The sequence below is a fragment of the Colwellia psychrerythraea genome (genome assembly GCF_000764225.1).
In the GTDB taxonomy this organism is placed as follows: domain Bacteria; phylum Pseudomonadota; class Gammaproteobacteria; order Enterobacterales; family Alteromonadaceae; genus Colwellia; species Colwellia psychrerythraea_D.
The window spans coordinates 403,700-519,042 of sequence record NZ_JQED01000055.1 but is presented as its reverse complement, the minus strand read 5'-3'; the positions used below and the strand labels follow the sequence as shown (position 1 = coordinate 519,042).

At 38.3% G+C, this 115,343-nt stretch carries 94 protein-coding genes and 3 riboswitches (2 of these 97 running past the window's edge); of the genes, 43 read left to right on the top strand and 51 right to left on the bottom strand.

Annotation, left to right across the window (positions count from 1 at the left end):
* The 4 genes from ND2E_RS01565 to ND2E_RS01580 all read right to left on the bottom strand — a co-directional run.
* Positions 1-188: the 5' end (the start) of a methyl-accepting chemotaxis protein gene (locus ND2E_RS01565; protein ID WP_033095707.1), read on the bottom strand. The gene continues 934 nt to the left of window position 1, outside the view; only the first 188 of its 1,122 coding nucleotides appear in the window; its start codon is at positions 186-188; its stop codon lies beyond the left edge, outside the window.
* Positions 189-403: 215 nt separating this feature from the next.
* Entirely contained in the window at positions 404-1,063 is a 660-nt protein-coding gene (locus ND2E_RS01570; RefSeq protein WP_033095706.1) for a DsbA family oxidoreductase, read from the bottom strand.
* An 82-nt stretch (positions 1,064-1,145) separates the two neighbouring features.
* Positions 1,146-1,493, bottom strand: a complete 348-nt coding sequence (locus ND2E_RS01575; RefSeq protein ID WP_033095705.1) for a rhodanese-like domain-containing protein — start codon at positions 1,491-1,493, stop codon at positions 1,146-1,148.
* Positions 1,494-1,585: 92 nt separating this feature from the next.
* Positions 1,586-1,783 carry a DUF2892 domain-containing protein gene (locus ND2E_RS01580; protein WP_395858453.1) on the bottom strand — a complete coding sequence of 66 codons (198 nt, stop codon included), beginning with the start codon at positions 1,781-1,783 and terminating at the stop codon, positions 1,586-1,588.
* 108 nt (positions 1,784-1,891) lie between these two features.
* Here ND2E_RS01580 and ND2E_RS01585 point away from each other — a divergent pair, with 108 nt between their 5' ends.
* The 4 genes from ND2E_RS01585 (at position 1,892) to ND2E_RS01600 (ending at position 7,941) form a co-directional block, all read left to right on the top strand.
* The gene (locus tag ND2E_RS01585) at positions 1,892-2,197 is read left to right on the top strand and encodes an ArsR/SmtB family transcription factor (protein ID WP_033095814.1); all 306 of its coding nucleotides are present in this window, start codon (positions 1,892-1,894) and stop codon (positions 2,195-2,197) included.
* 179 nt (positions 2,198-2,376) lie between these two features.
* Positions 2,377-5,781, top strand: coding sequence for an efflux RND transporter permease subunit (locus ND2E_RS01590; RefSeq protein ID WP_033095703.1), 3,405 nt, complete (start codon positions 2,377-2,379; stop codon positions 5,779-5,781).
* Positions 5,778-6,857: an efflux RND transporter periplasmic adaptor subunit gene (locus ND2E_RS01595; RefSeq protein ID WP_033095702.1), complete on the top strand. Its 1,080-nt coding sequence runs from the start codon at positions 5,778-5,780 to the stop codon at positions 6,855-6,857. Before ND2E_RS01590 ends, ND2E_RS01595 begins: the two co-directional genes overlap by 4 nt.
* Positions 6,858-7,134: 277 nt before the next feature.
* Positions 7,135-7,941: a DUF481 domain-containing protein gene (locus ND2E_RS01600; RefSeq protein WP_033095701.1), complete on the top strand. Its 807-nt coding sequence runs from the start codon at positions 7,135-7,137 to the stop codon at positions 7,939-7,941.
* A gap of 166 nt (positions 7,942-8,107) precedes the next feature.
* Here ND2E_RS01600 and ND2E_RS01605 read toward each other — a convergent pair whose 3' ends face one another.
* Complete coding sequence (locus ND2E_RS01605; RefSeq protein ID WP_033095700.1) at positions 8,108-9,694, bottom strand: isocitrate lyase; 1,587 nt, start codon at positions 9,692-9,694, stop codon at positions 8,108-8,110.
* A 333-nt stretch (positions 9,695-10,027) separates the two neighbouring features.
* Between ND2E_RS01605 and ND2E_RS01610 the strand changes: the two genes are divergently transcribed.
* From ND2E_RS01610 to ND2E_RS01650, 9 genes are all read left to right on the top strand, one after another.
* Positions 10,028-10,975 carry a LysR family transcriptional regulator gene (locus ND2E_RS01610; RefSeq protein WP_033095699.1) on the top strand — a complete coding sequence of 316 codons (948 nt, stop codon included), beginning with the start codon at positions 10,028-10,030 and terminating at the stop codon, positions 10,973-10,975.
* Positions 10,976-10,981: 6 nt separating this feature from the next.
* The gene (locus ND2E_RS01615; RefSeq protein ID WP_033095698.1) at positions 10,982-11,368 is read left to right on the top strand and encodes a CidA/LrgA family protein; all 387 of its coding nucleotides are present in this window, start codon (positions 10,982-10,984) and stop codon (positions 11,366-11,368) included.
* Positions 11,358-12,083, top strand: a complete 726-nt coding sequence (locus ND2E_RS01620) for an LrgB family protein (RefSeq protein ID WP_223303708.1) — start codon at positions 11,358-11,360, stop codon at positions 12,081-12,083. The genes ND2E_RS01615 and ND2E_RS01620 overlap by 11 nt, the downstream gene beginning before the upstream one ends.
* A 354-nt stretch (positions 12,084-12,437) precedes the next feature.
* Complete coding sequence (locus ND2E_RS01625; protein ID WP_033095697.1) at positions 12,438-14,606, top strand: malate synthase G; 2,169 nt, start codon at positions 12,438-12,440, stop codon at positions 14,604-14,606.
* Positions 14,607-15,045: 439 nt separating this feature from the next.
* On the top strand, positions 15,046-15,483 hold the full coding sequence (locus ND2E_RS01630) for a hypothetical protein (RefSeq protein WP_033095696.1): 438 nt from the start codon (positions 15,046-15,048) through the stop codon (positions 15,481-15,483).
* 238 nt (positions 15,484-15,721) lie between these two features.
* Complete coding sequence (locus ND2E_RS01635) at positions 15,722-18,154, top strand: penicillin acylase family protein (protein ID WP_033095695.1); 2,433 nt, start codon at positions 15,722-15,724, stop codon at positions 18,152-18,154.
* A gap of 54 nt (positions 18,155-18,208) precedes the next feature.
* A complete protein-coding gene (locus ND2E_RS01640) occupies positions 18,209-18,595 on the top strand; it encodes an MAPEG family protein (protein ID WP_033095694.1) in 387 nt (128 codons plus the stop codon).
* 107 nt (positions 18,596-18,702) lie between these two features.
* On the top strand, positions 18,703-19,878 hold the full coding sequence (pheA, locus tag ND2E_RS01645) for a prephenate dehydratase (protein ID WP_033095693.1): 1,176 nt from the start codon (positions 18,703-18,705) through the stop codon (positions 19,876-19,878).
* A 108-nt stretch (positions 19,879-19,986) separates the two neighbouring features.
* The gene (locus ND2E_RS01650; protein WP_081962117.1) at positions 19,987-20,613 is read left to right on the top strand and encodes a GspH/FimT family pseudopilin; all 627 of its coding nucleotides are present in this window, start codon (positions 19,987-19,989) and stop codon (positions 20,611-20,613) included.
* A gap of 91 nt (positions 20,614-20,704) precedes the next feature.
* Here the strand turns inward: ND2E_RS01650 and ND2E_RS01655 are convergent, their stop codons facing one another.
* The 11 genes from ND2E_RS01655 to ND2E_RS01705 form a co-directional block, all read right to left on the bottom strand.
* Positions 20,705-21,049 (bottom strand): TapY2 family type IVa secretion system protein, encoded by a 345-nt coding sequence (locus ND2E_RS01655; RefSeq protein ID WP_033095692.1) that lies wholly within the window; start codon positions 21,047-21,049, stop codon positions 20,705-20,707.
* 1 nt (position 21,050) lies between these two features.
* Positions 21,051-21,485: a type IV pilin protein gene (locus tag ND2E_RS01660; RefSeq protein WP_223303707.1), complete on the bottom strand. Its 435-nt coding sequence runs from the start codon at positions 21,483-21,485 to the stop codon at positions 21,051-21,053.
* 4 nt (positions 21,486-21,489) lie between these two features.
* Positions 21,490-25,089, bottom strand: a complete 3,600-nt coding sequence (locus tag ND2E_RS01665; protein WP_052056993.1) for a pilus assembly protein — start codon at positions 25,087-25,089, stop codon at positions 21,490-21,492.
* 78 nt (positions 25,090-25,167) lie between these two features.
* Positions 25,168-25,662 (bottom strand): PilX N-terminal domain-containing pilus assembly protein, encoded by a 495-nt coding sequence (locus ND2E_RS01670; RefSeq protein WP_150113805.1) that lies wholly within the window; start codon positions 25,660-25,662, stop codon positions 25,168-25,170.
* A 35-nt stretch (positions 25,663-25,697) separates the two neighbouring features.
* Complete coding sequence (locus tag ND2E_RS23425) at positions 25,698-26,936, bottom strand: PilW family protein (RefSeq protein WP_033095691.1); 1,239 nt, start codon at positions 26,934-26,936, stop codon at positions 25,698-25,700.
* A gap of 22 nt (positions 26,937-26,958) precedes the next feature.
* Complete coding sequence (gene pilV, locus ND2E_RS01680) at positions 26,959-27,519, bottom strand: type IV pilus modification protein PilV (protein WP_033095690.1); 561 nt, start codon at positions 27,517-27,519, stop codon at positions 26,959-26,961.
* Positions 27,520-28,009: 490 nt separating this feature from the next.
* Complete coding sequence (ispH, locus tag ND2E_RS01685; RefSeq protein WP_033095689.1) at positions 28,010-28,939, bottom strand: 4-hydroxy-3-methylbut-2-enyl diphosphate reductase; 930 nt, start codon at positions 28,937-28,939, stop codon at positions 28,010-28,012.
* A 468-nt stretch (positions 28,940-29,407) separates the two neighbouring features.
* Complete coding sequence (locus ND2E_RS01690; protein WP_033095688.1) at positions 29,408-30,367, bottom strand: PstS family phosphate ABC transporter substrate-binding protein; 960 nt, start codon at positions 30,365-30,367, stop codon at positions 29,408-29,410.
* A 127-nt stretch (positions 30,368-30,494) separates the two neighbouring features.
* Positions 30,495-31,799, bottom strand: a complete 1,305-nt coding sequence (gene phoR / locus ND2E_RS01695) for a phosphate regulon sensor histidine kinase PhoR (RefSeq protein WP_033095687.1) — start codon at positions 31,797-31,799, stop codon at positions 30,495-30,497.
* A 37-nt stretch (positions 31,800-31,836) separates the two neighbouring features.
* Complete coding sequence (gene phoB / locus ND2E_RS01700; protein WP_033095686.1) at positions 31,837-32,538, bottom strand: phosphate regulon transcriptional regulator PhoB; 702 nt, start codon at positions 32,536-32,538, stop codon at positions 31,837-31,839.
* A gap of 222 nt (positions 32,539-32,760) precedes the next feature.
* Positions 32,761-33,783: a porin gene (locus ND2E_RS01705; protein ID WP_052056991.1), complete on the bottom strand. Its 1,023-nt coding sequence runs from the start codon at positions 33,781-33,783 to the stop codon at positions 32,761-32,763.
* 462 nt (positions 33,784-34,245) lie between these two features.
* On the opposite strand from ND2E_RS01705, the gene ND2E_RS01710 reads away from it, so the two are divergent.
* Positions 34,246-35,988: a sensor histidine kinase gene (locus tag ND2E_RS01710; protein WP_033095685.1), complete on the top strand. Its 1,743-nt coding sequence runs from the start codon at positions 34,246-34,248 to the stop codon at positions 35,986-35,988.
* A gap of 328 nt (positions 35,989-36,316) precedes the next feature.
* Positions 36,317-37,240 carry a recombination-associated protein RdgC gene (rdgC, locus tag ND2E_RS01715; RefSeq protein ID WP_033095684.1) on the top strand — a complete coding sequence of 308 codons (924 nt, stop codon included), beginning with the start codon at positions 36,317-36,319 and terminating at the stop codon, positions 37,238-37,240.
* Between the two features lie 80 nt (positions 37,241-37,320).
* On the opposite strand, the gene ND2E_RS01720 is transcribed toward rdgC, so the two are convergent.
* Positions 37,321-38,163, bottom strand: a complete 843-nt coding sequence (locus ND2E_RS01720) for an HDOD domain-containing protein (protein WP_033095683.1) — start codon at positions 38,161-38,163, stop codon at positions 37,321-37,323.
* A 269-nt stretch (positions 38,164-38,432) separates the two neighbouring features.
* Here ND2E_RS01720 and trhP point away from each other — a divergent pair, with 269 nt between their 5' ends.
* Positions 38,433-39,824, top strand: a complete 1,392-nt coding sequence (gene trhP, locus ND2E_RS01725) for a prephenate-dependent tRNA uridine(34) hydroxylase TrhP (RefSeq protein ID WP_033095682.1) — start codon at positions 38,433-38,435, stop codon at positions 39,822-39,824.
* Between the two features lie 40 nt (positions 39,825-39,864).
* A complete protein-coding gene (locus tag ND2E_RS01730) occupies positions 39,865-40,110 on the top strand; it encodes a YfhL family 4Fe-4S dicluster ferredoxin (RefSeq protein WP_033095681.1) in 246 nt (81 codons plus the stop codon).
* A gap of 65 nt (positions 40,111-40,175) precedes the next feature.
* Here the strand turns inward: ND2E_RS01730 and cysB are convergent, their stop codons facing one another.
* Entirely contained in the window at positions 40,176-41,150 is a 975-nt protein-coding gene (gene cysB, locus ND2E_RS01735) for an HTH-type transcriptional regulator CysB (RefSeq protein WP_033095680.1), read from the bottom strand.
* A gap of 276 nt (positions 41,151-41,426) precedes the next feature.
* Between cysB and ND2E_RS01740 the strand changes: the two genes are divergently transcribed.
* Together ND2E_RS01740 and ND2E_RS01745 are read left to right on the top strand one after the other, a co-directional pair.
* Positions 41,427-42,197 carry a hypothetical protein gene (locus ND2E_RS01740; protein WP_033095679.1) on the top strand — a complete coding sequence of 257 codons (771 nt, stop codon included), beginning with the start codon at positions 41,427-41,429 and terminating at the stop codon, positions 42,195-42,197.
* A 48-nt stretch (positions 42,198-42,245) separates the two neighbouring features.
* On the top strand, positions 42,246-42,614 hold the full coding sequence (locus ND2E_RS01745) for a ribosome recycling factor family protein (protein WP_033095678.1): 369 nt from the start codon (positions 42,246-42,248) through the stop codon (positions 42,612-42,614).
* Between the two features lie 89 nt (positions 42,615-42,703).
* Here the strand turns inward: ND2E_RS01745 and topA are convergent, their stop codons facing one another.
* A complete protein-coding gene (gene topA, locus ND2E_RS01750; RefSeq protein ID WP_033095677.1) occupies positions 42,704-45,418 on the bottom strand; it encodes a type I DNA topoisomerase in 2,715 nt (904 codons plus the stop codon).
* A 417-nt stretch (positions 45,419-45,835) separates the two neighbouring features.
* Here topA and ND2E_RS01755 point away from each other — a divergent pair, with 417 nt between their 5' ends.
* The gene (locus tag ND2E_RS01755) at positions 45,836-46,942 is read left to right on the top strand and encodes an arginase family protein (RefSeq protein ID WP_033095676.1); all 1,107 of its coding nucleotides are present in this window, start codon (positions 45,836-45,838) and stop codon (positions 46,940-46,942) included.
* 107 nt (positions 46,943-47,049) lie between these two features.
* On the opposite strand, the gene ND2E_RS01760 is transcribed toward ND2E_RS01755, so the two are convergent.
* Positions 47,050-49,368, bottom strand: coding sequence for an Ig-like domain-containing protein (locus tag ND2E_RS01760; RefSeq protein WP_033095675.1), 2,319 nt, complete (start codon positions 49,366-49,368; stop codon positions 47,050-47,052).
* Positions 49,369-49,633: 265 nt separating this feature from the next.
* On the opposite strand from ND2E_RS01760, the gene ND2E_RS01765 reads away from it, so the two are divergent.
* Positions 49,634-50,995 carry a dicarboxylate/amino acid:cation symporter gene (locus ND2E_RS01765; protein WP_052056989.1) on the top strand — a complete coding sequence of 454 codons (1,362 nt, stop codon included), beginning with the start codon at positions 49,634-49,636 and terminating at the stop codon, positions 50,993-50,995.
* Between the two features lie 151 nt (positions 50,996-51,146).
* On the opposite strand, the gene sohB is transcribed toward ND2E_RS01765, so the two are convergent.
* Together sohB and ND2E_RS01775 are read right to left on the bottom strand one after the other, a co-directional pair.
* On the bottom strand, positions 51,147-52,196 hold the full coding sequence (gene sohB, locus ND2E_RS01770; RefSeq protein WP_033095673.1) for a protease SohB: 1,050 nt from the start codon (positions 52,194-52,196) through the stop codon (positions 51,147-51,149).
* A 160-nt stretch (positions 52,197-52,356) separates the two neighbouring features.
* Complete coding sequence (locus tag ND2E_RS01775) at positions 52,357-54,933, bottom strand: VolA/Pla-1 family phospholipase (protein ID WP_033095672.1); 2,577 nt, start codon at positions 54,931-54,933, stop codon at positions 52,357-52,359.
* A gap of 259 nt (positions 54,934-55,192) precedes the next feature.
* Between ND2E_RS01775 and ND2E_RS01780 the strand changes: the two genes are divergently transcribed.
* Positions 55,193-55,930, top strand: coding sequence for a YciK family oxidoreductase (locus ND2E_RS01780; RefSeq protein ID WP_033095671.1), 738 nt, complete (start codon positions 55,193-55,195; stop codon positions 55,928-55,930).
* A 120-nt stretch (positions 55,931-56,050) separates the two neighbouring features.
* Here the strand turns inward: ND2E_RS01780 and fadD are convergent, their stop codons facing one another.
* The 9 genes from fadD to murJ all read right to left on the bottom strand — a co-directional run bounded on the left by fadD (position 56,051) and on the right by murJ (position 67,008).
* Positions 56,051-57,706: a long-chain-fatty-acid--CoA ligase FadD gene (fadD, locus tag ND2E_RS01785; RefSeq protein WP_033095670.1), complete on the bottom strand. Its 1,656-nt coding sequence runs from the start codon at positions 57,704-57,706 to the stop codon at positions 56,051-56,053.
* Between the two features lie 115 nt (positions 57,707-57,821).
* Positions 57,822-58,742: an alpha/beta fold hydrolase gene (locus ND2E_RS01790; RefSeq protein ID WP_033095669.1), complete on the bottom strand. Its 921-nt coding sequence runs from the start codon at positions 58,740-58,742 to the stop codon at positions 57,822-57,824.
* Positions 58,743-58,788: 46 nt separating this feature from the next.
* On the bottom strand, positions 58,789-59,466 hold the full coding sequence (locus tag ND2E_RS01795) for a M50 family metallopeptidase (RefSeq protein ID WP_033095668.1): 678 nt from the start codon (positions 59,464-59,466) through the stop codon (positions 58,789-58,791).
* 37 nt (positions 59,467-59,503) lie between these two features.
* Positions 59,504-60,220 (bottom strand): tRNA (adenosine(37)-N6)-threonylcarbamoyltransferase complex dimerization subunit type 1 TsaB, encoded by a 717-nt coding sequence (gene tsaB, locus ND2E_RS01800; protein WP_033095667.1) that lies wholly within the window; start codon positions 60,218-60,220, stop codon positions 59,504-59,506.
* 22 nt (positions 60,221-60,242) lie between these two features.
* Positions 60,243-60,686, bottom strand: a complete 444-nt coding sequence (gene fkpB / locus ND2E_RS01805; protein ID WP_033095666.1) for an FKBP-type peptidyl-prolyl cis-trans isomerase — start codon at positions 60,684-60,686, stop codon at positions 60,243-60,245.
* 34 nt (positions 60,687-60,720) lie between these two features.
* Positions 60,721-61,248 carry a signal peptidase II gene (lspA, locus tag ND2E_RS01810; RefSeq protein ID WP_052056987.1) on the bottom strand — a complete coding sequence of 176 codons (528 nt, stop codon included), beginning with the start codon at positions 61,246-61,248 and terminating at the stop codon, positions 60,721-60,723.
* 115 nt (positions 61,249-61,363) lie between these two features.
* Entirely contained in the window at positions 61,364-64,225 is a 2,862-nt protein-coding gene (gene ileS, locus ND2E_RS01815; protein ID WP_033095665.1) for an isoleucine--tRNA ligase, read from the bottom strand.
* A 113-nt stretch (positions 64,226-64,338) separates the two neighbouring features.
* On the bottom strand, positions 64,339-65,259 hold the full coding sequence (ribF, locus tag ND2E_RS01820) for a bifunctional riboflavin kinase/FAD synthetase (RefSeq protein WP_033095664.1): 921 nt from the start codon (positions 65,257-65,259) through the stop codon (positions 64,339-64,341).
* A 153-nt stretch (positions 65,260-65,412) separates the two neighbouring features.
* Positions 65,413-67,008 carry a murein biosynthesis integral membrane protein MurJ gene (gene murJ / locus ND2E_RS01825; RefSeq protein ID WP_190277871.1) on the bottom strand — a complete coding sequence of 532 codons (1,596 nt, stop codon included), beginning with the start codon at positions 67,006-67,008 and terminating at the stop codon, positions 65,413-65,415.
* A gap of 334 nt (positions 67,009-67,342) precedes the next feature.
* Between murJ and rpsT the strand changes: the two genes are divergently transcribed.
* The 3 genes from rpsT to ND2E_RS01840 all read left to right on the top strand — a co-directional run bounded on the left by rpsT (position 67,343) and on the right by ND2E_RS01840 (position 71,271).
* Positions 67,343-67,603, top strand: coding sequence for a 30S ribosomal protein S20 (gene rpsT, locus ND2E_RS01830; protein ID WP_033095662.1), 261 nt, complete (start codon positions 67,343-67,345; stop codon positions 67,601-67,603).
* Between the two features lie 221 nt (positions 67,604-67,824).
* On the top strand, positions 67,825-69,507 hold the full coding sequence (locus ND2E_RS01835; protein WP_033095661.1) for a dipeptidyl-peptidase 3 family protein: 1,683 nt from the start codon (positions 67,825-67,827) through the stop codon (positions 69,505-69,507).
* 177 nt (positions 69,508-69,684) lie between these two features.
* Positions 69,685-71,271: a methyl-accepting chemotaxis protein gene (locus ND2E_RS01840; protein ID WP_052056985.1), complete on the top strand. Its 1,587-nt coding sequence runs from the start codon at positions 69,685-69,687 to the stop codon at positions 71,269-71,271.
* A gap of 163 nt (positions 71,272-71,434) precedes the next feature.
* On the opposite strand, the gene ND2E_RS01845 is transcribed toward ND2E_RS01840, so the two are convergent.
* Together ND2E_RS01845 and ND2E_RS01850 are read right to left on the bottom strand one after the other, a co-directional pair.
* Positions 71,435-73,231, bottom strand: coding sequence for an acyl-CoA dehydrogenase C-terminal domain-containing protein (locus ND2E_RS01845; protein WP_033095660.1), 1,797 nt, complete (start codon positions 73,229-73,231; stop codon positions 71,435-71,437).
* Between the two features lie 558 nt (positions 73,232-73,789).
* Positions 73,790-74,242: a DUF3010 family protein gene (locus tag ND2E_RS01850; protein ID WP_033095659.1), complete on the bottom strand. Its 453-nt coding sequence runs from the start codon at positions 74,240-74,242 to the stop codon at positions 73,790-73,792.
* Between the two features lie 245 nt (positions 74,243-74,487).
* Between ND2E_RS01850 and ND2E_RS01855 the strand changes: the two genes are divergently transcribed.
* Positions 74,488-75,213, top strand: coding sequence for an SDR family NAD(P)-dependent oxidoreductase (locus ND2E_RS01855; protein WP_033095658.1), 726 nt, complete (start codon positions 74,488-74,490; stop codon positions 75,211-75,213).
* Positions 75,214-75,266: 53 nt separating this feature from the next.
* Positions 75,267-76,211, top strand: a complete 945-nt coding sequence (locus tag ND2E_RS01860) for an amidohydrolase family protein (protein WP_033095657.1) — start codon at positions 75,267-75,269, stop codon at positions 76,209-76,211.
* Between the two features lie 9 nt (positions 76,212-76,220).
* Here ND2E_RS01860 and ND2E_RS01865 read toward each other — a convergent pair whose 3' ends face one another.
* The 3 genes from ND2E_RS01865 to ND2E_RS23220 all read right to left on the bottom strand — a co-directional run bounded on the left by ND2E_RS01865 (position 76,221) and on the right by ND2E_RS23220 (position 78,628).
* Positions 76,221-77,396 carry a mandelate racemase/muconate lactonizing enzyme family protein gene (locus tag ND2E_RS01865; RefSeq protein WP_033095656.1) on the bottom strand — a complete coding sequence of 392 codons (1,176 nt, stop codon included), beginning with the start codon at positions 77,394-77,396 and terminating at the stop codon, positions 76,221-76,223.
* A 215-nt stretch (positions 77,397-77,611) separates the two neighbouring features.
* Entirely contained in the window at positions 77,612-78,382 is a 771-nt protein-coding gene (locus tag ND2E_RS01870) for a class II aldolase/adducin family protein (RefSeq protein WP_033095655.1), read from the bottom strand.
* Between the two features lie 72 nt (positions 78,383-78,454).
* On the bottom strand, positions 78,455-78,628 hold the full coding sequence (locus ND2E_RS23220; RefSeq protein WP_190277870.1) for a hypothetical protein: 174 nt from the start codon (positions 78,626-78,628) through the stop codon (positions 78,455-78,457).
* A gap of 88 nt (positions 78,629-78,716) precedes the next feature.
* Between ND2E_RS23220 and ND2E_RS01875 the strand changes: the two genes are divergently transcribed.
* The 3 genes from ND2E_RS01875 (at position 78,717) to ND2E_RS01885 (ending at position 82,801) form a co-directional block, all read left to right on the top strand.
* Positions 78,717-79,943 (top strand): threonine/serine exporter family protein, encoded by a 1,227-nt coding sequence (locus ND2E_RS01875; protein WP_033095654.1) that lies wholly within the window; start codon positions 78,717-78,719, stop codon positions 79,941-79,943.
* A gap of 335 nt (positions 79,944-80,278) precedes the next feature.
* On the top strand, positions 80,279-82,342 hold the full coding sequence (locus ND2E_RS01880; RefSeq protein ID WP_033095653.1) for a M13 family metallopeptidase: 2,064 nt from the start codon (positions 80,279-80,281) through the stop codon (positions 82,340-82,342).
* Positions 82,343-82,606: 264 nt separating this feature from the next.
* Positions 82,607-82,801, top strand: a complete 195-nt coding sequence (locus ND2E_RS01885) for a (2Fe-2S)-binding protein (RefSeq protein WP_033095652.1) — start codon at positions 82,607-82,609, stop codon at positions 82,799-82,801.
* 69 nt (positions 82,802-82,870) lie between these two features.
* Here ND2E_RS01885 and bfr (ND2E_RS01890) read toward each other — a convergent pair whose 3' ends face one another.
* Both bfr (ND2E_RS01890) and bfr (ND2E_RS01895) read right to left on the bottom strand, forming a co-directional pair.
* Positions 82,871-83,338: a bacterioferritin gene (gene bfr, locus ND2E_RS01890; protein ID WP_033095651.1), complete on the bottom strand. Its 468-nt coding sequence runs from the start codon at positions 83,336-83,338 to the stop codon at positions 82,871-82,873.
* Between the two features lie 9 nt (positions 83,339-83,347).
* Complete coding sequence (bfr, locus tag ND2E_RS01895) at positions 83,348-83,833, bottom strand: bacterioferritin (protein ID WP_033095650.1); 486 nt, start codon at positions 83,831-83,833, stop codon at positions 83,348-83,350.
* Positions 83,834-84,100: 267 nt separating this feature from the next.
* Positions 84,101-84,291, top strand: a riboswitch (cobalamin riboswitch).
* Between bfr (ND2E_RS01895) and ND2E_RS01900 the strand changes: the two genes are divergently transcribed.
* The 5 genes from ND2E_RS01900 (at position 84,284) to ND2E_RS01920 (ending at position 89,863) form a co-directional block, all read left to right on the top strand.
* The gene (locus tag ND2E_RS01900; RefSeq protein ID WP_033095649.1) at positions 84,284-85,114 is read left to right on the top strand and encodes an ABC transporter ATP-binding protein; all 831 of its coding nucleotides are present in this window, start codon (positions 84,284-84,286) and stop codon (positions 85,112-85,114) included. Its footprint overlaps the riboswitch before it by 8 nt.
* On the top strand, positions 85,107-86,093 hold the full coding sequence (locus ND2E_RS01905; protein ID WP_033095648.1) for a FecCD family ABC transporter permease: 987 nt from the start codon (positions 85,107-85,109) through the stop codon (positions 86,091-86,093). Before ND2E_RS01900 ends, ND2E_RS01905 begins: the two co-directional genes overlap by 8 nt.
* Positions 86,094-86,134: 41 nt before the next feature.
* Positions 86,135-86,752: a cob(I)yrinic acid a,c-diamide adenosyltransferase gene (gene cobO / locus ND2E_RS01910; protein ID WP_033095647.1), complete on the top strand. Its 618-nt coding sequence runs from the start codon at positions 86,135-86,137 to the stop codon at positions 86,750-86,752.
* An 82-nt stretch (positions 86,753-86,834) separates the two neighbouring features.
* Entirely contained in the window at positions 86,835-87,719 is an 885-nt protein-coding gene (locus ND2E_RS01915) for a cobalamin-binding protein (RefSeq protein ID WP_033095646.1), read from the top strand.
* Positions 87,720-87,733: 14 nt separating this feature from the next.
* A riboswitch (cobalamin riboswitch) is annotated at positions 87,734-87,958 on the top strand.
* Between the two features lie 36 nt (positions 87,959-87,994).
* Positions 87,995-89,863 carry a TonB-dependent receptor domain-containing protein gene (locus ND2E_RS01920; protein WP_033095645.1) on the top strand — a complete coding sequence of 623 codons (1,869 nt, stop codon included), beginning with the start codon at positions 87,995-87,997 and terminating at the stop codon, positions 89,861-89,863.
* A gap of 81 nt (positions 89,864-89,944) precedes the next feature.
* On the opposite strand, the gene ND2E_RS01925 is transcribed toward ND2E_RS01920, so the two are convergent.
* Positions 89,945-91,300, bottom strand: coding sequence for a hypothetical protein (locus tag ND2E_RS01925; protein WP_033095644.1), 1,356 nt, complete (start codon positions 91,298-91,300; stop codon positions 89,945-89,947).
* Between the two features lie 342 nt (positions 91,301-91,642).
* Between ND2E_RS01925 and ND2E_RS01930 the strand changes: the two genes are divergently transcribed.
* The 3 genes from ND2E_RS01930 to ND2E_RS01940 all read left to right on the top strand — a co-directional run bounded on the left by ND2E_RS01930 (position 91,643) and on the right by ND2E_RS01940 (position 93,016).
* Positions 91,643-92,065: a hypothetical protein gene (locus tag ND2E_RS01930; protein WP_033095643.1), complete on the top strand. Its 423-nt coding sequence runs from the start codon at positions 91,643-91,645 to the stop codon at positions 92,063-92,065.
* A complete protein-coding gene (locus ND2E_RS01935) occupies positions 92,062-92,265 on the top strand; it encodes a helix-turn-helix transcriptional regulator (RefSeq protein WP_033095642.1) in 204 nt (67 codons plus the stop codon). The genes ND2E_RS01930 and ND2E_RS01935 overlap by 4 nt, the downstream gene beginning before the upstream one ends.
* A gap of 208 nt (positions 92,266-92,473) precedes the next feature.
* Positions 92,474-93,016: an NUDIX hydrolase gene (locus tag ND2E_RS01940; protein ID WP_150113809.1), complete on the top strand. Its 543-nt coding sequence runs from the start codon at positions 92,474-92,476 to the stop codon at positions 93,014-93,016.
* Positions 93,017-93,024: 8 nt separating this feature from the next.
* Here the strand turns inward: ND2E_RS01940 and ND2E_RS01945 are convergent, their stop codons facing one another.
* Entirely contained in the window at positions 93,025-93,714 is a 690-nt protein-coding gene (locus ND2E_RS01945; RefSeq protein WP_033095640.1) for a glutathione S-transferase, read from the bottom strand.
* Positions 93,715-93,858: 144 nt separating this feature from the next.
* Between ND2E_RS01945 and ND2E_RS01950 the strand changes: the two genes are divergently transcribed.
* Complete coding sequence (locus ND2E_RS01950) at positions 93,859-96,210, top strand: peptidase U32 family protein (protein ID WP_033095639.1); 2,352 nt, start codon at positions 93,859-93,861, stop codon at positions 96,208-96,210.
* A 989-nt stretch (positions 96,211-97,199) separates the two neighbouring features.
* On the opposite strand, the gene ND2E_RS01955 is transcribed toward ND2E_RS01950, so the two are convergent.
* The gene (locus ND2E_RS01955; protein WP_033095638.1) at positions 97,200-97,721 is read right to left on the bottom strand and encodes a MarR family winged helix-turn-helix transcriptional regulator; all 522 of its coding nucleotides are present in this window, start codon (positions 97,719-97,721) and stop codon (positions 97,200-97,202) included.
* Positions 97,722-97,817: 96 nt separating this feature from the next.
* Between ND2E_RS01955 and ND2E_RS01960 the strand changes: the two genes are divergently transcribed.
* Positions 97,818-98,834, top strand: a complete 1,017-nt coding sequence (locus ND2E_RS01960; protein ID WP_223303705.1) for a haloalkane dehalogenase — start codon at positions 97,818-97,820, stop codon at positions 98,832-98,834.
* A 488-nt stretch (positions 98,835-99,322) separates the two neighbouring features.
* Here ND2E_RS01960 and ND2E_RS01965 read toward each other — a convergent pair whose 3' ends face one another.
* From ND2E_RS01965 to ND2E_RS01995, 7 genes are all read right to left on the bottom strand, one after another.
* A complete protein-coding gene (locus ND2E_RS01965; protein WP_033095637.1) occupies positions 99,323-99,937 on the bottom strand; it encodes a LysE family translocator in 615 nt (204 codons plus the stop codon).
* Positions 99,938-100,079: 142 nt separating this feature from the next.
* Entirely contained in the window at positions 100,080-100,721 is a 642-nt protein-coding gene (gene cobO / locus ND2E_RS01970) for a cob(I)yrinic acid a,c-diamide adenosyltransferase (protein ID WP_033095636.1), read from the bottom strand.
* A gap of 61 nt (positions 100,722-100,782) precedes the next feature.
* The gene (locus tag ND2E_RS01975; protein WP_033095635.1) at positions 100,783-101,169 is read right to left on the bottom strand and encodes a DUF2149 domain-containing protein; all 387 of its coding nucleotides are present in this window, start codon (positions 101,167-101,169) and stop codon (positions 100,783-100,785) included.
* A gap of 44 nt (positions 101,170-101,213) precedes the next feature.
* Complete coding sequence (locus tag ND2E_RS01980; RefSeq protein ID WP_033095634.1) at positions 101,214-101,720, bottom strand: MotA/TolQ/ExbB proton channel family protein; 507 nt, start codon at positions 101,718-101,720, stop codon at positions 101,214-101,216.
* A gap of 1 nt (position 101,721) precedes the next feature.
* Positions 101,722-106,302, bottom strand: a complete 4,581-nt coding sequence (locus tag ND2E_RS01985) for a cobaltochelatase subunit CobN (protein ID WP_052056983.1) — start codon at positions 106,300-106,302, stop codon at positions 101,722-101,724.
* A 96-nt stretch (positions 106,303-106,398) separates the two neighbouring features.
* A complete protein-coding gene (locus ND2E_RS01990) occupies positions 106,399-107,853 on the bottom strand; it encodes a cobyrinate a,c-diamide synthase (protein WP_223303704.1) in 1,455 nt (484 codons plus the stop codon).
* Positions 107,854-107,950: 97 nt separating this feature from the next.
* Positions 107,951-108,562, bottom strand: coding sequence for a hypothetical protein (locus ND2E_RS01995; RefSeq protein WP_033095633.1), 612 nt, complete (start codon positions 108,560-108,562; stop codon positions 107,951-107,953).
* 302 nt (positions 108,563-108,864) lie between these two features.
* Positions 108,865-109,089: riboswitch (cobalamin riboswitch) on the bottom strand.
* 178 nt (positions 109,090-109,267) lie between these two features.
* Between ND2E_RS01995 and ND2E_RS22560 the strand changes: the two genes are divergently transcribed.
* The 3 genes from ND2E_RS22560 (at position 109,268) to cobD (ending at position 112,105) form a co-directional block, all read left to right on the top strand.
* On the top strand, positions 109,268-109,849 hold the full coding sequence (locus ND2E_RS22560) for a histidine phosphatase family protein (protein WP_052056981.1): 582 nt from the start codon (positions 109,268-109,270) through the stop codon (positions 109,847-109,849).
* A gap of 85 nt (positions 109,850-109,934) precedes the next feature.
* Positions 109,935-110,987, top strand: coding sequence for a cobalamin biosynthesis protein CobD/CbiB (locus ND2E_RS02000; RefSeq protein ID WP_033095632.1), 1,053 nt, complete (start codon positions 109,935-109,937; stop codon positions 110,985-110,987).
* A gap of 47 nt (positions 110,988-111,034) precedes the next feature.
* Positions 111,035-112,105 carry a threonine-phosphate decarboxylase CobD gene (gene cobD, locus ND2E_RS02005; RefSeq protein ID WP_052056979.1) on the top strand — a complete coding sequence of 357 codons (1,071 nt, stop codon included), beginning with the start codon at positions 111,035-111,037 and terminating at the stop codon, positions 112,103-112,105.
* A 78-nt stretch (positions 112,106-112,183) separates the two neighbouring features.
* Here cobD and ND2E_RS02010 read toward each other — a convergent pair whose 3' ends face one another.
* The 3 genes from ND2E_RS02010 to hscA all read right to left on the bottom strand — a co-directional run.
* Positions 112,184-114,112, bottom strand: coding sequence for a putative bifunctional diguanylate cyclase/phosphodiesterase (locus ND2E_RS02010; protein WP_223303703.1), 1,929 nt, complete (start codon positions 114,110-114,112; stop codon positions 112,184-112,186).
* A 247-nt stretch (positions 114,113-114,359) separates the two neighbouring features.
* Entirely contained in the window at positions 114,360-114,698 is a 339-nt protein-coding gene (gene fdx / locus ND2E_RS02015; protein WP_033095631.1) for an ISC system 2Fe-2S type ferredoxin, read from the bottom strand.
* A 333-nt stretch (positions 114,699-115,031) separates the two neighbouring features.
* On the bottom strand, positions 115,032-115,343 hold the end of the coding sequence (hscA, locus tag ND2E_RS02020; RefSeq protein WP_033095630.1) for a Fe-S protein assembly chaperone HscA. The gene runs 1,551 nt beyond the window's last position; 312 of the gene's 1,863 nt are visible here — the last part of the coding sequence; the start codon falls outside the window, past its right edge; its stop codon occupies positions 115,032-115,034.

Sequence of the window (115,343 nt, the reverse complement as noted above, 5' to 3'; positions counted from 1 at the left end):
CAGAGTTTATTCAGCTCTTCTTGATTTCGATATCTAGCTGCTGTTCCAGACATATCTTCAGTAAGCTCATAATTTGCATCATTAGCTTGTTTGAGTTCATTCTCTAGGGATTGATTCTGTTTTTTTAATGATTCTATCTCATCTTTAAGCGACTTTATTTCTCTTTTACTCTTTGAATTAAATATCATTTTTGCATCTGGCTAGTCATATAATGTATTTATTCATTTAAACATATTAAAAATTAATTTACATTACTGTTTTTAACAATTTACCTTTATTTGATCCATTCCAAATTTACTTAAAGTATAAGATTTTAATGATAATTCACACTGCTTTATCGCTACATATGCTTATCAATTTGCCTTTATAAACATATGTAAATTGTGCTATTAATCAGTAGTCTTTAACACCAACTTGCTTCATTAACAGGGGTTTTTAATCGCTCTTCAATATTTGCTAACAATACCCGATAACCGACATTACCATAAAGTACCTGTCTGCCATTATCAATAATGTAGGTAGGACTCCCCTTTAAAGATAGTAATTTGGCTTGTTGATAATCAGCCATCAAAGCTGCCATTGCCCTGCCATCATCTATCGATTGTTTTACCCCGTCTGCTTTATAACCCGCTTTTTCAATGATCCCTAATAGTACATTTAAATGACTAATATCTTTGCCGTCAATGAAAAACGCCTGACGAAATAAAAGCGCAAGATCTATACTAACATTTGCCCCCAATGTTAATGCCACAGCTTTTAAAACAAGGTGTGGATTAGCCGACGAATGAGGACGAACACTTTTCCACAACTCCGTATTAACAGGCGCATCAGGATAAGGGATAGCAGCCTTTTGAATATGGTTGGAAAACCCCGTAAATCCACTTTTATCTTGCCACTGATTAGGTATTTTATTACACGCATCACCGAATATATCTAGGTAATGATATCTCCACTCTATTTTGCCCAATAATTTGTCATTAAGCTCTTCATTACGTCGCTGCGCTATCCACGCCCAAACACATAACACATCACTGTAATAATCTATTACAACAGGGTTGGCCATTTACTACTCCACTTTACTAAAGTTAATAAAAAAAGAATTTCGATTAAATTGCGTAATACTAGCTTGAAACGCTCCTAGCCAACTAACACCAAGCATTGCAAATGTCGTCTAAACTTGAGGTGATTACGGTAACATTTAGATACCCTACACGTTTCAATTGCTCTGCTGAAAAAATAGCTCGTGCGCCAGTCGCGCAGTGTAAAAAAATGGCTTGTTCTTCATTGGGGTATCTTTGTAACATTTTCATTTCAAGCAATCCCCGAGGTATATTAATCGTACCCTCCGCTGATTTTTCAGCATACTCACTGGGCTCACGTACATCAATAACCACACCATTTTTTTCTTTGGCTAACAACATGGCCTCTTCAACTGTCATGATGGTTAAAGACTCTCTCGCTTTTGCAATGACTTCAGGTATCGTTTTTAACATCTTTATTCCTCTATAGATAAGTACACAAATTAATCCGTGTGGTAATTAGCCTAAATGCAATTGTCTAATGCAGTACTAATGACATTTTACTATCAAGACCGACTTTTTAAGCCTAACTTTTTTAAAATAGTCATCATTAAACACCATTTAGTGAACGATGATTGCATTAAGTTAACAGCGATAAAGGCGGTTAACCATAGCCAATGTTGAGAATAATTAAGCGCTAAAAATAGTGAGAGTAAAATCATAGTGCCAGCAATTAACCTAAGAGCCTCATTGATTGTCATCATTCCTTCCTTTAAAGTTACATTAGTATTTACTAATATTAACTATATTAGCCTTTACTAATTTAGAAAACAAGTATAAAGTAAAATGCATAGGCTCCAATGGATAAACTTATGATTACTGAACAAGAAAAACTATTAGAAAATGCGACAGAAGTTGCCGGAATTTTAAAGCAATTATCAAACCCCTATAGGTTAATGATTTTATGTTGTTTGAGTGACAATGAACTGACTGTCGGTGATTTAAACCAACGTATTGACCTTTCACAGTCAGCACTTTCACAACATCTGGCCAAATTAAGGGAAAGTAATATAGTTACGACCAGACGGGAATCCCAGACGATATTTTATCGAATTGCAAATCCTAAAATAGAAGAGTTATTACGCGTTTTACATGCGAAGTTTTGTAGCGATGAATAATACCAACCCGTATAGTAAAGTATTCGCGTAGCAATATTTTAAAGGCTTAGCGGCAAGACATTGGTTACACAGAGTGGTAATTCAGGAAAAGTTGCTCCTGCAAGGACGAATGAGCAAACCATGTTCTTCGTTGCCTCTTTTTTAAGGGAATACGCTTAAGTTTAAGCAGTGAATTAACAATGACCATTAGAACGACATTTACATCGCTATTACTCAGTAAAGTACTTAATAGCAAAATCCCCCTCTTTATATTGATATTATCAATTCTCGCAGGTTTACTGGCACTTAACTTTACGCCGCGAGAAGAAGAGCCACAAATTGTTGTACCAATGATAGATGTTATCGTTGATGCACCCGGTGTTAATACCAAACAGGTAGAACGTTTAGTTACCACACCACTTGAAAAATTATTAGCACAAGTAAAAGGCGTGGAACACATTTACTCCGTCAGTAATAGTGGCCAATCTGTGGTTACACTGCGCTTTACTGTTGGTGAAAATCGTGAACAAGCCCTGTTAAATACCTATAATAAATTACATGCCAACACGGAGAAGATCCCTGCTATTGTCGGTAATTGGCGGGTTAAGCCTGTTGAAGTTGATGATGTCGCGATTGTAATGTTGGCGTTATATAGCACCGATAGTACACAGGTTGATGATTTCGCCTTAAGACGCTTAGCTGAAGAAGTATCGACTTTTTTGCAAGCAATCGAAAGTACCAGTGAGGTAAACGTTGTTGGTGGACGGGCACGAGAAATTCAAATACACATCGATCCAGAAAAAATGACCGCACGACAAGTAACGGTGAGTGATATTTTTAATGCGATTAAGGTTTCAAATGTACTAGAGAATCACGGTAACTTTACGCTGTCACATCAATCAATAATCCTTGAAAGTGGCGATACCTACCGAGATATTAATGCACTAAAAGAAACTCCTATTAGTGTTATCGATGGCAGTATTATTTTGTTAAAAGATATTGCCAATGTGCTCGATGGACCAGCTGAGCAAACAAGTTACACCTGGTTAGATTATGCTAACAAACAAGTAGATGGTGAAGCTTCAGACTATCCTATGGTAACCATCAGCATTGCTAAACAACGCGGTAGTAATGCAGTTACGGTTGCCACCGCAGTGCACAAGAAAATAGCACAATTACAGTCCACTATTTTCCCTAGCAATGTTGAAGTACAAATACTGCGTGATTATGGCGCTACCGCTAACGAAAAAGTTAATGATTTAACCACCAGTCTAGCATTTGCGGTTTTTACTGTAGTCGTTTTTATTGGCGTGTTCTTAGGTTGGCGATCTGCCGTGGTAGTTGGTTTAGCAGTGCCTATTTGTTATGGCATCACCTTATCTCTGGATTTGATTTTTGGCTACACAATTAACCGCGTAACCTTATTCGCGTTAATTTTATCACTCGGTTTACTGGTCGATGATCCTATTACTGGCGTCGATAATATTGAACGCTACTTGGCAAAATTAAAAGGCAAGGCCAAAACTAAAAATATACATGACGCCATTGTCGCTGCTATCAGCGAAATACGTGTGCCATTAGTAATGTCTACCGTCACAATTGTACTGGCGTTTATTCCATTGGCATTTATTACCGGCATGATGGGACCTTATATGGCCCCAATGGCCTTTAATGTTCCACTCAGTGTGATCAGTTCAACTTTAGTCGCTTTTTTAGTTACCCCATGGCTTGCTGGGAAATTCATTAAGGGTAAAAGTGCTTCAACGGATTCCGCTAAGCTAGATAAATCGCATGGGTTTCAACACTTTTATCGTAAATTATTAACCCCACTATTAGATAGTCGTGCGAAAGGTAAAACAGTTCTGGCCTTAGTATTAGTATTATTTATCCTTGCCGCTTTGTTACCCGTAATGCGCTGGGTTCCTCTTAAATTATTACCTTTTGATAATAAAAATGAAGTACAAGTCATCATTGATATGCCTGAAAGCTCAACCCTTGAGCAAACAGCAGCTATTGCCAAAAGAGTCTCGGTAATATTACAGAGACTGCCTGAAGTAACTGCCATTGCCAGTTATGTCGGACTGCCCTCCCCTATAGATTTTAATGGTATGGTTAGGCAATACTATCAACGTCACGCCCCTTATCTTGCAGATTTGAGGGTACTACTGCTTGACAAAAACCTACGTGAACACCAATCCCATGCCATTGTATTAAGAATGCGAAAGCAATTAGCAGCGTTAAATAGTGAGTTGGCAGATAACAACGATATTAAAATACGCGTGGTAGAAGTACCGCCCGGACCGCCAGTGTTAAGTACGCTGGTCGCTGAAATATATGGCAATGAATTTACCCAGTATGACAGCTTACAACAGGCTGCAGGCATAGTTGAACAACGCCTAAAAGCAGAACCCTTTGTGGTCGATGTAGACTCAACTGCTGGCGGCGAGCAAACACGATTACGCTTTGTTAGTGATAAAACTAAAGCAGCATTATCAGGTATTTCAACGGCAAGTATTAACCAAACACTTAACGTGGCAATAAAGGGAGACGTTGCAGGATACTTACACCTTGATAATGAAGCATCTCCTTTGGCCATCAATATCAAAATTCCCCTTGAACAACGCCAATCATTAAATGATTTACAACGTCTCTCTTTGAAAGGACAAGCAGGCATAGTGCAAACCAGCACACCCCAAGGTATTGATATGGCGCCCCAACCTTTGGTGTCTTTAGGTGAACTAGGTGAATTTGTTGAATATACACGTGATAAACCAATATTTCATAAAGATTTAAGACCCGTTGTTTATGTCACTGCTGACATTTCTGGTAGAACACCAGCAGAAGTGATAGCAGATCTAAATAGTGACTTAGTATCAGAGCAAACCGGTAACAGTCTAGAGAAAGCGGGGAGTACCGAACAGAGTCATTGGCAAGATCGAAGCTTCTTAGCCAATGGAGGTGGCAATACTTGGCAATTACCCGATGATATTGAACTTTCATTTAGCGGTGAAGGTGAATGGCGTATCACCATTAGAGTCTTTCGTGATATGGGCCTAGCCTTTGCTTTCGCCCTAACAGCGATATTTATTGTGCTACGTATCCAAACAGGCTCTGCGGCTTTATCAGGCATTATCATGTCAGCTATTCCATTAACAGTTATTGGTATTATGCCGGGTTTCTTTTTGTTAAATCAATTTGGTGAACGATACATTGCAGGCTCCCCTGATCCCATCCTGTTCACTGCTACGGCAATGATTGGCATGATTGCCCTCGCAGGTATTGTTGTTAGAAATTCATTAATACTAATTGAATTTATCAGCCAAGCTCAGCAACAAGGTGCCTCAATCCAAGAAGCGCTAATTCAAGCAGGTGCTGTAAGGATGAGGCCAGTGTTGCTGACCGCAGGCACGACCCTATTAGGTAATTTGATTATCACCCTAGATCCTGTTTTTAGTGGACTGGCCATTGCAATTATATTTGGCATTATCTCGTCAACTGTATTTACCTTACTGGTTGTTCCTATCGTTTATTCCTTAGTTTTCGATGATGCTAGTAATGTAAACAGCAAATCAACAAAGGCACTAGACAGAAAGGCTTCATCATGAACAGTCGTGAAACTCAACAAGAGAGAACCATGAAAAAAATTATTATTCCTATACTGGCCTTGATTATATTATTGCTCATGGTAGCTTGGTTAGCTGGCTCATTTAACAGTAAAGTTCGTCCAGGTTTTGAGCAACCAGCCAGCACAATAGTGAATTCGACTAACTACACGGTAATAAAGAGTAGGGAGAGAATATTTGAAAGTATTGCTGCGAGTATTACAGCAAAACAAGCAACAATTATTTCTTCAAGGTTGCTCGCGCGAATTAAAAAGATAAACGTTCGATCTGGTGACAATGTAAAAAAAGGTGACGTGTTAATTGCACTCGAAAATAATGACCTGTCATCAAGTGTTATTGAAGCGCGTGAGCAAGTTAATGCAATGTCTGCAAGATACACGGAGGCACATAGCAATTTTCAGCGAGCTAAAGAGTTATTTAATAAAAAAATAGCTTCACAGTTTGATTTAGATAAGAGTAAAGCGGACTATCAAAGTATTAAAGCAGAGCTCACCGCGGCCAAACAAAGTTTAGCTCAAACCCAAACAACATTAAGCTATGCCACACTTCGTGCCCCCATTAACGGTAAAGTTATAGACCGATTTGCTGAGCCTGGTAATACTGCACAAGCGGGCCAAAAACTATTAAGTCTATACAATCCGCTGTCTTTACGCATTGAAGCACAAGTGCGAGAACAACTTGCTCTCACACTTACGCAAGGACAAAGTATCACAATAGATCTACCCACAATACAAAAAACGTTAACCGGTTTAGTCGAAGAGATAGTGCCTGCTGCCAATACCGGATCGCGAAGTTTCTTAATAAAAGTAAGTATCTCCTACCAAGAAAGCTTATTACCAGGCATGTATGCCCGTTTATTAATTCCTGCAGGTCATGTCGAAAAACTCTATGTACCAAACAGTAGTGTCAGTCATGCCGGTCAACTTGATTTTGTAAACGTATTAATTGACGGCCAAAGTCAAAGACGCTTTGTACGACTAGGAGAGAGTTCAAAGCCTGGGTTTTCTTCGATTTTATCTGGTCTAACTGATAGGGATATTATTGTGACCCCCCAATAAGCTTTAGGGCATTTATTCCTTAGACTTAATTAAAACAGACATAACTAAGCAACTAAAAACATTGAGAACAAATTTTGTTCTTTATTATATAAGAAGCTAAAAATGTGGGAAATTGCTGCCTAATTAGATGATATACGTCGATAAGTTGAAACTTCCTTCAATTTACCCCCACTTCACTTAGTTACAAGTTGGCTACATAGCTAAAATTTGATAGGATCGCGTAAATTTTGATACATCAACAAAATAATAAATTAAAAACCACTTTTTAAGGACGAACATGAAATCTAAAATAGCTCTTGCTACCCTTCTTTTACTCCCTTTTACGGGTCAATACGCGCTTGCCGAAGAAGCGGTCGCTGAAGAGAAGCCATCATTAACTATCTCTGCCGAATTAGGTATGTTATTTAAAACGGGTAATACTAAAAGTGGCGATATTAAAGCCGGCTTAAATATCAAACATGAAGAAGGTCAATGGTTGAACTTGATAGCTTTTAATGCGCTTGCTAAAAAGCTTGAAACCGAAGACGAAGATACTGGCAAAGATGAGTTCGAAAGCACGGATAATAAGTGGGACATCCTAGGTCAAACGAACTATTCTCTTGAAGAAGGTGGCAAAAACTACCTTTACGCAAGTGCTTATTATGAACAAGATAAGTTCAGTAGCTTTGAATACCAAACGTCAGCTTCTTTAGGTTGGGGTCGTCATTGGTGGGAAACTGAAACAAGTTCGTTTTTTGCTGATATTGGCCCAGGTGTGAAATATGACGTAATTCGTGCAGTACCAGCAACGGCTAGTGACCCTGCAATCATGGAAAGCACTGAAACGGCGGCTATTGTTCAAGCACAAGCCCTATATACTAGACAAATAAATGATTTTGTAGAATTTAAGCAGTACTTTGTTGCTAAGCAAGCATTAGAGTCAGATAAAAACAGTGTCTATAAATCAGAAACATCATTAACCACTAAGTTAATTGATTCATTACAGTTTAAATTTGCTTTTCGTGTTGATTATGATACTGAAGTAGAAGAAGGTTTTGAAAACACGAATACTGAAACCTCAGTAACGTTAGTGTATAGCTTCTAAGCTATACACCCTTTCCTAAAAACTAAAAAGGCTGCCTCTTTATTTAAGAAGGCGGCCTTTTTTATAGATCACTTTTATAGCTCGATATGGGCAAACGTTTAATGTTCTAACAACAAAAAACCAGCCTTAAAGACTGGTTTTTTTTATCAACTAATGAGTAAAGATATTAGTTAAATTGGTTAGAAGTGTTTTTCGCACCGCCTGCTTTAAGCGCATTCTCACCAGCAAAGTATTCTTTGTGATCATCACCCATATCAGAGCCTGACATATTTTGATGTTTCACACAGGCAATACCTTGACGGATTTCTTCACGCTGAACCTTTTTAACATAACCTAACATACCTTGCTCACCAAAGTACTCTTTCGCTAAGTTGTCTACAGACAATGCCGTTGTGTGGTAAGTAGGTAATGTAATCAAGTGATGGAATACGTTTGCTTCACGTGCAGTATCTGCTTGGAAGGTACGAACGCGCTCATCAGCTGTTGCAGATAATTCAGAATCATCGTATTCAGCATTCATTAAGTCACCACGAACATAAGCAGATACATCTTCACCCGCTTCAACCATTGCGTCATATGCTTGTTGACGGAAGTTTAATGTCCAGTTGAACGATGGAGAGTTGTTATAAACAAGTTTCGCATCTGGGTGAACTTTACGAACGTCATCCATCATACCTTTGATTTCGTGTACCGTTGGAACTGCAGTTTCAATCCAAAGTAAATCAGCGCCAGCATTAAGTGCACCGATACAGTCAAATACACAGCGTTCATGGCCAGTACCTTGACGGAATTGATATAAACCTGAAGGTAAACGCTTAGGACGAACTAGCTTGCCACCACGGTTAAATACAACATCACCTTCACCCATGTCTGCTACGTCGATTTCTTCAACGTCTAAGTATGAGTTATAGATATCACCAGAATCGCCTGGCTCTTTAACAACAGCAATTTCTTTTGTAAGACCAGCACCTTCAGAATCAGTACGTGCAACAATTAAACCATTGTCGATGCCTAGCTCTAAGAAAGCGTGACGTAAAGCGCGAATTTTCGCGTGGAAATCAGCATGAGGAACCGTTACTTTACCATCTTGGTGTCCACATTGTTTTTCATCAGCTACTTGGTTTTCTATTTGAAGAGCACAAGCACCGGCTTCAATCATTTGCTTAGCCATTAGGTAAGTCGCTTCAGCGTTACCAAAACCAGCATCAATATCAGCAACGATTGGTACAACGTGAGTAACATGATTGTCAATTTTGTATTGGATAGCAGCTTTATCGCTTTCTGCAGCAGCATCTAGCTCGCGGAAAAGGCCGCCTAATTCACGTGCATCAGCTTGACGTAAGAATGTGTAAAGCTCTTCAACTAAAGAAGCAACAGACGTTTTTTCATGCATTGACTGATCAGGAAGTGGACCAAACTCACTGCGTAGTGCCGCAACCATCCAACCAGAAAGATATAAGTAACGACGATCAGTTTTGCCATCAAAATGTTTCTTGATAGAAATCATTTTTTGTTGACCAACAAAACCATGCCAACAACCTAGAGATTGTGTGTACTTAGTCTTGTCTGCATCAAATGCAGCCATATCAGCACGCATAATATCTGCAGTATATTGTGCGATTTCTAAACCAGTTTTGAATTTGTTCTGGGCACGCATGCGAGCAATTGATTCTGGGTTGATAGCATCCCAAGAGCTACCTGCCTTGGCTTTAATCGCTTGAACTGCTTCAATTGCACTTTGATAGTTAGACATAACATTCTCCAAAAGTCTTGTTGTAGATAAAATAATATTTATTAGTAAAGGTTGATTAACGTTCTACTTAGAGCTACTAAACCAGAGGTCTACACCTCAGAATGAATCTCAAAAAAGAAGCTTTCACACCGGACTACAAAAATAATACCCATGTATTTAGTATTTTTAAAATATATAACCTACATTACCGTCATTCACAGTATGAATATCAAATTCATTATATCGATCTAAATAGGTACTTTTTATTACTATAGTGATAAAATTTCATTGAAATAGCCCCTCATTTAGCTTATATCTACCTGACTTATATTTATTAAGAGAGCCATTAATCACATGAATATTTCTAAAATTGATTTAAATTTGCTTATTTATTTAGACGTATTGCTTCGAGAAAAGAATGTTACTCGGGCGGCCAGCCAACTTAACATTACGCAACCTGCAATGAGTAACGGTTTAAAACGACTAAGAACTTTATTTAATGATCCTATTTTGGTGCGAACATCTGACGGCATGGTTCCGACAGAGCGCGCTCGCGCATTGGCACCTAGTATTCGTAAAATATTGCTTGAATTAGAGGAAGCATTACAAGGTGAAGAAGAGTTTAATGAATTAAAGAGCCAACGTGTCTTTAGAATAATGGCCAGTGATTATGCCGCATCGACCTTAATTCCTACGTTATTAAGATCGTTAAATAAAGTTGCTCCTAATATTACTCTTGATATCATGACTCCTAGTGATGTGACCTTTCATGATGTTGAGGCTGGTAAAATTGATATGGCGATAAATCGCTTTGATGAATTACCACAGTCCTTTCACCAAAAAGCCATATGGCGCGATTCGTTCTCTTGTTTATTAAGCGCTGATAGTCCTTTGGTAAGTAAATTCAACTTAAATGCCTACTTAGGTGCGAAACATGTCTGGGTTTCAAAAACAGGCTTTGGCGTTGGTGTAGGAATGGATCCTAAGGATGTTCAGAAGCTAGGTTGGGTTGACGAAGCGCTCGCTCGCTTAGGTAAAAAGCGTGACATTAAGGTTTTTACTCGTAATTATCATGTAGCTATGCAATTAGCTTATGAAGATAACTTAATTGCGACTTTGCCGACTAAAGCGGCTCAGTTGCACAAGAACGACAGCAATTACACTATTATAAAGCCACCTTTTGAGATCCCTGATATTGAGTTAAAAATGATTTGGAGTCCTCTACTCCATCATGATGCTAGCCATATTTGGTTTAGGCAATTAGTTATTGCCGCTGCTCTTAAATGCCAGGAGAATATGTAACTCACTATGAAGAATGTGTTCTATACTATTTTCGCGATCAGTATATGTTTATTGCTCGGTAAGCTTGCTAATTATCTTTTAGCTGCTTTACCGGCTAGTTTATATGGCATGATTATTTACGCTCTTTTTTTACAGTTCAATTGGTTTAGTCCAGAAAAGATTACCAAAACTAATCAGTGGTTTATTAAGCACATGGGGGTCTGTCTAGTCCCTGCAGGTATGGGAATCATCAATCATTTTCAACTCATCCAACAACACGGTCTTGCCTTAGTGTTTATTATTTGTAGTTCGACCTTTATTTTACTTACTGTTATTGGTTATTTGAGCGAGCATTACTTAATAACGCCAGATAATACCAACAAAAAAACTACAGCAGGCTCAAATGATGTTTAGTACTTTCATTGTTAACAGCCCCATATTGGCGAGTATATTTTTTACTATAATCACCATAGCAACCTATCAATTTGCGGCCGCTTGCCAACAAAAATGGCAATATATCTGGCTAAATCCAATGCTATTTACTATTAGTATATTGGTGCCTTTCTTATTGTTAATTGATATTAATTATCAAGAATATAGTCATACAACTGAGGTACTTAATCTTTTACTTGAGCCTGCAATTGTTGCCTTAGGTTTACCTCTTTATCAGCAGTTTAAGCAAATACGCTTCTATTGGCGTGAAATGACAGCTATTTTAATATTAGGCATTACTGTGGTTATTACCGTAAGCTTTATACTTGCCATGTGGCTGATAAAAGCACCAGAGATTGCCGTCGCGTTATCATTAAAGTCTGTAACCACGCCCATTGGCATTACGTTAACAGAACAATTGTCCGGTGATAGTTCTATCACCGCTTTTGCTATCTTAATTGCGGGTTTATTTGGTGCTTTATTAGGCCCCCAATGGCTGAGCTTTATTGGCGTTAATTCAGCTAAAGCTCAAGGCTTAGCCATAGGTAGCGCCAGCCACGTTATTGGCACTGCAGTACTTGTTCGTAAAAGTGCTGAGCATGGAGCATACAGTTCTGTGGCTTTGATTTTGTCCGCCATACTCACTGCATTAATCAGCCCTTGGTTAATCCCATTAATACAGCAATTATTGTACTAAGCTGTTTAAGTCAATATCAGCATATACTCATCGAACATCATTCATAATATGAATGGTGTTTATCATAAAGTACAATAACGTGTATTATCATATATAAATCACCTTCACCAACACAAATTAACCCAAATTAACAACAACTTACAACAAAAATCACTCACTTTAATTTTCACCGACGTACTGAGTGACGTAAAAGTACTATTGCCAGCAGTGATAATAAGCCATAGGATTATCACTAATATGTATTTTTAGCGCTGCTTTGAGTCATTAGTCGATAAAGTAGCGATTGAATAAAAATGTTTACTCAAACATTTTTGACGCTTTAATGTGAAGTTTTGATTATAAGGTGAAGTAATAATGGTAGCGACAGTAACGATAGAGAACTTAACAGTAAGCCAATGTCTTTTTGATTTTATTGAAAAAGAAGCACTACCTGGCACTGCTATTAGCTCAAATCACTTTTGGCAGCAATTTTCCAGCATAATTAGTGACTTGAGCCCCCAGAACCAAGAGCTTTTATCAACGCGTGATAAGTTACAAGCCAGTATTGATAGCTATCACAAAAACAATAAAGCTCTGGATTTTGCTCATTATAAAAAATTCTTAACAGATATTAATTACCTTGTACCTCAAGTCGATAATTTTAATATTAATACATGCAATGTTGATAATGAATTGGCATTAATGGCGGGCCCACAACTTGTTGTGCCAATAATGAATGCTCGTTTTGCACTAAATGCGGTAAATGCACGTTGGGGTAGTTTATATGATGCACTTTACGGTACAGATGTAATCAGTCAGGAAGATGGCGCAGAGCCAGGCAAAGCTTATAATCCAGTACGAGGTAAGAAAGTTATTGCTTTTGCCAAAGAGTATTTAGATCAGGTTATTCCGCTTGTCTCAGGTAATCATAGTCAAGCAGTAAGCTACCACTTAACCGAGCAGCAGTTAATGGTGAGCTTAGCAGACGGACAGCAAAGTGCCCTGAAAGATCCTGCAGCATTTATCGGCTTCACTGGTAGTATAAATCAGCCCGAGTCTCTGATATTCACCCATAATGGTTTACATTTAATTTTGCAGTTTAATAGCGACAGTGTTATTGGTCAGGCAGATGCTGCTGGATTAAGTGATGTAGTACTTGAATCAGCATTAACCACTATTATGGATTGTGAAGATTCTGTTGCCGCTGTTGATGGTGAGGATAAAGTATTAGCCTACCGGAATTGGTTAGGTCTAATGACTGGTAATTTAAGCGCCAAATTGAATAAAAATGGTAAAACCATCACCCGTTCGATGAACAATGACTTAAATGTTCAAACAATCACAGGCGATTCGGTTACCCTTAAAGGCCGTAGCTTAATGTTTGTTCGAAATGTTGGTCATTTGATGACAAACAATGCCATTATTGATAGTCAGGGTAATGAAGTACCTGAAGGTATACTCGATGCAATGATTACTTCTTTGATTGCTTTGCATGATTTGAAAGGCAATAGCGAGTTCAGTAATAGTAACGAAGGTTCTATTTACATTGTTAAACCTAAAATGCACGGTCCAGAAGAAGTTGCTTTCGCTAATACATTATTTTCTCGTGTAGAAGAAGCATTATCACTGCCTCAAAACACGGTTAAAATGGGCATTATGGATGAAGAGAGACGTACTAGTGTCAACTTGAAAAACTGTATATTCGCCGCTAAAGATCGTGTGGTATTTATCAATACGGGCTTTTTAGATAGAACAGGTGACGAGATTCATACCTCTATGATGGCTGGCCCTATGGCGAGAAAAGCAGATATAAAATTAACGCCTTGGATTGGTGCTTATGAAGATAACAATGTAGATGTTGGCCTTGCTTGTGGTTTTAGCCAAAAAGCACAAATTGGTAAAGGCATGTGGCCTATTCCAGATCAAATGGCTAATATGATCGCGACCAAAATTAATCATGTTGAAGCTGGAGCAAATACTGCTTGGGTACCTTCACCTACCGCAGCGACATTACATGCACTGCATTACCATAGAGTGAATGTATTTGATCTACAAAAACAACTCACTAAGCGTAATCCCGCAAATATTGATGATATTTTAACAATTCCATTGGCCGAAAATACCAATTGGAGTGAAGCAGAGATTAACGAAGAATTAGACAACAACTGTCAGGGAATTTTAGGTTACGTAGTTCGTTGGATTGATCATGGCGTAGGCTGTTCAAAAGTACCTGATATAAATAATGTTGGCTTAATGGAAGACAGAGCAACCTTAAGAATATCGAGTCAACATATTGCCAATTGGCTTACTCACAATATTTGTACTGTTGAACAAGTTCAAGCAAGCTTAGAGAAAATGGCGACTATTGTTGATAAACAAAATGCTGATGATAAAAGTTATGTGGCAATGAGTATTAACTTTGAAGAGAGTATTGCTTTTAAAGCTGCCGCTGCCTTAATTTTTTCAGGCGTAGAACAGCCTAATGGTTATACAGAACCATTACTGCATCAATATCGCTTAGAAAAGAAACGCCAATTAAGCTAACCCCTTGTTATAGTCGAATCAGTAATTGAATTAAAATGCGGTTCTGAGTAAACAACATGATCAACACTGCTGTTATATTTTAATTAATATTAACGCCAGTGTTGATTTTCGTTTTAGCTACTGTCAACTTTGAATCAATCTTGTGAGCCAGCTTTCATATTTAAATAACTTGGGTATAAGTTGTTACCGTTTTAAATTATTTGAAATATTTAATGGTTTCATCAGTTCTAATAACAAAAGGGTTATTGTTTAAAAACTGTCGTTATTTATTTGAGATATGCCCTTAAAAAGCTTATGCCATCTACCGTATGAATGTAGCAACTTATCTCATATCACTAGCATTAAGAGTGAACAGCCCTTAGAGTAATAATTGTAACAATTAGGTAAAATAGAAAGCACAATACTTAAATACACAGGCATAGCTAAAAGGATATAAGCAATGAAATCAATTAAATTATTATTAGTGAGCTTTACACTAACATTCATAACCTTAGTTAATATTTCTTCTGCAAATGCCGAACAAGCAGTTAAAGTTCAACATTTAAACGTTAACAATGCACTAATAACAAAGTTTAATAGTGATGAATTAACTAACGTAGTAAGTCATTACCATAATAGCTTTTCAACGGGTTTGATTTTATCGGCACCTGAAAAACTGAGTGATAGAAGTTCCAACTTAGCAATAAGTGTTGTGAATAATTCCAACGACTTTTTTACTAGCGCTATGGTTTTTAACGATAAATTACATCAACTCATTTCATATTTCACGACCCCTAACCATAACACACTTAGCGAGCCTAAAAGTTCAATTCCTGATAGTGAAGTGATAGAGAAGACATGTGAAAGTACTTTTAGCTTTAATTTTAACTTCAGCTAAGAACATGCCGCATTCCTCAATAACCGTTTCGTAGCGGACATTTTAACAAGTTACCTTCATACTCCACTTGTTTGTGGCGCTCTGTCTCCCTCTCTTTCAGAATAATGGGCTGTTTCGCTGTTCGATTCCCCAGCTCTTCAATTTGACCTAATTTTTTAATAAAAATGTTAACTAAAAATTTTCTCTCGGAGCATTTTACGTTACTCTACTTTATTCATCTTTGATAGCTCCTTTATTTATGAACAAATTGAAAAAAGTACTTGCCGGCGCGCTACTTGTTAGCTTATTGGTTATCGCAACTACATCAACTTGGCTTTATAGCAAGGTTGATGGAGCATTGCCGGTACTCGATGGGGTAAAAACAGTCTTCGGGTTAAAAAAATCGGCCGTCATCGAACGTGATGAACAAGGTATCGTCACAATAAAAGCTCAAAATAGAAGTGATGTTGCGGTAGGTTTAGGTTTTGTTCATGCACAAGAACGTTTTTTTCAAATGGATTTATTAAGGCGAAATGCTGCTGGTGAGTTGGCAAGTTTATTTGGTGTTAGGGCGCTTGACTATGATAAATCCATTCGAAAGCATCGCTTTAGAGAAAGAGCAAGAATTATAGTTGCCCAGTTACCAGACAATCAGCTTGAGTTAATTAAAGCCTACACACGCGGTGTTAACGAAGGATTAAAATATTTAAATTCCGCTCCATTTGAATACCTTTTATTACAGCAAGAGCCTGTTCAATGGAGTGAAGAAGACTCCATTTTAACAATCTTTAGTATGTATATTGACCTTCAATATCATGATGGTAGACGTGAACGTACACTCGGGTTGATGAAAGCAGTCTTATCTGGTGATGTTTTTGCTTTTTTAGATCCAAAAGGCAGTATATGGGATGCAGCTATTGATGGTAGTCAATTTAGTCAAGCGCCTATGCCTGAAAGAGCTTGGCCTTCAGCTGCTAGCTTTAGTGTTAATAACAGCGACCAAAAGAATACTAAAATAGTTAAAAACAATGAAAAGAAGTATCAGGGTGATTATTTACCTGGCTCCAATAGTTGGGCTGTTTCAGGGAGTTTAAGCGCTACAGGAAGTGCTGTCATTGCAAACGACATGCACCTTGGCATTCGTGTGCCTAACACCTGGTTTCGTGCTTCTTTTGAATACCCTGATATTAATCCTGTCAGCTCAGCTACCGATAAAAAGAGCTTTAAGATTACTGGTGCCACTTTGCCAGGCATACCCAATATGGTCATTGGGAGTAATGAAAAAATAGCGTGGGGATTTACTAATAGCTATGGAGATTATAGTGACGTCATCCTCTTAACCACCAATGAAGATAAAAGCCAGTATTTAACACCTACAGGTTATCAGCATTTTACTAGCCATAAACAAATAATTGCTGTCAAAGACCAAGAAGCTGAAGAAATAACGGTTACCGAAACTATTTGGGGTCCTGTTATAGGTAGAAATCATCAAGGGCAGTTACTTGCATATCGTTGGGTTGCCCATGATAAAGAAGCAATCAATATGGTAGCAACAGAATTAGAAAAAGCGCAGAATGTATCACAAGCCTTTGACATAGCATCCCGCTCCGGTATTCCTTCGCAAAACATGTTGATTGCCGATAAACATGGAGACATTGGCTGGACGATTATTGGACCGATTCCAGATAAAGTGGGTAAAGTGGGCAATACCCCTACCTCCTGGGCAACAGGTGAAAATCAATGGCAAGGTTACCTATCACCAGCACAATACCCGCAACTTAAAAATCCAAAAGCCCATAGGCTTTGGACGGCGAACTCCCGCGTTATTGGCGGTGATATGTTTGCAAGAATTGGTAATGGAGGCTATGCACTCGGCGCTCGCTCAAAACAAATTAGAAATAATTTATTTAATCAAAAAGTATTTGATGAACAGTCTCTTCTCAAAATAGGCTTAGATGATAAGGCTGTATTTTTAAAGCGTTGGCAGCGCTTTATTCTCAAGGACGTTCTAACTGAACAGGCTATTTCACAAAATGGAAGCTTTCAACAAGTAAAAGAGTTATTAACAGATGATTTGGAATTGAGAGCGAGTACAGATTCCGTCAGTTATCGCTTAGTCCGAAACTTTAGAATAAACCTTAGAAATAGTGTGTTTAGTGAGTTAACAAGTGCTCTAACTAATGTTGATAAAGCCTTTAGCTTTAAAAGTATTCGTCATCAAATAGAAGTCCCCTTGTGGCAACTCATTAACGAACAACCAACTAACTTTTTAATGCTTGGTGAAAGTAGTTGGCAGAATGTCTTTACTATGGCGTTAGAAGAAACCTTAGCAGATATGACGATCAACCAAAACTTAGATGAAGCCACTTGGGGTCAACAAAACCTTTCGCTAATAAAGCATCCTCTCAGTAATGCCGTGCCAATAATAAGCTATTGGCTAGATATGCCAAGCAAAGCACTGCCTGGTGATAGTTACATGCCTAGAGTTCAAGGTAAGTCTTTCGGCGCTTCAGAACGCATGGTGGTATCCCCAAGCCATGAAGAAAATGGCATTTTTCATATGCCGACCAGCCAATCAGGTCATCCGTGGAGTCCATATTATGGTAAAGGACACAGCGACTGGGAAAATGGCATAGCTTCACCATTTTTACCGGGTGAAACGCGTTACAAGCTAACCTTACTTAGCTACTAGATTAAATTTTATTTAAAAACTCTAAACCGGCAAAGAATAACGCTTGAGGTATCTATGACTATTTTGATTATTTGTTTATTTTCCGCATTACTGTTACCCCTTCTGGCAAAAGGCCCGGTAGCCTATGCTATGGCTAAGCTAGGTGGGTATAATAACAATCACCCTAGGGAGCAACAAAGTAAACTAACGGGCTTTGGCGCACGCGCCCTAGCTGCACATCAAAATGCTTTTGAATCGCTGATTTTGTTTGCTCCTGCTGTTATCCTAGCACTGGTAACAGGCAACACTAATCAAACAATCATCATGTTAGCTATTGTGCATGTCATTTCCAGAGTACTTTATAATATCTTTTATTTACTCAATATTGGCTTATTAAGATCTATAGTTTGGGGGATTGCTACCCTATGCAGTTTTGCCATAGTCTATCAATGCATTCCTTAACGAGTCATCATTAACAAAAAACGTCTAAAGAAACAGTTGACACTATTTAGTTAAGCTAGCTAGAGTAACTACTCAAAGTTTATAATTCACAATAAAAAGGTAAGCAAGTGAGCGAAAAGTTAGATTTAAATGAAATACGCCAAGAAATAACGCTTTTAGATCAAGATTTATTAGCCTTGTTTGCTAAACGTCGCGCATTAACACTTAATGTGGCAAAAAGCAAAGTACAGCAAATTCGTCCCATACGAGACCAACAACGCGAGCAAGAATTGTTAATACGCTTGATAAAGCATGGAAAAACATTAGGTTTAGATGCGCATTATGTCACCAGTGTATTCCAAACAATTATTGAAGATTCTGTACTCAACCAGCAAGCTTACTTGCAGAGTTTAGCGAACCCTGATATTCAAGTTCCAACAGTTAGTGTCGCTTTTTTAGGTGATAAAGGCTCTTACAGCTTCCTTGCTAGCCATCGTTATTTTTCACGTCGTGCAGAGAAGATTATCGAGTCAGGTTGTCAGAGCTTTTACGACATATTGCAGCAAGTGGAATCTGGCCAAGTTGATTATGGAATGCTCCCTATAGAGAACACTAGTTCTGGAAGTATTAATGAAGTTTACGATTTACTGCAACATACTAACCTTTCTATTGTTGGTGAAATCACACAACCCATTGAACATTGCTTATTAACCTCAGTAAATACTAGCTTAGATAAAATCAAAACGATTTATGCGCATGGTCAACCCTTCGCACAATGCAGTAACTTCCTAGATAAACAGAGCAACATACGCATTGAATATTGTGATAGCACTGCTGATGCGATGGCAAAGGTGGCAGAATTACAAGATGACACCATTGCAGTAATTGGTAGCGAAGAAGGTGGTCAACTATACCAACTTCATGCCCTAGAGCAATCTATCGCGAATCAAACTGAAAACCACTCACGTTTTATATTAGTTGCTCGTAAAGCGGTTGATGTTGCGGAACAAATCCCAGCCAAAACAGCTATCATTTTGTCTACAGGTCAAAAAGCGGGTGCTTTAGTTGAATGTCTGTTAGTACTTAAAGATAAAGGCATTAATATGTGTAAACTCGAGTCTCGCCCTATTCAAGGCCGACCTTGGGAAGAAATGTTTTATATTGATGTAGAAGCCAATTTAAAAAGCTTTGCATTACAGGAAGCAATTAATGAAATCAGCCCACATACAAACTTCATTAAGGTCCTTGGTTGTTACCCTATAGAACATATTAGCCCAACAAGTGTTCCTAGCAGTGAGTTTTAAATGAAATAATGTCGTGCTATATACGGTTAATCGTTACGGTATATAGCACTAGCGAGTTGCTTTGGAAAGTGTTATAAATATTAGATAAATTATACTATTTGGCCACACATGATGCAGTATTCTCAGTTTAACCTTAGCGACCTTATAAATACTGAAATTTCTAGCATGCATAGTCGAAATATCACCCCAACTAAAAAATTCATTACCACTCATCACCTGGCGTTTGGTTTTTCCTTAATTGAATTATTAGTGACGATCGCAGTGGCAGCGGTAGTTTTAGCTATCGCTTTACCTAGCTTAGGTAGTTTCACCGCACAGATGCGTGTAGATAATGAAATTTCAGAACTCCAGCGCTTATTACTAACAACTCGTAATACAGCAATAAATTCAGGTCAGAATGCGACACTGTGTCCTCTGCAAGCTGATGATACCTGTCAAGATACTACGGATTGGACGGGAAGAATTGGCATAGTATCAATTGATGGATTAGTAAAAGAACGAGAAGCTATTCAAGGTGGCGATAAGCTTGATTTTACTTTTAACAGTGTAACTTATACCCCTAGCGGCCAATTAAGTAATAACAACATTGGAACCTTTAGTTATTGCCCTAAAGGTTTTAGTGATTTTTCTCGTGGTATCGACTTGTCCCTCGCAGGCCGCACCTATTTAAGCTCAGATATAAATGGCGATGGAAAAGAACAAGACAGAAACAATAATAATATTGTATGTAGCTAATTAAACTTTAAACCTTAAGTTCAGGCTTCATTTTCAAAAGTTAAAAAGCGATATAACTTAGCGTATATTGCTTTTTATTAAAAAAGACTTTCTAACGCTCTATTTTCATATCTAGTGTCTTAGAATTAGCCTTAGTAAAGTCATCATTATCTAATACACATTCATAAACCCGATAAATTTTTATCTTTTCATTCGACTTTTGAGTCAACACTCTTTTCCCTACTATTTCATTAGCCAACTTAGGAAATTTATTAGAATAAACATGATAAAAAAGAATAGTTTCACTTCCATCAATTAATGCAACATGGCATTTAGCATCTACGGTTTCATCCATTTTGGTAGCTCTTTTCTCGACCGTCTCATCTGGTATTGCGGCTTTAACAGAGAAAACAGAAAACAAAAGCATATAAGATATTAATTTAGTTAAATTATTCATATTATCCTTCCCAACAGCCAATGGGGGTTTTTTTACCTGTATCGGTTATTTCAATTTTAATACAATCCGTATCCTTTGTTTTCTGACTACCCTGAGCATTAGCAGTTAAAGTAAAAGTATTATCAACTACCGTTGCTGAAATTTTATAATTATGACTGGGTGTTTCATAGATAGCCGTAGAACCAACGCCTAAATCGCTGATATTAGTCGTATAAGCCCTACTATCAACAAATAGCTGCTCTTGCAAATTAGCTAACCGAACTAACTCTCGAGGAGCCTCCGCTCGATTAGAGCGCACAACAAAATCACTATAAGAAGGATAAGCTACTATTGATAATAAACCAACAATAGCAACGGTAAACATTAATTCCAATAGGGTAAAACCTGCAGATTTTTTCCATTGAGTTCCCCCCATATTTTTACTATTATTTTTCATTAATCTAATCCTCGGTCACATAAAGGTAAGTTCTTAAGGTTTGCAATGTAAACCCTACTGGGACTATTTCACGTCCGACAATAATATTTCCCTCTGGCTCAAGTGTATTCGTATCTGAGTTCAGCGTTTTAGTTACTATAAGCGTGGGAGAACCTAAAAATTGATCACTAATCAACGTTTTTCTATCATCACTACTTTCAGATTCATCTGCCCAGTTATACTTATTAACTCCAAGAGCTAAATCCACTGCATACAACCAACCGCTACCCGTAGGAATATCACAAGTACCTGAACTTGCAGCTGACGAAGCGGCTGGTGTATAGGTTGTAAAATAAACCACATTATTAATAACTATGGCTGCAGATGAACTTTTTTCCCCAAGACCTTGTTCTCCTAATTTGATAAACCAGCCTGATTTCAAACTCACTGCAAGTGCTAATGTCTCTTTTTGCTGCGAAGTTAGAGTCGCTGCAAAAGGGTTTAGACTAAAATCAGCTAAATCTCCTAATTTTATCGGATCTGTTGGCAAAGGCGGTACACTATCAGATGTGAATTGCAGTGTTTTTATATTATTATCTTTGATCATAAAGAACATATCATCAGTGTCTTTACCTATCGGGTTCGATCTATCTCCGCTGCCTAGCAAAACAGCATCATAAGGTACATCTTGCTGAACTATTATCGACTCGCCTTCAGAATCTTTTTTACCTGAATCAATGGTTTCAGTAATATAAGCTCTGACTACTGATGGCTCGCTGAAGAATCGTCTATCAACAGCATTACTGGCAACACCACCTAATTCGGCTAATTTAAAAACGGAGAATTTAGCTTTATCACTGCCAGGCATATCAATACGCCAGACATTACCGCCGGTATCACCTGCATATAGTCGGTCAGTTAAACCATCACCATCACTATCAAGGGTAGCAATGCTTGATGGAATGCTATCTGTACCACCAAAACCAGTATCACCACCAGATACTAACTTCCAAAGAGGTGTACCATCTTCGGCATCAACCATATATATTGCTTTACCCTTACTATCGGCATCACCAGTACCACCAATCGAATGTGAATCTTTAGAAGGGGTATAACCACCACCAAATACCAATACAGGTTTCGCTACATTGCCAGAAAGATTTAATTTTGAATAGGTGACTTTAGGCTGTGACCAGGTTTGTCCCAACTCAGAAAAGCCCGATGTACCACCATTCCCCCCAACAATGGTCCACATAACAAAGGGGTTATCTGGGTCGGTAACATCCATAGCGTAATAAGAGCTGCCTCCGCGACGGTAGCCAAAGAAAAGCCAAACTTTATCATCACCATCAACAATACCATTACCATTACCGTCAATAATATGCGAAGTAATCACTCCATCAATACCATAAACTTTATCAGAAGTAGCTAAATTATCTCGCAAAATTGGAATATTAGGCAAAAACTCACTTGGCATAAATGCCCAGTTTTCTTTGATAGTATTAGTGGCATCATTGTCTTCAAACATATGCAAGACACCATGGTTGGTACCTACGGCAATACGAATAACATTATTACCGTAGTTAATAACTACGGGTTTAGAATGAAGTGGGTCACCAAAAACATCTTGTCGATTTTCTGTTCTGACTTCATCTTCATCTTCATCATCAACATCTCTACCATTAATCCAATCGAGACTCGCTTGGATACTCGCTTCATCATTTGTAACCCCCAAAATTGTAGCTAACTTCGCCGGTGTAGAGTATTTACTGCTATTTGAACTATTAGTTGCTGCAGCATAAGTTAACGCAACCAATCCGTTATTCCCCGCTAGATCACTATAGATGACCCTACTGGTACTCTTAGTTAACATTTCAGCAACACCACCTCTGGCCACAGAATCCCCATCAACACTGCTGGACCAATAACTCTGCACATTATCAGCAAAGTGCCCAGTAGATTGAAGGACTGCAGTTATGCCGTTAGCGCCTTTTTGGACACCGTTGGTGACTTTATATTTTTTTAGGTTTCCTTGCCAACGAGGAAGTCTGGTTGGCTCAAACATGGCGTAATAAACAGAATCTAGTGTTTCTGTTCTGTCAAAATTGTTTGAGGCAACTGAAGCAGACGTTAATGTATTATTAGTCGGGTCTATATTAGCAAGTACATTGGTTAATGCAGCAGTTAGCGAGGCACTATCTGTAGCGGGAAAGTATTGCCCTCCACCACGGGTTGCTGTTTCAGCAAGAACTGGAGCTGCAGTTTGTATATCTGCACCAAAACCTATGGTGTAAACCTCGGCATTTTGGATACCAGCACTCGTCGGATGTATATCGTTACGATGCATCCAACCCGCAAGGGCGGGTAAATAACTATAGTGTGAATTAGAGCCCACAGTCCAAGAAAAACTATCTGCAGCAGTAATTGTCTCTTGCCCTGTTGCCGGTATACTGCTCATATATCCATCGGCTTGATGATCATTAGTCGGTTCGCCATCAGAAATCATCACAACATAAATTGTTTCATCACATGCATCAAAAGGCTTTTTATAGTTGCTGCCACTTTCAATGGTTTCATCTCTATCAGGATTCTTATCAGTGTCATCATTGACAGAGTCATCTCCATACCAAACGGCTTTACCACTAAGGTATTGATAAGATTCGTATAGCGATTCTGTTAACGGGGTGCTTCCCTTTGCCACTAAATTGTTAACATGGTCATTGTCAGCAACAAAGTTCAACAAGTCAGTTTTAGCACTGCCAGTAGTCTGCTGAATACCATGTATAACACGGCCACCATTGCCATTGCGATTAAAAATCTGCAAACCAAAATCAACTCCTGGCGCAGAATTAATTAAATTAGTAACACTTTCTTTGGCGACTTCTATTCTTGATCTTGCGGCAGGTACTCTATGGTAGTGGTACCAACGCAGGTAATTAGCACTATATAATGTAACTAACTTGCCCCAACCGCCACTATCAGCATCAGTTGCTGAAGTTGTGTAATACACGGGCGAACCACTTGAACTTTGATAGTTAATGGGGTAACCATCAGGGAGCACTGTGCCATCTTTGTGTTCGCCATTATTAGCGTTAAGCTGAGTAACATCTTCATGACAATCAAGGACATTTATCGCAGAGCCATTATCCGTAGGTAGGTTTTTCCATTTTAAATCACCGTTGTGATATCGCCTCACTTTCCCCGAATAGACCCCTTGTGTATCAAGTATTCCTCGAGCAGTTTGACAGCCATTTATTGAATCAGCGAATCGCCTGTTTTCACTGTCAATATCGGGTATAGGTAATTCAGGGTTAGTACCTGGATCCTTAATATAGTAAATATAGTTTTCAGACGCTGCTGTTGAACTTGGTCCAGCAGCGTATTCCCTAGTATTATCATAAGGCTCTACAAATGTCGCATCTTCCCTAGTCATGCTGCCAGAGGTATCAAATATTATAAGGATTTTAGGTCGACTTGCTGCCTGCTCAATTGTTCCGCTAACATATAGTTCGGTATCATCACTATAGCTAGCACTAGAAGCGAGCAATAGAAAAGTCGAGAAAAAGCCAGCAGTTATATTCATGCACGCTTTAAACTGTCTATTTACTTTTTGTGATAAGTTCATTTAAATCCTCCAACATATGTGATTCATAAGCTTGCTGACATTAGTGTTAAGTAAACAATTTTATTGAATGCACATTCCTTATTTTAGTAACTGCTGCGCTATGCCTGAATCAGCTGAAATATTACTATTATTTGTTCGACCATAATTTCTGTTAACTCTCACTCTTAATATATTGCAACTAAATACCTCTGTAGAGGATGCTACCTTTAAGTGCGGGCAAGCAATATCCTTATTATATTGGTTATTTGCTACATCAACTCTTGCACTTGATTTCGTCGCCGTATCAGGTAATAAAAGAGCTTGGTCAGTAATAGGAAAATTCACATTGCCCGACACAGGCCTAGAGAACCTATTCGTTTGTCCAGGCCCTACTTGGTTAAAGATTACCTCATCGACAGCACTAACTACTTCCTGTAAAGCCACCACTTTCTCTTCACTCGCACCAGACATTTTCATATCTGTGGTACTATTTTGCATTAATGCTGCGGCTACAGCAGTTAAAGCAACTAAAAAGACAAGAGAAACAACGAGAACAACGCCTCTTTGCTTAGTTATTCTAGGTGATGTGGTCATGCTGGCCTCACTTATTATGTTGCTTGCTTTACCCATTACCACGCTTCCACACTGGTATTGTACAAAGTAACGGTTGAACTAAAGAGTAAACGGCGGTAATTGTCATTAGGGATAAACGGTAAGTCATCGCCTAATTGGTAGCTGTTAGTATTCGTGTACTTAATATCTGGGTTAATTCCGCGCGCTAAAACAAATACTTTTACAGCCAATATCCTTGTCCCGCCAGTATTATTCCATAAAGCTGGAGTCATATTAGTAGCAGAAACAAAGGCATTAACAATGCCATAACCAGGTTGACTTGGATCGGTATCAGTATCTATACCATACATAAAGCGAATGCGCTCAATGCCATCTATGATAGGGGCAAAATTCATATTAAAATTAGCCAACTGTCCTTGCATTAATACAGGCACTGAATTATCTCCAACTAACTCTTCTCTAACATAGTAAACATGATGCTGATATTCCCACATCCTAGGATTAGCTATTACAGGTACACCTGCTGCCAATGCAGCATCTACCGCCGCATTAGCAGTAACAACAGCATTAGCTGCAGCAGTTTCATCAGCAGCGGCTTGCGCAGCAGCAGCAGCGGCATCATCATCATCTGGTGCAGCCGCAGCAGCTGCATCTGCCGCATCAGACGCTTCAGAAGCTGCAGAGGCATTAGCGCTAGCATCAACCGCAGCGCCATAAACATAAGCATCATTAGCAGCATCGCCAGTAAAAACGCCACCGGTAGATAAATTGGCGACTAAGTAATAATTACCAGCAGTAGCAACTCCTACCGGGGTAGAAATGACTCTTTTAAATTGAATAACATCAGAGCCTACCATAGTTGTGGTGTTAGCTGGCATAGTGAAACAATTCAATGGATTGAGTGAACCAGCAACGATAGTCTGCCCCCATAATGTTCTAAACGGACCTACAGCTTGCGGAAATGTTGCGTTATTCACTCCCTCACCTACACAATCATTTCCAGGAGCAGCAGGAGGAACAGGGTTGCCACTCAAGCTACTCAAACTAAATGTTTCAGAGAGGTCTCCCCAGAAATTTTGTCTTAGCAAGTCATCCGTTAATACGCTCACAGCGAACCGCCCATTTTCTTGCAACTCACCATAGCTTGATGTATCTGCAGTTGTGCTCCGCATGCCAACAAAGACGCTCATAACACCAGCAAAAAGCACTAAACCAATAGACAATGAAACCATCAGCTCAACTAGGGTAAATCCTTTTACTGTTTGACCTGTACGCCTAATTACTAGATTATTCATAGTTAGTTCACTACCATAATTCCTATATAATAAATGCTTGAACAACAACTTGACGTCTTTTTTTATCTGCGGCACCACAAGCATCACTTTTCTTGCTATCTTTTATTTTATTTCTTCCTTGCCAGCTAACAACTACAGTTAATGCGTTGCCATTTTGAAAAATACAACCTTGCCCGCCAATTAGTCCACCGCTATTCTGTCCTCCAGAAGTTACATCACCGCCAACTAAGGCAAGCTCCCATTCATATATATCATTTGTAACCATTTGAGCAGGTGTGCACAGGGCATTTGGCTGAGCGCACCTTAATGCTGGGAGCTCATTCAACGTAACACCGTAATCATCTGCTACATAAGCGGCTAAGTTATTTGGATTATTTGCTCGAATTCTTGCAATAATATCTTGTGCTAGGCTTGAAGCTAAAGAACGCTGCATAGCATCAAAACTCCCCTGCTTTGCGGTAACTTGCATAGCAACAGCACCTAAAATACCCGTTACCATAATGACCAAAGCTATCAATACTTCAAGGAAAGTCATGCCCTTTTGATTTCTTTTGTAACTGAAGAATGTTGAAGGTTTATGCATATTTACCTCTTAAAGGATATAAATTAACGTTATAGCTAACTAAAGAACAGAGTGCTCGATGAATGGGCAAGTTGTGAGGAAGATTTAAAGAGGAAGAAAAACAAAAAGAGGATAGAGGTTTATAAAAGTTTTTAATGAAAAAACTAAAGAGCTTTTGTTTTATTATAAAATGAAAATGCATAACACAACTACCCTGCCACTTCCGTGGTTATAATACCGTTATACTGAATGCAAAAATCAGTACAACCATTCAGAGTAGTTTATTAACACTTATCATTTTTTATGCTTACAGCGACTACTCAAGATTGAAGTCTAAATGCCTTCAACAATATTAAAAATAAATATTAATATTAATATTAATATAGAGCCTAACAAGACAAAAATCTACACCAGTACATTAACACCGTACTAAAAATATTTGATGTACGGCGTTAACATAATAAAGTGTTAATATAACAATTTATATTAACTTTTCATAATTGAATTAAGACTAGCGTAATTCAGCGGGGACTGCAAATACAATGCTTTCTTCTTTACCTGGGTGCTCAATAACTTGATGACCACCATAACTTTTTAGCGCTTCAACCACTTGTTTTATTAGCACTGCAGGTGCTGAAGCGCCGGCGGTGACACCTACTTTATTAACATCAGTTAACCAATCAGTATCAATGTTTTCAGCTGTATCAATTAAATAAGAAGTGACGCCAATTTTACTTGCCAGCTCTTTTAGTCGGTTAGAGTTAGAGCTATTTTTTGCACCTACAACCAACATGAGATCCACTTTATCTGCTATTTCACGAACCGCATCTTGTCGGTTTTGAGTAGCATAACAAATATCATCTTTACGTGGTCCCTCAATCAATGGAAATTTAGCTTGAAGAGCAGAAATAACGTCCATTGTATCATCTACCGATAACGTTGTTTGGCTACAAAAATATAGTTTCTTAGGATTTTTAACAACCAAGTTTGCAACATCATCAGGCGATTCCACTAAATATATGCCTGCTGAATCACTACTATATTGCCCCATAGTTCCTTCAACTTCGGGGTGACCCGCATGACCTATCAAGATACATTCGATATCTTTTCGGCTAACACGAGACACTTCCATATGAACTTTTGTTACCAATGGACAAGTAGCATCAAACACTTTTAATGCCCTAGCTTTAGCTTCTTGTCTTACCGCTTTTGAAACACCATGTGCACTAAAGATAACAGTATTATCATCTGGTACCTCATTAAGCTCATCAACAAAGATAGCACCACGCTCTTTCAGGCCATCAACGACAAACTTATTATGAACAACTTCATGACGAACATAGATAGGCGCACCAAATAAGTCTAAAGCGCGCTCGACAATACTAATGGCTCTATCAACACCCGCACAAAAACCACGAGGATTAGCTAAAATAATTTCCATACTTTCCCTTCAAAATAAGCGACAACAAAAGCTAAATTACATTATATACCCAAACGACTTGAAAATGCATGTTTCAGGGCTCGAGTAGCAGACGAATAAAAAGCATGAATTATCATTAAGGGTTATTCCCTAATGATGAATCATAACGCCGTAGTCGTTTTCTAGCCGAGCTCTTAAGGCAAGGCGATAAGCGACCAACTTCGTCGCTATAAAATGGTGATGGGAAATGACCACAACACACATTTTAAGCCTAGTATTTGGCACGCTTCTCGTCTTGCTGAAATCGAGCATTTCAAGTGGCTTGGCTATATCAATGAAACTGATTAATTATATATATTTTAACGGATGTTGCTCTAAGGGCACAACTGAATATTGTTTATAATATTAGCAATTCGAGGATAATAAATAGAAAAGGGCTAACCAAAATTTAGGCTTGCCCTTTTAACAGAAACTAATGGAAGGTAACTTTTATAAACCTAACTTTTTAAACTCTTTAGCGACTACTTTATTTGGCAGAGGTATATAACCATCTTTTTCAACAATTGCTTGGCCTGTTTTAGACAAAATCATTTTTAAAAACTCGGCTTCCATTGGTGGCAGAGGTTTATTAGGGTGTTTGTTAACATACACATATAAATAACGTGACAATGGGTATTTACCTGAAATTGCATTATCCATATTAGCTTCAATAAAGGCTTGGCCTTTTTTAGCTAGGGGTAACGCTCGCACGCCAGAAGTTCGGTAACCTATACCAGAATAACCTATTCCGTTTAGTGAAGCAGATACCGACTGCACTACTGATGCTGAGCCTGGTTGCTCATTTACACTGTTTTTAAAGTCACCCTTACAGAGTGCTTTCTTTTTAAAGTAACCATAAGTACCAGAAACTGAATTCCGACCATATAGCTGAACATCTTTACCTGTCCATGCCCCCGATAAACCAAGGTCGCCCCAGCGATCAACATCTTTGGCAGCACCACACTTACGGTTATTAGAGAAGACAGCATCGACTTGTGCAATTGTTAACCCTTCCAGCGGATTATCTTTATGAACAAAAACAGCCAAGGCATCGATAGCAACTCGTACTCGAGTCGGTTTATAACCATAACGTTTTTGGAAAGCTTCTATTTCACGCATTTTCATTTTACGGCTCATTGGACCAAGGTTTGAAGTTGATTCAGTTAAAGCCGGTGGCGCTGTTGAAGAACCAGCTGCCTGAATTTGTACATTTACATTGGGATAAGTACGTTTAAAGTCTTCTGCCCAAAAAGTCATCATATTCGCTAAGGTATCAGAACCAACTGAAGATACGTTGCCAGAAATACCGCTAACCTTTTTATATTCGGGTAAATTATCATCTAGAGCAAAGGCGGATAAACTAACCATACTTGATAAACTAATAATACTTATAACTTTTTTTAAACTCATGGTCTCTCCAATAAGAGCTTGAACTGTTTGATTGGTCACACTATACGAAGTTAATATGACAATTATATGTCCATTTTATGACAGTATTATGACGAGGAAGGAGAATAAAACCTTACCTGTTTTTTAATTATTGAGAAGTATCTGACAAGGTACTTTGGTCAAAGTAAATTGAGAACTCACTGCCCTGCCCCCAATGGCTATTAATGACTAATTCAGCCTGATGATGATGCAAAACATGTTTAACAATGGCCAAGCCCAGACCCGAGCCCCCTGTATCTCTAGATCGAGATCTATCTATACGATAAAAGCGCTCAGTTAAACGATTAACATGCTCAGGTTTAATGCCGTCACCGTTATCTTTGACTGAGAAAATAGCTTTATTACCCATTAATCGCCAACTAACTTCGATATTGCCATTAGGCGGAGTGTAAGCAATAGCATTAGATAAAAGATTTGCACAGGCACTTTTGAGTTCTGTTTCAAAACCTAAAACACATACATCAGTAGCAATATCTAAATTAATTTGATGCTGTTTTTCTTGGTTAAGCCAAGTGACCTCATCGACTAGTGTTTGAATTAACTGTGCCATATTGACAAGGAGTTTTTCATCATCACTGTTATTTTCTACTTTGGCTAGATTGAGTAGTTGTTCTACTAAACGATCCATTCTAGACACTTGACCTTCAATTGTTTGAAATGCTTTTTGCCAATGAGGATCAAAGGAAGCTTCTGAGGCTTGAATCATTTCAACATACCCACGAACAACGGTTAATGGTGTTTTCAACTCGTGAGAAACATTTGCAACAAAATCACGGCGCATGTCTTCTAAACGTTGAAGATTAGATATATCTCTTGCCAAGAGTAATACATGCTCACTTCCATACGCCATCAGACGTATTTCAAGTTGAATATCTGAGTGGATGGGAGACACTAATAAACAAGGAAATTCAAAATTCTCATGTGATAAATAATCAGAGAATTCAGGTGCTCTTAGTAAATTATCTATACGTTGACCAAAATCTTCTGGCCAACGAACGCCTAACAGTCGTTGTGCTTTTTTATTTCCCCATTCAATAGAAAGCTCTTCAGATAACATTAATGCTGCATCAGGAAGCGCCTCTGCGCCATCACGAAAGCGTCTAATTTTTTCATTTAATTGTTTTTGTTTGTTACGTTGCTGCTTCACTTGCCTGTATAAGCCGTCATATAGATATCCCCATACGCCTTTGGCTTGTGGGGGAGATAACGCCTTAGATTGCCATAGCCAATTAATCAATTTAAATAAATGATGATAATGCCAAACCAATAAAAAGATACTGGTCGCTAGCATTACGAATAGAACATGACCAAATAACCAACCTACAAAAGCACTAGCCAGTAACAAGCCTAGTAAGCGATAAATAATATTTATAAAAGATAAACGAGAATGCATGCTTGCCTAATTACTTTCCAATGGAGAACCGTTAATATTAGCTAACTTTTTTTAGTTTACTCGAGAAACGATAACCCGCGCCGCGAACGGTCTGAACAAAGTCTTCATGTCCTTCACCAGAGATGGCTTTACGTAAGCGCCTAATATGAACATCAACCGTTCTATCTTCAACGTAAATATTTGTGCCCCAAACATTATCAAGCAACTGTTCACGTGAATAAACCCTTTCTGTATGTGTCATAAAAAAATGCAATAAGCGAAACTCGGTTGGGCCCAAGTCTAAGCTATTACCGTTGATCGCTACACGATGAGCAACGGGATCAAGTTTAAGGCCATGAAACTCCACTTCTTCTTCAAGTGATGTAGGAGAAACACGACGTATTACCGCTTTGATACGCGCAATAAGTTCTTTCGGTGAAAAAGGTTTAGTCACGTAATCATCTACGCCAGCTTCAAAACCTTTTACTTTATCATCTTCGTCACTTCGGGCTGTGAGCATAATGATCGGGATGTTTCGAGTGTATTCACTTTGTTTTAATTTCTTTGCTAATGAAACACCCGTGCCACCAGGAAGCATCCAGTCAAGTAGGATTAAATCAGGGTAAGGCTCATGAACTTTAGCAAGAGCTTGTTCTATATCACAAGCTTCAATCGCATTAAAACCATTTTGATCTAATACAAAACTAATCATCTCCCTGATAGGAGTCTCATCCTCAACGACTAAAATCTTTCTACTCATGTAAACATCCTAATAATAAAACTAACTGATGCAATCCACTGTTAATAAAACAAACATTAACAAAAATTCACACTTGATAAGCTATTGTGCAGAAGTTAAGTGACAGTTTTATGACAAAAACAAAATTATCAAACAAGCATAACGCTTTAGCAAGTATACACCTACAAAAAAGCCGCTAATCTCAAGGAAATTAACGGCCATAATAAAATTTAAAAAGTTATCTTAAAATTTTTGTTCCATGCCAATAGCAAAATATTGCCCTTTGGTGGCTAGAATGTAATCAATACCATCATCATTAGAGGTTATTTGATTACCTTCTCTATCTGTAAACCAAGCATAAACCTTAGTGTTCTTTCCTAGCTTATAGTCTGCACCAACACTTATCGAATCAGCACCTGAAAACTCTTGATATTGAACCTTTGCTAATACCTTACCAATCTTATAAGAAGCATTGGCTGCAAATCCTGTTTCAGACTTACCAGTGTTTACAACTTCAGTATCGACAAACATTGCCCCTAAACGTAAATCACCAAACTTATACATACCTGTTACTCGGGTATTGGCTAATGCTTCAGTTCTTGAACTTTCACCAGAATCCACCGGTTTAAATTTAACAGGCATATTTTCATCATGAGCGACGGATAAGAAAAAATCAGTTTTTTTCAAATTTAAATCACCAAAAAATACACCAATAGAATACGGGTCATCGGCTTCAATATCATCTGAGATAATATAACTTGTTAATAGTTGAAGATTTTTATAAACGGGTGATTTATAAGTAATAGAATCTGCTACGCGGTTTTCACCGATGAACAAGTGTTTTAAATCAGCTTCATAATCATTAAATAAGTCAAACTTTCCTTGTGACACTTTTAACGTTGTATCTGAACGACCTACAGTAAGCTCACCAAATCCACCTCTAATCCCAACCCATTGATTACGAGCAGTCAAGGTATCCTTGCTATCATCATTAACATTAACTTGCCATTCAAGTTTATAAATAGCCGTTAGGTCATGGTCTAATTCATACTTGCCCTTTACGCCCACTCTAGAAGCATTACTTTTTAGTTCGTTAAAAGACTCTCCTTTTTCTTCTGACGCTTGAAGTGAAATATTTAATTTACCGTAAAAATCGATAACATCTTGTTGCTCTTGTGTCTTCTCAGATGTTTTATCAGCCGCAAATGTCGGCACTGATAATAAAGAACAAAGAGTCATTGCAATACAGCTTTTAACCAGTTTCATAAATATTCCTAGATAATTAAATTTAAAATTGTTGAGTAGTAGGACTAATAGCGAAGAATTCTACAATACATACATTACAGTTTTGTTACAGACGTAAGCTTATATTCATAAAAAGTACCTATTTCTGTCATAGTATCTTTTTATTTTAAAAAATGTTTCAATTGATTAAAAGCTGTTAGTCTTTGTAAAGTTATAATTTTTCAAACTAAAGCCACTTTTGTAGAACAAATATTGAAGATAAATAAACGATGAGTAAATAGATTAACAAGAACAGTATTTTTTAAACCTGAGCTACATTTCCCACATCCATGAAACTCGCTATATTTCATGTTTACAAGCTACGGTTCAAGTATAGAGCTTTAACAGCTTTTAAAAAATTAACGACTCTAATGATTTTACATGCTTTTATATTCTTTATTATGATTAACAAAAACTCACTAAGCTCCCAATAAGATAACTGATATGAAAATAACGAGCATATCGCGTACGCTACTAACAAGAGTTCTCTCTGTTTATTTTATTTTAACCATCAGTGTTACTGGTATTCAGATAATTGCAGAGTATTTTAATACCAAAAGTCACATAAACAGCGAGCTACTTACATTGCAAAAAACAATTAGTGGTAGTTTAACTCGTGCAGTGTGGGAACTTAATACTCAACAAGCCGTCGACATTTCAGAAGGTTTAATTGCTATTCCTATGATTAAAGGGATAACCGTAACGGATGAAGCTAATAATATTATCACACAGCTTGGTGAAATATTAACAACGCCTTCACAAGCCACGAAGGATTCCTTTAATGAGCATCAAAGTATTAGCTCCTTAACAGAAGGGCTTTTCGGTCACTCTTTTCCATTAATATTTGAATTTTCAGGACGGACTACCACGGTCGGTACAGTTACCTTATTATCAAGTAATGATGTTATTTTTAGTCGTATTGAAGTAGGAATTTATTTTCTAATTGGCAATGCCATTGTAAAAACCACTTTTTTAGTCTTCTTATTTTCATTAGCTTTTACCAAGTTACTAACAGATCCCCTACAAGAGCTTACAGACCAAATGAAACAGCTTGATTTACATGATCCCGAAGCCTCAAAGTTTCATATCATGAACGACGAGAAAAACGAACTCAATATCCTTGAAGATGCCTATAATAATTTAATAGATGAGTTGGTTGAATTTAAAGATAAACTGTCATTATCCCAACGAGAAACGAATTTAGCTAACGATAAATTAGACGAGCAAAACTTGCTGCTTGAACAAGAGGTTGCTAAGAAAACCTCAACATTAAGTAGCACTTTATTGCGAATGGAAGTTCAGCAAAAAGAAATGCTAGAGCAGCAAAATGAGTTAAAAGAAGAAAATAATCGCCGTCGCAAAACAGAAAGCACTTTAATGACAACTAACAAAGAGTTAAAAAATTCGATATTAGAATTAAGTAAAGCTCAAGATAGATTGTTAGAAGCAGAAAAGATGGCATCTTTAGGAGAATTAAGCGCAGAAGTTTCCCATGAAATTAACACGCCCATAGGTATTAGTATCACTTCAACTAGCTATCTAGCCGATATTATTACTAAACTTCAACAAGATATCACAGCACAAAAGTTATCAAAACGAACTATTGATTGCTTTATAAGTAATGCACAACATAGTGTTAAGTTATTATCAAATAATTTGCAAAGAGCTGCAGAGTTAATTACTAGCTTCAAACAAGTAGCCGTTGATCAAGCCAATGACAAAGTCAGGTTAATAAATATCTCAAAATATCTTGATGAGATAATCCAATCAATTCACCCGAAATTAAAAAAAACCAATCATAGTGTCAAAATAAATTGCGATCCACATATTGAAATTTATACGCATCCAGGTGCTATTGCCCAGATCATTATTAATTTAATTATTAACTCTATAATTCATGGCTTTCAAGATGTTAACAAAGGCATAATAAATGTTGATGTTACCATAGAAAAACAAAGGTTAATGATACTCTACCGAGATAATGGTGCAGGGATTAATGAAGAGCAATTTGATAAATTATTTGACCCTTTTTATACCACTCGAGCAGACAAAGGTGGTACAGGTTTAGGCACACACATAATAAAAAACTTAGTGGTTGATACACTCAATGGCGCTATTGATGCTTACTCAGGATCCGATGGAGGATTAAGTTATCGCATAACTTTACCTGATATGAGGTACAGCTAAAAGCTGCTGTTATCACATTAGATTTCAGGTATGATAATCGCCAAAATATTCTTTACCCGTTTTACTTCAGTATGCAAGCTTAGGAACACAGTACAACTTTACAGCTATAAGCACCAATGATGTCATTTCCATACAAATTGGTGCAACAACGAAGTGATATTGCTCTGTGTTCCCCTTGGGTGGGGTTTAAAAGGCTTTATTTAGCATTATTCATTTATAAGAAGAGATAACCGTTCTTAGCAATGAATCCTTGTCTAAAGCCTTGTAAATTACCATCGATTCCTGCCTGCTGAACTGAAACGGGAATATATCAACCTAGGATTTACATATGTGGTTTAAAAACCTTTACTTTTTTGCTTTTACACGTCCATTTGAATGGTCTGAGCAAGACTTAGAAAAACATTTATCAGAACACCTTTTTACTCCACTAGGCTCGACAGAAATATCTCATTTTGGTTGGGTTAATGCATTAGGAAAACATGGTGATACCAGTGTTCACAGTGCAAACGGTAACTTTCTGATTTGTGCACGCAAAGAAGAAAAAATACTTCCTGCGTCTGTTATTAAGGATATGGTAGAAGAAAAAGTTAACTTGCTCGAACAAGAACAAGGGCGCGGTGCTACAAAGAAAGAAAAAGAACAATTTAAAGAAGACATAACTTTTGAATTACTGCCTCGTGCGTTTTCTCGTATAACAGATACTCATGCTTATATCAGCCCAGTAAATAATATTATTGTTATCAATTCTAGTTCACGTGGTAAAGCGGAAGATTTATTAGCCTTATTACGTAAAGTACTTGGTACTTTACCTGTTAGCAGTTTGGAACCTGACGTTTGTGCCGATGAAACGATGACCGACTGGCTAAATGAGAAGAGCTTAGGCGGGAAGTTTACTTTGGGCATGGAAGCGGAATTTAATGCTTTAGGTGATGACGGCGCGGTTGTTCGTGTAAAAAATCAAGATCTCATCGGTGAAGAGATTAAAGCTCATTTAGATGCAGATAAATATGTCGTAAAAGTAGCACTAGAATGGGATGAGACATTGTCATTCATTTTATGTGATGATTTAGCAATCAAACGAGTTAAGTTTTTTGATGTTATACATGAACAAAATGATGACATTGATAGCGATGATATAGTGGCTAAACTTGACGCCGATTTTGCCCTTATGGCAGGAGAATTGAATCGCTTTATTATCGAGCTACTAGCTGAATTCTCAATGAAAACAACTGACCATTTAGAAAAAGATTAATCGCATACTCTAGGATTAAATGAAAATGGCAACTAAGTGTTGCCATTTTACTAAAATCTTCTACACAAGTTTAGTTGTACTTAGATAAACATAGCCTTGACACCTTCACACATTTCTTTAAATTCATCACCATCCATAAAATCAACGTCTGGTAAAATACCTTTTTTAGTATAATTCTTTAACAATGCTTCTTTAGTTGACTCATTTTTAAAAACATTATGATAGATAGCGCCCGCTCTAATAAAGTCTAAATAATGTGCTTCAGTTGGAAGAATAGTTAAATCACTCCAACTCTCAGCTAATAAAGTAAATTCTTCAGAAAAGCCCCAATTACGAGTTATTGCTCCACCTACCCGCCCTGACAACTTAATAATGGCTTGCTGTAAAAATGTCGGATTGGCAAAAACATCAGGATGATTTTCTGCTTCAGTTAAAATAGGAAGTACACCAATATTATGTATTAGTGCTGCTAAAGTAATAGTATCGAGAGATAAGGGGGTATGCTTGTTTTCTTTTAAGTATAAATTCATCAAACTGATTGCAACGGATGCTATATCAATTGTTTTAACCCATGCTTTGTTCATATACATAGTTACAATATCATTGTTTGAAACGAATACTTGTTCAATAGCCATTGCAGTAGCAATACTTTTGATTTGAGTTAAACCAATGCGTGTTACTGCTTGTGGTACAGTCTCTGCTTTAATGCTTCGGCCCAAAAGAGCACTATTAGCAACTTTGAGCATACCTAAAGATAAAGCAGGATCTTGAGAAATTATATCACTCATTTGATTCAGGTTAATATCAGGATCATCAGCAGCGCTTCTAACTTTTAATGCCACTTCCGGTAAAGTTGGAAGTACTAGGGTGTCTTGTTTAATTTTTTCAATCAAAATCGTATACAGGGCATTTTCAGTTGCCATAAATCCACCTTACTTTTTTATAATGATTATTAAAAGTAGCATACTTTTCTGTGATGCAATTACTTTTTATTAATGTTTTTCAAGCTAATAGCAACAGCAAGTGTTCTTTTAACCAAAATAAATACTTAGCTTTTTCTAATGAAAAAAAGCTAAGTATTGATCTAGATCATGCTTGCTTTAATTTAAAATAGTAGAGGGCTGTGATATTGAGTATAATTCGCCGCTGATTTTTTCTTGCGTTTTCTTTCCATCATAAACCTGAGTACCCCATGATAAAACCTGAACTTCTCTCTCCTGCCGGTAGTTTAAAAAATATGCGATATGCTTTTGCCTACGGCGCAGATGCTGTTTATGCTGGTCAACCTCGTTATTCTTTGCGGGTCAGAAACAATGAATTTAGTTTAGAGAACATACAAATTGGTATCAATGAAGCGCACCAACTAGGCAAAAAATTCTATCTAGTTAACAATATCGCTCCACATAACGGAAAACTAAAAACCTTCCTTAAAGATATTGCACCTATTGTTGCAATGAAGCCAGACGCATTAATTATGTCGGATCCTGGCCTTATTATGTTGGTCAGAGAGAACTTTCCTGACATGGCAATACACTTGTCAGTACAAGCGAATGCTGTCAATTGGGCAACCGTTAAGTTTTGGCAACAACAAGGCGTTGAACGAGTAATATTATCGAGAGAGCTTTCCCTTGATGAAATTGAAGATATTCGTTTTCATTGTCCAGAAATGGAATTAGAAGTATTTGTTCATGGCGCGCTTTGCATGGCCTATTCTGGCCGTTGTCTACTCTCTGGCTATATCAACAAACGAGATCCGAACCAAGGAACTTGCACTAACTCCTGTCGTTGGAAGTATGATACCCATGAAGCCAAAGAAACAGAAACAGGTGATATAATTGCGGTAAAACCTGAACCAGTTGAAGTGTATATGCCTGAGAAAGATATCATTTTGCCGGAGCAAAAACCGATCGATGATGTCATTTTACTGCAAGAGCAAGGTCGTCCAGGTGAGTATATGCCTGCTTTTGAAGATGAGCATGGTACCTACATCATGAACTCGAAAGATCTGCGCGCTGTTGAGCATGTAGAGCGCTTGGTTAAAATGGGCGTGCACTCGCTAAAAATTGAAGGTAGAACAAAATCATTTTATTACTGTGCAAGAACAGCACAGGTATATGGTAAGGCGATTAATGATGCCATTGCAGATAAAGCATTTAACCCAAGCCTTAATACCGATTTGGAGCATCTAGCGCATCGTGGTTATACTGAAGGTTTTTTACAGCGACATCGCCATAGTGATACCCAAAACTATGAATACGGTTATTCAAAAAGCGATACTCAACAATTTGTTGGGGAAGTGCTAGGGCGAAATGAAGAAACTGGCTTAATAGAAATTGACGTTAAAAACAAGTTTCTCGTTGGTGACCAACTTGAATTGATGACACCTAACGGTAATCAAACGTTCACATTAACCGAAATGATCAATAGTAAAACAGGAGAAAGTATTGATGATGCTAAAGGATCTGGCCACAAAGTAGCCATTGCCGTTGATACGGGATTAGAGCTAGATTTTGGCATTATTATGCGTTATTTGGATGAAGGTGGTACTACCCGTCACCCATTTGCACAAAACCAAAAAACGTAACCGTGTAAACGATCGCGAATGACAATAGGTCAACAATGATATGGCGCTAAAAATATTAGACTCATGCATCAATTGCGATATGTGCGATCCTGAGTGCCCTAATGGTGCAATCACCCTTGGGGACGAAATTTATGAAATTGATGTCGATAAATGCACTGAATGTATAGGGCATTATGAGCAACCAACGTGTGTCAGTGTATGCCCTATTGATTGTGTAAAGCCTGATCCTGCCCATGTAGAAAACGAAGATACATTACTCGCAAAGTTTATTCGAATGCATGGCTAGTAAGAAATGATAGTGTTTTAGTATTACGAGCAATAAACGATTATTACTCGTAATATCAGAAATGCTTAACGGGTTGGCAATTTAATATCCGCTAAAAACTCATCAACCTCATGGTTGTTTTTTAATAACATTGCACGAGTGACAATATCTTTTGTTAAATGTGGCGCAAATCGCTCAATAAAATCATACATATAAGCGCGTAAAAAACTACCACGCCTAAAACCAATTTTAGTCGTACTTGCCTTAAATAAATGGCTAGCATCAATCACAACAAGATCGCTATCAATACGATCATCAATCGCCATTGAAGCAATGACACCAACACCTACGCCTAAACGTACATAAGTTTTTATCACATCGGCATCTGTAGCAGTAAAGGCAATCTTAGGCTTTGCTCCCGCAGCATCAAAAGCAGCGTCCAGTTCAGAACGGCCAGTAAAACCAAAAACATAAGTAACTAATGAATATTTAGCAATATCAACTATGGTGATATTTTGCTTTTTAGCTAAAGGATGGTCAGGACGAACAATTATGCTTCGATTCCAATGATAACAAGGAAGCATGACTAGATCGTTATACAAATGTAATGACTCTGTCGCAATAGCAAAGTCGGCATCTCCTTTGGCGGCCGCATCACTAATTTGCGCAGGTGTTCCTTGAGACATATGTAATGATACTTTACTATATCTCTTGATAAAGCCTTGAATAACATCGGGCAAGGCATAACGAGCTTGAGTATGCGTAGTTGCAATTCGTAATTTACCTTCATCTGGTTGGGTATGTTCACGAGCAACCGCTTTAATACCTTCAACTTTTGAAAGTATTTGGGTAGCAATATCAATCACATCTTGACCTGCTTCAGTGACATGCGTTAAGTGCTTACCACTGCGACCAAAAATTTGAATACCTAACTCATCTTCGAGCATTCTTACTTGTTTTGAAATGCCTGGTTGTGAAGTAAACAAACTATCTGCTGTAGCAGATACATTTAAGTTATTATTTAATACTTCAACAATATAGCGTAGTTGCTGCAATTTCATATACATACTCATTAGCATTAAAATGCGTGGTTTTTAACGTTCTTATAATAAAATAATATACTTAAACCGAAATTTATTCCATTATATTTTTTAGTTTCTGTAAATAAAATTCTCCACTTCCTCAAAATCCGCTAAAGATTATTCGTTACTTAGTTATACTCGAGTTTTAAACAACATTTACATGTCATTTTTATGTGAAATACACAACTAGTCCTATGCTAAACAAAACATTTTTTGTAGACTGCCTAGTAGTTTATTTATTCAAGAGAACCTTAGATGATTGCTATTATTATTGGCTTAATTGTTGCGTTAATTGTATTTGTAGTTGTGGTGAGTTCCATTCAACAACATAAAGAAAAATTAGAAGCCGAAAAGCGCATTAAAGTCGCAAAACAAAAAGCAGTTATTGATGAAAGCGAAGACCTAATTTTCAACTTATCAAATTTACCCAATAACCCAAATATCGTTAAAATATTAAACCTTCGTAGCTTAAATGCAGCTAAAGCTATGCAAGAACTTATGCCTGAAGTTAAAGGGATCAAAAAAAGAGTTCAAGAATTACAATCTCGCTTAAAAGCCTCGGAAGACCTTGCTGAGAACCAAGCTTCAGTTGATGAAAACTTTACTTTACCTGATAATGAACAACAGCTTGTTGGCATTTTGCAATGCATTAAGAAATTACGTGTCGTACTGAAATCAGAACAAAATAAAGGCGCTCTTGACGCACAAAGTTTTACTGCAGAAGATCAACGATTAGCGACCATGCAATTAAAAATTAATATCGAAAGCTTAGTTAAACGCGGTACTCAAGCTTTTAATAAAGAAATGCTTGGCTCTGCTCGACAATATTTTGAGAAAGCCTTACAAAGTTTAGCCAGCAGCACCGTTAAGAATGAGTATGTTGCAACGAGGCAAGCTGATATTTCAAAACAATTAGCAGAAATTACTGATGCATTAAAGCATACCAATGCCAAAGATGCAGCGAAGAAAGCTAAGAGCGAAGAGAATGAATTAGATTTATTATTTCAACCAAAGAAAAAATGGTAAGTACTTCTGCAAAGCAGTTCATTGTTAACCGTTTAAGGTTATAACCTTGTGGAAACAATCAATACAATTAATTTGCCCTCTTTTCTTCGTCGTACTGTGAAGGCATACCTTTTAAAAGCACATATCAGACATTTAGGATGTGAGTTGAGTCGAATTGGACGCTCTAGAAATTGGCAGTTAAAAGCCAATTTCTCTCAGCTGCAAGCTATCATTGGCTTTATAGAACAAGAAAATGAACAAAGCTGGATCTGGCTTGCTAAGTTACTGAAAAAAGAATATCAACATTTAAGTCATGATAACCTGTTAGCCTTAGCACTTCGCATCGAGAATGTAACTATTGCCGCCTTAATGGCCCATACTGACTGTACTTTAGCCCAAGCAAGAAAAGTATTAGATGAGCTAGAGGGTTTAGATTAAAAGGGCTGATAAAGTCTAAGCTGAATATAAGATAGACAAAAAAATAGATACCCTTGGGTATCTATTTTTATTTTCAACAAAACATCACTTTACTCAGTTGATGTTTTGGTCTTTTTCTTTGCTGCGGATTTCTTTGTGGTAGTTTTTTTAGCGACTTTCTTTTTTGCTACCTTTTTCTTGGGAATATCTTCAACCCATTTACCATCAATGTATTTCGCAGTCCAACCTGTTGCTTTTGGTTTACCGTCTTCAGTAGCGATCTCGGTCATTACGTACTGCTCTTTGGTTTTCCGGCTATAACGTACTACAGATAAGTTTCCTTCATTATCTTCTGCAGGAGCATCAGCTAAGTAATAGAATTTTTCTGAAATACGATCTCTAAATCGTTGTAACTCAGCTACCTTAGGTGCTCGCGTTTCTCTCGAACGTGGAAAAGTATGTGCCGCTAAAAAGATACCTGCAGCACCATCACGAAGGACAAAGTGGGCTTCGGATTTTTCACATTCAAGTTCAGGCAATTGCACCGGATCTTCTTTTGGCGGCGCAGCTTCACCACTGGCGAGTAACTTACGAGTATTTTTACATTCCTCATTAGTACAATCGAAATACTTACCAAAACGGCCTGATTTCAATTCCATAGGCGATTCACAGCGGTCACATTCTAGAATAGGACCATCGTATCCCTTAATTTTAAACTCGCCTTTCTCAACTTCAATGCCATCACATACAGGGTTATTACCACAAACATGTAATTTACGTGTTTCATCAATAAGGTAACTGTCCATTGCAGTACCACATTTATTACAACGATGCATTGCCATCAGTGCTTCAGTTTCAGCATCTTCAGCTAAAATACTTACCGCTTCTTCACCAGCGGTTAAGTTCATGGTTGTTGTACAGCGCTCTTTCGGTGGTAAAGCATAACCAGAGCAGCCTAAAAACACACCCGTTTGAGCCGTACGAATCCCCATCTTACGATTACAGGTAGGACAATCAATATCAGTGAGTACAGGCTCATTGTTTTGCATACCACCGTCTTCAGATGGTTGGTCAGCTTTAGATAATTGCTTGGTAAAGTTTTTATAAAATTCGTCTAAAACACTCTTCCAATCAGCACTACCGCCAGCTATTTCATCAAGTTCTTGCTCCATATTCGAGGTAAACTCGTAGCTCATTAACTTTTCAAAACTGCCAGATAAACTGTTAGTAACAATTTCACCCATTTTTTCAGCATAAAAACGTTTTTTGTCTAAACGAACATAACCACGATCTTGAATGGTAGAAATAATTGATGCATACGTTGAAGGTCGACCTATTGAACGCTTTTCTAACTCTTTAACTAACGATGCTTCACCAAAACGTGCAGGTGGTTTAGTAAAGTGCTGACTTGGATCAATTTTATCTAACGTTAGTGATTCGCCTACTTGTAAATCAGGTAAATGTTTATCATCACCTTTACTCAGCTGAGGGTGCACCCTTGTCCAACCATCAAACTGCATTACACGTCCCTTAGCTTTTAAATCAAAGCTAGCAGCACTAATAGTTAACGTACTAACGGTATAACGTGCAGCAGTCATTTGACAGGCAACAAACTGGCGCCAAATCAGCTCATATAGCTTTTTAGCATCAGCTTCAATACCTTCAAGGAATGCAGCTTCAAGCTTGACATTTGATGGACGTATTGCTTCATGAGCCTCTTGTGCTCCAGCTTTCGAGCCATACGTTTTTGCGTTTTCAGGTAGGTAATTATCCCCAAAACTATCGCTAATGTAATTACGACACATTTCGACCGCATCTTTACTTAAATTTGTTGAATCGGTACGCATATAAGTAATATGACCGGCTTCATATAAGCGTTGTGCTAAGCCCATAGTGCGTTTGACACCATATCCCAGTTTAGTACTGGCAGCTTGCTGTAGTGTAGAGGTAATAAACGGTGCAGACGGAGTACTTTTTGATGGTCTATCCTCCCGTTTACTAACAGTGTAATCAGCGGGTTTTAATATTGCTAACGCTGCATTGGTCTGCTTTTCATCAGTTGGCTTAAACGTTTTTCCATTTTCATGGGTAACATCAAGGGTTAGTAACTCACCTGTCGAGGCATGGGTATCGACTGAAATCTCCCAAAACTCTTGTGGATCAAATGCTTTGATTTCACGCTCTTTTTCCACAACTAATTTTACTGCAACAGATTGCACTCGTCCGGCAGAAAGACCACGTGCAACTTTTTTCCATAACAGTGGGCTGACCATAAAGCCAACCACACGATCAAGAAAACGTCTTGCTTGCTGAGCATTAACACCGGGCATACTCAACTCTCCCGGCGTAGAAAATGCCTGTTGAATTGACGTTTCAGTTATTTCATTGAAAACAACACGGCGGAACTTCTCATCTTCCCCACCAATAATTTCTTTTAAATGCCATGCAATCGCCTCTCCCTCGCGATCCAAATCGGTTGCGAGATAAACAATATCTGCTTTATCCGCTAATTTTTTAAGTTCGGCAACAACTTTTTCTTTACCTGGCAATATTTGATAATTGGCAGCCCAGTTTTTATCTGGATCTATACCCATACGATTAACCAACGCTTGCTTATCACGCTTGGCTTTGTATTTAGCTTTTGCTTCAGGTGCCATTTTACGCACTTCCGCTGGAGACTTAGCAGCAACTTTTTTACCCGTGCTACTGTGCGGAAGGTCACGTACATGACCAACACTCGACTTTACAATAAAGTCTTTACCTAGATATTTATTAATTGTTTTCGCTTTGGCTGGCGATTCGACAATAACTAGTGATTTTGCCATAAAAATTTCTAATCCTTCGAGAAAGACAAATTATTTTTTGCCTTTTTATTCAAACGCTAATTCAATCACAAAAGTGCGAGCGTACTTGTTATGACCTTGCTAGCGATAAAAAAAATACTTTATTTAAATTTATTCTTTGCATAACTATTTATAGGTATATCGATAAATATGCAAACTGACAAGTAATTATTTTTCTTGGCAGTGAATGCTATTCACCCAGTTACTGGTTTTAGCTATAATGGGCATTAATGAATATCATTGTGCGCTTAGTCACATTTTGCCTACATTTAGCGGCAATCATAATCGACTTTTCGATAAAACATAAGAGCATAATGTTAAAAATATTTAAATAGTGAAAGTATAGGGGCCTGCTTCCTCAATAGATAACTCATATAAATAACCAAATAGAGACTTTAAATGACAGCAATTACATCAACATTTTATAACAAACTCAGCAATTGTTTGTGTCCCCCTGGTAATGGCGTATTTACCGTAAATACAGCGAAAGAGCGTAAAGAGCAGTTACACCAAACTATTTTTGGACAAGCGGTCGGTGTTGAAGATTTATGGAAATCATCATTAAATCAACTACCAGAAGCGTCTAAAGCCGTTATTTTAGGGATAGCATCAGATTGTGGTGGTGGGATATTACGTGGTGCAAATTGGGGGCCTTTATTTTTACGCTCAACTTTACTTACCAGCTATCCAGAATTAACCGCATTTGATTTAGGTGATGTAAGGGTCATCCCACATTTATTATCTGATAAGTATTTAAATGAAGCGACTCTGGCAAACTGTAAAAAAGCCTTATATCAAGACGAACATAGCCAATACCCTATTAGTCCTTTGAGTATTACTGAAGATGTCTTGCATGATTTTTATGCTGAATTCCCAGAAAAAGGTATTTTCGGGATCGGCGGTGATCACAGTGTGAGTTACCCGTTAACTAAAGCTTACCTTCAGGCTAAAAAGCAACAAGGCAAACGTGCTGCAATAATTCACTTTGATGCGCATACAGATTTATTAGTGGAACGTTTAGGTATCGACTTATGTTTTGGCTCTTGGTGTACCCATATTTTAGATGATTTACATGAAAAGCATCACCTTATCCAAATTGGTATTCGTTCAAGCGGCAGACCTCAAAGCCATTGGGAAGAGACTTTTGGCGTGAAGCAACATTGGGCCAAAGATATTAAGTCTCAGGGTATTAAGCAGACGATAGACAATATTCTTGCTCAGCTCAATGATGAAAATATAGATGAACTGTATGTAAGTTTTGATATTGATGCTATTGATGATAGCTTCGCTAGTGCTACAGGCACTCCTGAGCCAGATGGTTTAATGCCAGAAAATGCTATGGACATATTACGAGCACTAGCTGCTAAGTACCCCATTACTGGCGCAGATATGATGGAGATAGCACCCTTTACTGATAGCTGTGGTCAAGGGATTGCAGGACAAGAAAAAACCTTAAAAGTGAGTGCTGAGATTTCAGCATTTTTACTTAAAGAAATGGCGAAGTAATTCATTACGATTAGTTACTGCAATATACCTCAGTAGCGCTCAGATAAAAAAGGCTCCACAAGGGAGCCTTTTTCAATTCAAATTAACTACTTATTAAGCGGCTAAAGCTAGTCTTGGCTGATATTATCACTACAATCATTTGATAAGCCAAATGGCCCAATAGTACCTATACCTTGAGTTGGTGGTATAGCATCTTCAACATTTATATCATCAATCGACACAGGTAAGGTAAAAATAGCTTGGGTAGAATTTTCACTACCGGTTACTTTACCTGAAACAATCAGCTTTACATCAAGCCAATGGCCATAACTTTGTGGGTAAGTTACTTTAATAACTGACCGTCCATCTTCATCTGTGACTAGGGTGCCTGATATTGATACGATATTACCCGGTGTTAATTCACCGTCACCGTTAAAATCTTCACCTTCATCTAAGATACCATCAAAATTAGCATCTTCATTTGCACAAGCTGTTTTCGGAAGATAAACTGGACCAGGAGTATTTGTTGAACCTTCACCTAGAGCCAACCAAAGTACGAAGTCAGAACCATCATAGGTTGGAACCCAAAGACCTTTGTAATAATTTTCAGGTATTGCTGAAACGGTTAATTCTACATTATCAACTGCATTAGACTCGGCATCGGTAACAAAAACAGAGTATTCTTTAACATAATCCGTAGTACCCAACTCTTCAATTTCATTACCTGTCCCTAATGAAATGAATAGCTCACGATTAGAAACAGTTAAATTAACGGTATCAGTTATTGCAGGGGTATCTTCAACCACTCCGGTTATCGCTACCGCATCTTTAGCAGAAGTATTATTTGAAGTATAAATTGTTGAAGCAGAACCGCTACTATCGGTTACTGCCGTTGCCGGAAAAATTGACCCGCCACTTACATCTTCTAACACAAATTTGATTCGTTTATTTTTAACTAAGTTACCATTTACATCTTTTACAACGACTGAAACAGTGGATGTTTGTTCATTTGGACCTATCGAATTAGGTGAGGCTTGTGCTTTAATTGTTGCTGCAGTATCGGCAAAAAATTCAAATTCAAGTTGATTCGTCAATTCCACAGCTTTACCATCAACCACGTCTGAACCAACAAATGTAACTAACGCTGTACCTGCATCTGTTGACGTTAATGTAGCAGTGACTTCACCATCAACAGTAGTAGCAGAATTAACATTTACAATGCCGCGAGTTGTAGTAAAGGAAACAGATTTACCATCTGGTACAGGTGCATTATCCCGCAGCCACGTAAGAGTAATATTTGCTGTTTGTACTAAAGAAACATCAGGAACAATCGGAGTATTTGACGGATTTACTGTATCAGTACCATTAGTAAAGCTGGTAAATAAGAATGAATCTGCTTGCACTGAAACATCTTGACTAGCAGTCGCGCCAAGTGCAGTAACAACAATACTATTAGTACCACCACTAGTACCTGTTACCTGCAACAGAGCTTGTCCTTCTGCGTCTGTTGTTACCAAAGCAGGAGAAGGAAGTTCAATACCAGCTCCCTCTCCCGCCAAAGAAAGTATGACATCCGTTTTTGCTACGCCATTACCATCTGAGTCGAGTACCTTAACAATATAGTTAGTCTCATCATTTATCGCTAAAGAACTTGAACCGGTTAACGTCAAAGTAGTGCCAACAACCTCTATTTCTAACGAATCGGTAATAGCACCACTGGTTACGGTTACATTAATTATGCGATTACTAGGCTCATCTTGAGTCGATAACTCCATAGTAACTTTACCATCAGGTCCTGTTACATTTGAACTACCGCCATTTTCATCAAGTACTTTTCCAAGTGCGCCAGAATCACTAGCAAAGTTAATAGTAACCCCTGCAAGCAGGTTGTTATTCTCATCTTTTGCAATCGCTGATAACTCAATAGATTGCGCCCCACTGGACGCTAATTGTTGTGAGCTTGCAAATAATCTAATAGAAGCCGCTTGTGGCTCACCTTCAACAATTTTCACACCATCACCCAAGCTGGTGAAACCAATAGAAGCAGAGCCGCTATTTGAGTCTGAACCAACAGTTGCTGTGACTTCAACGCCACCAGCAACATCTGTTACTTTTACCGTTATTGTCGCTATACCAGACGCATCAGTAATAGCGGTACCAACAACAGGATCAAAAACGGCTATAGAGGGATCATTCAATGTAAAAGTAATAAGTTTCCCAACCACAGCTGCACCATTACTATCTAATAATAGCGATGCAGAAATGGTGATATCATTAGTAGCTGATAAATCACCTTCTGACTTTGTAATGCTCAGGGTAGCTGTATTTGACGTACCGCCTTCACCATCACCGCCCCCTGTAAGATCACCATCTCCACCACCACACGCTACAAGTGTCATCATTGACATCAATAACATAGTAAAACTTAAACGTCGAAGTAACTGCATTAAAGCATCCCCAGTATCTTTTTATAAATAGACTTAATAACTCATATTAACTGATAAATAACAAAAAGGTACTGCTTATTAAAAATAAAATTGTCTTCATTTATTCAGTTAAAATTTTTTACTGGCGCTACTTTGAAAATAGTCATGATAAAGTAGTTTTTAATCCTGATATTTATTGCTAACCTTAACGGTTCAAATTATTAGTGTTATATCGACACAATAATCACAATTTAACTTACCCCTTTGCTGAAGTAACATTAACCCTATGACAATTGAAAAAACAACGTCTTCTTCTCCTAATAAGAACAGTTTAACCAGCCGGATAGTTATCGGTATGGTTGCAGGTATTTTATTAGGAACATTTTTGCAGTGGCTTATGCCCAATGGCTCTGACAAAGTAATTAACCTATATTTATTTGAGCTTTCTCTCAAAGGCTTATTTGTAGATGGCATATTAGAAGTGATAGGCCAAGTATTTATGGCCAGCTTACGTATGCTAGTTGTGCCCTTAGTCTTCGTATCCCTAGTTTGTGGGGTATGTTCACTAAAAGACACCAGTAAACTTGGCCGCATAGGTGGTAAAGCAGTCGCTTTATACCTCGCCACTACAGCCATTGCGATTAGCTTCGCTATTTTTGTTGCACTAATTATTTCTCCAGGAGAAGGCGTTAACATGGTGGCGAGCAGTAGCTTCTCTGGAAGAGAAGCACCTTCTCTAGCACAAGTTATTATCCAAATGTTTCCTACCAATCCTTTCGCCTCCTTCGCACAAGGGAATATGCTGCAAGTTATCGTCTTTGCATTACTTTTCGGTATTGCTATCGCACTTTCAGGAAAGGCAGGGGAACGTATAGCGTTGTTATTCGAGGATTTAAGTGAAGTAATTATGCGCCTGGTCACTATCTTAATGAATATCGCCCCTTATGGCGTATTTGCATTATTAGCGACATTATTTACCACTGTATCACTGACAACCTTTGGAAATTTAATAGAATATTTCTTAGTGGTTTTCTTTGTTTTAGTGGTTCACGCAATAGTTACCTACCCTATCATTTTGAAACTATTAACAGGCTTAAATCCGCTTATCTTTTTAAAGAAAATGCGCGACGCTGCCATTTTTGCTTTTTCTACCGCAAGCTCAAATGCCACTATTCCTGTCACATTAGAAACAGCAACCAAAAAGATGGGGGTTAAAAACTCCATAGCATCATTTACCGTACCGCTTGGTGCCACCATTAATATGGATGGCACAGCAATCATGCAAGGGGTAGCAACTGTTTTTATTGCGCAAGTATTTACACAAGATTTAACACTCGCTGACTACTTAACGGTTGTGCTTACCGCAACGTTAGCTTCTATAGGTACAGCAGGTGTACCTGGCGTTGGGTTAATCATGTTAGCCATGGTGTTAGAGCAAGTTGGTTTACCGGTTGAAGGTATTGCCCTTATTATTGGTGTTGATAGATTATTGGATATGACGCGTACTGCAGTCAACGTTACAGGGGATAGCATGGTGAGCCTTGTTGTTGCGAAAAGTGAAGACCAGTTTGACCATGATATGTATCTAGACCCACAAGCAGGTCATAACATTGAAGAAATCGACTTTAAGCACCTAAAAGATAATTAAAATTTAGTATATTATTTTTGTATAAAAGAAAATAATTGTTAAACAAAAAAGCCTTACTGAATCTGTTCAGTAAGGCTTTTTTTATATTATTTAGTTTATTAATTTACTCGTTAACTAAACCAACGGCTGATAACTAATCATCAAACAGCTATTAGCTAGGAAAGATATTATTACGTTGTAATAATTTTCCTAAAAAACTCTCCGCCGATAATGAAGCAGCTTTAGAGAATTTTTCGGCCAAGCCTTTTTTCACTTCATACTTAATCGCAACAACCTTATGGCTTTTACTTTTTGCTTGTAAATAATCATCGCTGGTTTGTATACTATCTACTAGGCCAAGTTCCAAGGCTGTTGTACCAAACCAATGCTCACCTGTGGCAACTTTAACTATATCTAAACTAGGTCTGTGTTCGCTAACGAAATTTTTAAACAAAACGTGAGTTTCTTCTAATTCTTCAATGAATTTTTCTTTACCTTTTTCTGTATTTTCACCGAACATGGTCACTGTGCGTTTAAATTCACCAGCCGTAAATTGTTCAAAGTCGATATCGTTTTTCTTTAATAGTTTATTGAAATTTGGTACCTGTGCAATAACACCAATAGACCCTAGAATAGCAAAAGGTGCTGAAATAATATTATTTGCCACACAAGCCATCATATACCCACCGCTAGCAGCCACTTTATCTACAGATACTGTTAGAGGAATATTGTGTTGACGAATACGATCTAGCTGTGAAGATGCTAAACCATAACCATGTACCATACCACCACCACTTTCTAAACGAACAAAGACTTCATCTTCAGGTGTTGCCACAGAAAGTATCGCAGACACCTCTTCACGTAAGGAGCTAACTTCTTTAGCATCGATACTACCTTTGAAATCTACCACAAAGACATGTGACTTCTTAGGCTCTTTCTTTTCACCCGCTTTAGCTGCTTTTTTATCTGCTTTCGCTTTCTCTTTAGCGAGCTTTTTATCTGCTTTTTCTTTTTCTTTAAATTCATCTTTGCTCAATAACGCATGAATAATATCTTCTTCAGTTTCGCAAAACTGTTCAGATAAATCAGTGATATCAAGCTCACCTTTTTTGTGCTGCTGTTTCATAGCTGCACCAGTAATAGCTACAATAATGGCAATAATTGCCAAAACAAAAGTAACGGCTTTAGCTAAAAACAAACCGTATTCATATAAAAATTCCAAGGTAACTCCTGAGGATATATTGGTAAAAAAAGATAAAAAATAATTGACGTAATTCTACACTATTTTTTCGTCTTGCAAAGCGGGTTAAAGGACGTAGAAATCAAGCAATAAAAAAGCCCTCAATTGAGGGCTTTCAAGATAAGACATTTTACGTTAAAACTTATTTAACAACATCAGGGTTAGTTACTGTAATCAGTTGTCCCATTGCAGCAAAGAATCCAGCTACTTCCCCTTGCATTTCTTGAGTTGCCGCTGCAGTTTTTGCTGCATCAGGTGCAATGCCTGGAATTGCGGCTGGGCTTAAAATAGAGCCATGATGACCCGAAGTAAAGCGTACCGCACCAGAGCCTTCTGTTGTAGTGCTTACACCTGGTAAGCCTAACAAAGAAATAGCACCTTCAGTACCACCAAACGGGGTAGTTGACACTGAATTAGGAATCACTTGATCTCCTAGGTTATCACTTCCATTGCCAACAACTTCAATTAAATGCGTTGGAGTATTAGTAGCGGCCATCATTCCAGCATAGTTAGCTGGGTCGCCTGCATCTGTTACTGTTTGAGCCGCAAAGGCAAACTTAGTAAAGTTAGCATTGAGTTCACCTTGTTGTTCTGGCGTCAATAATAAATAGAAGTCTCTGTAATAAGCAGCCAATTCATCTGAAGTCGGCGGTGTTTCGCTCATATGAACTTGGGCAACATAACCTTGAAATGCTTCTGATGTTGCATAAGTTAAGCTTGATTTAACCACGTCACCGAACGCACCTGATTCCATTAAGAAATTAGCAACCATAACGCCAGGCATAGCGAGACTATTACTGCTCACAGCGAACAAAGGGTCAACCTGTGGGTCAAGCATGCTATTGGTTAAGGCCATAAAGTTCATGCCGGTAATTGCACCTAATGAATGCCCTAAAAAGTGTACGTTAGTTCTATCAACCTTAATTGGATTTCCTTCAGCATGAAAACCGCCCAAGAAATTTAAACCTAATCGTAAACCAACTAAGTCTGAAGTTGACTGGCGTAAATTATCACGAGTGGTCAACAAACTAGCTAAGTTCATATAATGAGTAGAAGTCACTGTTGTGGCATTAATATCATCAATGCCATCTGGAACACCGTCAGGGCCTGTTATATCAAAACCACGGCTGCCTCCGGGTAATAAACCGCCTAAAGCATTAGAGTCACCATGCAATGGATGATTAATGGCAACTGTCGCAAAACCAAACGCTGAAAGAATACCAGTAACAGCTAACATATCTTCTTTTTTAGAAGTAATACCGTGCTGTAATATCACAACTGGCCAACCATTTGTCGGTTCAGCTAAATCGCCTGGCAAGCCAAAGCTTGGGCGAACAGCATTAGCTATAGTGACATCTGGTGTAGTCATTTGCACCACAATAGCCATGTCAGCATTCGCTTTAGGTACAGGGCTAAATTTAGTTAAATGACGTTTCGCATCAAAGCCAAGTGCCCTAAGACCAGGAGCAGGCAGCTCTTGTGCCGCTGATATAGCCATGCAAGTGCCATCATCGACACTTACCGCATCAGCTGGAATTGTTTCAGGCGGTAGCTCTCCTGCAGCAATTTTTGCTGCTACGCCTGCTAAAATTGCTCCTGAATCACACAAAGCTTTCCACCAATCATTTACTGGCCCTTTAGGGTTTTCAGCTGATGGAACTCCTAAATAATAAGGTAAAGTAATACTACCTTGCATAAAGTTAGCTGCCGAATATAGCGGCACTAATGATTGTGGGATTTTGTTTTTGTCAAAATCAGGGTGGCCTTCAGGATAAGGTGCTAAAATATTTGCAACAGACATTGCGGTATCTTGAACGCCAATAGTTGGTATACCATTCGTAGCATTTTCAACCATCGCGGGCACATTATTAGCCATTAATGCTTTAGCAGTAGCCAGTACATCAACAGTTGATTGTGTCGTTAATGCCATGGTGTAAATTAAAGCATCTTTATCAGCACCTGCTGCTACAATGGCATTTTCATAACTATTGATAACTCCTTGCAAAGCCTTTTGAGCATCAGTTGCTAACGGATTAGTAGCTATATCTTGGCGAACTAAATCATAAGTAATAGAGCCAGCTACACTATTGCCATTACTGTCTTTCAGATTATTGGTTAATGCTAAAATGTAAGTTGTTTTAGCTTTAAGAGGCTTCATAGGAATAACTGCCACACCATTTCCAGATGCTTTAGTCACAAAATCAACACCAAAGGTTAATTCTTTAACCACCGTACAAGCAGCACCACGTGGAACTTCTTCACAACCGGTATCACCTCCCATCAATGCTTCAAATATTTTAACTGAGGCAGGATTCTCAGCAGATGTGCTATCAATAGAGGCGTCATCAGGGACACTAATATCAAGTACAAACGGGTTAGTCGTTGACCAGCCATCAAGGGCACCTAATGCAGTTGATGGATCTGCATAATTAGGTGATTCAATTTCATTGCCTTCCTCGTCACTTTCACCTGATATAATATTACCTTCCGCATCCCTTGCTACAGGTATATTCAAGGTACCATCTGGGGTGCCTAAGAATAACAAATCATTAGGTACCGATAAGCCACCATTTGAAGGGTCAAATACAACACGAGCTAACGACTTAACGGCTGTACCATTTTCTTCGACTTCTTTTTGTACATCTTCAATAGTTTCGCTGTCACAGGCACTTAAACCAAGTGCGCTAATAACCGCAAGACTGAGAGCTAGCTTTTTCATATTGAATTCCCCAATGCCTTAATTTTTATTATGTCTATTTATTAAAGTTATTTTACTTTTACTGTTCAAACCAAAATGTAAACGGATGTTTAAACAACTAGTAGGACCAGTTAAAGTTACCCCAAGATGTCATAAGGTGCTAGTAATTTTTTACTTTTTTGTAGAATATTTTCATGTTAGTCAACTTTTTACTCGTCAATGAAAATACCAACGAGTAGAATAGGAGGTAATTTTCCACTCACGGTAATAAGATCTCAAAATGTTTAATTATTCAACAAAAGATGCCTATTTAAAAAACAAAACTATTCTAGTTACAGGTGCTGGCGCTGGCATTGGCCGTACTGCAGCATTAACCTATGCTCAACTTGGCGCTACGGTTATCTTACTAGGTAAAACGGTTAAAAAACTTGAAGCTGTGTATGATGAAATTGTGGCGTTGGGGCTAGCAGAGCCTGCAATTATTCCTCTTGATTTAAAAGGTGCAACCAAACAAAACTATATAGACATGTCTTCGACCATTGCCAGTCAGTTTGGTCAGTTAGATGGAGTATTACTTAATGCCTCTATTTTAGGTGAACTAACACCATTCACCCATATGCATGAGCAAATATTTAATGACGTGATGAAAGTTAATGTCACTGCGCAATGTTTATTAGCACAAGCATTAATACCGACCTTATTATTAGCACCAAACGCTTCTTTAGTCTTTACTTCTTCAGGTGTTGGTAGTCAAGGTAGAGCGTATTGGGGTCAATACAGCATTTCTAAGTTTGCCACAGAAGGTATGATGCAAGTTATTGCAGATGAGTATGAAGGTTCAAACTTACGCACTAACGCTATCAACCCTGGCGCAACAAATACCAATATGCGCTCATGTGCTTTCCCAGCGGAAGATAAAGATGAGATCGCCAGCCCAGAAGATATTATGCCTTTATATGTTTATCTAATGTCTGATGACAGTTTAGAGGTAAACGGTCAAACATTAAAAGCGCAGTAATCCTAGTTGTAATGCTTAATTCAGTTAAAGAACTATCTTGATAGATATAAAAAGGCAAGCTTAATCGCTCGCCTTTTTTACATTCAAATAATGAAACACACAGCTAAAAAATCACTGTTTTTAACGTAGTTCCCTTCTCAATATTTTACCCACATTGGTTTTAGGCAACTCTTTTCTAAACTCAACCAATTTAGGTACTTTATAATTAGTTAGGTTTTGACGACAATGTTTAATAAGTATTTCTTCATTTAAATCGTCAGATTTACTGACGACAAACACTTTGACAACCTCGCCTGACACTTCATGCGGTACTCCAATCGCTGCAGATTCTAATACCCCATCATGCATCGCGAGTACTTCTTCAATTTCATTGGGGTAAACATTAAAGCCAGACACAATGATCATATCTTTTTTACGGTCAACAATGGTGAAAAAGCCTTTATCATCCATCATGGCAACATCACCTGTGGCAAACCAACCATCTTTCAATACTTCATTGGTTGCTTCTGGACAATTATAATATCCTGACATTACCTGTGGACCTTTAACCCACATTTCACCTGACTCACCGATATCAGCTTCACTACCATCTTCACGCATGATCTTAACATCCGTTGAAGCCGCAGGAAGACCTATGCTGCCATCATAAGCAGCAAGATTATACGGACTTATCGTTACTAAAGGCGCACATTCAGTTAAACCATACCCTTCTAACAAACGTGTACCAGTCACTGTTTGCCAACGCTCAGCAACAGGTCGTTGTACAGCCATGCCACCACCCAGTGACATTTTCAGCGTACTAAAGTTAAGCTCACTAAAGCCCGGGGTATTTAACAAGCCATTAAATAAGGTGTTTACGCCAGTAATCGCTGTAAAAGGGTATTTTGATAACTCTTTAACAAAGTTTGGCATATCTCTCGGGTTAGTAATTAATAAATTAGTGCCGCCCATAGTAAAGAATGTTAAACAATTCGCTGTTAAAGCAAAGATATGATACAGCGGTAATGCCGTTACCACTAACTCATTGCCTTCTTCTAACAATGGGAAAATAGCCGCTTTAGCTTGTTGCAAGTTTGCCACCATATTTCGATGAGTTAACATAGCACCTTTAGATAAGCCTGTCGTACCACCGGTATATTGTAAAAATGCCAGATCATCTCCACACAACTCAACCGGAACGAGTTTAAGTCCTAAGCCTTTTGATAAAGCAGCATTAAAACGAACCGCGTGCGGCAATTTAAACGCTGGTACCATTTTTTTAACGTATTTAACCATACAGTTAACGACAGTACCTTTAACTAAGCCCAATCGGTCACCTAAAGAGGTCATGATAACGTGTTGCACCGCGGTATTATCAACCACTTTCTCAAGAGTCTGCGCAAAGTTTTCTATGATTAACATTGCTTTAGCATCAGAGTCTTTTAACTGATGTTCAAGTTCACGCGCTGTATATAAAGGATTTACGTTTACGACGGTAAGTCCAGCTAATAAAGCACCAAATAATGCTATTGGATATTGTAGGCAGTTAGGTACCATGATGGCGAATTTATCGCCTCGTTGTAAGCCTAGATCTTGTTGTAAATATGCGGCAAAAGCTGTTGCTTGGACTGAAAGGTCTGCATAAGAAATTGAAACACCCATATTGATGAAAGCAGTTTTGTCGCTAAACTGAGTGGAGTATTTTGTGAACATAGCCACAATGGATGGGTATTTATCCGCATCAATTTCAAACGGCACATCACTCGGGTAACTTTTTTCTAACCAAATTTTTTCCACAATGGCTTCCTCAACAGTTTATTGTGTTACTACGTATTTATTAATTCTTCTATTTGCAGCAACTCTTATTTTAATATCACTGTTTTATCAAATTTTTTAGCATTGCGCCACAAATTTAAACGCTTGTTTTAATTTCACTGAAGAAATGGCTAAGTATAAGCAATAACTCCTTCGCTTTTTCCATATGCACATGATGACCGCCGGGTAACTTAGTCGTTTTAAGGTTTTTAGCACCTTGAGAAAAATGCTCTAGGCCTGTTATAACCATCTCCATACCTTTATCGCCATAGATAAGCTGTAAAGGACATTTAATGTCGCTAAACAATTGCTGCCCTTGTTTTAGGCTTAATCGATAAGGTGAAATTGTCCGCAGGCGTGGGTCTGAACGCCAACGGTATAATACATTCGCATTATCATCTGAATTTATTGGCTTACTATCAACTTCTACCAATGATCTTTGTACAATTATTTTTGCATGGTCGACCTTTAAATCAGATACATGTAGGCGTGCTTTTACTGCCATTTCTTCAGTAAAAGAGCGGCTAGCATTAGATGACTTTACCCGACTTAGCACCCCACGTCGTAACTGATCAGTGGCCAACTCTTCAGGTGCGCAAATAAAACCGAATGAATCTATCAGCGTCAGTGATTTAACCTTTTCAGGAAAAGCAGCAGCAAAGGCACTGGCAATCATTGCTCCCATTGAATGGGCAACAATATCGATTGCTTGCCAATTATTAAGGGTAAATAGTTTGAGTAACTCACTGACATAATCAAAAAAATGATAATGAGCACCAATACTGCGATGATCTGAATGGCCATGTCCTGGCCAGTCTAACGCTATTACTCGACGGTCAGATAGCAGAGTACTTTCTTGTGCTATTTGCTGCATTAACGGTAAAAAACTCGCAGCATTATCCAAGTAACCATGTAAGCATAACAGCGGTTCATCTGCCTCACTTCCACAGGCAAGCGCGGTGAGTGTTAAGTCATCTAGCTGATAACTAAGCTCTTCAATTTCGCTGCTCTTTGTCATGGGATTGTACCTTTAAGAATGTTGGTTACGTTAAGCCCTTTAGTTATCAATAAGATTTTTTATTCATTTTTATTAATGAATAAAGCGCTGCTACTGCCAACACGCACCAAATCACGACCCAAACTAATTCAGGGACCATTGTCATTGATGCCAAAGCAGCACCATCACCTAAATTTCGACCGTCAAATAAATAAGTTGGGCTAAACAAACTATTCAATAAAATACTCAAGCCAAAGAACTTTAATAACAGTTGCAGCGTGTATAATCGACGCATCTTTATCAAAAAGACAAACATGACAGCTAAACTTGAAATGATAATAATAGTCAGAACATCTCTTGCCCAAAAAACAAGCGAAGCAAGCAATAGGACAATCATTAAGCCTGATACTACTTGAGCGGTTCGTTGATGGCTATTTGCCAATTTAAAAAGTAACCAGCCCCAAAAAGTTGCACCTGCATAACCAAAGAAACTAACAAGAAAACTTAATCCTCCTCGAGTTGTACATAAACCAGCACCATTGGTAAATAACTGAATACGTACAATTTCACCACCAGTTACTAGCGCAGCAATACCGTGACTAATTTCATGAAAGTAACTTTCCAGCCAGTTAAGCGGAATAGATACGATAGGGATTTGCCTAATGATAATGGCTGCGATCAGGAGAAAATAGAGCTGGTATTTTTGCCAAAAGCTGGCTGAGGTAATCTTCGAACTACTTGCCATAATTTACTTCCAGAATATCTAACCTTAGAATATTGTTTTATTTACCTGGAAGTTTTTTCCAAGAAACTGTATTACGAACATATACGGGTTGGGCATGTTCTGCCGATACCCCTTGCCCGCTTTCTAACGCTACCTTACCTATCGCCAACATGGCTTCAGCGTTTGGGAATAATATGTCTGGGCTAGCTTCATTAATTTTCAATGCTAACCACTGTTCGTCTGACTTTTCACTTAACGTTTCACTGTAGGCATCCCAACCAGTACCAACAGCATAAAAAGGGGTAATGACATCTGATAGTTGCTGTGCTAATTGAGCAGGAGGGGTTACCGCTTCGTCTTGTTGTGCTTGCATAACGTTATATTCGTCAAGCACAAAATACCCATTGTAAACTTCTGACATACGGGCATCTATTGTTGCTATAACTTGTTTGTGACCATGTTTTATATAGGCTAATTGAGCCATTGCTTGTAAGCTTGATACGCCAACAACAGTTAAGTTAGCAGAAAAGGCAAGGCCCTGAGCAACACCAACACCAATGCGAACGCCAGTAAAACTACCAGGCCCTTGACCAAAAATAAGACCATCTAGCGCTGATAGTTTAATACCCGCTTCATTGAGTACATCATCTATCATAGGTAGTAAACGTAAACTATGCGACTGAGGGCAAAGCTCATAACGAGAAAAAATTTTACCATTCACTTGCAGCGCAACAGAACATGCTTCAGTAGAAGCATCAAGAGCTAAGTAATTCACTATAGTTACCTATCAATATTTTCTAGAGGATATCGACTAAATCGATAACAAAAGTGACCGTTTGACCGGCAAGTGGGTGATTAAAATCAATAGTAACTGAGTCACCATTAATTTCTTTAATCATGCCAGGTAAATCACCACCTGGTTGAGAAAAGGTAATAATATTACCTACTTTTGCTGGCACTTCAGCAGTAAACTTATCAATGCCCATATAATGAATATTATCTGGGTTACTTTCACCAAAGGCATCCTTTGCTTCAAGAGTGAACTCTTTTGAGTCACCTTTATTCATACCAATCAGCTGCGCTTCAAAAGCAGGTGAAATGCTATTATCACCCATGATGATTTTTGCTGGTTTATTATTGACCTTAGTGCTGTCTGCAGCTGAACCATCACTTAATTTCATAGTTATATGAACAAGGATACTTGAATCACTTTGAATCTGTGCTTGCGTTGAAACAGTCATTATTAGCTCTCTACCTTATTTATTTTATACTTTATTATTTATTGTCACTTTTGCTGTCATCATTAGTCTCTTTAGTAATTAATGATTCAAAAATCATTAATGCTGCACCAATGAAAATAGCTGAGTCTGCAATATTAAAGGCGGCAAAATGATAACCCGCCCAGTGAAAATCGAGAAAGTCGATTACATAGCCAAATAAGGCTCTGTCGATTAAGTTGCCCACGGCGCCGCTTAAAATCAGGGCAAAAGCAATGCTTAATAAACGCTGTTGCTTAGGAGTTTTTGCCATCCAAACAAGAAAAACAATGCTCGCTATACTAGCTATTGCCGTAAAGAACCATCGCTGCCAACCACCTTGGTCGGCCAAAAAGCTAAAGGCTGCACCTGGGTTATGAACATAAGTGAGGTTAAAAAACGGCAAAACCGACATGGTTTCACGGTAGTCAAATGTACCCGCGATCCAATGTTTACTAAGCTGATCAATGATTAAACATAGTAGGGTTAACCATAACCATCGTAGGCCTGTGTCACTAAATAATTTTTTCAATGGTGGATATCTCATCTTGCATAATTAAATAAAGAGGCTATTACCTTTTCCTTATGTCTAAAAAGACAAACAAAGGGAAGGATAATAGCCCGTAAACTTAACTTACTGTTAATGCGACTTTGCTATGAGTTTAAGCAAACTGTCTTGTTTCGCCTTCACCATCAACATTGGTGATACAACGACCACATAGCTCAGGGTGCTCTTCACTTTCGCCAATATCAGTGGTTACATGCCAACAGCGGTCACACTTAGCGCCTTCTGCCGGAGCAACAGTTAACCATAAACCTTCGATATCAGTTTCAAGTGCATTTTCAGGTGCGGTTGAGACAGTTTCAATCGTAGCTTTTGAGGTAATTAATACAAAACGAAGCTCATCACCTAATTTGGCTAACTTAGCAGCTAAGTCTGCAGTTGCGAACAAAGTAACTTGCGCTTCTAATGCTTTACCGACTGTTTTCTCTTTTCTTGCTTGCTCTAATGCACGGTTAACTTCACTACGCACAGTCAACAACTCAGTCCAATATTCATTACCCAACTCATCTGCTGATTCAGTGTTGTCAGCTTGCTTACTTACCTGTTTAGTAAGGCCATCAAACCAAACACCTGTGAAAACAAACTCATCACGCTCACCACTAACAGGTGAAGGCAGCGCTTCCCATATTTCTTGTGCGGTAAATGACAAAATAGGTGCCATCCATGCAGTCATTGCCTCAGCAATTAAGTACATAGCAGTTTGACATGAGCGGCGTGCGTTTGAATCAGCTTTAGCCGTGTATTGTCTATCTTTAATGATATCCAAATAAAAGCCACCTAACTCATTAGTACAGAAGTTCATTAACTTGTGTACTACAACATGGAATTCATACTCATCGTAAGCTGCGATGATTTCCTCTTGTAAGCGCGCTGCTTTATCAACGACCCAGCTATCAAGTGCTACCATATCTTCAACAGCAACCATGTGCTGTGCTGGCTCAAAACCATTTAAATTAGATAATAAGAAACGTGAGGTATTACGAATACGACGATAAGCGTCAGCTTGACGTTTAAATATCTCATCAGATACAGTGATCTCTTGCGTATAGTTAACAGAAGCAGTCCACAAGCGTAAAATATCAGCACCTAAGTTATTAGTAATACTCGATGGTGTAACCACGTTGCCTAATGACTTAGACATTTTGTGACCTTTGACATCAACAGTAAAACCGTGAGTAAGTACTTGCTTATATGGCGCTTTACCATTCATAGCGACTGATGAAATCATTGAAGACATAAACCAACCACGATGTTGATCAGAGCCTTCAAGATATAAGTCAGCAATGCCATCAAATTCTTCACGGGCATTTACAACTGAGTGATGCGTAGTACCAGAGTCAAACCATACATCTAAGGTGTCTGGCACTTTAATGTATTCATTAGCATCATCGCCGATGAGTTCGCTTGGCTCTAAATCAAACCAAGCTTGAATGCCCTCTTTTTCAACACGCTTAGCAACTTCTTCAATAAGTTCAATGCTACGCGGATGCAAAGCACCTGTATCTTGATGGATGAATAATGCCATCGGCACACCCCACGTACGTTGACGTGAAATACACCAATCAGGACGACCTTCAACCATCGACTCAATACGGCGTTGACCCCAATCAGGGATCCACTGTGTTTTTTCGATTTCATTCAATGAATCTTGACGTAAACCTTTATTATCCATGCTAATAAACCACTGCGGCGTAGCGCGGAAAATTAATGGCGTTTTATGGCGCCAGCAATGCGGATAAGAATGCTCTAATGCATGATGATGTACTAACGCGCCATTTTCTTTTAATAACTCAACAACACTCGCATTAGCTTTAAAGACATGCTGGCCAGCAAGTAGAGGGGTATCTTCAAGGTATACACCATTAGCACCAACAGGGTTAGCCACTTCTAAGTCATATAGTTTACCAACCACGAAATCTTCTACACCGTGACCTGGTGCAGTATGTACACAACCGGTACCTGAGTCAGTAGTAACATGTTCACCTAAAATAACGGGGACCGTAAAGTCATAGAATGGGTGCTGACATTGTACTAATTCTAAATCCTGACCTTTACAGAAACCTAATGCATGATATTTATCTAAACCAAAACGGTCCATACATGAACTAACAAGATCAGAAGCAATAATTAATCGTTGTAGTTTTCCTTCAACATCACACTGCACTAAGGTATATTCAACGGCGGGATGAACTGATATTGCACGGTTAGCAGGCAGTGTCCATGGCGTCGTTGTCCAGATCACCATACCAATTTCACCCTCGCCAGTATGGCCTTCTGGGTGAGAAAATTTATCCGCGACAGTTTCGTCGTTAATAGTAAACTTCACATCAATTGCAGGTGATTGTTTGTCTTTATACTCAACTTCAGCTTCAGCCAAAGATGAACCACAATCAGTACACCAATGCACAGGTTTAAAACCTTGATGTAAGTGACCATTTTCAGCAATTTTACCTAAAGAACGAATGATATTTGCTTCAGTATCAAAGTCCATCGTTAAATAAGGTTTTTCCCAATCAGCAAAAATACCTAAACGTTTAAAATCTTCACGTTGACCATTAACTTGCTTAGCGGCATATTCACGACACTTTTGACGAAAATCACTAGCACTGATCTTATGACCTGGCTTGCCTACTTTTTTCTCTACCATCAGTTCAATAGGTAAACCGTGACAATCCCAGCCAGGTACGAAAGGTGAGTTAAAGTCAGATAAGTTTTTTGATTTAACAATGATATCTTTTAATATTTTATTTACTGCATGGCCTAAATGAATATTACCATTGGCATAAGGAGGACCATCATGAAGAATAAATGACTTTTTACCTTTTTTGGCTTCACGAATTTTGCCATAAAGATCTTTAGCCGCCCAACTTTTGAGCATATTAGGTTCACGATTAGCCATATTTCCTTTCATAGCAAAGGATGTGGCGGGTAAATTCAGGGTATGTTTGTAATCACTCATTTAAATCATTATCCGTTTATGTTGGCTGATAAATTTAACAAAACGCTATAAATATCAACCAAGTTTATAACTGTTAATTGAATATATTATTTTTAATCTCGACAAGTAAAGCTTTAAGCTAGTACTTGTTTTGCTTGTTCGCTGTCTTGACGAATTTGTGCAGTAAGTGCTTCAAGGCTATCAAACTTAATCACTGGACGTAGTTTCTTTTTAACAACCACTTCAATGCATTGTCCATACACGTTTTCATCAAAGTCAAAAATATGTACTTCTAGTTGTTGCCTGATGCCGTTAATAGTTGGCCTAGCACCAATATTTGCCACACCTTTAAATTCGCCATTGTTTGTTTTCACCATGACGGCAAAAACACCGCTAAGGGGAGAAACACGCCTTTTAAGTAACACATTTGCGGTGGGAAAGCCCAACTGTCGACCACGTTTATCACCATGAAACACTCGGCCAATTATTGAGTATTCTCTTCCTAGCATCTGTTTCACAGAGGCTAAATCATCTTTTTCTAATGCCTGACGAATAGCGGTAGAGCTAATGCGGCAATCTGACATTTTATAACTTGCGGTATCTGAAACATCGAAGCCATACTTATCTCCTGCTTGACACAACATAGAGAAATTGCCGGTTCGGTTTTTACCAAAGCGAAAATCATCCCCGACAATTAAGTGCTTTATACCTAATTTATTCACCAACAAATGTTCTATAAAATGTTGTGCGCTTTGGTTAGCAAAGTTAGTAGTAAAATTGACACAAATAAGTCGCTGCACACCAAGTTTCGCTAATAAATTATATTTATCGCGTAAACGGCATAATCGCGCAGGTGCTGTTTCTGGAGAAAAAAGCTCTTGTGGTTGTGGTTCAAAAACCAATACGGCAGCCACACAATTTAAGGCGTTAGCTTTACTGACTAACGCTTTAATTACTTGCTGATGTCCTAAATGAACACCATCAAAATTACCAATAGTTAGCACACAACCATGATCATTTAATTGAATATTATGTATTCCGCGAACTAACTGCATTAGCTATTATTCTGCCTTTTTACTATCACACTAAATGACTTTGATAAGTCACTAACGAACCTCAATTTTGACATTCGCATAAATTAAATCGACGAATTATATAACAGAGTGCGCCAATAATCAGTAGCCCTAGCACTTTATTTATACTTATTTTTATCTTTTTATGACCTTAAAGTCACTCAAACGTACGCCTAGCAGAATTATCATTACTAGATAACTGGCAACACCTGCAAGAATACACAACGTTAGTTGTTCTACTTGTTTAAGGAAATTCATCGCTAACCAAACTTCAAATTCACTGGATAATTGATACACAACCAATACCATTACAAGTGCACTTAATACCAACTTACCAATAAAAATGAGTGTCTTCGTCGGCAATTCATATACCCCCTTAGCTTTTAAACCTCGATATAACAACCACGCATTAAGCGTAGCTGAAAGCGTGGTCGCTAATGCGAGACCGACATAACCTAAAAACGGGGCTAACATCAAATTAAAAAACATGTTGGCGACCATTGCTTTGATGCCAATTTTTACAGGGGTTTTCGTGTCTTGGCGAGCGTAATAGCCTGGTGCAAGTATTTTAATAAACATAAAACTTAACAGACCTGACAAGTAGGCAAATAATGCCATAGACACTTGAATTACGTCGTGCTGACTAAATTCTCCTCGCATAAATAACACCATAATAATTGGTTGTGCTAACACCATTAAACCCGCTAACGCTGGCCAACCAAAAAGGCTTATCACTCTAATTCCCCAGTCAATAGTCGCGCTAAATTCTTCTGGACTATTATTACTATGTAACTTTGATAAGCTCGGTAATACAACAGTTGCAATACCAATACCAAACAAACCTAGGGGAAACTCAAGCAACCTATCAGCATAATAAAGCCAGCTAATAGAACCAGTAATTAAAAAACTGGCAATTAAGGTATCAAGTAGTAAGTTAATTTGTGTGACTGAGACACCAAACAAAGCAGGAACAATCAACTTTCGAATTTTACTAACCCCTTCGCTATGCCAAGACCACTTTGGCTTAACTAACATACCTGTTTTGTATAAAAAAGGGATTTGAAATAAAAACTGTATCAGGCCACCTAAAAACACCCCCCAAGCTAATGCATGAGCGGGACTTTGTGTATATGGTGCACCAAAAATAGCCATACTAATTATTGCGATATTAAGTAAAACAGGCGTAAATGCAGCAACCGCAAAACGTCCCATAGTATTAAGTACTGCACCTGAGAGCGCGGCAAAACTGATAAACCATAAATAGGGAAAGGTAATACTCAGTAGATTACTGGCCAGTGTAAACTTCTCTCCACCAGGCGCATCGCTATACCAATCAGCAAACCAGCCAAAGCCAAAAAGCATCACGAATAAGGGGGAAGCCAACATGCCAAATAATGTTACCCCAGTAATTATCACACCTAAAGTACCAGATACTTGCCCAATTAATATACGTGTTTTTTCATGGTTATTTTGTTTACCTTCTTCTTCAGCTTGCTGTTCATCTTTGACTTGATATTCACTTAATACAGGCACAAATGCTTGTGCAAATGCCCCCTCAGCAAACAGGCGTCGTAAAAAATTTGGAATTTTATTGGCAAATAAAAATACATCAGCCATTAAGCCTGTTCCCATCACATTGGCAATAACTACATCGCGTATTAAACCTAATACTCGAGAAACCAATGTCATAACACTAACAATCAGACCTGATTTAATTAACTTTTTACTCAAAAAAACATCTCCATAGTCAGCCTCTATTTGCATAATTAGTCGCAGTAAAAAAAGAGGAATGTGGCGTAAAAATCTGACGAAAAAAAATAATGTGTATTATGTGATGATTTTAGTTATTTAAACAATGTATACTTGCCCCTGTTCACAACATGTTTTGTTCTATCGGCTACTTTTAGTCGTAAACATCACCCATATTCTTTTTAATTGCATTTTATTGCTAACTTTTATAGTTGATATTAAATTAAACAATTAAAACATTTGACAATCAGCTAAAAAAAAGGCATATTTCGTCGCCTTAAATTTAAGCTTATAATCAATCTTTTAGGAGATCACCTTGGCTAACTCAAAGCAAGCTAAGAAGCGCGCAGGACAATCTGAAAAGCGCCGTCAACATAATGCAAGTCGTCGTTCAATGATGCGTACTTTACTTAAAAAAGTATTAACAGCAATTGAATCTGGTGACAAAGAAGTAGCGACTAAAGAATTTGCTGCTGCTACACCAATTTTAGATCGTTACGCAAGTAAAGGTCTTATTCATAAAAATAAAGCTGCTCGTTCTAAGAGCCGTTTAAATGCAGCAATCAAAGCACTTTAATTTTTGCTTTAACTGTATTACTTTTATGAAGTAATCATCATCTAGCTTAGCTTGATGAATTATTTAAAAACCGACTTTTGTCGGTTTTTTTATGTCTAAAATACCTCGTATTACTCCTTGTTAGAATAAATACAGTTCACCATTGCTTTTATTGCAAGGGGCTATTGCACTTATAACCTTTTTTTCTTAGTCTCTACGCAAATTATCAAAAGAGACATTTTATGAAAACAGTAAAACTAACAAAAATAGCAGCAGTTATCCTACTCGCTACGGCAACGTTAAGCGCCTGCAATAACACCTCTGAAACCAGCCCTACTAAGCAAGAAAATCAAGTAAGTCAGCCTGAATTACTTTCAGGCTTTGAGCAGCGCTTAAATATATATAAAGAAGTCACCCTAACGGCTGATTTGAGCCACTTATCTGCAAATCAAAAACAAATGCTCAAACTGCTTATTGATGCTTCGAAAATCATGGATGATCTATTTTGGCAACAAGCCTTTTCACAAGATAAAAAGAGCTTTTTAGCCAGCATTAGTGATGAAAAAGTAAGACGATTTGCTGAAATAAACTATGGTCCTTGGGATCGTTTAAATGGTGATAAAGTGTTTTTGAGTAAAACAGCACCTAAAGCACATGGCGCTGAATTTTATCCTGCAGATATGACTAAAGCAGAGTTTGAACAAAGTGAGTTTAACGATAAAAAAGGGCTTTACTCAATTGTAAGTCGTGATGGAGAAGGGAAATTAGTGAGTATTCCTTTTTCTGAAATTTATCATGACCAAATGGACCGCGCCGCCGCAATACTTGATGAGGCAGCAAAGTTTGCCGACGATAAAGAATTTGCAAACTACTTAACGATGCGTGCTCAAGCATTGCGCACCGATGAGTATCAAGCATCAGATTTTGCTTGGATGGATATGAAAAACAACCCTATTGATGTTGTGATAGGGCCAATTGAAAGCTATGAAGATCAACTTTATGGTTACCGAGCCGCTTTTGAGTCATATGTACTAATTAAAGATTTAGCATGGAGTGATAAGCTAGCAAAATACGCTCAGTTTTTACCTGAACTGCAAAAGGGCCTGCCAGTAGCTAAAAAGTATAAAGCCGAAGTTCCGGGCTCTGACGCTGACTTAAATGCTTACGATGTTATTTACTATGCAGGGCACTCTAATGCTGGTAGTAAAACCATTGCTATCAACTTACCCAACGATGAAGAAGTACAACTGAAAAAGGGTACTAGACGCTTGCAATTGAAAAATGCCATGCGCGCAAAGTTTGATGCCATTATGTTACCAATTGCTGATACGCTTATCGTGCCTGAACAGCGTAAAAACGTTACTTTCACAGGTTTCTTCGCCAATACCATGTTTCATGAAGTTGCTCACGGTTTAGGTATTAAAAATACACTTAACGGTAAAGGTCCAGTTCGCCAAGCATTAAAAGAACATGCCTCAGCACTCGAAGAAGGCAAGGCTGATATTCTTGGCTTATACATGATCCGCCAGCTGCTAAATAAAGGTGCAATCACCGAAGGGACTTTAAAAGATTATTACACTACCTTCATGGCTGGTATTTTCCGCTCAATTCGCTTTGGTGCAAGTTCAGCGCATGGTAAGGCTAACATGGTACGTTTTAATTACTTTCAAGAGAAAGGCGCATTTAGCCGTAATGAACAGGGCTTGTATAGCATTAATGTTGAGAAAATGACTGCGGCAATAGACTCTTTATCTGAACTTATCTTAACCTTGCAAGGAAATGGTGATTATCAAGGTGTGGATAACTTAGTGAAAGAAAGTGGCGTAATAGGAGAAACTCTAGCTGCGGATTTAGCCCGTTTAGAAACGGCCAATATTCCGGTAGATATTGTCTTCAAACAAGGTAAAGAAGTGTTAGGCCTATAACTTTCCCTATAAATCTTATGCTACTCATAAAGCGCTTTTAATGACTCATTACAAGCGCTTATATGGTCAAAACCTGACCTAAATCAATGTATTGTGAAACTATATAAGTAAAATAATTGTTACAAAAAAGTAACGATTATTTTCATAAACATATGAATAATACAATGAGTAATATTTATGAGTCCCCCTGTTAACAAAAAAACAGCAAAAGATACTGGTATAGAGCAAAAATTTTCAACCAATCAAATTTTATTATCAACCACCGATCTCAAAGGCCGGGTAACTTATGCTAATCATGACTTTTGTCAGATAGCAGGTTATTCCTTAGAAGAGCTCAATGGGCACGGGCATAATATTGTTCGACATAACGATATGCCTAAAGCTGCATTTTCAGATCTATGGACAACCATAGAAGCAGGAAAACCTTGGATGGGGCCGGTGAAGAACCAATGTAAAAATGGGGATCATTACTGGGTCAATGCTTATGTCACTCCGATCAAGAACGATTCAGGAAAGACCTTCGAATATCAATCTGTTAGAACTAAGTTAGACGAAGAAGTAAAAGTAAGAGCCAATAAGTTTTATCAGCAAATGAATGCTAATACTGTCCCATTATTACAAAAAACAACTCATTTTGACATGACGTTATATGTGCAAAATTTATTACTGTTAATTTGTTTATTCATTTCTGCTAGTGCATTAAGCAACTTAATACCGTTATTTATTTCTTTGCCTTTACTTGTATTAACATCGGTGACTTGCTTGCTTTTCTTCCGCTGGCGAAAGAACTACACCAAGCTAATCGCCAAAGCTGAATCAGTCTTTGATAATTCTTTAATGAGTTACCTTTATAGTGGCTCTGCCGATAAATTAGGCCATATTAATTTAGCATTAACTATGCGTAAAGCAGAGTTAAACGCGATTGTAGGTCGTGTGACTGATTTAACGCAAACCCTAAATAACACAGCTCAAGAAACCGCAAGCAATGGCAGTAATATTGCACAAATGCTTGATGAACAACACCAAGAGATTGAGCAGGTAGCCACCGCTATGGGACAGATGAGTACCGCTATCAATGAAGTCTCTAGCTCTGTCTCCGGGGCCACAGATGCCTCAAATCAAGGTAAGGCTATCAGTGAGACGGGTGTGCAAGCTGTCAATCAAACCGTAATTTCTGTTAAGTCGTTATCAACTCAATTAACCAGTGTTGAAAATGTTATTGAAAAACTTGCAGGTGGTCGACATGATATTGCCGCTATTTCTAATGAAATCAGTTCAATCGCCGATCAAACTAATTTACTTGCTCTCAATGCAGCAATTGAAGCAGCTAGGGCGGGTGAACAAGGCCGTGGTTTTTCTGTTGTTGCCGAAGAAGTTCGCGCTTTAGCACAACGTACTCAACAATCAACAGAAGAGATCAGCAAAACATTAACTGCGCTTAATCAAGAATCTCTCCAAGCAGTAGAGGCAATAAATGGCGGGGTAGTTCTTGTTGAACAGTGCACTGATTTTGCTAAAAACACTGGCCAAAGCTTACAAAATATCAATGAAGAAGTTGATAAAATTTCTGCTATAAATCATCAAGTTGCGGCATCAATTGAAGAGCAATCTGTAGTCGCTAACCAGGTTAACAATAATACCAAAAGTATAAAAGAAATAGCCAACTTAGGTGTTGAACATGGCAATGAAACTAGGCAGCTCAGTCAAAACCTACTACAAGAGCTAACCACTTTACATAATCTGATAGTTCAATTTGAGACTTAATAATTAAATTCAACTGAAAAAGATGAATCTTCGACTTAAAAAAGCATTAACTCTCGAAGTTTTTTAGAACAACATTGCTGTTTCATTTGAATGTTAAGTGGCAAAAAAAGGAAGCATATTGCTTCCCTTTTCTACTCAATACTTATCTCACTATTTTAAGAAATTAAAATTGAAAATCATCTGTATCAAGTGCCATCATCGAGTTCGCACCATTTTCAACACAAGCAGCATGTCCGTTAGCTCTTGGTAGAATACGTTGAAAATAGAAGCGTGCTGTTTTAATTTTCGCTTGATAAAATGCTTCGTCATCACAGCCATCTTTAAGTTTATCCTGTGCAACTTTTGCCATTTTTGCCCAAAAGTAAGCAAGCGTTAAATAGCCTGAATACATCAAATAATCAACAGACGCAGCACCAATTTCGTCTGGGTTTTGCATGGCTTTTTCACCAACTTTTTCAGTCATTTTTTGCCAATCACCACCAAAGCCCATTATAGGTTGAATAAACTCTTGCATCGCATCATCGTCAGCATTTTCTAAACAGAATTTTGTTACTTCGCTACCGAAAGGTTTAAGGATCTTTCCTTTAGAGCCTAAGATTTTTCGAGCCAATAAGTCTAATGCTTGAATACCTGTAGTACCTTCATATAAACAACTAATTTTGGTATCACGCATCAGTTGCTCCATGCCCCACTCTTTAATAAAGCCATGGCCACCAAACACTTGCACACCATGACTAGTACACTCTAGTCCTAGTTCAGTAAGGAAAGCTTTTGCAATTGGCGTTAATAAAGCCAGTTTAGTCTCTGCCGCTGCTTTTTCTTCTTCACAGTTACTAGCATGACCAATATCAACTAGCTGGGCTAAATAAGCAATCAGCGCTCGCCCACCTTCAGCAATGGATTTTTGCGTTAATAACATGCGACGAACATCAGGGTGAACAATGATTGCATCTGCCGGTCCTTCTGGATTTTTCACACCCGATAAAGAACGCATTTGTAATCTATCTTTGGCGTAAGCTAATGCACCTTGAAAAGATGCTTCAGCTGCTGCGACTCCCTCAGTAGCAACACCTAAACGCGCAGCATTCATAAAGGTAAACATGCAATTTAAGCCACGATTGACTTCACCAATTAAATAGCCCTTCGCACCATCAAAGTTAATCACACAAGTAGCGTTAGCATTGATACCCATTTTATGTTCGATAGAGCCACAGGTTACTGCATTACGATCGCTGGTTTCACCATCACCTGTCACATTAAACTTAGGAACAATAAATAGTGAAATACCTTTACTGCCCTCAGGAGAGCCTGGAATTCTTGCAATAACTATATGAACAATGTTGTCGGATAAATCATGTTCGCCCGCAGAAATAAATATTTTAGTACCTGTTAACGAGTAACTGCCATCATCATTCAGCTCAGCTTTGGTTCGCAGCATACCTAAATCAGTACCACAATGAGGTTCAGTTAAACACATGGTGCCAGTCCAAGAGCCTTCAACTAATTTTGGCATAAACTGACTTTTTTGCTCTTCACTACCATGTGCTTCAATAGTCGCTAATGCGCCATGACTCAAACCAGGATACATAGCAAAACTATGGTTAGCGCTAGAGAATAGCTCAGTAATTGCCGTGTTTAATGAATGTGGTAAGCCTTGCCCACCAAAATCTACATTTTGCGCGAGTGTTGGCCAGCCACCATTAACATATTGTTGATAAGCGTCTTTAAAACCATCTGGTGTCGTCACCTCGCCATCAGTCCAAGTACAACCTTGTTCATCACCACTTTGATTTATAGGGGCAATGACTTGTTCAGTGAACTTAGCTGCTTCACTAATAATGGCATCAACCATATCTACACTAGCATCTTCGTAACCTAATTTTTGATAATGACTATCGCAATCAAATAGTTCTTGCATAACAAATTTAATGTCTCTGATCGGTGCTTTATACTCTGGCATGACTTTCTCCAATAATTAACTTTTTTTGCTTAACAAAAGCCAACTGGTCAGAGGTCGACTTTCAAACAGGTGTTTGATTAAATCACGTTATTAACTATTTTTAAAGTAAAATAGAAAAAAGGAGAGATATTTCGTCACAAAGAACCGTTTATTTTTTGGGAAAACTCTTTCATAACGCTTCTTCCAGCCATATTTAATCGCCTTATTAAAGAAGTACAATCAATACAAAAAGAATGATTCACAACGCTTGTCATCATGTAATGGTGACTTATTACACTATTAGAATCATCTACCCAGCATAAGTTTTGATGGAATATCTGCAATGACTTTTGGCCATTTTGATGAGTATTGTTAAGTTCATTGCGCTATTAGCGGACACAAAAGTAAAAAGCCAGCTAAGTTAGCTGGCTTTTTTCAAGAACTGGCTTTTTTCAAGGAATAGGCAATAAAAAAGCTTAGCAAGATTAATTGCTAAGCTTTAATTATTGCTTTAAATAAGTACATTTAAAAATGAATTATTTAAACTCGTACTGCGATAAAACAGTCGTCTTAACAATTTTATTCAGAGTCTACTCTATAGGCATTATTTTGCGCTTCTAAATAAGCAAAAACAGTTGTAAATGCTTGTTCTTGAAATTGCTTTAAGCCAGTATCACGAAAATCGATATCAATTTGACTTCTCGACAATTCTTTCTTAATAAAAGCACCTGATAATACTTCAACTTCTAATGCATCAATCAATTGAATAGCGGCTTCAATTTTAAAGCCAACAGGACCACCAGCAAATTTACCTTTTAAAGCACGACCTTTAATTTGTACATGAGTAACTTTGTAATCTTCCATTAACTTAGCAAAAGTAAATTGAAATTTTTTCACTGCTTCTGCATCGCCCGCATTATCTAGGCTAATTTTTTGTACGCGCGTATGAGGGATATCATACAAATTGTTTTCTTTTGACACGATACAAATTATCGCATCATTACTCTTAATTTCTACACCACAAGCTTTCATGGAAAAACCTCATTAAACAAATTGCCAATATTATATACTCATTATCATGCAAAGTGCAGGATTTCAGAGGGAAGAAAATGACTTTAAACGAGAAAAATTATTTCGGCATCAACATACAATTCGTTAATTACCTCACAAAGAAGAGCGAGTAAATTGTGCCAAGAAACAATTGCGACTTAACTTTATGGAACTTAATTAAGCTTACAGGTATCATTTCAAATAATTGCGTTAATTGAGATAATTTAATGAAAAAAGTCTGTGTAATCACCGGTGGTAGTTCGGGTATTGGTTTAAGCATCGTAAAATTATTTGTTAAGAATAATTACCGAGTATTTAATTTAGATTTAGTTGCCTCTGCAGAAGGAGATTTTCGCCATTGTGATGTTACTAATGTAAGCCAAGTAACCGCAATCATTAATGATATCGCGAAGCAACACACCATAGATGTTTTAATATCAAATGCAGGCATTCATTTTTCGGCGACCATTGAAAATACCCGTGAAGAAGATTTAAATAAAGTCTTTAACATCAATGTTAAAGGAGCTTACGCTGCCATCAAGGCAGTATTACCATCAATGAAAGCTAATCATAACGGTGCAATTTTATTAATGGCTTCTGATCAAGCATTAATTGCCAAGCATAATTCATTTGCTTATAACTTAAGTAAAAGTGCCCTCGCCTCAATTGCTAAAACAACAGCCCTTGACTACGCGGCTTATAATATTCGTGCTAATGCTGTTTGTCCCGGTACCATAGAAACGCCGCTGTACCACAAAGCAATTGATAACTACTGTCAAAAGTCAGGTGCGGATAAAAACGAAGTACATAAAGACGAAGAAAAACTGCAACCCTTGCAGCGCTTAGGACAACCAGAAGAAGTCGCTGAGTTGGTACTATTTTTAGCGTCAGATAAGGCTAGATTTATCACCGGTAGTTTACAAGTAATCGACGGTGGTTATACTGCGCAATAGTCTTTATTTTAACTTAGAGTCTCTAAACATTGGAATAGTCGAAATTAAATACTATGACCGTTAATATTATTGATCCGCACCTGCACTTTTTTGATCTTTCCCGTGGCGAATATCATTGGCTTAAAACACAAAACCCGCCCTTTTGGCCAGATAAAGCACTTATCCAAAAAGATTTTAGGGTTGAAGAGTTAAATGACTCCTTGCAGGCAAGTGATAAAATAAAATTGGCTGGTTTTGTTCATATTGAGGCAGGTTTTGACAATGCAAAACCTTGGCGTGAACTTGAATATATTGACAGTTTCGCGTGTCAAAATAATCGTACAGTAGCAAGTATAGATTTATTAGCAGCACCAGAGCAGTTTCAAAAAACACTTCAAAGGTTACGGCAACATAAGAGTTTAATTGGCACTCGCCATATATTAGATGAACAAGCGGCAACGATATTATCGGATCAAAATTCACAACTAAACTTTGCCAACCTTAATAAAACCAAAGACTTTATTTTTGAATTACAATTATCGTTGGCTGATGAAAGTGCGATTAACGTTATGCCGCTATTAACTCAAACTATCTCAAAAAATAGCCAGCTTAAGTTCATTATCAATCATGCAGGCTTCCCACCTAAAAACATCAACAGTCATGCATGGCAGATATGGCAACAATATATCAGTGAATTAGCGAATTACCCCAATGTATTTATAAAGTGTTCTGGTTGGGAAATGACAGACAGACATTATGCAATGTTGTGGTTTACTCAGGTGACACGATATTGTCTTGATGCCTTTTCAAGTCAACGTGTGATGCTCGCCAGTAATTTCCCCTTGTGTTTACTCGCTGCAGAAATCGGTAATAAGCTTAATCATAAGAGCTATGTCGGCTATTGGCAGGACATTCTTGAATCTAGCGTCATAGAACAATGCAGTAAAAATGAAAAAAACGCATTACTTTACAGTAATGCGCTTCGTATATATCAACTTGCTAACTCACAAACTGAGTAGTTTAACTCTCTATTTAATCGTTACATTTGGTGATTTTTTAACGATTGCATCATTAAGTTCGATGCCAATACCTGGCACTTCTGTTACTTGGAAAAAACCATCTACAGGTTGTGGATCCTGTAAACATAGCTCTCTATTCCAATCTTTAATGGCGTAAGTATGATGTTCATGAATTAAAAAGTTTGGAATAGCAGTTTCTAAATGCAATGAGGCAGCTGTTGCAACGGGACCACCACAAACATGTGCTTGTATGCGAATATCGTAAACATCTGCATAATCACAAACTTTTTTAGCTTCAGTAAAACCACCACATAAACCAACATCAGGTTGTAATACATCAATACTTTGATCTTCAAAGTAAGGTCTTACATCCCAACGATGATACAAACGCTCACCTCCGGCAATAGGCACATTGACGTTTTCAGATACTTTTTTATGTACTGCTGGATTTAAATAATTAACCGGCTCTTCATACATCATACAACCAACTTCTTCGACAACTCTGCCCATTTGTATTGCTGATGCAGCTCCCATCAATGAATGAGATTCAAAAATAATATCGACATCATCACCCACGGCATCACGAATAGCGCGTAGTCTGTCGCCAAATAAACGCATTTGCGGTTTAGTGAATAATTTTGTTCGATCAAAAGAAGAGCTGCCATCGCCGTTATAAACAATTGGGTCAACCTTAACAGCATCATAACCTTCATCAACGGCTTTTAGTGCAGCTTCAGCATATTGCTCGGGCTCAATTAATTTGCTTATTTCACTATCCCAATCGAATTGTAATTGGCTTGCATAAGTACGTAACTTGTCATTTACCTTGCCACCTAATAATTGATAAACAGGCACCCCTAATGCTTTACCCTTAATATCCCAAAGCGCGGTATCAATGGCACTCATAGCTGAGTAGAGAACAGGTCCGCCGCCTAAGCCCCAAAAACTTTCTCTTAACATACGAGACCAAAGAAGTTCAGTATTAAAAGGGTTAAAACCGATCAGCACAGCTTCGCTAATTTCTTTAATCATGGCTGCTGCAGCGCTATGACCCCAGTCATAAGCTAAACCCGCCTCACCAACACCACAAATACCTTCATCGGTATGTATACGTACAAAAACAGGGTTCCAAGCGGTGCGCTTAGGGCAATGGATATCAAAAACTTCAACGTGAGTGATCTTCATATTTTTCTCAACTAAGTTAATTTTTTATTTAGTTAACTCTCTGTATAGTTAACTCTCGTTTCAAAATTATTATTAAATCTTATAATTATGCTCAAAAGAAGTAGCCATTTTTCTTGACGTTATATCGTTCAAGTTAAAGGAAAAGGCACGGAGTTGACTTTAGTCAATGAGTACCTTTGACGAATAAATTGAGCGATATAACAAAAAGAATATGACTACTGAGCAAATGTAGGATCATTACGATAAACACGACGTACCATCGCTGGCCATGCTTTTTGACCACCGGTTTCACCATCATGAACAATATTAGCTTGCGCCTTAATACCATCAATAATACTTTGTGGGGCATATATAGGTTTCATGCCTGTTGCCATAACTTGCAACTGTATTTGACAGGCACGTGTTAAATCATACATATGCATGAACGCATCACCAATAGTTTTCCCCATAGTTAATGCTCCATGATTGCGTAATAACATAAAGTTTTTATTGCCTAAATCATTTTGCAATCTAAGTTTTTCAGCATCATTCACCGCTAAGCCTTCATAATCATGATAACTCATTGAAGCCAAGGCAAACATTGAGTATTGGCTTAACGGCAATAGGCCTTCTTCAACACTAGCAACAGCAATAGTTTCATTGGTATGTACATGTAAAGCACAAATATCATCATGGCGAACTTCATGGACAGCACTGTGAATAGTAAAACCTGCTGGATTTATATTAAAGGGACAATCTTTATCGACAACATTACCTTTGATATCAATTTTTACTAAATTTGACGCCGTTATTTCCTCAAAAGCTAAGCCAAAAGCATTAATCAAAATATGTTCAGTACCAGGAATACGCACAGAAATATGGGTATGAATAAGATCGTCCCAACCATGCATTTGTAATAATCGATAACAAGCCGCTAAATCAACGCGTAATTGCCATTCTTGGGCTGATACTTTATTTTTTAAGTCGAGTTTCGGCAATTGCTGCATTAGGTATCTCTCTAGTTATAAAAAGGTAATATCACTAGATTTTACCTGATGATCCATAAGCAATAAAGTCGTTTAAAACATGGTTTTGATAATTGCCGCCACGATAAGAACAAATACCAAAATTCGCGTAATTTTACTGTATTTACCTTGTTGCTCATCAGTCATGGGTTTACCAAATTTCTCACCCAAAGTAACCATTAAGAACATAGCAACAAAGACACAAAGCAAAATAATTATTAATGTCATTTTTATACCTTTTCGTTAGTTTTTTATACCTAGTGTTAGCAAAATCGATTACCATAGCGAACAGTGCCAGCTACCATTTTATTTCGCAATGCAGAAAACCGATAACTTTTACCAAAAACGCCGCTTTATCATAAAATTAGGTAAAGCTTTACATAAGCTGGGTTCGACCGCTTATCGCCTAGAAGATAACTTATTATCTATCGCTAAGTTCCTTGAACTTCGCGCTTCTTTTATCATCACGCCTACCGCTTTAACGTTTATCTTATCTGATGATGAAGATGATCAGCAATATAATCATTTAGTACGGGTTAGCCCTGGCGATATTGATCTTGGCTCTTTAGCGCGTATAGATGAACTCGTTGATGAGTTAATTGATGGTCAACGTACACTCGAGGAGGCCATTGAGCGTTTAGCTGAGGTAAAAAATAAACCAGCGCCTTACGGCACCCTGTTATCCTTTTTAGCTTTTGGTGCATCAAGTGGCGCTTTTGCCATGTTAATGCATACCAGTTGGCACGATGTTTTTTGGTCGACTATATTGGGCTGGGTTACTTTTGCTTTTGTACTTTGGTCAGAGCGCTCACGGCGCATGTCCGATTTACTCGAGCCTATGGCAGCGCTCATGGCATCATTGCTAGCCTCAGCAATATCTATGTTTGACCCTAGCATCAATATTCCTATGGTTATTCTATCAAGCATCATTGTGTTTATTCCTGGCCTGTCTTTAACTGTAGGTTTATCTGAGCTTGCTGCTCGACATTTAATGTCAGGTACCGCGCGTATCATGGACAGTATAATGGTGCTATTTAAACTATATTTCGGCGCAGTACTGGGAATGGCTTTAGGTAGTTTAATGTGGGGAACAGCAATATTTCTCCCTCCTGAAACTATGCCTGTTTGGACTTCTTGGTTAGCGGTAACCACCTTATCAGCAAGTTTAGTTATTCTTTTTAAAGTTCGATTAAAAGATGCTCCATGGGGCATGATTGCTGGGTATATAGCTTTTGGCGTGAGTATTTGGGCTACTGAGTATTTGGGTGTGGCGCTAGGTGCGTTTGTTGGTGCTTTTGCGCTAGGTTTATACAGTAACTTATTTTCAAGAGTGATGAACTTACCTTCAAGTATTGTAAGGCTGCTGGGGTTAGTTGTGCTCGTGCCCGGTTCAAAAGTTTATATTGGTTTAAATAGTGCTGTTTCGGGCCAAAATATGCTAAATGTGCCTGATTTAGGTTCACAAACATTCTTAATATTTATGTCTCTGGTCGCTGGCATAATATTTTCCAATGCCGTATTACCCCATGGTAAAAACTTATAGAGTAAGCTATTGACGAATATAGTGATCAGCAACTGTAGTGTGAACCAGGCTTGTTAACCCAATGTTAAAAGCCTGTTAACCAATAGAAAACAACAACTTATCTCTCACTCATTGTTCCGTCATAAATTTTGCCTGTTTTTGCTGACAAAACAAATATGTAAAATGATGTTTCACTTGCTGGAAATCCTCAAAAATACCTCGTAGAATCGAGTCATCGTGTGCACAAAACATGTGAAAGTAAACAAATTAAACGTATAAATAATTAAAAAAATTAACATACTATTTATATTGTGCTCACTTAAATTCATTTTATGACTTATAAATAAGGACTTTTCATGAAAGCAATTATTACTAGTGCAATATGCTCATCATTATTGCTAATGACCGGCTGTACTACTCAAGCTGATAGCAGCAGTAATGCTCCTTTGGTGACTCAAAAAACGGCATTAGCTTCAGGTATTGAAAAAGCTAATTTAGACACCAGCGTACGTCCACAAGATAATTTCTACCGTTATGTAAACGGCAACTGGTTAAAAAAACATGACATTCCTGGAGATAAAACGGCTATCGGTTCATTCTATGATCTGCGTGATAAAGCTGATGATGATGTTAAAGCCATCATAGAAGAACTTGCGGCAGAAGAAAATTTAACTCAAGGCAGCGATGAGCAAAAAGTAGCAGATATATTTCGCTCATATATGGACACAGAAAAGCGTAATAATTTAGGTGTGAAACCAATTCAGCCTATTTTTGATGCCATAAACAAACTCAATAACAAATCTGAATTAGCGGGCTTTTTCGGTAAATATCAAGCAGTAGGTGTCGGCAGTCCTTTAGCTTTTTACATCAGCGTTGATGCAAAAGATTCAAGCAGTTATGCCACTCACATCTGGCAAAGCGGTTTAGGTTTACCAGATAAAGACTACTACGTTAATGAAGCAGAACGTTTTGTCGCGTTGCGTGCTGGTTATGTTGCTCACATTGAAAACATGTACAAACTAGCAGGCTTTAAAAATGGTAAACAAGCTGCTAAAACTATCATGGCATTAGAAACAAAGTTAGCAAAGTACCATTGGAGCCGAGTACAAAGTCGTGACAGTGAAAAGCGTTACAATAAGTTTGCTGTGAACAAATTAAATGATTTAACAGATGCTTTTGATTGGTCCGCTTATCTGGCTGCTCAAGGTGTTGCTTCTCAACAAGACATTATAATCAACCAACCAGATTTTGTTGAAGGCTTCGGTGAAATATTTGCTGAAACATCATTAGATGATTGGAAAACCTATTTGAACTTCCATAGCTTAAGTAATTTTGCTAGTTACTTGAGCACTGATATTGATAATGAAAATTTTGATTTTTATTCTAAACAGCTAAGTGGTAGAGAAGAGCAACGACCACAGTGGAAACGTGGCGTTAGTGTCGTTAACAGTAATTTAGGTGAAGTTATTGGCAAAGTGTATGTAGCTCGTCACTTTACCCCGCAAGCGAAAGCGCGCATGAGTGAATTAGTAGAAAACCTGCGTACATCATATGGCAATAGCATTGATGATCTTGAGTGGATGTCAGCAGACACTAAAAAAGCTGCCCATGTTAAATTAGCAGCGTTCACCCCTAAAATTGGTTACCCTGATAAATGGGAAGATTACTCTGGACTTAGCATTAATGCTGACGACTTAGTAGGTAACATTCTGCGTTCTTCGCGCTTATCTCATGAAAAAGAAGTGGCAAAATTAGGTGGTCCAATACAAAAGTGGGAATGGGGCATGACACCACAAACAGTTAATGCTTACTACAACCCAACAGTAAACGAAATTGTTTTCCCTGCGGCTATATTACAAGCACCATTTTTTAATATGAAAGCAGATGACGCGGTTAATTACGGCGGTATTGGTGCTGTAATTGGGCATGAGATGGGCCATGGTTTTGATGATCAAGGTAGTAAATATGACGCTGAAGGTAACCTTAGAAATTGGTGGACTGAGCAAGACTTAGCTGAGTTTTCTGAACGTACTAAAGCTCTAGTTGAACAATATGATGAATATCACGTATTTGACGATTTAACGGTAAATGGTAAATTAACCTTAGGCGAGAACATTGGCGACTTATCAGGTGTCACTATCGCGTATAGAGCTTATAAAGCATCATTAAACGGCGAGGAAGCTCCTATTATTGATGGTTTAACCGGCGATCAACGTTTCTTTATGGGTTATGCTCAAATTTGGCGCGCAAAAATTGTAGAGAAATCTGCACGTAACCGTGTAGCAACTGACCCTCATTCACCTGCGGAATTCCGTGCCCTCGGTTCACTTTCAAACATCAATGAGTTTTATAAAGCATTTGATGTTAAAGAAGGTGATGCTATGTATATAGCACCTGAAAAACGCGTTAAGATTTGGTAATGAGTTTACTTACATAACAATACAAAAGGAGCTTAGGCTCCTTTTTTTAAATCTGCATTTTATAAACGCTACACCCGAATTTTTCGAAAGGCCACGACATTAAAGCATTTTAGAGAAATATATTTAGTAAAAATATCCCCTAATTTAGAACAAATATACTAACTTACTAATTTTATTACAAAACAATCTTATTGATAATTATTATCATTAAGGTTATTATATGCATCATTAATTAAGTATTATATTTTGAGTTGAGAATTTTTTATGTACGTTTGTATTTGCCATGGTGTTACTGATACCCAGATAGAATCCGCTATTGATAATGGCGTAGAGACTATGAAAGGGTTATCTCAAGAACTTAATGTTGGCTCACAATGTGGTAAATGCTGTCAATGTACTAAGCGTGTACTTAACAGAAAATTATTACAAATTGCTGAAGCACAGCCACAAGTAGCTTAAGTTTTTTAATAAATAAACTAATCAGCTTACTTTGCAGCCACACCTCGCAGTGTTAAACAAATGCTCTGGTTAACTCATCATAGATTGTAAGTAATTCTCAATACCTGCATGATCAATAATATATTGTTGCGATTCTATCCAATCAATCTGCTCTTCTACGTTTTCCAATAAATCTTCGGCTAAGTCTCTGCTGATATAGTCCTGTACCTTCTCACTTTCAACAATTAATGTTTGTAGCGCCTGACGTGAAACATACTCTAAGTCCATATTGGATTGCAACATTTCACTTGCATGTTCACCAATATGCAAACGCCCTAAGTCTTGTAGATTTGGCAAGCCTTCTAAAAACAAGATGCGTTCGATAAGATCATCTGCTTGCTTCATTTTCTCAATAGATATTTTATAGTCTGCTTTATTGAGTTTTTCTAAGCCCCAATTTTTATACATACGTGCATGCAAAAAATATTGATTAATCGCAATGAGTTCAACGGCCAATGCACTATTTAATAAGCCAATAATTTGTTTATTACCTTTCATGACAACCCCTTAACCTGGTAAATGCTGACCCATATGAGATTGGATATAATTTTGCAGCCCGATTTTATTAATAAGCCCTAACTGTTTTTCAAGCCAATAAACGTGATCCTCTTCGGTGTCTTCAAGTAGCTTCTCTAACATTTCTCTGCTTATAAAGTCCCCCTCACTTTCACATAAAGTAATAGATGCTTTTAATGCAGCGACTACCTCCATTTCGAGTGTTAAATCATTAGCGAGCATACTGGGCACATCATCACCTATAATTAAGTCTCGACGATCGGTTAAGTTAGGAGTACCTTCAAGAAATAAAATTCGCTTTATCAGCGCATCGGCATGTGTGATCTCCTCTTGCATTTCATGATCAAGTTGCTCAAAGAGTTTATCTAGTCCCCAGTCTTGATACATTCGAGAGTGAGTAAAATACTGATCAATGGCTGCTAACTCGTTATGCAATAAGCCGTTAAGACTTGCTATAACTTTTGGATTACCTTTCATTTTATACCTCTTTAATATGTTGAGAACATAGTGATGACACTGAAAATCAGCGAAACTCAGTTGCTTTAAAGCCTAGTAGATGAATAAGGATTTATCGAATTATTAAGAAGAAATAATGTTACTAACCGTTTAAATTTTAAGTGAAAATTATTTGTATTTGCATTGATTAAATTAAATATGAACTATGCCACAGAATAGTAAGCTTTATTATTCTCCAGATGAAAAAACAAGTATAGCCATCTAAACATCTAAAATTTGCTAATGACGATAAATCAAGATAGAATTCGCTTCTCAAAAGTTTTTTGTGTTAACGAAGATGGTGTAAATCCATCACTGTACCCGCAACTGTAAATGAGCTGATATTATTTGTTTATAATATTACTAGCTCAAAGTCAGATAGCTAACTATAGAAACTTACTTATTACCGTGCGGGAAAACACGAGTTTAATTATGTCTACGCTGCTAAATATCTCAGGGCTTAACTGGAAGGTTCCACATAAAACCATCTTGCAAGACATTAGTTTTACTGTCAGCAAAGGTGAAGTGATCGGTATTATTGGTCCTAACGGCGCAGGTAAAACAAGTCTCTTACGTTGCATAATTAACCAAGCTAATATTCTTTCTAGCACAAATACCAGCGGTAGCGTTCAACTTAAAAATCGCTCTATAACACAATTTAGTGCCCGAGAAATTGCTCAGCATTTTGCCTTAGTAATGCAAAAGAATGACTCTATCTTTGCCTTATCAGTGCAAGATGTCATGAAAATGGGTCTACTGCCGCACAAAAGTTTGTTTTCGCTCGATAGTGATTATGATAAATCTCAAATTGAATTGGCGCTCAGCAAAGTCGGATTAAGCCACGCACTAGAAAGTCATTTTAATCAGCTTTCTGGCGGTGAACAACAACGGGTATTAATTGCACGAGCATTGGTACAAGCAAGTCAAATATTAATCCTTGATGAACCGACCAATCATCTTGATGTTTACTACCAACATCAAGTATTACAGTTAGTTAATAAACTCAACATTACCGTGATCATGACAGTACATGATCTCAATTTAGCCAGCTTATATTGTCAACGATTACTACTGTTAGATAAAGGGCAATTAATTTGCGATGGTAGCCCTAAAGAAGTTTTAGCGCCCGAACAATTAAGTAAAATTTTTGGTTTACCTTGTCAGCAAAATATCGATGCCATCACTGGCGCAACGCAAGTATCCTTTTACCTTAAAGAAACGTGTATTCCAAACAGCGACATTTCGGAGCTTTCAGGTGAATAAAGTCTCAACGCGTTTATTCGCACTGCTGATACTCGTCATTGTATCAGTACTCGCAGCAATAACCTTTGGCCCTGCTGACATCGACTCTTCACAGTTAATTTCCTGCTTAGTGGGCTCTTGCCAAAATCAAATAGCAGACATTGTTATTTGGCAAGTACGTATTCCAAGGGTGCTGGTCGCCTTAGTTGCAGGCATGGGCTTAGCCATAGCGGGGGCTATATTACAGAACACTACACGTAACCCACTCGCTGATCCATACCTGTTTGGCATCGTTTCAGGTGCAGGTTTGGGCGCAACGGTTGCCAACATTTCCTTAGCCGACAACTTAACCATTGCGCTGCCTTTAGCCGCATTTCTCGGGGCTCTTTTTTCAGTCATCATAGTGGTGTTTATCGCTAAGGTACTCCAACGCATGGAACAGCTACTTCTCGCTGGTGTCGCCGTATCATTCATGCTCGCCTCAATAACCCAATTTATTCTCTATTTTGGTGAGCCTTTTGCGACCAACCGCGTTATTTTTTGGCTTATGGGTAGCTTAGCTAGAGTGGAAATGAGTAATTTTTACGTCATTGCTAGTATCTTATTAATCGCAATGATCACAGTACTGGCACTGCATAGGCAAATTGATGCCCTATTATTGGGTGATGAGAGTGCTGCCAGCTTAGGTGTAGATGTCGATAAATTACGCTTACTGATGTTAGGCATTTGTGCTGCATTGACGGCAACCATAGTCGCTTACTGTGGCGGCATTGGTTTTGTTGGTTTAATGATCCCACATATTGTCAGGCAACTTATTGGCGTAACAACGCTTAAGTTAATTATTGGCAGCGCGCTCATTGGCGCTATATTTCTTATCTGGGTAGATGTTATTGCCCGATCATCACTACCTCATGCCGAGATCCCAATTGGCATCATTACCTCAGCACTAGGTAGTATATTTTTCTTATTTATCATGTATCGCTCTAGAGCGATAACTTAATAAATTGATGTTTAATAAACCAAAACAGCAGGGATAACCCTATGACTGATAAAAAAACAACTGACAGCAAGATGACTGATAACCACAAGCAAAGAATGCAAAAGCTGAAAGAAAAAGTTGATTCTCGCATTGATAACGCAACGGATGAGCGTGGTTTGCTGATTGTTATAACAGGTAATGGTAAAGGAAAAAGCACTTCTGGTTTTGGTACTGTTGCCCGCGCTGTCGGCCATGGCCTTAATGCAGCAGTTGCTCAGTTTATTAAGGGTACATGGGCTTGTGGAGAGCGACAACTTCTGGAAAATGCAGGGGTAAAATTTAGCGTCATGGGTACAGGTTTTACCTGGAATACTCAAGATAAAGAAAAAGACATCGCTGCAGCAAAACAGGTATGGCTTAAATGCAAAGCGTTACTAAACGATACAAATCTTGATGTGGTTTTACTCGATGAGATGACCTATATGCTCTCATATAAATACCTCGACTTAGATGAAGTTATTGAAGCATTAAATAATCGCCCTAAACATCAACATGTCATCATTACGGGTCGCGCTTGTCATAGAGCCATTATTGAACTGGCCGATACCGTGAGCGAAGTACAATCAATTAAACATGCTTTTGATAACGGTATAAAAGCGCAAAAAGGTATTGATTGGTAATAACTGTTCCCTTTCAAAGTAAAATAAGAGCTAACTATTTATCAGTTAGCTTCATAAATGATAACTATATAGAAACAACCTAATGAAATTTATCACTCTACTGGTTACCTTGCTAGTCTTTTCCGGCTCAAGCTATGCTGAGCAAAATAAAGAAACGACTAAAGAATCTGCTAACGATAAAAACAAACCAACCATTATCGCCCTTGCCCCACATATAGTTGAAATGCTTTATGATGTTGGCGCCGGCGAGCAAATTATTGGTACAACATCATTTGCTGATTACCCTGAACAAGCAAAGAAAATACCGCGCATTGGGAATTACGTACGCTTGCAACTTGAGCGAGTCATTGAATTACAGCCTGACTTAATTATTGCGTGGAAAAGTGGTAATCCTAGTGATGATTTAGCACGGTTAGAGCAACTTGGTTTCAATATTATTTACTCTCAACCTCATTCATTTGAAGACATCGCAAGTGAAGTACGCCGCTTTGCCAAAATAACAGGTCACGCCGCGCAGGGTGAAACAGTAGCGACAAAATTTGAACAAACATTGGTTAAAATAAAGCAACAATACCAAAACAAAACAGAAATCACCGGTTTTTATGAGTTGTGGTCTAGGCCTTTAACAACGGTTGCTAAAGGCAGCTGGCCGCAGCAGTTTTTAAATATATGTAAAGTAAAAAATCCATTTCATCACGTCATCACCCCATATCCACAAATTAGTATTGAGCAAGTACTGCCGGCTTCAGTGGAGCTTATTATTCAGCCGTTGTCAGTCAATCAAAAAGAGCGTGAAGCCTTTAACTGGCAAGACTGGTCGATAATACCAGCCGTAGCTAATAAACAAATATTACAACCGAATGCCGATGCAATGCATCGAATGACAATTCGTAGCCTAACGGCATTAAAAGATTTGTGTGCAGAAATAGATAAAACAAGATCATTTTTGCGACAAAAACATAGCTAGCCTACACGCTAGTCACTAAGAAATATTTTAGGTGCCTGATAGCTTTACTTAAAAGTAATAAGAACACTTCAGTAAGTACTATAGGTGAAACGGGAAATTGGTTAAACCAATACTGCCCCCGCAACGGTGTGAGCTAGCTATACCCAAACTACATAAAGATGCAGGTTTCACACACCTTCAAGTAGCTTGGGTATATTGATAACTCAAGTCCGGAGACCGGCCTAAAATTTAATTTATCATTGTAAGTACGGTGGGTGCTTATAACTGAGGAAAACATGAAAAAAACTATCATAGCACTAAGCATTAGCAGCCTACTTTATTCATCATTATCTGTTGCAGAAGAAACTAACACGGCAAAGATTAATAAAGCAGACGAAACCATTGTCATTACGGCGAATCGCACTATTCAAGACAAATTTGATACTCTAGCTTCAGTGAATATATTCACTCGTGAGAATATTGAACAAATTCAACCTTTGTCTGTCAGTGATTTACTTGGTCGTGTTGCCGGTATATCTATCAATACGCAAGGTACTTCTGCGCATAAGACATCTGCCTTTGTACGCGGTACTAATTCAGACCATGTATTAATTTTAGTCGATGGCGTACGTGTTGGCTCAGCCACACTGGGTTCGAAAAGCATTGCGAATATCCCCGTTCAGTTAGTAGAGCGTGTAGAAGTCATTAAAGGACCAAGAGCGGCATTATGGGGATCTGATGCCATTGGTGGCGTAATCCAAATTTTCACTCGAGACTTAAGCGCCGGTGAAGGCCAAGCAGGTATTAAAGTTGGTAGTAATAGCTTGTACCAAGGTTATGGTGCAATAGGATTTGGTAATGCTAAAAATAGCTATACCTTAAGTGCCACAGCAGAAAAATCTGATGGCTTTGATGTCATTGTTCCTGATGGCAGCAGCAAATACACCGTAGATCAAAACGATGAAGACGGTTATGATCGTCAATCAATAGCACTTTCTGGTACCTCTCAGTTTACCCAAGCCTATGCGCTTGAGTTAAATACACAATACGACCAAGGCACCACAGAAATTGATTCGAATACCAAGTACAGTGGTGACGAGACTACATACGAAAACTACCATTTTCTCTTAAGAAACCACCTTCAGTTAGAACAGGTCTATTTGCAATTAGGCTTAAGTACCTCAGAGGACAGCACTGAAGATAACTACAGCAAATACAACGGTCAAAATGACGCGAGTAATAAAAATAGCTTATTCACCACCAATCGTGAGCAAGTTACCGCATTAGCTCAACTACCGTTAGCTGATTCATCTGAAGTCACCGCAGGATTTGAGTGGTATACAGAAAGCATTGATAGCAATAAAGAATATGATGAAACTGATAGAGATGCCCGCGCATTTTTTGTCACAGGTCGTCATGATATTGAGCAAGTAAAATTAGAAGCTTCTGTGCGTTATGATAAAGTTGGCGACATTGATAGCGAGACTACGTATCAAGTAGCTGCTGGTTACCAAGTAAATGATCAACTCCTCTTTTCACTTAGCCACGGCACTGCTTTCAAAGCGCCTAGCTTCAACGACTTATACTACCCTTGGCAAGGCAACCCTGATTTAATATCAGAAACCGCTGATACCTCTGAGTTTTTAGCGCGTTTTCAAAATGAAATCCTTTCTGCTGAGATATCTATTTACCAATCTGATATTGATAACCTAATAGAGTGGGCCCCTACACCATCAGGTGCATACAAACCTTCAAATGTAGCCAAAGCAAAAATATTAGGTGCTGAAGCAACGTTTACGGCTGATTTTTACAACACCAATAACACATTAACATTGAGTCATGTTGATGCTGAAGATAAATCAACAGATCACCAATTAGCCAGACGTCCTAATTTCTCTGCTAATTATAACTTTGTTTACTCACTCAAACAGTTTGATTTCACCTTTGATGTAAACTATCAAGGAAGTAGCTACGATGGTTCTAACGACCCAGTTAAAACATTAAAAGCCTATACTTTACTGGATGTTGGTGTAAATTACCGACTAAATAGCCAAGTGAGTTTGTTAGCGAAAGTATCAAACCTAACTGACAAAGATTATCAAACGTCTAGTGAATATCCGGGTTCAGAGCGAGGATATACCCTAACGTTAGATTATAAATTCTAAGCTAACGATATATTTATAAAGTAATTTTCACGTACAAAAAAGCCTGCATTTGCAGGCTTTTTTATTGATAAAAATTAAGAATTATTTCAACTTGATGCTGATTTCAACTTCATCAATATTTCTAACAAAATCATGGCTAGCCTCTATAGCATTCTCTACGGTATTTCCGCCTTGATAATACTTTATGTAGTCTTGATAATTATTTGTCATCATGCTTTTTATTAAGTGTATATCGGTAGATTTTTTGTCTGTATCAATATTAATGATGTCTTTGTAACCCGTTAGGTCAGCACTGATTGCTAACATCCCTTGCTCAGGCCCATAGAATGTCCATTTAGCAGGCATTAATAAAGACGTATCCGGATCGTAAGCGGTAAAAGTAAAACTTATTACCGCCATTGGATAACCTGAGACAGCCGAGTAATCATAACTACCATCTTCTTTTATTTCTGAAAAGTTTCTATCATCAATTGGTGGTTTTTGCGCATTTGCTTTCACTAGAAATGAATCTTGTGCAATTGTCGAAATCACTTGATGATGGGTTTTAATGACTGAACTACCAAAGATAGAACTACTCTCATCAAAAGTGACACTGGCTTGAGATTGATAATAAGCTTCACTGATATAATCATGGGTACTAAAGACTAATACACTATCGTCATCTTCAGTAACCGCGATAGGAAAATGCTTAATATCTTTAATCAACTGATTAGTATTAAAATCCTGATGGGGCATGACTAAGTCAACCGCATCCGCTACTTGAAAAGCAGATAAACTCCAAACACCTGCGACATTTTCTGAAAAGTCATTTGAAAAATCGGCAGCAGCTATCAATTTTTGATTCGCATCAGTTCCCTTCACTGAAAAGGAATGCAATGGCCAATCGCCCTCTACAGCACGACACACCTTCACACCTTCAAATAGAGTTGTGCTATCGTCAACTTCTTTCCAATTATCAAAGGGTAATGAACTGCTTACATCCGTTTGGGTAACAAAAGGACGATGAGAAAGCTCTAGGTTTTGCGTTAAACACTCACACGTAGTGTTATCAACTAACTCATCAAACTGCGCTTGATATTGGGATGGCGTGGCACTGCTCGCTTGGTAAAAGCTCACCACATTCAACCCTTGTGCCTCACTACCCTGCTGATCTTTCGCTACTAACGTGTAGTTAATAAACTCACTAGTGGTAACAAAATTTATCAGCCCCTTATCATCTGCTTTATAGGTATTTAGCGTTTGCCATGAGTCATCTTGCAGCAAAAGTTCTACGTCTGTAAAAGCACTAGCCACACCACAATCGTTGGTCAATTGTGCAGTTAATGAGAAAGTGTATTCAACGGGGTCTACAGGCACTTCAGGCGAAGAGGATGAACCTCCACCACAACCTTGAAGAAAAAGACTTAGCAATAAAGGAGAGATTAAATATTTATTCAAGGGAAGATCCTCAAGGTGTTATTTCAAAATAACGGATAAGTGAAAATGATATATACCCGCTCTACTTCAAGATGCAAGTTCAGCATCTTGAAGTAGAGCGGGTATAAGTGTTGTATTTTTCGCATACGAATCAAAATATTAATATGCTAAAGACAACGAAAAACCTACGGAATTATACCCAGATTTAGCAATAATTAGCTAACTTTTGTTATTTTTATGCCATTGAAAGTACCTGGTAAAGACTAGAAGACCATTCTTTTTGTAAAGCACACTTGACTTAGACAACAAAGCACTTACAATAAAGTCAAATACACTTTACAAAAAATCAAAGAGAGCTGACTTATGACAAAGCAAGATTGTGAACAAAGTAGTTATCAAACAAAAAATAATGCCAATACAAAATCATTAAGAAATTGGACAATGGTTTGGGTTGTTACTATGGCTATTGCTGCATTTGCGCCAAGATTTATTTGGGACTTCAATACAAGTTTAACCATTATTACCCTGTTAGTTAATCTAGCAGTTGGATTTCGAATGTTAGTTGCTAATAGAGACTATTTACGAGGTTTAGATGAAATGCAGCAAAAAATCCTTTTCGATGCAATGGCGGTTACCTTAGGTGTAGGATTAGTGGTAGGGCTAAGTTATGAATTGTTAGAAGATATTAAACTGATTGCCTTTGAGCCTGAAATATCCCATTTAATTATTGTTATGTGCCTTACCAATTTAACCGCTATTATTGCTGGTCATAGGAAGTATCGATGAAAAATCGTTTAAAAGTACTACGTGCTGAACGAGACTGGACTCAAGCACAACTAGCTGAAGCTTTAGAGGTATCAAGGCAAACAATTAATGCTATTGAAAAAGGTAAGTTTGATCCAAGTTTACCTTTAGCGTTTAAAGCAGCAAGACTATTTAAGTTACCCATTGAAGATATCTTTGATGATGAAGTTGAAACAAAATAACCTTGGCTAGTGATAAACTAGCTTGCCAAAATTCGCGCGCTAAGCACAGTTAACCGCAACATCAAGGTATACAAGGCAAGTATTTATCACTACCCTATTGCCTTTGTTACCTTGCAATAACTTGATATGACGGGCGCAAGCCCCCATCTAACAGCAATATTTATTAAATACTCACTTATGCCCCACTCAACTTATGCCTCATTCACTTATGCGCTTACTTAAATCAACTGTCCACTCTGACATCAACGATCTGTCAGCCAAACAATTTACCCGTAAGGCAACCAGAGCAATTGTGCTTAAAGGTGACAATATATTACTGCTATATACCAAGCGATATCACGACTACAGTTTGCCTGGCGGCGGTATTGATGAAGGCGAGAGTAATATTGATGGACTTATCCGTGAATTAAAAGAAGAAACAGGGGCACATAGCATTCAAAATGTTAAAGCGTTTGGTCTGTATGAAGAATTCAGACCATGGCATAAAGAAGGCTTTGATATCGTTCATATGCAATCATATTGTTATACCTGCACCATCGATGATGAATTACTTGAGCCAGAGCTTGAAGCCCATGAGCTAAGTAACGGTATGCACCCGGTATGGATGAATATCCATCAGGCCATTGTTCACAACGAAGAAACCATCGCTAAAAGCGACAAGAAAGGCCTATCAATAGAGCGTGAGACTTTCTTACTCAAGCTGATTGTTAGTGAATTATTAAATGAAGCGGTGCCTTCTGTAGTTAGTTAATTAGTGAATTAATTAACACCAAACAGTACATCTTCATGATTATCTAACCACAAAGGATGTTTCGCCATCACTTTAGTAAAAACAGGACTCTGCAAATAACTATTTAACCATCGCCTTACTTTTGGGTAAGGTGATTGCAAATACCACTGACGCTCAACGCGCGCAAATTGTCGAATAAAGGGCACTAGCGCAATATCTGCCAAACTTTCTTTATCTGACATCAAGAACCTATGCTCAGTTAACCGTTGCTCTAATTGTTCAATGTATTGCTGACAAACAATTCTGCACTCGTCAACATTATCCTCTTGATAACGTTTTGCGCACTTATACGCTTCTAAACTCGTTTTAAAATCATTATCGAATGTACTAATAAGTGAAAGCATTGCAGGTAATGCCCCTTCATCATCACAGTGAAACAAATCATCTGGATCTGTTTGCTGTAATGCCCATAACATTACTTCTAAACTTTCTTCAATTACCCTGCCATTAGTTAGCACCAATACAGGTACTGTACCTTTGGGTGAAACGGCAATCATTTCTGCTGGTTTATTACTTAATACCAAGTCTCGTAATAATACCGTCTGCTGCGCTTTAAAAATAGCCAGTCTTGCCCGCATGGCATAAGGACAATTTCTCAACGAATAGATAATAGGTAAGGCACTCGTATCATTAGATTTTTTAGTAAGACTTGTCTTCATTGGCAGGGAATTCCAGCACAGTAATTTTTAACGTGAACAATAATCAGCATAAATAAGCGACGTAAACGGTATTCATTGCCTCATTTTACCAGTAAAATCCCCCCTTTGAAATTTAACCGCCGTTTAATTGGCTAAAGTTGTAAAATGAGTCCTAAAATAGAATTATTAGCCCCCGGTGGTGATATCGATGCGATCAAAGCCGCCATTATTGCAGGCGCAGATGCAGTGTACTGCGGTTTAGATACCTTCAATGCACGAAATCGTGCATCTAATATTTCTTTTGATGAACTCGTCGGTATTATTAGACTAGCCCATGAATACGAATGCCAAATATTCTTAACGCTCAATATCATTATTCTAGAGCGAGAATTTAAAACTCTGGCTAAGTTATTAAGTAAATTAGCGAACACCACGCTTGATGGTGTTATTGTGCAAGATTTGGGTATGCTTTATATCTTAAATAAACATTTCCCTACCTTAGATATTCATGCCTCAACGCAGTTAACTACGCATAATATTGGCCAAATTCCCTTTTTGAAAAAATTAGGTGCGTCGCGCGTTAACTTATCGCGTGAATTAAATTTAAAAGAAATAAGTGCCATTACGGCCGTATCGCATCAAGAAGACGTGCTCACTGAAGTATTTGTGCACGGCTCATTATGTGTTGCCTTCTCTGGTTTATGTTACTCCACTTCAGCAAGTGTTGGTAACTCAGGTAACAGAGGGCGTTGCAGCCAAGCGTGTCGAGAAGAATATAAACCGACCGAATCTGGTAATAAATTCCCATTAAACATTAAAGACAACTCTGCCTTTTTTGATTTACCGGCACTTATCGATGCAGGTGTTCATTCATTTAAAGTTGAAGGCCGCATCAAAGGGGCTAGTTACGTGCACACCGTTATTGATAGCTTCCGTAAACAAATCGATGGTTTTGTAAATACCGGTGAGTTACTTGAAGATGGCGAACGACTGTACAAAGTATTCAATCGTGATTTTTCCAATGCCTTTTTACGTGGTGATTTAAACCAATCAATGTTCATTGAAAATCCGCGTGACAATTCTAAATATCACGCCATTGATAATAGTAATGCTATATCTGTGGTACAGATTCAAGAGGTTGAACAAAACTTAAATGATGAAAAAGAAGCAATACACGCCGATGTATTTGATAAAATAAAGTACCTCAGTATTGAAAAGCGTACGCTTTCCTTGAAGTTCACCGGTGAAGTAGGCGAACCGTTAACCGTCACGGTTAACATTAATGAGGCGAATACTAAGAAAATCCTCCAAAGCAATAGCCAAACGGCAGCTCAAGCACAAGTGCATGTAATGCAATCTGAGCGCACACTGAGCACAAGTGATAAAAACTGCCTTGACCATAGTGCCATTGAAAAGCGCTTTAAAAGCTTTGATAACGCAGAGTTTAACTTAGTTGAGCTAAGTACTGATAATATTCCAGCGAATGTCACTATTCCTTTTAAAGAACTTACTGCGCTTAAAAATAAAATAGCGGCTTTACTCAATGACGGAAAATCGGTATTGCCTGAAGTAGAATTGCCCAAACTAGTACGTCATGCTAAAAAAGACAAAGGGGCAAAATTATCGCTGTTAATATGCGATGAAAATGACATCAACCTTGGCGAGGTAACCGATGCTGACATTTACTTCAAACTGCCTGATGCTTATAAACGAGGCTGTACTAAGTTCGTTAGCTTTTTCCAAGATAACCCCCGACTCATTCCGTGGTTCCCATCGGTATTAATTGGCAAAGACTACGATGTTGCGCTCAATATTTTAGAGCAAGTAAAACCCAAATTGATCGTCACCAATAACACAGGTATCGCCAATAGAGCTTTTGAATTAGGTATTGAATGGATTGCAGGACCTTTCTTAAATACCACTAATTCATACGCATTATTAGCGATGAAGGAAGGTTTTAACTGTAGTGGCGCTTTCATTTCAAACGAAATAAACCGCCAACAAATGAAAACTATCGCGCGCCCTGATAATTTCAAATTGTTTTACAGCGTTTATCACCCAATTTTATTAATGACCAGTAGACAATGTTTCTTCCAACAAAGTGTCGGCTGTGAAAAGCCACGCATTGATAATGGTTGTATGTTGTCATGCGATAAATCTACGAGCATTACTAACCTTAAAGGGGTATCTTTTGCTATTGATAAGCAAAAAGCCGGTTACCCAAGTATTTATAATAAAGATCAGTTTTTAAATACCGAAATTATCCAAGACTTAGCGCCGTTATTTGATGGCTTCATGATTGATTTAACTAACATTGGCGCTGGTGATAAAGAGTCACCTGATAAAACCATGCTCATTAAGCAATTTGAACAGTTACTTAACAATGACAGTAACAGAGAGAGTAGCGAATTAGTTGGTCATTCAAATGCACTATCAACCGAGCAAGAAAAAGCGCAAGAGGCGTTAAATTCACTCGTGCCAGACTCAACCAATGTGCAATATCATAATGGTTTGTAATTAGCTCTGTAGTAAACAATCGAGTTTAGCGTCATTTGACAATCAAAAGCGGCTAACAGGTAACTGTTAGCCGCTTTTTAGTTAATGGGTATAGGAAATGAACTATTAGCGTGGCTACTAAAGTGACTATTTCTATCAAAGTATTAGTCCTAAATACTAGATTAATATCTTCTTTGGAATCACATCTATAAAGAAAGGAAAATTATTGATCACTATTGCCACTTTGTTAACCTAAATTAGCCATCAAAATTAGGCAGGTTTATGTTCACTTTGATACGATAGCGGAAATAAGATTTGGCTTATCTAATGAAAAAAAATCCGATAAATAGTCCTAAATAAGATAATAAGATTTCTTATCCCCTCTCATTTTCAAACTTAAAAAATCAATACTAAAATTTAATCGAAAACTCCTAAAGCGGACATTAAATTAATATGATTTTAGATATTAAATTCTATGACGCTTCGGGGCACAAAGCTCCTTAGGACTTAATTGCAAGTTATACTCGCCACTATTAGTAAAAGAAACAATTTATCCTTGTAATGAATCTAAAAATAGAAATGGTAAATTTTGAGTTATAAAGCAACAAATTACCGCTTCGGACTCGCCGAGCTGTTGATTCTTGTGCGAGGAAATTTAAAAAGCTAACCATTCAAGTCATTAGTGAACCGTACGTTATGTCTCAGTATTACAGTAATATTAATGGACACATTTTGTAGTTAAATTGTACAAATCCTGTAAGAGACAAAACAATAAATTTAGCGAATATTGTACGACGTGATTTGAAACTGGTGATGCTAGATGACTTGATACATTAGTAATTGATTATTAAGGGTAGAGATAAGATTCCAATAACTCTTGATCTGGTCTAGTTGCAATGCTGAGATTCCATTATTTTCGTACTTCTGAAATGGTGAGATATCTCAGCGACGACCCCAATGTTGTGAGGTCGTTCTTTGGAATAAGCATTTCCGCAAAGATATCAGAATCATTACATAGTTCGCTTAACAGCTTGCTCAACTGGACAGCCTAATTTTCGACAAATCCCCTCATTGCAGAATCGGCAAATTCGACGAGCCACTATTTTTTCATCTGTTAAATGGCCCATCGCAATTACGAGCAATTCTAAGAAGCTTTGTTTTTGTTCATCATTAAAATTTTCAAGCAATTTTAAAGCGACTCTCTCACGACTATCTAGTATTAATTGAACTCGTACATTTCCATCATTTGTTGTGCACAGAACAACAGATCTCGCATCTTGTGCTGACCGGCATCTCATCACAAGTCCTTCTTTCTCAAGTGTATTGATAAGCCTGACTGTGCCTGAATGTGTTAAAGCTAGGACTTTACTTAAAACATCAATAGTTTCATTGGGGTGATTGTGAATTGCTACTAATGCGGCCTCATGGCTCAAACTCCTACCGCCCAACTCAGAAACTTCTTTCTCAATGTCGGTTGAAATCGTTGTCGCAAAAGCACCGATTATATTTGATATGTATTTTATATTTTTCATTTTTTAATTATATGTGACTCAATCATAATTAAACAGTGACAAAAATTTATTTATTAATTATTATGTGACTCAGTCATATAATAATTAATTAAAGCCATGCTCAAGAAACTAAATAAAAACACTCTCATCGCAATCATGGTAACTAGTGCGTTTGCTAGCACAGCGCGACCTGTTTCTGCTGAGGGGATATCACTGAAAACAAAATCAACGGAGCGAATAGATAAAATGAAAACCGATTCAGAAACACTAAAATACGTAAAAAAATTCAAAACAGTATTAGGTAAAAAAATGGCTTATGTCGATGAAGGCACAGGTGATCCCATTGTTTTTTTACATGGCAATCCAACGTCAATTTACTTATGGCGAAACGTTATGCCGTATATGGAAGGAAAAGGACGACTGATTGCAATTGATATGATTGGAATGGGAGATTCTGAGAAGCTTGATAGTAGAGGAGACGGAAACTATTCATTAGCAGAGAATAGTAAATATACATTTGCTCTACTAGAGGAGCTGGGTGTAAATAAAAATGTAACTTTAGTGCTCCATGACTGGGGCTCTGGTGTTGGATTTAACTGGGCAAACACTCATCGCGATGCTGTAAAGACAATTGCATTTATGGAAGCAATAGTTACTCCATTTCCAACTTGGGATGATTTTCCAAAAGAACTGCATGGCCCGATTGGTACATTACGTTCAGCGGAAGGCGAAAAGATGGTATTAGACAGTAATTTCTTCATTGAAACCTTATTGCCATCCACTATCTCTCGACCATTAAGCGAGGCTGAGCATGCAGAATACCGTCGACCATTCTTAAATGATGGTGAAGACCGCCGGGCTACTTTAGCAGGTCCGCGTCAACTTCCCATTGCTGGAGAACCTGCTGATACAGTTGCGTTGGTTGGAAGCTATGCAGATTATTTGGCAAATTCAAAAGATATCCCTAAGTTATTTATCAATGCTGAGCCAGGTGCATTCTTGATTGGCTATGCTCGTGATTTTGTTCGCACATGGCCTAACCTTGAAGAGGTAACAGTGAAAGGAAGTCATTTCATACAAGAAGACTCTCCACATGAGATTGGTAAAGCAATCTCTGATTGGCTTCCTCAATAGTACTAGATTGAATTAATAAGGGGGTAGTTATGACTACTCCCCGCTTTTTTCAAGGTCAGCTTATGCATTGAAGCAGCCAGTCGAAAACCCAACTATCTAGAGCGCTTTGGGGGCGAAACCACCTTAGACTTTTTACTCTAACTTCGTACATCCAAGATGATTCTAATGTCCGCTATTTGAAATAAGGAAAATAATAGTATGTTCAATATAGAATGAATTTTAGAGTACAAATAAATTAAATTAGTTGTAGTAGCTTAGACCTGTTCTGCCGTCAGTAACTAAAAAGTTAATGTCGGCTTATGGCTATCAGTTGACTTAAAGAACAGCTAGTAGTTAACGTCAGCGCACAAAGAAGTCGTACTTTCTGATGTGCTATGCATGCTAAAAGAGCATAGCGACGATAAAGTGAGCGGTGGATATTTCGGTGCTTCACCCACTATAGCTTTCAATTGATTACTGTTTAAGAAAATAAAGAGCTACTCTCTTACCTAATTAATCACCACACGCACGGCAAGTAACAGTAAAACCACGCCAGTTACTTTATCAATAATATGACTATTGGCTTTCAACTTTGCCAACACCGGCCCCCTAGTTAAGCCAAAGACCACGAGGCAATACCATAGCGTATCAAGGCCGCCAACGGTAAAAATCATAATTAATTTATGGGTTAAGCTGGCATTAACATCAACAAATTGACTGAATAAGGCTAAAAAGAATATCGCTAACTTAGGGTTTAAAAATGCTAATAAAAATCCGTCTCGCCAGCCATTTATACGTTTATCATTTGGACCTTGCTCAACCTCAAGGTCAATATTACTGCCATGACTTTTTAGCGCATTGAACGCTAAATACAGTAAAAAGGCGGCACCTGTATACTGAATAACTTGAAAAACTAGCGGTGATTGCACAATAACAAGGCCAATGCCAGTTACCGCAATAGCCGCATACAAACCGACGCCAAAACCATGGCTAATGGCGGTAGCTAAACCCGGCTTATGGCCGCCCAACATAGTATTACGCACGACTAATGCCAATGATGGACCGGGAGATAAAGCCCCTAATACACAGATAACTACTAACGATAACCACAATTCTAAAGCCATAACTCATTCTACTATTTGATTAAAAATTAAAATAATACCAATATGCTTAAATCATTGATCACATTGGTATTAACATAGCTAAACATAAAGATCGGAATAAGGGACTGGTAACTTACGATAAACATTTCCGTATAACGACTGATTACCAATCAAGTCCCTTTTGCGCCTTAACCCCAGCTTTAAATGCATGCTTTATTGGTTGTACTTCAGAAACCGTATCGGCCAGCTCTACCAACCGACGATGACAAGCACGCCCAGTAATTAATACATGCTGCATTTTAGGCCTATTATTTAGCGCGTCAATAATATCATCTAATTCGATATAACCGTACTTAACCATGTAAGTCATCTCATCGAGTAAAACAATATCAAGATTTTCATCTCTGAGCATTTCTTTACTTTTTTGCCATGCGGCTTTAGCTGCGATGGTATCTGTTTCAGTGTTTTGTGTTTCCCAAGTAAAGCCTGTGCCCATCACATAGTGCTGAACATCAAATTGCTTTAAGATATTCATTTCGCCGCATTCCCACTTAGTGCCTTTAATAAATTGCACCACACCTGCTTTTTGCCCATGGCCAATAGCACGTAATACCGTACCAAAACCCGAGGTACTTTTACCTTTACCGTTACCTGTTATCACTACAAAAACACCACGCTCTTCTGTCGCTTGCGCAACTCGTTGATCAACACTCGCTTTTATCTTCTTTTGTCGTTCAATGTGTTTTTGCTCTTTTGTTAATGCTTCTTGGCTCTCAGTTTCACTACCTTTATGACTTTCATTCATTACTTGCTCACTTTCTATTTATTCATAACCCTTTGAAGATTCACTGTGGTTATATTTGTTTTTATGATTTTTCATTGCTGATTAGAATTAATTTACCCGTTTCAGGGTCGCGATATACTTGCCCCATAGACTGATAACCTTCTTGGCTCTGAAGTCTGTTTTTCAATGCTTCTGGCGTTGAGGTTAGCTCTTTACCTACCGAATCTACTGGCTGAATTCTTGTCGACGACTCTTTATTTGCTAAAGGCTCTTTACTTACTGAAGACTCTTTCTTAGTTGCAGATTGCTGCTTGACTTGAAAGTGTTGTTCTAACTCTGGACTCAACGCGACAAGTGCTGCAATCAAGCCACAGCAAAAAACCAGCATAATATCAATTAAGTTTGCCAGCGGACCTAAAGGCTCTTGCTCTTGACTATCGAACTGGCTGCTACGCCATGCATTACTCATCTCGTGACCCTTTCATAAAAATTTTCATTCGCGGTAATATAGCTCTAAGCGCTCTTAGCTAAAACAGTTTGACTACTTGGCTCGTGCTGGGCAACCGACAAAAAACCGTCCCCTTCATCCTCTAAACGCTGCATGGCATTATCGTACCAACGCCTGCGAATTCGCCCTAAAATAAAACCGATAACACCGGCAAGTAAACCAATAATGGTGGTATCAAAGGCCACTGTCATCGCCGTGGTCAATATACTTATATCTCCTGTGCCTAAAGCTGACAATCCTGGCCCTAAAGGAATTAAAGTCCCCATTAAACCTAACATTGGCGCGATACGCGTAATGAAATCAGCTCGCTCTATACGTTTCTTTCCTTGCTCAATTAGCTCTCGCCTTAACTTCGCCTTAACTAATGCTGGGATAACAGAAAATCGCTCTCCCACAGCAATACCTAACTCATAAATGGCTAAGGCAGTAAAAAATAATAATCCCCACACCACAGGCTGTAATAACCATGAGGTAATTAAATGCATTAACTCTAATGAAAATCCATACAACATATTAATGCTCCAAGGTAGCTAACTGACGACGAGAACGAAGATATCCCGCTAATATTAAAAGTAAGATGACAAAAACTAATCCCAGAAATAAGTAGTCTGATTTCATAGAGGTTTCATCCGAAGTTTCTGTCGCATCTTCTGGTAAACTTTCCTGTGCAGCATCTTTTAAAGCATTGTCATTTTGCTGTGCTACCTCAGTGCTTATTTCTTGAATATGTTGCACACCAGAGCCAACATCCCCTGCTGGGGTATGATTCGCCGCCGCTAATACTGCTGCCAGTTGAGCGTTTAATGGCGCAGATAACAGCGGTTTAATAAACTCATAAAGTGGGTGATTAGCATGAGTATGCCCGCTACCAGGAATACCATGTTCAACAATATTTTTAGCAAATTTTTCTGCAAGTTCCGTCTGAGTTTGTTGGTCTGCCTGCCAAAAACCTTTTTCAATAGCAACCAGCATTATCGCCAAAATGTTGCTTTGCACATGGACATTATGTTTTTGCTGCAAAAACTCATCCAAGCCTATTTCTAGGCTGTCATCGATATAAATAGCTTTTAAATCTTGCCATACCCATGAACGAATAATTTCTGGGCTAGTGGCCTGCCATCCCCACAGGTTTTCAATAAATTCGCTGCCCATTGTTCTCGCGCCAGCGTAGCCTTGTTTCATTAACGGCTGTATCCACTGTCGATTAAGAAAACGCCCGCGTAATTCTGACAATAAAGCGCTTTGCAACGGCTCTATTGACAATTTTTTAGTATTGGCGTGAGAAATAACAAAGCTTTCGGGTTGCTCGCCAGCAATGGTTTCTATCGCGAGATTTAAACCACCCAAATAATCATAAGCATCGTTATTATCAATTAAGCCATAAAGGTTACTCGCTCGACCTAAATAGGTGTTATTAACATGTGCTAACTGTTGGCGAAATAAAGCTTGAACATTTCTGCCCATTTCGCCACTAACGCTAGGCACACCATAGGCATGACTCATACGTTTAATATACGCTTCACCTAATTGTTTGCGCTCTTGCCAAGCACCAGAACGTTCAGCTAAACGGTTAATACCAGCGCCATAAGCGCCTGGGGCAGTACCAAAAATACGATAACTTGCCTGACGCCCCAATAACTCAGCACTGATATTCCCATTTGAGCGTAATAAAGCTTGCGCTTCACGCAGCCAATTACTGGCAACCATATTACTCGATAGACTTTCATTAAAATCGTGCTTTTGCTGTTCAAGCATATGTTCAACAGGCTGCAGCGCAGCCTTTAATGCACTGATTAATGCGGGATGATCACGCTCAATTACTTTTTTACTCGCGGCCAGTGCCAGTAGCACAGAACGGTCAAGCCAAGCTAATTGCTGAGCATATAAATCTCTGAATAGGCCCGAAGTGGTAAAAACAATATCACGTCGTTCAGTCCGCGTATCATTGAGCGGAACAAGTTGTAGAGACTTCAAAATGCCGCGACGATTCCACACCGGTTTCACGCCCAACATGTCCATACCAAAAGCAATCATAGCGCCTTCATCACGCACAGCATCGGATGCCCACAAAATAACAGCTTCTTTATGGCTTTTATCAATAACTGAGTTTTCTTGTCGAGCCTTACTGGCGAGTTGTTGCCCAGTACTAAAACCAAGTTGTGATGGGATCAAGCTGCCATCAAGGGCATAAAAATTACGTCCTGTTGGCAACGCATCCGGTGTTCTTATCGGATCATTACCTTTGCCTGGCGCGACAAAACCACCATTTAAGGCATTTAGAAAAGCTGACATTTCGCTTTTTGGTGATTTAATCAAATTTCTTTTAATTGCATCTCGCTGAGTATCACTTAAATCTAACTCACCTTTTTCAATCGAATTCATCATGGTATCAACAGCATCTTGCTGCCAATTTTTACCATAAACATGCAAGCCTAAGGGCATAAAATCTTCTTGCAGTTTAGTGAGGTAATGTCCCACTTCGTGCAGTAAAAAGTCATCATCAACTTCGCCAAAACCAATACCCCGTACTTGTAGCTCTTCATCCATGCTTGCGACAAGTTCATCCGTTAAATTCAATACTTTAATTTTATGACGCAGTGCTTTAATGGCTTTTTTCTTGGTATCTTGATTTGAGGCGGCCTCAGCACTTTCAATAAGCTGACGCAGTTGTAGTAAGCCATCGTATAACTCAGTAGTCGCCAGCGGCGGCGTTAAGTGATCTAACATAACCGCAATACCGCGACGTTTGGCTTGAATCCCCTCTCCTACGCCATCAACAATGTAAGGATAAATACTGGGAATACTGTCAATAATCAGTGATGGGTAATCGCTTGCAGATAAACCAACGGCACGTTTAGGCAAGAACTCATAAGTAGAGTGTCGACCTAAATGCACAATGGCATTGGCCTGAAAGACTGCACGTAAGTGATAATAAAAGGCTAAATATTGATGCGGTGGTGGAAACGTCATATTGGCATGTAATAACTCTTTATTCAGTTCCCATCCTCTTGGAGGCTGAGGGCCTAAAAAGACATTGCCAAATTGCACTCCCGGTAACAAAATTTCATTATTCCATACCATAGTTTTACCCGGTACTTTACCCCAACCGCGAATGCCTTCAATTTGCATGGCAATGAGCGCTGTTTTGAATGCATCGGCCGCTTGCCATTGCTCTGTTGATACAGCACTGTTCTCGCGTGTCAGGGCAATTAATTCACGATAAACTTCGGTCAATTGTGCCAATAAATCTAACGCACGTGCACGTCCTTTATGTCTGATGCCATCTAATGCATGGTGCAAATCCACTGACGTATTTTCGATATTCTCAAGTAACGCATCTAGCACCGCTTTACGTTCAATAGCAGGTAATTGTGCTAATTCTTCTTGGCCTTGTTCAAGTAAATAAAACTTAACGTTTGCATGCAGATACCCTAGTGGTCCTTCAATCATTTCAGCTTTAACAATGCTGGGTAAGCTATCAAAATAGCCTTGATATTCATTGACTGACATCGCATTAATTAATGGCGCCATTTTATTTAGCGCGCCTGCATCTTGCGGTAAGTTGACCGCTTTCATTTGTAATAAATCTAATAATGCTTCAGCAGATTTTGGAAAATCAGCCTCTGGACCAAGATCGTAACCTTGTGCTTTTAACTGTTGCAATATTTGCCATAACGACTGCTGCACATCTAAATTATCCGCACCAATATTGTGTCGTCCTGGCGGATGGTTGTAATAAACAATAGCCACTTTTTTATCTGCGTTATCACTTACTTTAAGCGCTAACCAAGCATTGACTCTTGCTTGTAAACGTCCAACTTCTTTCTTTAATACTTGGCTAATGGATAACCTTGCCCCTGTCGCAGTATCAAGCTTGGCACTGGATGCTAACGCTAAAATATGTGGCTGAGAGATCCCCTGTAGTTCCGGCATCGCCACGCGGTAATGCACGCTATCACTCGGTAAGCCAGTAGGAGAAAGTTGATAGGCTAAGGCGTTGAGTTCAGTCACTCTTATACCTTTAAATACTGGAATATTCAGTGCTTCAAACTGTTGAGTTACCGCTTCTCGGCCTTCACCACCGCCAATAACAAAGTCTTGTAAGGCTATCAAGGCTAATGGCTGTGTCGATTCAAAGCTGCGTATAACTTCAATCGCTCGCTCACTGGGTTTACCCCAACCCGCCAGTACAGAGACACATTGCCATTGGCTTTGACATAACTGCTGATGCAGTTGCCACTGGCCGGGTTGATCGCCAGTATCATGGTCAACAATAAACACTAATGGTTTAGCTTTATCTTCAGGGGTAACTTGCTTGTTTTCAATTTTAGCTGTTAACTCAGCAATACTGATCAGTTGCTCTTGCCAGTAGAAGCATACGGGTTGCAGCGGTAATATAGTTGCCGCTTGTCTTAACAGCTTCTCATGATTAATACCTGGCTTTGCCCTAGTAATTTTCTCTAACCAAGTAAATAGCTGCCCCAGGTTTTCTTTACCTCTATTTTGCCAATAAGCTCGCGCTTGCAGCCAATAAGCAAACTGTGGCCACTGTGCTTGTTTCTTGGTTAACGCCGTTAAATAGTGACTCTTATCTAATGAAGCCATCAGCGATTGGCGTTGTTTTTTCGATAAATTTGCAACCTTTCCGCCTTGCGGGTCTTGATGCAAAGCCATTAAACGTCGATCGGTATTTAACATGAAACGCGGTTGCTGAGGTTGGTATTTTAATGCCAACAAACGTTCGACTGATTCACCAAATACCCCAGCAACCACCAGCGCTTGGTGTTGATTAATCAATTGCTGTATTTCAGTGTTCGTTAATTGATTCAGTTGACTAACACTGCGAATGGTAATGCTGCTGTTAGCTGATGCGTCACTCGCCTCAGCTTGTGTCGCTAAAAACTGATGTGCGCCGGTAACCATGCTAGCGGCGGAACGATCTGACACTAAAGCTAGCATTTTTATCTCTTCAGCGTGGAGTGCTGAGCTGCTAATAATTGATAAAAAACACACGCACAGCACATTGTAGGCTTTAGCAATGCCATAGCGTAAAAGCTGTCTTATGCTTACTTTATTTAACTGAAAAAATGTCATGAAAAATCTCATAAAAAAGCGCTACAAAGATAGCGCACATAATGTTTAGAAAATGCAAAAGCACTCATTGCTAGAGACCGTGATTAGCTTTATCAGCTACAGATAACGGGCTTTATCAAATATACGTAAAGTTAAGCTTGGATTACTTGGGAAATACCAGTGCATGTATGAAGCTAAAATATTGTTATGTTGATAAACAAATTCACCAGCACGTTCACTAGGATGATGGGTAGTTTGACTGATAGGCGCTAAATCAATTTCAGCGCAAGAATAATGAAAGCTGTGTCCTCGCATAATATTATCTGCGCTGTCAGGCGTCACCCCTTCGTCAGCGCTTTCCTCAACATTGTCAGCAAAGGACGGTAAAGAAACCCATTGTGAACCAATAGCTGCAAGTTTTTTCTGCATGATTGCTTTACCCGGCATAAGACCTGCCATTGAAAACTGCTGCCCTTGCATATCAGTTAGCTGTTCCAGTAAATACAACATGCCGCCACATTCTGCGACAATCGGCTTTTGATTAGCAGCAAATGTTCTTATATCACTAATAAAAGTGGCATTGTTCATTAGTTGTTCAGCATAAAGCTCAGGGTACCCCCCGGGGATATATAAAATATCGCCCTCGGGTAAGTGGCCATCAGTTAGCGCCGAGCAATAAATTAGTTCAGCCCCAGCTTGCCTTAAAAAAGCAATATTGGCGGCATAAATAAAGCTAAAGGCATTATCTCTGACAATGATAATGCGCGTACCCTCCAATGCACCGTCAATAGTTTTTTCTTGGCCTTCACCTTTATTAATATCAGCCTCTTGCGCAAAAAACTCTACTTGGTTTGGTAACTCTGTTAAACCGGTATGAGCAATATGACTGGCCGCTTTCTCAAGCTGTGCATCAATATCACTAAGTTCCTTCGCTTGCACTAAACCTAAATGACGCTCTGGTAATGTTATGGTTTCATCTTTAGGGAGTCGGCCATAAAAGCGAATGTCTTTTGCTAAGCTAGTACTGAGTAACTCAGCATGACGTTCGGTATTTACTCGATTTGCAATGACCCCTGAAAATGGCAAGTCATCACAAAACTTGGCTAAACCAAAAGTCACTGCAGCAAAGGTTTGCGCCATCGCTTTTGCATCAATAACGCCCATTACAGGGATATTAAAATACTTGGCTAAATCTGCACTGCTAGGTGTGCCATCAAAGAGTCCCATAACACCTTCAATGAGAATAAGATCTGATTCCATCGCTGCTCGATGTAGCAAGGCTCGACATCCTTGCTCACCGACAAGCCATAGATCTAATTGATATACTAATTCCCCACTGGCTTGGCGTAAGATCATCGGGTCAATAAAATCAGGGCCGACTTTAAATACCGTGACTTTACGCCCCTGATCACGATGATATCGCGCTAATGCCGCTGTTACCGTCGTTTTACCAGAGCCTGAATGCGGCGCGGCAACAATAAGCGCCGAGCACATGACACCACTACCCACTTGTTGCTCTTGCTTATCTTGAAATGCAGGGTTTAGAATGGCTTTATTTTTCGCTGATGACATTAAGTATACCTTTAATAACAACGGACAATTTATGACTCACCTAAGGATAATTAATTCGGTTGCTATAATATGAATTTGCTTGTTATGACGTAAAAAACTACCGTTTTCCTGTTACCTTGGCATTAGTATCAATCGCTTTATCGGTAAAGAAATGGCTGACAGTAAAATCAATAACCACCGCGGTAATCACATAAAAAACAGGGTTAGAAATAGATCTAAAATAATACTTATCTACACGGGTAGCATATTCTGCCCACGATAAAACGGGGAACTTACCCGAGAGTGCGTAATAGCTACCATTTGAAATAAAGAAGGCAATTGAACTTGCGATAAATAACGCCAGTGTCACTTTAATAATATTGATTTGCCAACTGGAGCTTTGCCAGTTGGGCTTGCTGTAATAACCAACGACAAACATAGCACCATAACTCAGCACTAGAGCAGGATAAGAGGTGGTAATACAATCACCAAATTGACCGCGATAATAGGATGACGCCAAGTCGATAGTGACTGATAAAATATAGAAAAACCAAAAAGCCTTCATGTTGCGCAAATACATACCTGCAAGAAAAAAAATAGCAATTGAAGCACTTGGTAAGCTATTAAAACTGGCAAAGTGATGTGTACGGGTGGCAAGCATGAGTAATGTTAACAAAGCAAATACTGCAAAAAGCAAGCTAACATTGTTTTTTTGATTGGCTGATTTCATAACGATCCCGTTGTCTAAAATGTACATAATAGTAACGGTGAAGGAAATCAAAGACAGTAAATGCTTTGGGGCTATCGAAGCTATCTAGGTAAACTATAAATGACAAACACGATTCACACCTCAATTATTGAGAAGCCAATTGTCGAAAATCACTTTTTAGGCAATCGATAAACACGTTTTGGTGCGATAACGACTAACTATTATAGCTATCTATTGCTGTAATTCAGCGCATTCACTTTTCTCTGAAATACCGCCCACCGCGGTTGTCGAGTAATAGTTAGCTATCATCGATAAGTAACTATAATCTAGGCCGGTCTCCGGACTCCTGATCATAGCACTTGCAACACCTTCCCATACGTTCATTATTATGATGATAAAATAATGATTTAATACAGTGGTTTTGTTGCGGCTCACAGTTACCGTTGCGGGGGCAGTACTGGTATTTCACCAGTTTCACGTTTCATCTTCATGAGTGCTATTTATCCATCCTATGTTCAGGATAAATTAACACCGAAGACACCTAAATCTGGGCGGATATTACGTTATACAGAATAGTTATTCAACAATTAACGCCTTAATCGTGAAAGCGCTCACTAAAAAGAGAATAATCATTAGTCTTAATATTTGCGTTGAACCTAAGTCACGATTTAGTTATTCTCACCCGCTTAGATGGTATGAAAACATCATGATTGTTATTGGATTGAAATGAAAACAACTTTATATTTAGCACGTCACGGGCAGACAACATGGAACAAAGTTCATCGTTTTCAGGGGCAATTAGATAGTAAACTGACCCAAGTAGGCCAACAACAATCAGAACAACTTGCCTTACACCTTGCTCCCCAAAAAATCGATTTAATTGTTTCCTCAACCTTAGGGCGATCAGTTGATAGTGCGAGAATTTGCCAACAAATATTAAACATTCCTGTCACTCATGTGAATGAACTCATAGAACGAAATTTAGGTCCTTGGCAGGGACAGTATATTGCGGATATTAAATCTGACAAAAACTATCATGAAATATTACACCAATTTACCGAGGTTTCACCACCCAAGGGTGAAAGTGCTGTGAGCTGTGGCTCTCGAATTTATCAAGCACTTAAAGAGATAGCCAATAATCACTTTAATAAAAACATTTTAGTTATTTTCCATGGAGAAGCATTACGCTGTTTTTTAGCAAAATTAGGCCATAATACCTCTGGCAATGCCTATGATTTATTTGATAATGGCTGCCTATTACCGTTAACTTACCTGCACGATGATGAGTGTTTTCAGTTAGCAAGCTAATGTGCTTTAAGTCTGAAAGCAGGAAAACCATTGCTATTACACTGAACAAGTTCAAGCTTGTAAAATACTAGAGTATGCTAATTTAATGTCAGAAATTATCACCAACATCTATCAGCAAACCATAATACTACTGCCTGATTTCTCTGTCTTTATCACGGTATTTTTGGCGTTATTGCTTGATAAGTATTTAGGTGAAGCTAAGCGTTTTCATTACTTAGTAGGTTTTGGCTGCTTAGCAAAAAAACTAGAAACTAAGCTAAATACTGCTTGGCAAGCATCAAAAAAAAATAACAATGAAGCGCTTCAAGATAATGTTATCTGTCAAAAAAACAGGGTGAAAATTAAGTTGCTAGGTACATTGGCATGGTGCCTACTGGTGTTACCCTTACCCCTCATTTATTTTTACCAATTTAATCACCTAACTTGGTATTGGCAAATATTGCTTGATGCTACCATTATTTACCTTGCTATCGGTCTAAACAGCTTGCATCAGCACGCGATGCAAGTTTACCAGCCGCTTAACGCCAAGGACTTAACAACAGCTCGATATTTTACCGGCTATTTAGTCAGCAGAGACACCACTAAGCTCTCTGAGCAAGAGATGTCGAGGGCGACCATAGAATCTATGCTAGAAAATGGCCATGATTCGATTATCGCTTCATTATTCTATTACCTAATAGGTGGCGCACCTTTGGTAATGATACATCGACTAGCCAATACGTTAGATGCAATGTGGGGATATAAGAACTCACGTTTCAATGACTTTGGTTATGCCAGTGCTCGACTTGATGATGTACTCGGTTTTCTTTCCGGTAAATGTTGTACGCTACTGTACGCCCTTCAAGGACTAAAAACTGCTAGTACTATAAAAGCTATGACTAATGCCTATAAGCAAGGTAATCAATACAAAAGTCATAACGGCGGCTGGGTAATGGCCGCTGGTGCAACTGTAATGAATAGGCAATTAGGTGGTAGTGCTCTTTACCACGGAAAAACAATCAACTCAGTTACTTTAGGTTTTGGTAATAGTGTTACCAGCAAAGACATACCGACGAGTTTACTTGTGGTTACTCGTGCTAGCCTATTTTTATTAGTGTTGATATTCATATTTCAGTTAATTCATTATTTGCTTCAATAATTATCTGACACGCTAATTTTCGTTTACACAGTATTTTTAGGAATAAGATGGCTTTACTTCATGGCGGGCAGCTACAACAAGTTGCTACACAATATAATATCCCGCTTAACGACTGGATCGACGTATCCACAGGCATTGCACCAATTAGTTATCCTATTCCTGATATACCTTTAAGTGTTTGGCAACAGTTACCGCAACAAAACTTAGCGCTAATCACGGCAGCACAGCAGTACTACCAATGCTCTCAACTAATGATCACCAATGGTAGTCAGGCTATAATTAAAGCGTTACCAGCGTTATACGGTAAAAAGAACACAAATAGCCAAGACGTGTATTTGCCTGAGCGTGGTTATAAAGAACATGCTCAGGCTTGGAAAAATGCTGGTTATCACTTACATTTTTACCAAGAAAGTCTCCCTGTAATTACCGATATATTACCCAACAGTGTCTTGGTGATTATTAACCCTAATAACCCAACCGGAAAGTTTTACAATGCTCAGGTTATTAATAAATACCGTCAACAATTAGAACAGCTCGATGGATTACTAGTGCTTGATGAAGCCTTCATTGATGTTATGTCAGACACTGTGCTAGTAAATCAGCCTTTTGCTAGTCAAACGGCTGCTAAGAAATATAATCAACCTGAAAATAATCACACGCTTATATTACGATCGTTTGGTAAGTTTTTTGGTTTAGCGGGTATTCGTATTGGATTTTTACTGGCGAGTAGTTATTGGTGTGAGGCTTTCAAGGAGTTAGTCGGTCCATGGCAAGTTAACGGGCCAGCACAATTAATTGCACAATATGCATTGCAAGATACCAGCTGGCAAGCCGCTCAGAAAGAGAACTTAAACCGACTGAGAGTTATGCAAGAAAACTTGCTAAGACAAGCATTTCCTCAAACGATACTCCACACAATTAATGGTTGTGATTTATTTCTTACGCTGAGTTTTCACCAGCAAGATACGGCAAAAAAATTATATAAACTGCTTTGCCAACAAGGCATTTATTGTCGCTTAGCCGATGAGCAAGATACCCTTAGATTTGGCCTAACCACTGAAGAATTTTTTATGCGTTTAACACTTGCCTGTGAACGAGCTGCTCAGCAATTATCTTAAGGCGGATAAGTCTATTTTCTAGCTTTACACACCAGAGCATGGAGTAAAAAGTACAGTGCAAATTATTCAATTTTGTTATCAATAGCTCTCCGGCTCTTGAATTAAGTAACTATCAATATCTTCGATCTCTAAAGGTTTAGAGTAATGATAACCTTGTAGGTAATGTACCCCTAACTTCTGTAACTCTTGGGCTTGTTCTTCAGTTTCCACACCTTCAGCAATAACCAAAAAATCTAATGATGAGGCAATATGCATTACGGCAGAAATAATCGCATGACCATTAGTATTCATTTTATTTACAAACGAACGATCAATTTTAACCATATTAATCGCTAAGTCTTGAATCACTGATAGAGATGAATATCCAGTGCCAAAATCATCAATGGACACCTTTATTTTTCGGTGTTGAAGTTGCTTAATACGTTCCGATATAATACTGGTATCTGCAGCAAACACCGACTCGGTAATTTCTATATGCAAACGTTCGCCTGATAATGAGCTGCTCGAAAGTGCATCATCAATAATAGAAATAAAATGCTCATCTTGTAGCTGGATTACGGAAACATTGACACAAACAGGCAACGCTTGTTCAAAAGACCATTGGCTCGCTTGCAAGCAAGCATCATTTAATACCCAGGCACCTATTTCGTGAATCAAACCATATTGCTCAGCAATACCAATAAATTCATCCGGTGGAATATTTTCATCGTCAAGTTGCCAACGCAAAAGCGCTTCAAAAGCGACTATCTGGCTGTCGTTAGATGATACTATTGGCTGAAAAACAAGCCTTAGCTGTTGTTTTTCAATCGCTTTGGTCAGTGAATTTTTCAAACGCAATTCGTAAGAATAAAGTTGATCCATTTGCTCCGTAAACACACCAACCGTAGAACGAGCCTGCTTTTTTTGATAATACATCGCCATATCTGCTGATTGAATTAGACGGTCTTCGGTCTTGGCATGTTCTGGGTACAATGCAATACCTATTGTTGCACCGACAGATAACACGCTATTTTCAGTATGATGAGGATCCGATAACATTTCTATCAATTGTTCAGATATTTCAACCGCGTCATTCTCATTAGTATCAGCTAAAACCATTAAAAACTCATCGCCCCCCCAACGACACAATAATTTCGTATCTAAAGACCAGATTTTTAGTCGTTCAGCAGATTGTTTTAAAATTTGGTCACCAGCTAGGTGTCCAATAGAGTCATTTATTTTCTTAAAGCCATCTAAATCAATAAATAACAGCGCAAAAGGTTTTGCTGAGGAAGATAGAGCGGCTTGTAAATGACTGATAAAAGCAGCACGATTATACAGCCCTGTGAGCGAATCAAGATTAGAGAGTTCATAGATTTTTCGCGTTCGCTGCTCAACTTTTTCTTCCATTTGATGTATTAACACATTATTTTCATTTTTTAAAAATAAAGTATTTCGCGTGAAATCTGCCGATTTTTTAGAAGTAATAAGCATCACTATACTGTATGAAACGCCCAAAAACCCCAGTAATTGTAATGCATGTTGATCAGATAAGAGCAAACCAATTGAGGCCGGCGAGAGTAGTATGAATGCATAAAACATTGCGGTGTATTTATGAGCTGCAAGAATCGTAGCGGAGCCGCCAGCCATTGTAGCGATTGCGATAAGTGTTGTGGTCAATTCGACTGAGCTATTATATTTTGTGATAAAAACTAAGTATAGCGCCCACATAACGCCGGTAGGATTGACGCCGGTAATATAACGCTTAACCGCCTTTTCTCCATCAAAATCAGTGTGCTGAAGTTTAGTTTTCCAGTGGATGACATCAACTATTCTGAGCATAAACAGTAAGCTCAAGCCACACCACCACATATATTTATAAGAGTCGGTTAATGGATCATTGAAGGTAAAAACAAGAAAACTAGCTGTAATCCAAGAGATCACAATACCTGAAATTGCATTGCCGTATAACAATGCCGCAGCATCACGCTGTATGTATTTTTCCAACTCTAGTTCACTACTCGTCAAAAAGACCCCTATTGGTATCATTCACCTTTTCATAAGTATATACCAAATGAAATAACATGATGCTCTGTGCTGGGATATCCAGTCCTTTTTATATTTATCCATTTTATAGCATTCGAACAAAACGGTTTATTATAGCCTTCGACACCATGCTGTATTTTCAAGTTAAAAATGGCTAGCCTGAGACTAAAAAAGGGTAATAACATTCTCATGTTATAACCCTTTGTTAATACGTGTTTTTAAAAACTAATTAGTGATTTTCAGACACCATATTCACTGTATATTTAGGAATATCAACCACTAAATCTTCATCACCAACAATCGATTGGCAACTTAGACGAGATTCTGGTTCTAGACCCCAAGCTTTATCAAGCATATCTTCTTCAAGTTCATCACCTTCTTCGATTGAGTCAAAGCCTTCGCGAATAATAACGTGACAGGTAGTACAGGCACATACTTTTTCACAGGCATGTTCGATACCGATATCATTTTTTAAGGCAACGTTTAATACGCTCTCACCGGTTTCTGCTTCAACGACCGCGCCATCAGGGCATAACTCTTCATTAGGTAAAAATATAATTTTTGGCATTTTATTTATTCTCTGCTTGCAAGGCTTTCGCCTAACTTAAATACATACCCAAGCGACTTGAAGATGTGTGTTTCAGGACGCCTGAGCGATTCATAATCAAGGCGTCTCATTTTATTAAGGGTTATTCCCTTAATAAAGGAGGCAACAATGAGCATGAGTTGCTCAGACATCCCCGCAGGGCTGGTTTAGAATCATTTTATGCTGCGTTATTGATTTCGACAATAAAATAACTATTTTCTTCAATCAATGTCTTGCCTAAAGGCGTTTCTAATTCCAGCTGAAACCTGCATCTTCATGTGGCTCGGGTATAATCAGGATCTTATCAAAGATAATTTACATTTTATCAACTGCTTGGCCGGCTAAGGCTTGGCTAATCGAGCTGTCCATACGACGTTCAGCAAATATTGCGGTACTATCATTTACCGCATCTAGTGCATTTTCTATCGCTTTAACTTCTTGTCCTTGGCTAACCTGAGCAAGTAATTTAATCGCGTTTTCAATAGCGGCTATTTCATCAGTAGTAAGCAACTTACTGTCTGCAAGTAAAGCGGCTTGAACGGACTCTATCACACGTGAAGCTTCAACTTGTTGCTCCTTCAACATACGCGCTTGCATATCATCAGCAGCATTACTCATAGAGTCTTT

Coding starts and splice junctions, on each gene's coding strand:
- ND2E_RS23425 (WP_033095691.1), bottom strand. CDS start 26,936: ATGAATAATCTAGTAATTAGGCGTACAGGTCAAACAGTAAAAGGATTT.
- topA (WP_033095677.1), bottom strand. CDS start 45,418: ATGGCAAAATCACTAGTTATTGTCGAATCGCCAGCCAAAGCGAAAACA.
- ND2E_RS01590 (WP_033095703.1), top strand. CDS start 2,377: ATGACCATTAGAACGACATTTACATCGCTATTACTCAGTAAAGTACTT.
- ND2E_RS01870 (WP_033095655.1), bottom strand. CDS start 78,382: ATGCAGCAATTGCCGAAACTCGACTTAAAAAATAAAGTATCAGCCCAA.
- trhP (WP_033095682.1), top strand. CDS start 38,433: ATGATAAAACCTGAACTTCTCTCTCCTGCCGGTAGTTTAAAAAATATG.
- ND2E_RS01670 (WP_150113805.1), bottom strand. CDS start 25,662: ATGACCACATCACCTAGAATAACTAAGCAAAGAGGCGTTGTTCTCGTT.
- ND2E_RS01775 (WP_033095672.1), bottom strand. CDS start 54,933: ATGAAAAAGCTAGCTCTCAGTCTTGCGGTTATTAGCGCACTTGGTTTA.
- ND2E_RS01710 (WP_033095685.1), top strand. CDS start 34,246: ATGAAAATAACGAGCATATCGCGTACGCTACTAACAAGAGTTCTCTCT.
- ND2E_RS01630 (WP_033095696.1), top strand. CDS start 15,046: ATGAAATCAATTAAATTATTATTAGTGAGCTTTACACTAACATTCATA.
- ND2E_RS01900 (WP_033095649.1), top strand. CDS start 84,284: ATGTCTACGCTGCTAAATATCTCAGGGCTTAACTGGAAGGTTCCACAT.
- cysB (WP_033095680.1), bottom strand. CDS start 41,150: ATGAAATTGCAGCAACTACGCTATATTGTTGAAGTATTAAATAATAAC.
- bfr (WP_033095650.1), bottom strand. CDS start 83,833: ATGAAAGGTAATCCAAAAGTTATAGCAAGTCTTAACGGCTTATTGCAT.
- ND2E_RS01935 (WP_033095642.1), top strand. CDS start 92,062: ATGAAAAATCGTTTAAAAGTACTACGTGCTGAACGAGACTGGACTCAA.
- ND2E_RS01860 (WP_033095657.1), top strand. CDS start 75,267: ATGACCGTTAATATTATTGATCCGCACCTGCACTTTTTTGATCTTTCC.
- ND2E_RS22560 (WP_052056981.1), top strand. CDS start 109,268: ATGAAAACAACTTTATATTTAGCACGTCACGGGCAGACAACATGGAAC.
- ND2E_RS01865 (WP_033095656.1), bottom strand. CDS start 77,396: ATGAAGATCACTCACGTTGAAGTTTTTGATATCCATTGCCCTAAGCGC.
- ND2E_RS01625 (WP_033095697.1), top strand. CDS start 12,438: ATGGTAGCGACAGTAACGATAGAGAACTTAACAGTAAGCCAATGTCTT.
- phoR (WP_033095687.1), bottom strand. CDS start 31,799: ATGCATTCTCGTTTATCTTTTATAAATATTATTTATCGCTTACTAGGC.
- ND2E_RS01920 (WP_033095645.1), top strand. CDS start 87,995: ATGAAAAAAACTATCATAGCACTAAGCATTAGCAGCCTACTTTATTCA.
- ND2E_RS23220 (WP_190277870.1), bottom strand. CDS start 78,628: ATGACATTAATAATTATTTTGCTTTGTGTCTTTGTTGCTATGTTCTTA.
- ND2E_RS01790 (WP_033095669.1), bottom strand. CDS start 58,742: ATGACAAAGAGCAGCGAAATTGAAGAGCTTAGTTATCAGCTAGATGAC.
- rdgC (WP_033095684.1), top strand. CDS start 36,317: ATGTGGTTTAAAAACCTTTACTTTTTTGCTTTTACACGTCCATTTGAA.
- pilV (WP_033095690.1), bottom strand. CDS start 27,519: ATGCATAAACCTTCAACATTCTTCAGTTACAAAAGAAATCAAAAGGGC.
- ND2E_RS01780 (WP_033095671.1), top strand. CDS start 55,193: ATGTTTAATTATTCAACAAAAGATGCCTATTTAAAAAACAAAACTATT.
- ND2E_RS01880 (WP_033095653.1), top strand. CDS start 80,279: ATGAAAGCAATTATTACTAGTGCAATATGCTCATCATTATTGCTAATG.
- ND2E_RS01690 (WP_033095688.1), bottom strand. CDS start 30,367: ATGAGTTTAAAAAAAGTTATAAGTATTATTAGTTTATCAAGTATGGTT.
- ND2E_RS01660 (WP_223303707.1), bottom strand. CDS start 21,485: ATGAAAAATAATAGTAAAAATATGGGGGGAACTCAATGGAAAAAATCT.
- cobD (WP_052056979.1), top strand. CDS start 111,035: ATGGCTTTACTTCATGGCGGGCAGCTACAACAAGTTGCTACACAATAT.
- ND2E_RS01720 (WP_033095683.1), bottom strand. CDS start 38,163: ATGGCAACTGAAAATGCCCTGTATACGATTTTGATTGAAAAAATTAAA.
- ileS (WP_033095665.1), bottom strand. CDS start 64,225: ATGAGTGATTACAAACATACCCTGAATTTACCCGCCACATCCTTTGCT.
- ND2E_RS01575 (WP_033095705.1), bottom strand. CDS start 1,493: ATGTTAAAAACGATACCTGAAGTCATTGCAAAAGCGAGAGAGTCTTTA.
- ND2E_RS02000 (WP_033095632.1), top strand. CDS start 109,935: ATGTCAGAAATTATCACCAACATCTATCAGCAAACCATAATACTACTG.
- ND2E_RS01875 (WP_033095654.1), top strand. CDS start 78,717: ATGCAGAAAACCGATAACTTTTACCAAAAACGCCGCTTTATCATAAAA.
- ispH (WP_033095689.1), bottom strand. CDS start 28,939: ATGGAAATTATTTTAGCTAATCCTCGTGGTTTTTGTGCGGGTGTTGAT.
- ND2E_RS01600 (WP_033095701.1), top strand. CDS start 7,135: ATGAAATCTAAAATAGCTCTTGCTACCCTTCTTTTACTCCCTTTTACG.
- ND2E_RS01985 (WP_052056983.1), bottom strand. CDS start 106,302: ATGACATTTTTTCAGTTAAATAAAGTAAGCATAAGACAGCTTTTACGC.
- fkpB (WP_033095666.1), bottom strand. CDS start 60,686: ATGACTGTTTCAACGCAAGCACAGATTCAAAGTGATTCAAGTATCCTT.
- ND2E_RS01840 (WP_052056985.1), top strand. CDS start 69,685: ATGAGTCCCCCTGTTAACAAAAAAACAGCAAAAGATACTGGTATAGAG.
- ND2E_RS01595 (WP_033095702.1), top strand. CDS start 5,778: ATGAACAGTCGTGAAACTCAACAAGAGAGAACCATGAAAAAAATTATT.
- ND2E_RS01640 (WP_033095694.1), top strand. CDS start 18,209: ATGACTATTTTGATTATTTGTTTATTTTCCGCATTACTGTTACCCCTT.
- ND2E_RS01605 (WP_033095700.1), bottom strand. CDS start 9,694: ATGTCTAACTATCAAAGTGCAATTGAAGCAGTTCAAGCGATTAAAGCC.
- ND2E_RS01650 (WP_081962117.1), top strand. CDS start 19,987: ATGATGCAGTATTCTCAGTTTAACCTTAGCGACCTTATAAATACTGAA.
- ND2E_RS01930 (WP_033095643.1), top strand. CDS start 91,643: ATGACAAAGCAAGATTGTGAACAAAGTAGTTATCAAACAAAAAATAAT.
- bfr (WP_033095651.1), bottom strand. CDS start 83,338: ATGAAAGGTAATAAACAAATTATTGGCTTATTAAATAGTGCATTGGCC.
- lspA (WP_052056987.1), bottom strand. CDS start 61,248: ATGAGATATCCACCATTGAAAAAATTATTTAGTGACACAGGCCTACGA.
- ND2E_RS01760 (WP_033095675.1), bottom strand. CDS start 49,368: ATGCAGTTACTTCGACGTTTAAGTTTTACTATGTTATTGATGTCAATG.
- ND2E_RS01795 (WP_033095668.1), bottom strand. CDS start 59,466: ATGGCAAGTAGTTCGAAGATTACCTCAGCCAGCTTTTGGCAAAAATAC.
- ribF (WP_033095664.1), bottom strand. CDS start 65,259: ATGCAGTTAGTTCGCGGAATACATAATATTCAATTAAATGATCATGGT.
- ND2E_RS01615 (WP_033095698.1), top strand. CDS start 10,982: ATGAAGAATGTGTTCTATACTATTTTCGCGATCAGTATATGTTTATTG.
- ND2E_RS01705 (WP_052056991.1), bottom strand. CDS start 33,783: ATGAAACTGGTTAAAAGCTGTATTGCAATGACTCTTTGTTCTTTATTA.
- ND2E_RS01850 (WP_033095659.1), bottom strand. CDS start 74,242: ATGAAAGCTTGTGGTGTAGAAATTAAGAGTAATGATGCGATAATTTGT.
- ND2E_RS01990 (WP_223303704.1), bottom strand. CDS start 107,853: ATGTCATCAGCGAAAAATAAAGCCATTCTAAACCCTGCATTTCAAGAT.
- ND2E_RS01730 (WP_033095681.1), top strand. CDS start 39,865: ATGGCGCTAAAAATATTAGACTCATGCATCAATTGCGATATGTGCGAT.
- ND2E_RS01665 (WP_052056993.1), bottom strand. CDS start 25,089: ATGAACTTATCACAAAAAGTAAATAGACAGTTTAAAGCGTGCATGAAT.
- ND2E_RS01945 (WP_033095640.1), bottom strand. CDS start 93,714: ATGAAGACAAGTCTTACTAAAAAATCTAATGATACGAGTGCCTTACCT.
- ND2E_RS01975 (WP_033095635.1), bottom strand. CDS start 101,169: ATGAGTAATGCATGGCGTAGCAGCCAGTTCGATAGTCAAGAGCAAGAG.
- ND2E_RS01755 (WP_033095676.1), top strand. CDS start 45,836: ATGACAGCAATTACATCAACATTTTATAACAAACTCAGCAATTGTTTG.
- cobO (WP_033095636.1), bottom strand. CDS start 100,721: ATGAATGAAAGTCATAAAGGTAGTGAAACTGAGAGCCAAGAAGCATTA.
- ND2E_RS01620 (WP_223303708.1), top strand. CDS start 11,358: ATGATGTTTAGTACTTTCATTGTTAACAGCCCCATATTGGCGAGTATA.
- ND2E_RS01960 (WP_223303705.1), top strand. CDS start 97,818: ATGCTCAAGAAACTAAATAAAAACACTCTCATCGCAATCATGGTAACT.
- phoB (WP_033095686.1), bottom strand. CDS start 32,538: ATGAGTAGAAAGATTTTAGTCGTTGAGGATGAGACTCCTATCAGGGAG.
- ND2E_RS01980 (WP_033095634.1), bottom strand. CDS start 101,720: ATGTTGTATGGATTTTCATTAGAGTTAATGCATTTAATTACCTCATGG.
- ND2E_RS01855 (WP_033095658.1), top strand. CDS start 74,488: ATGAAAAAAGTCTGTGTAATCACCGGTGGTAGTTCGGGTATTGGTTTA.
- ND2E_RS01570 (WP_033095706.1), bottom strand. CDS start 1,063: ATGGCCAACCCTGTTGTAATAGATTATTACAGTGATGTGTTATGTGTT.
- ND2E_RS01845 (WP_033095660.1), bottom strand. CDS start 73,231: ATGCCAGAGTATAAAGCACCGATCAGAGACATTAAATTTGTTATGCAA.
- ND2E_RS01885 (WP_033095652.1), top strand. CDS start 82,607: ATGTACGTTTGTATTTGCCATGGTGTTACTGATACCCAGATAGAATCC.
- cobO (WP_033095647.1), top strand. CDS start 86,135: ATGACTGATAAAAAAACAACTGACAGCAAGATGACTGATAACCACAAG.
- ND2E_RS01740 (WP_033095679.1), top strand. CDS start 41,427: ATGATTGCTATTATTATTGGCTTAATTGTTGCGTTAATTGTATTTGTA.
- ND2E_RS01635 (WP_033095695.1), top strand. CDS start 15,722: ATGAACAAATTGAAAAAAGTACTTGCCGGCGCGCTACTTGTTAGCTTA.
- fdx (WP_033095631.1), bottom strand. CDS start 114,698: ATGCCAAAAATTATATTTTTACCTAATGAAGAGTTATGCCCTGATGGC.
- ND2E_RS01585 (WP_033095814.1), top strand. CDS start 1,892: ATGATTACTGAACAAGAAAAACTATTAGAAAATGCGACAGAAGTTGCC.
- ND2E_RS01950 (WP_033095639.1), top strand. CDS start 93,859: ATGAGTCCTAAAATAGAATTATTAGCCCCCGGTGGTGATATCGATGCG.
- ND2E_RS01655 (WP_033095692.1), bottom strand. CDS start 21,049: ATGAATAATTTAACTAAATTAATATCTTATATGCTTTTGTTTTCTGTT.
- ND2E_RS01940 (WP_150113809.1), top strand. CDS start 92,474: ATGCGCTTACTTAAATCAACTGTCCACTCTGACATCAACGATCTGTCA.
- ND2E_RS01965 (WP_033095637.1), bottom strand. CDS start 99,937: ATGGCTTTAGAATTGTGGTTATCGTTAGTAGTTATCTGTGTATTAGGG.
- ND2E_RS01995 (WP_033095633.1), bottom strand. CDS start 108,562: ATGAAATCAGCCAATCAAAAAAACAATGTTAGCTTGCTTTTTGCAGTA.
- ND2E_RS01915 (WP_033095646.1), top strand. CDS start 86,835: ATGAAATTTATCACTCTACTGGTTACCTTGCTAGTCTTTTCCGGCTCA.
- ND2E_RS01835 (WP_033095661.1), top strand. CDS start 67,825: ATGAAAACAGTAAAACTAACAAAAATAGCAGCAGTTATCCTACTCGCT.
- ND2E_RS01580 (WP_395858453.1), bottom strand. CDS start 1,783: ATGATGACAATCAATGAGGCTCTTAGGTTAATTGCTGGCACTATGATT.
- ND2E_RS01955 (WP_033095638.1), bottom strand. CDS start 97,721: ATGAAAAATATAAAATACATATCAAATATAATCGGTGCTTTTGCGACA.
- ND2E_RS01765 (WP_052056989.1), top strand. CDS start 49,634: ATGACAATTGAAAAAACAACGTCTTCTTCTCCTAATAAGAACAGTTTA.
- ND2E_RS01610 (WP_033095699.1), top strand. CDS start 10,028: ATGAATATTTCTAAAATTGATTTAAATTTGCTTATTTATTTAGACGTA.